A 114,963-nucleotide genomic window follows, 5' to 3' on the forward strand; every position below is an offset into this window, starting at 1 on the left:
AACATCCCATCCATGGTGCTCTATCACGGTTTAATAATAAAATCTCATCACCGCGTCGAACGAAACAAATATTGTATTTCATCATCGATTGTTTTCTCCCATTCTGGTTACACCGCAATCCATCATATCATCGTAAATTTCTGATTTTCTCTTCGATCGGCTTCTGTCCATCTTCATCCCAGACAATGGAGATTTCAAAAGTCCCCTCTTCAAAGTAAAGGGGGAATCTTCGTTTGAACCAGGGCTGCATAGGTAAATCCATCGCTTCTTGAATCGGTACCCAAACGAGCTCCCCTTCTGGCGGATTCGCTAAAAGTTCACCTTCGTAAGAATCTGTCAAATAGTTAAATACCATGTAACGATAATTCGTCTGGGGAACCACATACTCATCTATGCCTTTATACTCCAGGTTTTTAACAATCAGCCCGGTTTCTTCATAAACCTCACGAATTGCACCTTCCGATAGGCTCTCCGGGAACTCCACTTTTCCTCCAGGCCCAAGGTAACCGGGAAAACCGAGCTGGTCCGGACGATTAATAAGCAAAACCTTGTCGTCATTCCGAATCATGCACATTGTATACATGCCATAGGTTATTTGCGGCTTTGTCATTTCATTTCTCCTTGAGCGGATCAGCAATCCGTCACTATGTAAATTGGATACAAGAACGTCAGGTGATGGATCTCAATTACTCCCTCGAATACAAAAGCGCACCGCCAGACCCCAAAATAACGAAATGTTTGCCCGACGGTGAAAAGCCACATTTTATGTTTCCGTCCAGCCGGTTCAAATCAATCATCGTGGCTTGCTTCAGATACTCATAATTAGGGACGAACACCTGGTCCAATATAACGGAAGCCCTTGGCCACCAAGGGTGTATGACTTCCAGCATCCAGCCATCGTTTGTTACGTGAATCCCATCCCCCGATTCAAATCCAAAAATCGAAACGTCCTGTCCTCTGAGCGGAATACGAAAACTTAAGTAATCTCCGCTCATATGGTTTTCCGTCAGGTCAGAGTCCCGGTCTCTGTGAATGACGGTTCCAGTTATGGCCTGCGTCAAACTGTAACCGGAGCTGCTGATCAGAACCAGATTCTCATCGGCATCCCAACCGCAAGCAAAGCATCCGGAAGCCGGAATGATGACCTCAGCCGTCCAGGGGTGGGGCGGTTTTGTAGGTTCTTTCGCTTGGGCAAAGTGCAGCAAGTCGATCTCAAACGTTGTTCTGATTTCTTTTTTTGATTGATTAAAAGGGTTCATATCATACACCTGCCGTTTGATAGGTTATCGCTTGGATTCATCATTCTTCATTTCATGTATTCTCATATTAAGCTCATCCAGAGAACGCTGCATGCGCTCCATTCTTCTCAGGGCAGAATATTGATTGCTGATAATCCCGGCCAAGCCGATAATCAAGATAATCACAATGAAACCGATCATAGATAGCGTGCATCCTTTCCATTTTATGATTGAACTAATAATCCCTGTTATCGGGTAACATCGATGTATTCACCCAGTCTTCGAAGCTGCTGAACAACAAGGTCTTCGGCCAATCATCCGACTCTTCATGCTTCCAGGTTAAATGCACCTGCGCATACGTACCCGGTTGTTCTATTAGAGAAAACAAAAAATCATCCCGATCGCATCTTCTTGCTAGTGTCTTCACTTGTGCTCCGAACAATATATGCTCGCTCGAAACTTCCTTATATAACTCATCCGCGAATCGATCCGAAGTCTCGTCTTCCCAGGGCTCTAAGTAGGTGAAGTCTTCCGGTATCGTCGTCACTATAACACCTCCGCTGCTTATCTTTTCTTATATTCAACGGTCGGCCGACCCGATTAAGGCAGAATGTTACTTCCCAGATCCTTGCGATGAAGCATGGGATTCATATCACTTTGATCAATTGTAAATGTACCGTCCTTTTGTTCAAGTTCATGATTGAATACCAGATACCCACCTATGATTTTGTGGTCTGACTCCAGTATATATCCTACAATCTGATTATACGTCGTTGTTTTCTCTTGCAAAATATAGCCCGTCTCTATAACCTCTCTATCCAGAAATGACGCTAAGTCCACATGCCCCAAATCTTTCATATCCTTCACATGCTTTTGATAGGATGGTAATGTCGATGGAGCATACTTTGTTTCGGATGCGAATCTGTCAATGCTCCATCCGTAATCCTCGAGGAATTTAACATGTTGTTCTTTAGGCGTTTCCATGATGATCTCATCGTCCTGTCGATTACAACCAACCAGAATCACTAACACACAGATGATTAGTAACTTTAATTTCAATTTTCCGGTCCTTTCCCGTGTTTTTATCCAAACTGAAAAATAATGATCAATGGAAAGATAGCGATTCATGATCCCATCCTCCTTGGGCGATGCTCCAGTTTCCCTATCCCTCAATCTCCCTGTATATGCTGAGCGCTTTCTCCATCTTCTGTGTATACTCCGCGGATTGGCTTGAATTTAGCAGCTTAACATCCTGACTCCCGCTGGAGCTGAGCAGATCCTGGTCGCTCAATACTTGGATGAGTCTGTTCACGGTACCTTCGCTGCCATCGATAATTCGGATATGATCCGGCAGCAGATCCGACAAAATCCTTTTGTAAAAAGGATAGTGCGTACAGCCCAAAACGATCGTTCCATACTCATTCAGATCAAAGGCTTCAAACTTCTTCGTGAAGTAAGCGTTCATGATCTCGGGGTCGAAATTCAAAGCCTCACAGTGCTCGACCAGCTCCGGTAAAGGCAGGGAATCCACGATATGCATGCTATCGACTCGCCGAACCAGGTCCTTATACTTCGACTCCTTTAGGGTCAGCGGCGTGGCAAGCACCAGGATGCGCTTCCCGCTGGCGCGGTTAATTTCAACAGCCGGTTTTACGGCAGGCTCCATCCCGATAACCGGGATCGGATACGCCTTCCTTAAATCGGAGATCGCCATGCTTGTAGCCGTGTTGCACGCAACGACGATGGCTTTAACCTCTTCCTGCATGATGATTCCCATCGCTTGATGTATGTAAGCTTTCACGTCTTCCTTAGCTTTGGTACCATAGGGCACATGGAGAGTGTCCGCCAAAAATAAAAAATCTTCATGGGGCAGCTTTTTCATAGCCGCCGTTAACACGGTTAAACCGCCTAAACCTGAATCAAAAAAAGCTATTCTCATTGTTTTTCACCTGTCGTTATATGTTGGTCTGTCCGTATCATTGCAATCGATGTCCTTATACATTATACTCCACTAGCCGAAAACGCGCAGAGCCATCTGAACGAATGGGTAATCAAGCGTTTCAAAATAAACAGACCCGGCCAAGTAAGAATCTCGGGAGGCCGGGTCTGATGTGTTGTTCTTTTGCATATGGAAGAAGGATTAACTTCCTTCATGATCATGAAAAAAACGCAATCCATTTACTCAAAGCATTTCAGCAAAGCCAAAGCCTCTTCATGATCGGGCTCCAGAACGAGCGCCTCGCGCGTATATTCCATAGCCTCCTCGTCCAGGCCAAGCTCGTAACAACAGATCGCCAAACAGTATAAAACCGTTGGCACCGGCTCGTCTTCATCCGTGTCCACGGATTCCTTCAGGAAGAACTTGGCCTCCTCGTACATATCCATCTCAAACAGCACGAGTCCCGCATCCAGAGCCAGATCATAACGCTGCTCCATCACATAATACGATGACCACATCTTGAATATGCCTGCACGGATATCCAGCATTTCTTCGTCATTGGCCTCCGGCAGCAGATTCGAGATGCGCTTCGCGCTCTGAATGAAGAACTCGGCGTCATACCCGCCCAATCGCCAGAAGGACAAAATTTGCTGCAAGCCCATGCTTTCAATATTCCGGTCGACCCATTCCTTCATACTGAAGAATTCATCCGGTCCGAAGCGTTCGATGAATTGACGGTAAGCGAGCCGGGTATTGGCATAACTTGCCGGTGCTTCCAGCATGAGAATGCAGCCGACGTTAATATTCTTATAATGCTGCGCAGGGAACATGGCCACTGCGCCTCTCTGTTCGAACACATGCTGCAGCGCGTGATAATTAGCCGTCAGCGAAAAGCTGCCATGGTAAATTAATTGCGGCGGTTCGGCGAATTTCCAATTATCGATGCGATGATCTCCTTTATCCGCCGTGAGGAGCATGAAACCTGAGATAGATAACCGATTTAGGCGTTCCAAACAGGTTAAGCCCACCTCCGGAAACAGGATATGCGAATCCTCCAGCTCTTGCTGGTAATGAGCAATCACATCGCGATAAGGGTAAGTATCTTCTTCGTATCTTGGTGCCCGGCGGTGCTCGTAAGCCAGCTTCATTCGTTCCAGCGCTTCAGCGGGCTTGAGCTTATGGTGCTGCTCCGGAAATTCGATGACCACATCACTCTCATAAATCTTGCCTTCCCCGACGTAGATCAATTCTTGCGGAATGCCGTCAAAAAAATAATTGGCGACGATCAGCAGCGGCTGCTTCAAGTCTCCGGGACGAATCGTGGTCTTCGACACTACCAAGTTCAATTCCGTATCATGCACGGCATCGAACCTCCCGAAATCCAGCAGTCCCTGCTCAATATACAATTGCATGGCAGGATGCTGCTGCCATGCCGTCACATTTTTTATCGGCAAATCCGTCATGACATAGCGGAAAGGAGGCAGCGTAATCCCCGTATCATCTCTCAGCTCGCACAGCTTGTGCAGCACATGGTAGCCGAGGCGCCCGGCTCCGGCGCCCAATTCCAGAATCGTCACGGGTTCGATGATATCGCCCCGATCCGCGCGATCTCGAAGGAATCCGAATATCATTTCGGCGTAAGCCGTAGCAATCATGGGGTTGCTCGTAATATACTGCGGGACCTGGTCATTATTCCACGCCTTCATCCCCAGTTCTTCATAATATGTCCGCTGTAGTTCCCAGATGGGTGCTTCACTGAAACGGAAGCGTTGTTGATTATTATCCGTCATTTCTATTTAACCCTGCTCTCTATGTATCGTATAAGTACAATCTGAAACCTCGAATGCTTTTACACGGTTAGACCAAAGACCAATCCATGTCTATAGAATGGTACCATATAACTTGGTTCTTCCCAAACCTTCGAAGTCAGGAAATCCCGCGGACTCTCTTCGCTTGATAACCGTTTGACAAACCAACGGGCAATAGGCACCTTTCCTTCCTCTCCCTAATATAGTGTAGGAGAACAGAAGGGCGGGATGTACATGGTTGCGAGCACGGAGCAAGAACAATGGGCCATTTTCCTGGCGGCGATCTGCGGACAAACCTATTCACAATTCACCAACACGGACGGCTCATTTGTCCTTCCGCTAAACTTTTCGCTGTTCGACACCATTGAAGCGAATTCCTTAATCCGCGTGTCAGAACGCTTCGGGTTTATCCTTGAATCGCCGAAGGAGATTATCATCGCCTTTCGGGGTACCATGTCTTCCACGGATTGGATCACGGATGCCATAGCCTCCCAAAAGAACTTCAAATACATCAAAGATCCCGCCCTCACGCACCGCGGCTTCACCAGCATCTACGCTTCCGCCCGCGGGCAGATCATGTCGGCGCTTAAAAGATTGCCTGTCGATAAGACCTTGTTCATTACAGGCCACAGTCTCGGAGGGGCACTTGCCACCTTGTGCGCCGTGGATGTTGCCGCGAACACGGATCACCAATCCCCCCATGTTTTCACTTATGGATCACCGCGCGTAGGGGATCCCGATTTTGCCAAGGCCTTTGCCAAATATGTTCGAAGCAGCTTTCGTATAGCCAACCTGTTCGATGTCGTCACTCATGCACCGCCCAGTATCTACAAACTGCCGAAACGGGAAAAGAAATACTATTACAGTCACGTACATACTCACTGGCCATTGACCTTCCAGAATGGGTCGGTTAGCGGCAATCATGTAATCAGCAGTTATTATGCGGAGCTTGCCAAGCTCCAGCCGCCATTTGCCGAGCTTTTAAATTCGACGAATCCCGGGTTCTGTCCCGTCACAGAATTACCAATAGAGAAGGTGTAAGCCTATTTGGAGGGGTCATAAAAGAAAGCGGATTTCCCTGAAGAGGAAATCCGCTCTTTTATTGCTTAACCGAGAATCGATTACACGCGAGTACCTGTTAGCATCGGGAACAATACCTTCATTTCAGCGTCATTCGGTCTTCGGCCATAATCCGCAATTTCGAAAGGCTCGGCATATTGTACGCCGGCTGCATACTCTTGACCATACAGCTTGGCAAGCGTAGGCAGCATTTCGTCCGACACGCGCAGAAACCGATTCCAAAACTTCAGAATAAAATCCCGCTTCTCTTCCCACGTATCCGGTACGTCATGCAAGAAACCACCCTGCCATGGGGCAAACTCGTAAAACTGGGAAGCATGGGCATCGCAGGCAAGCAATTTCTTCTCGATGACGTCTCCGGCATCGATGACAATATCCGGTTGATATGACGCCCGTGCCGCATAATCCGGCATCAGCAGGTATATCGGGGATTTTTTTAATGACGGTACTTCGGGCACGGCATTAGGTACATTCGCCACAAAATCTGCGGCATCCCGCACGACCTTCCCGGCATTTCGGTTATCCACATGGCCGGGACCCTCCGGATGGAACGTGATGACGATATCCGCCTCCCAGCCGCGGATTTGACGGATCACTTCCTTGCGTACTTCCGGTGTCGGCATCAATTCGCCATCGGGTATGGGCAGAACGACATATTCCAGAACCCCAAGATGCCGGGCAGCCTCATGGGCTTCCCGTATACGACGGTCGACCAGGTCCTGCCCGCTCATTTCATGATGACCGCAGCATCCATCGGTTAACGTAACGAACTTCACCCGATGGCCCATCTCTGCGTAGGCTGCGGAGATCGCTCCTGCATAGATTTCGGGTTCATCTGGATGCGCTGCAATGACAATCACATTGAGAATAGTGGACATCTGTTGCCTCCTCCTTATAGTTTCTTCAATAAACGATCGATGTATCGATTACTTCAAACGTTTCATTAATGGATGATCTTCTTTCAGCTCCAGCAAATCCCACAGGTTCCCGTACAAATCCTTGAATACCGCTACCATGCCGTAATCCTGCTCTTTCGGCTCTCTTACAAACTCGATTCCCCGCGACACCATTTCGCGATAATCTCTCCAGAAGTCATCGGTATTCAGGAATAGAAACACTCGGCCGCCCGATTGGTTGCCTATAAACGGCTCTTGTTCCGGCTTGGAGGCTTTGGCAAGCAATATCGTCGTGCCAACCGACCCGGGAGGAGCAACAACCACCCAGCGTTTGTCTTGTTCGGGCTGATATGTATCTTCGATCAAAGTAAAATTCAGCTTCTCGGTATAAAATGCAATGGCCTCGTCATAGTCCTTCACGACTAACGCGATATGAACAATGGATTGTATCATGTCCTTCCAGCTCCTTAAGGTTGAGTATGCAGTTAGTCTTCAATCTTTGTTTCTACTTATCGTCTTGTAACGACATCGTTATACAATAACAACGCTTCCGCTAAAAAAGTATGATAAGATTTAATAGGGATATGAGATGAGATGAGAGAACTTTCCCGTGACGCATACATCTCATTATCTACGTTTCATCAGATTTTTCTAGAGCTTTGATACATAATTTATTTTATGGTATTATAAATGTAATTAAGACCAAGTGCAGCAACACTTGGTCAGTACAATTGGCTTGGATGGTCTATTCCCTTCTAAGTCATTAGGAATGAAAAACCCACCTTCGGCGCGTAACCTTTGGGTGGGTTTTTATTTTTTCTTGTGTTATTGTTAATGTATGTTAAAAGAGCAAGAATGAACGATCCAAATAGAAACATAATCGTTAATGCATCCTTTACCTCCACGGCTTCACCTCCTTTCGAAGGGAAACCATGCCCACCCAAGATTCAATTGTAGTTATATTTTACCTCTTATCACATCTACGTACAAGCGTTCCTATTTTAACATTTCTAAATAAACCACCACAGTTTGTTATTATTTCGTACAGAATGTTTGAACATATTTCTTTGAATCTTCTCTTACTACTTCAGTATAATTGTCTTTTGTATATTGTTTTACTACCTTTCTCCAAAACGATATTGCAGGCGTGTTAACTTGCATCTGGGCAATCTTCCAATTTGCTTTATACATATTAAGCGCTTTGATTGCTGCTTGATGCCCAATTCCTCTTCTTCTAAATTTCTTAATAATCATAAAATCATAAATAACATGTGTCGGATCGGGGTCCGTATCCATATTTTCATGTAGGATGACTGTAAAACCAACTAATATTCCCGAGGCTTCTATAAAAAAGGGATGCCACCTTCGATCTCCCTCCCAAAACAGATTAATATCCAAATCATACTTTCCATCTTTATTTAAATCTTGATTCGTATACTCACTAAAATCGTAATAATACAATTGATACAAATTAAACAGGATATCTTTTTTTCCTAGATCAACGGGTACCAAGTTTATATGCATAATGTTCTCCCTATAGCATTAATCATTCTCCACCTTTGAAATATCTACATAATCCCTTCTAATTCCGTTAGCTTCTTTATGATGTGATCAGGTTGTATATGATCCGGCTTCATTTTGTTCATCCGATTGATCCAAACGGCTCGGATTCCCATGTTTTGGGCTCCAACAACATCACTTGTTAATGAATCCCCAACATGCAGTACGTCCGTATTCTTTAACTCATAACGCCTTAATGCTTCTCCAAATATTTCCGATCTTGGTTTATAGGATCTGACGTCTTCACTGGTAATCACTCCACCTACCTTTAGACCGTGGAACTTTATTGCTGCCATCACATCTGATGTATCGATATTGGAAATGATGTATACAGGCAATTCGCATGACTTCAGAAATGAGAGGGAATCCTCATATATACTTGGCTTTTGCCAATGTTCAAATTGCTCAAGTATGATTTCGTCTGCCGTGCAGTTCGATTTATAATATTCTATCGTCTTGCACAAAGACATCCTACCTAGATTTCTTTGAGTATCAAAGTTTTCCCCATAACTTTCTTGAAACATCTTTGAAAATGATGCCCACCAGTATTGTCCTATCTCCTGAATCGAACAATTCTCAGAAGAACTTTCTTTAATTTTCTGGCATATTAACGGAATGATCTCATCATCTTCTTGAACCACAGTCCCATAAAAATCGAGAAAAATCGCATTGGTAGTCATTGCCGTCCCCCCCAAACTCTAACTTGCCTAAAGACGACAAGTTTATGAGCGATTACGTTCACCATTTAAATTGAAATTTCAATGTCAATAGTTCATCATAGCGAGCCCTTCAACTCTCTCAGCCGCAATAAAATTTCCGCAACATGTCCTTTCATGCATACGTTGAGGAATAACCCTTCATTGAATCGGTCACCGCGAACATAACTGGTCATCAATTTTCTAAGAGTTACCAGATCGGCGCTGCGAATGCTGCTCCCCGCAGGGTTATCTAAATCTCGATAAACCTCGTTCTCCGCTAACCATTCGCTCCAGTTAAATACCATGAGGAAGCCGACATCATCCAACGCTTTACGAAAATTTCCGATTTCCTTGCTTTCACATCGATATCCATTAACGTCATGGTAAAAAACGGACCCGGGGTTTTGGAAATATTCGAGGTATGGGAGCAACCGCTCCACATCCGAAGCAGTTAAGTCTGAGTCATACGGCATACCATCACCTCATTGATTTGGATTCGTCACCGCGCAAGGTACCCAAGGAACCTCATATAAATAAACGCCCTGAAGCCTGTTACCGCCCCCTTGAAGCCTTCCTAGCCTCGTATGTAATCATCTGACCCGCCTGAACAGGTTGATTCATCCAGCGATAGTCAGCCGACTTCGTAATCTCTTCGTATCCTTGCTTCTCCAGCATGAGTTCAAACTCATGCATCCCATACCAGCTTAGAGGAAACCGTTGCAGCTCGGTCTGAACCAGATGGCCTTCCTTCCATTTTTCATATTTCAGGATCGACACGATGCGCTGGTCAAGCAGATTGCATTCCGTACGTCTTTCCTCCAGAACGATGACTTCATTATCGGAAGTTTCCCAGCTTCTAGTCGAGGTGTGATTCGCGTCTAAATCCGTAGGAATATACAAATCCACGATCAACCTGCCCCCAGGCGTCAAATGGGAAGCAAAGTGTTTCAGAGCCGATTCAGCCTGCTCGCGTCCCTCCACTAACTGAAAGGATCCTGCTGGAATGATAATGGCGTCATAGGCATCCGCCAACGAAAAGTTATGCATCTCGTCTTCAAACAGCTTAGCCTCAAGGCTCAACTCCGCTAATCTTCTTTTGCAGGAATCCAGCATCGCAGCCGAATTATCCACGCCTTCGATGTTGATGCCTGCTTGGAGCAGCGGGATTAATACCCGGCCCGATCCACATCCAACTTCCAGCACCTTGCCCTTAACGTCTTTCAGGCGCTCCGCATAATATTCCACGTCGCCAAACGAGAAACCTAACGGTTTGCTCAGATCATACACTTCCGTACACAGCGCTCCATACGAACTATACATTGGAATGACCTCACTTTATCAAAAGTATTTTATTTCCCATTAACCCAGCAAATTTGATATATCTCTTACACTTCCCGCTTCTCATCCGGCCGATAGAGGATTCTTTGGTAGTCCCAATCTTTAGAATCCATATCACCCAAGTATATCCGCTCATGCTCGGGCACCCGTTCATACTTCTCTCTTAAATGTTCCCTGTAAAACTCGGTGGGATTTTCTAGATATAAATAATAAGCGTCCCTGCATTCTTCATGCGCGGATTTCTCCCCGTTCAATTTCCTGTGAATGTCGATAAGCTCCTTGAACTTCTCCTCCGTGTCCGCCGCATACAACGGTTCGGACAGCGTAACCTCGCCAAGTCCCGCTATGCTAAGAGGCAGCGCGCCATCGAATGTCGTGAATAGCGTCCCGTCCTGAAACCATTCGTCTAGCTCATTAAGATGGCAACGGACGTCCAGGGGGAGGTCGTGGACCAAGACTTGACCGTCCTGATACACATTCAAATAAACCAAATAATTCGCACCCTCATATTTCATAAACATGTGGAAACCGTCGCCCTCCACCGTTTGATAGAACATTTCATCCTTCACATAAAAATCAGTGGGACGAGGAGAGTGGGCCACTCTTCTGATCTCCCATTGCTTCTGCTCACGCTCTGAAACTTCATAGATATTCACGAATTCCGGATTCATCACACGAATGGTCTGCTTGATATGTTCATAATAGCTCTCTGGATGGAATCTCCAGTTCGCTTCCTGGACCTGGAACGCACCCAGTCCATGGATCGACAGATTTTCGCCAAGCGGAACGACAGGCGTCAGCCAGTTCGAATCGATCTTGTTTTTTAGCCCTGCGAGGTCAACCAGCTCCCAGCAATTGATCATGCCGTCTTCATAGATATCTACGCCAATATAAAAGTACTGACCTCCGTTACGGATTATTCCCGGTATGGAAGTACCTTCAACGATTTTGGTTCTCCGAATCTTTTTCATATGAATCACCTTCTGATTATAGGTAGTATATGGCTTCGTGTTTTGGTATTCCTCGAATGTGTCAGCGCTTCACCCGCGTCGCTCTATTGATCCTATGAATTTCTATTTCTATAACTATGAGGGCATTCCTTACATCATATAAGAGAGCCGCAGGAAGCTCTATACCAACGATATTTATAAATATTCTCTACCAAAAACGAATCCCGATCATCCTTCTTGTTAACCTGGCATTCTTATTCTATTTTACATCCTCATTTCCGTTTGGTAAAAATAGCAAAAGAACTCCCCGGCTCATGAGATCATGACAGCAGGAAGTCCCCTATGTGTGGTTTCGTTTAAGCTACACTCTTAAAAAAGCAATATAATCCGTTATGATTCCTTTGTGTCCCAAATGCCGAAGCATGGTCGTGATATTGCCTCTATGGTAGGTTCCATGATTTACGACCTGCTGGAGAATCTCCGAAATCGAATTCTGAAATGCCTCACCCGCAGTGTTGTGATAAGTCACAACCTTCCCCATATCGCCAATCGACGCTAAATATTCATGGTGCTCGGTTTGGAGCTGGCTCATGTATTGATAAGCTGCTTCCATATTCGCGAACGGTCTCGCGGCAAGCGACGGAGGACTTTCCTCCTTGATCCGGGCAAACCAAACTTCCTCCGCAGCTGCAAGGTGACCGAAGACTTCCGCGATGGAGTTGAAGCCCAGATTCACTTCCTGGAGAAACACGCCTTCCGGCAAGGATTGCAAATGGTTCCATACTCTTTCGTTCGCCCACATGTGATAATCGTACAATTGAAGATACGCTTCGTTCATTCTGCTCTCTCCTCTCTTGTTCGCTTTATCGGTAAGTCTAGTCTACGACGCTAGCACCTAACACCTGACTAGAAAATTATACCATATATAACGAAAAAGCAGGCACGGGGATCAAACAAAATATAAAGCATATTCGGGATTACTCTTTCACGCTGCCCAGCACGATGCCTTTTACGAAGAAACGCTGGAGGAAGGGATACAGCAGCAGAATCGGCAGGGAGCCGATGAATATTTGCGCAGCTTTAAACGTTCGGTTGGACACTTCGGAGAGTGCCGCCGCATCGTCTGCATTGATCGACGTCAGGTTGGTCTGTACGATAACAGTCTGTAAATAACTCGACAGCGGGTATTTTTCCGGCGAATTCATGAGTAACAGTCCGTCAAACCATTCGTTCCATTGGCCGACGATCGTAAACAGCGTGACGGTGGCCATGGCCGGCAGCGACAGCGGCGCGTATATTTTCCACAGGCTGGTGATGTAGCTCCCGCCGTCAATGAAGCAGGATTCCTCCAGCTCTTTGGGCAGGCCGCGAAAAAAATTGAGCAGCAAAATCACGTTGAACACTGCTACCGCACCCGGGATGACCAATGCCCATATCGTATCGATCAGCCCTGTATCCCTTATCGTCATATACCTTGGTATCAACCCTCCGGAGAACAAGGTCGTGAACACGAAGAACCAGGCATACTGCGTGCGAAATTTAAAATCCCGCGGTTCCTTCGACAGCGGATAAGCAATGAGCAGGGTCAGCAGCATGCTGATCCCGGTCCCGAGAACGACGCGCTGCACGGTGACCCACATCGCTACCATAAATTGCGGCTTGTTCAATACGTACTGATAGGAGCTGAGCGTAAAATCGACGGGCCACAGCTTCACGATCCCTGCCGTCGCCGCGCCTTTGGAGCTGAGAGAAACCGCCAGAATATGAACGATGGGAAGAAAGCAGAGCAGCCCCAGACCGATCAGAAAAGCGTAGTTGAAGCCAAGAAAAAATTTGCGGCTGAGTGACGGTTTATGCATACGGGACACCTTCCTTCCTAAAATATTCTGTAATTGGCGAACTTGGATGCCAGGGCGTAGGACGTCACGATAAAGACGAACGAGATCAAGGATTTGAACAGGCCGATCGCCGTGGCCACTCCATACTGGGCACCCTGCATGCCGATCCGGTAAATAAACGTATCCAGAATGTCCCCGCTCTCATACACCTGCGGGCTGTACAAGTTGAACACCTGGTCAAAACCGGCATTCAGCACATTCCCGAGCGAGAGGGTCGCCAGCAAAATGATGATCGGCATCATGCCGGGAAGCGTGATGTGCCAGGTCTGTTTCCAGCGGTTTGCGCCATCGACCGTAGCCGCCTCATACAGGGAAGGATTGATGGAGGTTAATGCAGCCAAATAGACGATGGTGCTAAAGCCGAATTCCTTCCAGATGTCCGTTATGACGAGGGTATAAGGAAACCATTGGTTGCTGCCCAGGAAAAAAATCGGCTCGATGCCGAACCAGCCCAAAATTTGGTTCGCGATCCCGTTCGTCGGCGATAAAATATCGATAAAGATTCCGCCGAGGATGACCCACGATAAAAAATGCGGCAAATAGACGAGCGTCTGCACGCCGCGTTTGATCAGCTCGTTCCTCAGCTCATTCAGCAGCAGCGAAACCAGGATCGGCACGACCAATCCCCCGATGATTTTCATGAAGGCGATAAACACCGTATTCCAAATGATTTGGCCGGTTTCCGGCAGATCGAACACATAACGGAAATTGTCCAGCCCGATCCAGTCCGAGCCGAATAGGCCTTTGAACGGAACGAATTTCTGAAAGGCCATGGCAATGCCGATCATCGGCCAATAGCTGTAGATCAGCACGATGACGATGCCGGGCAAGATCATCAGATGAAGCGGCCACTGCCGCCGAAACTTTTTGCTTAACATGGCGATCCTCCTGTCTGTCAATGTATATCCCATTCGCCTTCAGCAGGTGGTGAAAAGAGAACAGGGGGGTGTCAGAAACCTCCCTCCCCTGTTCCCGTTAGCCGAACTCCTTATCTGGCGGCCTTCCATGCATTAACTTCTTCGGTAATCTTGTCGCCGCCGAGCTTCTTCCAATTGGCCACGAACTCATCAAAGGCGTCGATGCTTGCCTCGCCCAAAATGATTTTGATGAACGTTTCCTGCTCCAGCCGGTCGAGCGTCGCTTTTTTGTCGGCCATGGTCTCGGTCGGCGCGCCTACATAACCGTTCGAGATGACTTTGCCCGCATCGTTCAAATCGCGAAGCTGTTTCATGGAGCCTTCCGGACCGTTGGCGGCATAGCCGGACCAGCCCATCGGATTGTTGCCTGCGAGATAGTCCTGAAACTCCTTGAACATGATCTTCGTTTCGGCGCTGGTGATGTCCGCGTCGCTTTCGGATTCCAGCGCCTTGGCCAGCTCCTCCTGCCGGATCAGGTCTTTGTTCGGATTGACGACCTCAACCAGCGAATATTTGTTGACCCCTATGGATACGCCGTCTTCAATGATTTGGCCGTACTTGTCGAATTCCGCATTGTCGCTGTACAGCTTCTCATAGTACTGGTTAGCCAGCTTGACGATGACCTCGGGATGCTCGTACCCCTTTTTGACCACGTAATATTGAGAGACGGCAAAAGGCATCTGCACCGTCGCCGGACCGCCCTCCAAAGACGGGATCGGGTAGGACTTCCATTTCACCGATTCATCCTCTTTCACCATGTCCCAGAAAGGCCATGCCGGATACCAGCTTGGTCCGATCAGCATGCCGATTTTGTGGGTGGTCACGGATTCAAAGACCTTGACGGTATCCTTCACGCCGAATTCCGGGTCAATCAGCTTGTTCTTGAACATGTCCTGCAGCTTTGCCAGCGCTTCCTTCATCTCCGGCTGAATGCTGCCGAACTGCAATTGCCCCTCAGCGTCTTCGATCCAAATTTGCGGGAAACCGCCGAAGCCGTTAAAGAAACCTACCGAAGAGCTGTTTAATCCGATATCCTTGGTCAGCGCAAGTCCGTAGGTATCCGCCTTGCCGTTACCGTCCGGATCCTGCTTGGCAAACGCCTCCGCAATGGCTACAAGGTCATCCATCGTGTTCGGTTCAGGCAGATTCAGCTTCTCCATCCAATCCTCCCGGACCCACAGCAGCGGAGCCGAGCCGCCGATGACCGGCTGAGTGGACGGGATCGCCAACAGCTTGCCGTCAAACGTCGCGGAAGGGAGCGCGTTTTTCTCGATCTCCATGACCTTCTTCAGGTCATCGCTGGCGTAATTCTCGAAAGCGGGCGCCAAGTCCGCCAATTGCCCGGCGTCCGCAAGCTGGCGCAGCTGCTCCGGCGTCACCTGCATGATATCCGGGAGGTCATTGGAAGCAATCGCGATATTCATTTTGGATTCATACTGCTCCTGACCCGTCACCACCCATTTATAGTTGAGGTTGATGCCCATTTCCTTATAAAGGTCGGTCCACACGTTGTTCTTAATATCCTGTCCGGACGGGAACTTCACTTCTTCTCCCACAAACCGGACGGCATCCAGCTGAATGGGGGGATCATACTTGCCGAACGGATCGCCCGGCTCCAAGGCCGAGGCTTCGCTATCGGTGGATGAACCCGCCGCGCTGCCTCCGCCTTCTTCCCCTTTGCTGCAAGCGCTTAAAATAAACACGAAAGCCAGCATACTGATCCACAATACGGACAAGATCTTATTTCTCTTCATGTTTGCGACCTCCTTGAATTCGATGTTTGTTTAGAGTATAAGGGAACAAAAAAAGAGCTATCTACTCCAAGCTCTTTACTTTGATATCTTCTCTTTACATGTTGTGCAGTTCTCTGTATTCCTGCGGCGTCAAATGGGTCGTTTTTTTGAAAAAGCGGTAAAAATACGGCGGAGAACTGAAACCCACCGCAGCGGCGATGACATGGATTTTGTCCGTCGTCTCCTTCAGCAGCTGCTTCGCTTTGGCCAGCCGTGCCGCATTAATCGACTCGGACAGGCCCTCGCCGGTCACTTGTTTGTACAATCTGGACAAATACGAAGGGTTGTGTCCCACGGCCTCCCCGATTTGCGTCAAGGACAGGTCGCCGCTTAAGTGATCCTCGATATACCGTTGAACTTTGGCAATCACCTCATGCTGCTGATCCTGCTTCCCCTGCTCTTTCCGGTTGAAGATGATGTCCGCCAGCCTTTCGAAATATTCGGCCGCCTCCGTCCACGAATCATGCTCCTCCAAATGAGTCAATGTGATATAATCCACCGCCCCTTTCCCTTCCACGTTCCGGCAGAGAGCTTCCATATCCACCAGGGACGGCATCATCACGGACACTAGGCCGTAATATACCTCCATTTTCAGCAAATAATCAACCTCCGGCGGGAAGGAAGAGGTATCGGTCACCTCATGGAGCAGCTGCATGAATTCCTCCCGGTCCCCATTGTCTAGACAGCCGCGCAGCAGCTCCATCCGCTTCAGATGCGAGCGAGAGCGCCCCAGAAAATGCCCCATACGATCCGGGCGGTTGCGCTCACCGGCTTCGGTCAACAAAGATTCGTGGCCGATCCCGAGGCCGCTGTCCAGCAGCTGCTTCAGTCCTTCGAATTTGTCCGGCAGCCGTTCCCAATCGACCCACTCGCCAGCCATGGCAAACGAAGTCTTCAATTTCAGAAGCGTTTTGCAAACGTCCTGAATTTGTTCCAGCATCCCGTGGACAAAACGCTGGACCCGTTCCGCCGCCGGACCTCGAACCTCCTCCGGATGCTCCTCCCCCTCCTCTTTGTGCTGCAAAATCCAGATCATCTTGGCCCTGCCGAACTCCACGGCCATGCCGTCGGTCATCGGTCCGAGCAGCTCGCCGATGATATTCTGGACCGCGTACAGCATCAGCGATTGGGCCGATGGACTTTCTTGCCTTTGCCAGCCGTCCAGCCTGCATAACAGCAGCAGGCAAGGCTTGCCGGGATCCAGCTTCATCTCCAGCTCCGCAAAGCGCTGCTCCAGTTCCTCCCGCCGAATAGGACCAGGTGCTTTTTGCATCAGCTCCAGAACGTACTGCTGCTGTAAAAACGGCAGCGCCATGCGCATATTGTCCCTCGCTTTGGCAAGCAGAATGTCCGCTTCTATCTCCTGGTCAAGCAGCTCTACGGTCTTCTCGATCGCGCTCAGCACGGCATCGTTTCCCTCGGCCTTGAGAACATAATCCACGCTTCCTTGCCGGGTGGCCTCCTGGATATAAGAAAAGTCGTCGTATCCGGTCAAAAAAATCACTTTGCAATGGGGCCACTGCCTGGATATTTCCTTTTGCAGGGCAAGGCCGTTTAACCCCGGCATTTTGATATCCGACAAAACGATGTCCATTTTCGCCCGTTTAAGCCAGCCCAAGGCTTCCGAAGAGGAATAAGCCTTATACACCTCCAGCTCGAGAAATTCCGCGCCAAGGCATAATTCCGCAAGCCCGTTCACGATAAAAGGTTCGTCATCCACGATCAGTATTCTGTACCTGCTCTTCATCCATCTCGCTCCTTTCTTGCTTTGGCAGTGTCATATCGATTCTCAAACCGCCCAACCGGCTTCTCGAAAAGGTCAATCCGCCAGCAGGCCCGAATTTTAATCGAAGGCGTCGGTGCACGTTGGATAAACCGGTGATCTCTCCTTTCACGTCCGAATTCGCGGTCATGGATTGCAGGTTCCGCAGCTTTTCGTCCGTCAACGTCTCCCCGTTATCCTCCACGATGATATGCAGGACATGCCGCTCAGCGGCCATGGCAACCCGGATTTGCCCGTCCGCCTCCTTCTCCTCAAGTCCGTGCTCGTATGCATTTTCGATTAAAGGCTGCAGGATGAGCAGCGGAACGTCCTGTCGCTCCCAATCACCGGGGATGTCATCCCAATAAGCCGATATCCGGTTATGGAAACGGATGGACTGAATGTCCACGTAAGCCTTGGCATGCCCCACTTCCGCCTTCAACGAAACTTCGTCGGCAGCGTTGCGGGTGATGAACCTGAAATATTCCCCCAAATGCCTCGTAAAACGAACGATATTTTCGTAATCCTGCATCTCTCCCATCTGATGAAGCGTAAAGAAGCTGTTATATAAAAAATGGGGGTTGATCTGGGATTGGAGCTGCTTCAGCTCGGAGCGCTGCGAGCGGATTTTCTGCTCAAACACTTCGTGGATCAGTACCTGCAGGCGCTTCACCATATGGTTAAACTGCTCGTACAGATAGTGGAACTCGTCATGATGCTTATGGCGCAGTTCCACCCGGGGACTGTCGAAATCGATGTTGCGGAATGCCCTCACCATCCGCTGAAGCGGCTGATGAATTCGGCTGTAGATCCAGCCCGAGAACAGAATAACCACCAGCAGGGAGAAGCCCGACAGCCCGAAAAAGATCATGCGGTATTTCCCGAGCGGACCCAGAAATTCGGCTTCGGGGACGTACACCACCAGGTCGGCATTCAAAAAGGCGGAGCGCTCCACGCTAACCCAATAGTTGGCCCCATCCGCCTTTACCTTCGTGTTGTAGGGAAGCTTTGAAAACTCGGTGCTTGTTAGCGCTTCCAAGTCGATGCGTTCGGCCAACCGGGGACCGATGCCGCCTCCGTCCTCCTGAGTCAGGACCCAGCTGTTGTCGACGCCGATGAGAACGGCGCCCCCGTCGCCCGTTGCCAGCTGCAGGAGCGCCGTTTGCATTTTCGGAACGGACAGCTCCGCCGCAATCGCAAAATTAGGCGGATTGCCGTTTCGCAATCGTTCCGGGTATACCATACCCAGCAGAAGCTTGTTCTTCCATTCGAAAATGACCCGATCGGGATGCTCCTCAAGCGCCTTCATCTGCTCTGGCGGCATGGCTCCTTCGTACGACACCTGCTCAATCGTTTTCTCAATCAACGGAATATATGTTTTGGCCTCCTGAACGTATTGATTGGAGCTTTGCAGCAGCCGCATTTTGCCCTGGAGGCGGTTGATCGCCTGAAAATATTCGGAACGGCTCATGGCGGGCGCGATGGTGCTTAGCTTTTGCAGGTCGGAGTCCTGCGACAAATCGTTCATCAGCAGCACCGTCGATCGCAGCTCCTGTTCCAGCGTACGCATGAAAAAATTAGTCCTCGCATTCAAAGATTGGGTAATTTCCTGCTCAACGCTCGCAAGCCCGGACTCGTTCATATACAGGGCAGCGGCGTAAACCGGCATAATGGCCAACAAAAAGCCGGCCACGATTTTGGGATAAATCGATTTGAACCACAGCAGCTTCATCGCTTGCCTCCACTTCGTTACCATGATCGCTTCGCCTAACCGATGAACAGAATAAAAACGGACCTTAACGTTTACATGATTGTTCACGACCGGTTAGCCCGGCTAAAGCAAGGACGTCCGACAACTTCGGGATATCCGCTTTCGCCGGGTTGAACCAGTATCGTTAAAGATTCTTTATGTTTGGGAGGGACGGACCGGTTAGCTTTCCACCATCAAGCTTGCGATCTCTCCTCTCGTCGAGTCGGGACCGACCTGAATGCGGAACTCGCCGGGCTCCACCACCGGCTTCAGGTCTAGGCCGATCAATTCCAGCTGCTCGCTGCCGATGGTAAACGTTACTTCCTGCGTTTCCCCGGCCTTCAGGAACACCTTTCGGAACCCTTTCAAGGCCTTCTCGGGACGGGTAACGGAGGCGGCCAGATCCGAGACGTACAGCTGAACGACTTCCGCGCCGTCCCGTGCTCCCGCGTTGGTCACGTCGATCCGGACCGTGGCTTCGCCGCCTATGGGGACGACAGCCGGCTCGACCGTCAGACGGCCGTAACGGAATTCCGTATAGCTTAAGCCGAAGCCGAACGGATACCGCGGCGCAAGGTCCGTCTCCAGGTAACGCTTGCCCCGGGTCCTTCTGGCATTGTAAGAAATCGGCAGCTGGCCAACCTCCTTCGGAATGGACAGCGGCAGACGACCGGACGGGTTGATATCGCCAAACAGCATGTCCGCAATGGCACCGCCTCCCTCCTGACCGGGATACCAAGCTTCGATGATCGCCGGAATAAACTCGTCGATCCACGGCTCCGTAATCGGCCGTCCATTGATATAAACGACGATCACCGGCTTGCCGAGCTTCTGGAGCTCCTGCAGCAGCTCCAGCTGCACGCCCATCAGCGTCAGGGTCGAGCGGTCAATCCCTTCCCCGCATTCCATATCGCTCTTTGCATCCCCGGTTACGACCGAGGCACCGGTTCTCAGATCGATGGTGCCCTCCCCGAAATCCCGTGCGCTGGAACCGCCAAGCACCATCACGATGACGTCGGCTTGCTCGGCGCATGCCAGCGCCCGAGGAAACCCCTCCCTTGAGTCGCCTTGTATGCGGCAGCCCGGCGCATACAGCACGCGGCTGTCTCCCAGCCGTCGGCGGATGCCGTCCAGCACCGTTACGATCTGCCCCGGCGGCTGGGGGGACGTATAATCGCCAAGCTGATGGTACGGCGTATGGGCGTTGGGGCCAATGACCGCAATGGTTCCGCTGCTCGAATCCAGTGGCAGCAGGTTTCCCTCGTTCTTCAGGAGCACGATGCCTTCAGCCGCAGCCTGGTAGGCCAGAGCGATATGCTCCTTGCACCCTATGACCTGCTCTGCCCAGGCTGGATCCACATAAGGCCGATCAAAGAGTCCCAGACGAAACTTTAGCTCCAACACGCGTCCGGCTGCCCTATTCAGATCGTCTTCAGTGATCAGCCCTTGCTCCAGCGCTTGCTGAAGATGTGCCCGGAACATGGTCCCGGACATCTCCATGTCGACACCGGCCTTCAGCGACTGGGTCGCCGCCTCCACGCCCGATCCGGCCGTATTGTGACCGCATGCCAACATATGGATCGCGCCGCAATCGGTAATGACGAAGCCGTCAAAGCCCCACGCCTCCCGAAGAACGTTTTGCAGCAGGTACCGGCTGGACGTGCAAGGGACTCCGTCGATTTCATTATAGGCCGTCATGATCGACAAGGCACCCGATTCAACGGCCTTGCGGAACGGGAGCAGATCGACCTCGTGAAGCTCCCGAAGGCCCATATGAACGGGTGCCCCATTGCGTCCTCCTTCGGAAGCGCCGTAGCCTGCGAAATGCTTCAGCGTGGCCAGCAGGCTGGTATGCGAATCCAGGCGCTCGCCTTGCAGTCCCTGCACGGCGGCAACCGCGAATTCGGCCACCAAATGGGGGTCCTCGCCGAAGGTTTCTTCGGTACGCCCCCAGCGGGGATCCCGTACCACGTCCAGCACCGGCGAATAGGTGGCCGCTCCCCCCTGAGCTCTTGTCTCGGCGGCAACGGCCCGGCTTATGCTGCGGAACAGTTCCGTGTTCCAGGTGCTGCCGATCGTGAGCGGTACGGGAAACACCGTCGCCCCGATCGCCATATGTCCATGGGAGCATTCTTCCCCGAACAGAATCGGAATACCCAGCCTCGAGTGCTCCATCGCATAACGCTGAATCGCATTGACCGCTTCCGCCCCTTCCCGCGGGGACAATCCGTTAGCGAGCGTCACCCCGGTCCAGGGATCGGCCCGCAGCGTGCCATACAAGGAACCGATTCCTCCCTCCGCAAGCTGCGACTTGAACTCCTCGGTTAGCTTGATCGTGCCGTCGTCGTTCCTTATGTAAGTGTTCCAGCCGAACGGCTGGATCAGCTGCCCGATTTTCTCCTCGACCGTCATCCGCTTCAGCAAGTCCTCGACCCGCCGCGAAACCGGCCATGCAGCGTCCTTGTAGTCCATGGCGCACACCCTTTCTTTTTCCTGTTAAATTCGATCTTATTGATCACAGCAGCCCTGCCGAAATTCCCGATGGAAGAAAAAGGCTCTCCGGCACGATCCGATCGGCCGAAGAACCTCCAACTATGCGTATCCTGCAGAATGGCTGCACCGCATCTGGACAAACCAGATCAACGGCTAGAACCCTCTCCCAACCTTTTCATGGGCGAGCACGCCTCAAGATGTTTGGCTCTGCCGGACGCGAACCTCCTCCGGCCGGTAAACCGTCTGCACTTGTCCCCCGGCATCGGTCGTAAACATCACGGTCCGTTCCCGTTCCAATTCGAAGGCGTAGACCTTTCCGGTTGCCGGGTCCTTTACCTCGACCTCTGCGCTTGCCCCATGCTCGGAGACGAAGACGTACAAGCTTCCTTGCCCGAACGTCAGCTTGCGGCCGTAAATACCCGGGAGCTCGCCTCCCTTCGGCCATTCCAGCTCAGGCGAAACGGCTGCGGAGCGGATAGCTTCCGCGTACAGCGCCTGGATCGGCTCCCAGCGCTCGTTCATCTCGACCGGGAGCGGGCACCAGATGAACCGTCCCGAGCCCAAGGTCACCGTGACGGGTGCCAGCGTCCCATCCAACCGGCCCGCCGGACGATCTACCGCCAGCGCGTTAATCTTCCGCTCGCCGAACGAAACGGCGAAATGCTCTCCCGCCAGCTCCAGCGTTTCTTCCCGAAGAACGTTGGCATGGACGGTTTCGCCGATCTCCTGCCGCAGACGATGCGGTGCCGGTCCCCAATACGCATCGGTGCGAAGCGGGCCGGTCCACAAGACCGTGCTCCCTTCCCTTGCCAAGTCGAGGAGCTGAGCAAACGCGCCATCGTCGAAATTATGCGCGCTCGGTACGATGATCAGCTTAGCCGGATAGCGCTTCAGGTCCCCCAGCTGATATTCGCCGATGCCCCGCGGATGGATGTTCATGCCGAACGTCAACGCGCGCATGGCCCTCGTCGTCGCTTCGTAAGCCAGCTTGCGGCTGGAAAAATCATTCGAATACGGGTAAACGACGGCGATATCCTCCAGCTGCCGTTCATCGTCGAAGAGGCCGGCTGCTTCCTTCATGAAGCGGCCGAAGTCATAGGACACATCGGCCTCAGGCTTCTGCGTTCCGTCCGCCCGAAGCGCCCCGATGTTGGATTCGTTGGCATTATCCATGAAGTAGTTAATATTCCAAATCCACTGCACGGCACCCGCGCCCCCGGTCGAAAACGAATACGCGTACTTCCGCTCCAGGATGCTGCGAAGCTCTTCCTCCGTCCGCTTGGCGATGCCGTCCGGACGCTGCACGTGCATGATGCCGGTCTCCTGGATCAGATTCGGCTTGTCCGGCGTTTTCGTAAATATGCCGTCCCAGGCCAGGTGATCGTTCTGCCACCAGGAGTGGACCGTCGTGTAATCGACCGCGGGGCCATAGAACGAAGGCGACGGACGCTGGGAGCAGATGCCCTCATCCTGCCCGACCGTTACCAGCTGGCGGGGATCGGAGCGGCGAATGGTGCCGATGAGCTCGGACGCCCACCGATTATGCATGTCCATGGTGAACAGCGTGAAATCGATCCACGGTCCCCACTTCTTCGGCTGCAGCACGCTGTTGAACAGCTTGTCGTTCGGACTCGGCGCAGGCGCCGACTCGAATGAAGGCAGCTCGCCCGGCGTCATGTTCCAGCGCTCCTGAAGCAGCGCCAGATCATCCCCGTGGCGCTGCCGCAGCCACTCCGACCAGGCCTGCCGCTCGAACCGGTCCCCGATCGATACCGGCCCCTCGAAGATTCGCTTCGGATCGAACAGCGAAGGCTCGTTGATCAGGTCCCAATGCACGTTGGTTGTGCCCCTGTGACGTCCGACGATGGAGGCGACGAAGCGCTTTTGCGCCTCCACCGATCGCGGATCCAGGTAGGGGTTCACGCCTTCCCAGGCTTCGGGCGCAAACGAGAAGAACGTGAACGTCACTTCCAGCCCATGCCGTTTGGCCGTCAGGACAAAGGCATCGATCGCCCGCATGACGTCCTCGGCCGCATGGCCGTCGGCAAACATGATCATCCGGTACCCCGTCCATATGCCCGTCCGGATCAGGTTGATCCCTGCCCGCTTCATCTCTGCCATATCCGCATCCCAACGCTGCACGTTCGGCAGATGGAGGAATTTGCGCGCGACGTCGGAGGTCATGTACGTCATGCCAACGATCGGAACCGTCCGCCCGCCGCGGCGGAAGTAATCGCGCCCGCATTCCAGCCGCTCTCCCGCCTGCAGCAGCGGACGATCGACGCCCCATACCGCCTGGGTCAGGGTGCGGCGCTCCCCGGACTCGGACTCGGCTTCGCAAACGATCCGGTACAAGCCCGCTTCCAGCCGTACGGGTACGGACAAGCGAAGCTGCTGCAGATCCCGCTGTTCCATGCCGGCTTCCGACTTCTCGTGTCCGGTCCAGACGGTCTCGCCGTCGTCTTCCTTGATAAGACTCACATCAAAATGCCAGGTCTGCGCCGGGGCGGACGTCCGGGACAGTGTCTGCAGCTGGATCGTCAACCGCATCTGCTCGTCCGGCTCGTAGGAGGCATAGTTCGGCTTCAGCCACAGCTCCGTCACGCCTGTTCCCGCGTATTGGGCCAGATCCTTCAGGATGTCCATCCCTTTCGTCTCCCAGAACGATGCCCTCAGCTGCTGGTTGATCAGAATCCAGCGGCCCCCGGCGTAATCGCCCTTATGCTGCTCCAGCATGACGACCGGAGCGGACCGCTCGCGTCGATCACGGTCCACGCCGATCAGCAGCGGCGAGATGACGGCGTCCATCGGACCGCATGCCCCCATCTCGGCCGGAATGTCGCTCGCTTTGGTCGGGTGCAGCGTCAAGCCCCAGGTCGGCTCCATGCCGAACAGCTCCTCTCGCCCCTGCAGGATCGGGTATTCGGCGGAGGCCTTCAGCTCCCGGACGCGCGATACGTCCACCGCCAGCGCATCATGGATATCCATTCGCTGATGATAAGCCAGCTGCTCGCGTTCGGCATGCCAGCTTCCGTTCAGCTCTCGAACCGGCCTGCGGAAAGGCACGCCCCCGGCATGAACCAGACCGCCGCCGGCCGTCAGGTGGGCTTCTATGGCCGCCCAAGCCGCTTTCGGAAAGTACGGTCCGTGCAGATGAACCAGCGCGTCCCAGCCGCCTTTCGTCAGCCGCTCAGCCACGTCCGCGGAACCAGCGACCACCGCCCATTCCCGCAATCCCTCCAATGCCTCTGCAGACGGACGTTCGCCTTCGTAAGGAAAATGCTCGTCGTAAAATACCAGCGTTCTCATCGACTTACTCCTTTCTCATCCGCGGCTGGCCGTCGACGTATACGGATGTTCCGCGCGTTCGGGCCCAGTCGGCGATCCGGGAAGGGTCGCCGGTCCAGAGGCGGTTCACTCCCCATTCATTGGTCTGCGGCCGCTCCTCGCATTCGATGCGGATGACCGGGAACAGCTCCGTCGGACGTTCCCGCGGAAGCCCTTCGATCCACAGTACGTCGCCCTCCTGTCGGAACGACAGCTCCTGTCCCGTTGTCAGCAGCGTTACCCGCGATACCGGCGTCACCAGATCTGCCAGCCTCAGCACCGGCCTCCCATCCCAGAAACGGATGATGAGATACAGCTTGTTGTCTTTCATCGTCTGCCTCCCGTAGGTGATGAACTCCGTGAGGTTCCCGCCGTCGGAGCCGTAGATGGCCTCGCCGTGAACGTCCAGCCACTCCCCGATCTTCAGCGCCCGCTCCACGAAGGCCGGCGGAAGCTGTCCGTCGGGCTGCGGTCCGACGTTAAGCAGCAGATTGCCGCCCACGGTCCCCCCTTTTTCCGCGCACTCGCACAGCATGTCGAGCAAAACGTCGGCCGGACGCCATCGTTCGCCGTTCGTGTACCCCCACAGCCTCCACGTGGTGACCTGGCTGGATTCCCACAGCCGCTTCTGATCCGGGACGATGACATGCTCCGGCGAGCCGAAGTCGCCCAGCACCTCGGAATCGCCCGAGCCGCCGCCGCCGTCCGCATGCAGCTTCTCCTCCTCGGACAGCCCTAGGCGATTGTTGACCAGGATGTCCGGCTGAATCGACTTCATCCGTTCCACCAGCTTGATGCTGTCCAGGTCCTCCGCGGTTCGCGGCCATACCCCGTCAAAAAAGAAATGATCGATGCGCCCGTATTTCGTGACCAGCTCTTCCACTTGGGCATGCAAATACTGCTTCATCGTCTCCCAGCCCTCGGGATCCTTCTCCGGTCCGTCGAAGTAAGCCGGGATCCGCCAATCGATCCAGGAATAATATAAGCCGACCCGAAGCCCCTGGGCTCGGAACGCATCGGTAAATTCGCGCACCAGATCCCGGCCGGGCGCCTGCTTCGCGCTGGAATAATCCGTCGTGGCCGTATCCCACAAGCAATACCCGTCATGATGCCGCGTTGTTAAGCAGGCATATCTCATCCCCGCCTTGCGCGCGGTGTACGCCCAAAGCTCGGCGTCAAAGAACTCCGGATTCCACTCGCAGGCCTTCCGCGCATATTCCGCCTGGTCCAAATGCTCCCGGAACAGAACCTGCTCGCCGCGCCCGTATTGGGCATAAGGCCCGAAATGAATAAACATGCCGTACCGGCTTTCCGTAAACCATTGCCAGCCTTCCCGGATGGCTTGTGTTTGCTTGGTCATGAACTACGTCCTCCTTATTCTGCACGGCTCTTGCCGTGCGGCCAGCCTTAATAAAGACTTTCGCTTCTAACTCTTTGAGCAGTCTCAAGGCTTCTTATGACCTTTACTCTAGCCCGGGAATCCCTGTCTTGAACACTTTACTTTTGAGAGAAAACTTTGATTTTGGCCAATATCGGAGAATTGAAGTCCTAAACGGTAACGTGGATCACTTTCGAATCCCCTTGGAATCTCCTTGAAGTTCGCTCTGTACTCCTCACGGAGCGCTCCATGGCGACGCACGAAAAAAAGCAACCCCTCCCCGGTTATCAAACCGGGTAAAGGATTGCCCTGTTCCAATGTTTCTTAGCCGTTAGCGTGCCTGAACTTACGACTGACCGGCTCTCCACTCATCGAATTGCCGTTTGTATTCATCAACGACCTCATCGAGACCGGCGGACTTCATTGCGGCCAGCATTTTATCGTAGGCGTCCTCGTATTTCACGACCCCGTGCATGACCGGATAAACGCTGGTCTTCAGCTCGGCGATGCAGTTGGCGTACTGCGAAGCAACGTTGGTCGGATCGAAGGTGAAGCCGATCGTGATGCTGTTCACGGCGTCCTCCGATACCGTTGTGCGGCGCTCCAGACGCGCTGGGTCCGTATTCGTCGGATAACGGTTCATTTCAACGTGGCCGAGCAGCCAGTATGGAAGCTCATAAGCCGGGGAACCGTTCTCGTTCTTGGCCAGATAGTCCTTGGTATTCTTGCCTGTATCCTTCCAATGCACATCCTTCACGCCGCTTTGAACGAGATCCATGTTCTCCTGGCTGCTGTATACCCAGTTCAAGAATTGAACGCCGGCCTCCGGGTGCGGAGACGTGGCCGAGATCCCGTTGGAATTGCGGATCGCGTAGGATCTGAATTTCGGCTGGTCGGCCAAATAATAAATATCCAGCTTCGCATCCGGGAACGTCTGAAGAATGGCGTCGCTCAAGCCGACGTCGCCCGGACGGTAGAGATAACGTCCTGCCAGCTCCTCCTGGTTAATAACCTCCGTCGGCGTCGTAAGCAGATCGCTCATGATCAGACCGCGTTTGTAAGCCTCGTTCATGAACTTCACGTCTTTTTTGAACTCCTCGGTTTCGAACCAGGACTTCACGTTCCCCTGCTGGTCGATGTAAATCATGTTGTCGGCCACGGTGAACGGATAGGTGTCGTAGGTCGTATGCAGGAAGTAGGCTGGCTCCTCCAGCATTTTGATATATACGTTCTTGTTGTCCTGCGGCCAGTTCTTCTGCAGCGTCTCGGCTGCATTGAGCAGCTCTTCCGGCGATGTCGGCGGCTTCAGGCCATTTTTCTCGAGCAGATCGGTACGGATCGTGAACATGCCATCGTTATAAGCGGTATCCGCCCAGAAGTTCGGCACGTACGTGATCTTGCCGTTGATTTTCGACGACTCCCAGATCCAGTCCGGCATGGAAGCTTTCAGCTCGGTGCCATACTGATCCAGCAGATCGTCGATCGGAATGATACCGCCGCTGCCCGCAAGCACCGTCGGTCCTTTGGTATCGTGCATGATGGCAATCAGCTCGAATTCCTCGCCCGTCGACATCATGAGGTTGGTCTTCTGATCCCATACGTCCCACGCGATGTACGTCGGTTCGTAGGTAAGGTTCAGACCGTCGGCCTCCAGCTTCTCGTTGATCGCTTGGACCGCCGCATCCAAATCCTGCGGCGCGGAGCCCGGAAGCAAATACCGTACCGGCAGCTTGTCCCCTCCGCCGTTCTCCCCGCTCGCCGATCCATTCTCACTGCCGGCGTCGCCGCCGCCGGAGCAGCCCGCGATCACGGAAACCATGAATATCGCGGCTAACCATAGTGCTAGCGCTTTCCTTTTTTTCATGCATGTGTCCCCCTGTCTTCATTTGGTTTAGTCATGCGGTACGATTCCTATCTTAAGGAGACATTAGGGAAAACGTATACTTCAAAATGATGGTTTTCGCCATTTTAAAACACTGAATCTGCCCGTCACTGCGCCTTTTTCGTCTCGATCGCATGCTGGCTGCGGAACTGGGCCGGCGAGATCTGGTAGTGCTTTTTAAACAGCGTGTAGAAATAGGTCGTATTCAGGATGCCCACCTGCTCGCTGATCGATTGAACCGACTCCTCGGTGCTTGCGAGAAGCTCCCGCGCCTTCTCCAGACGAACGGCATTCAGGTAATCGTTGAACGACAGCTCGCAATGCGCCTTGAACAGCTTGCCGACATAGCTGCGGGACAGCTTCACCTCGCCCGCGACCTGCTCGAGCGACATATCCGGCCTTGCATAATGCTTGCGTACGTACATCTGGATAAAATCCACCACCTCCGCATGCCGAACCGCTCCCGATTCCTCGGACAGGCTGCAGAGCCTAAGGATAAGATCCTTCAGGGCATCCGCGGTTTCCTGCAGCGTCTGAAAGCGGGTAATCCGCCGCGTAAAGTCGAGGAAGAGATCCGCGCTTTCCCGGTTTTTCACCGTATGGACATTGAGCTGCTTGTACAGGCCGCCGATGAACTGGTTGATGAAAAACATGACTTCATGGTAGTTGTAATCGCGAATTTCCTTGATCCACTGATCGATTTCCTTCTCCAATTTATCCCGCTGCTGCAGCTTGATGGCCTCGATGATGCGCTTCTCCCGCTTGTCCGGATACTGCGCCTCGGAATGCTCCGACTCCGCGGTTATGACCGGATCGCCATGGAACATCCTGCCCTTTCCCGCGAAAAAGCGCTGCTGGAAGCAGGACTGCGCGCAATCGAACGATTCGCGCAGCTCCTCGTACGTCTGCGCAGCCGTTCCGATGCCGACGGTGACGGACACGCGGAGCGTGCGGAGCATCTCGCCCTGCAGCTCCTCCAGCATGCCCAATACATGGAGCGGAAGCCGACTCTGCTTCATGGGGAGAATGATTGCAACGGTTCCGTCCCCCACCGTTGCCACGCTGGCTCCCTCCGGCTCCAGCATCTGCTGGGCCGCCTGGGCGACCGCCGCGCAGGTATAGGACTGCAGCTCCTCGTCCTCGCCCCCGGGCGAGCCGTCTAAGCTGTCGAGCAGAAGGACGGCCGCCAAGAAATAGGGGCCCTTGCCTTCGCGGGCCAAACGGCGGAATGCCGTCTCGTCGCCGCCTTTCAGCAGCTGCAGCACATGCGCCTGCCGGGCGACGGAAGCCTCGGACTCCATCGACTTCATTTTCTCCGTCATTTCGGCGTAAGTGTTATCCAATATGGCAAATTCGTTGATTTGCCGACGGTTTTCCTTCATTTTCGGTATGGCGCTCATTTTCTCCAGCAGGTGGCGGATCGGGTTGTACGCATGATGCGTCAGCCAGATCGACAAGAACATGCTGACGACGAAGCAGGCCAATGCGAGAACCAGCGCCGACGTTCGGAGGGCCTGCATGTTGAACAACAGATTTTGATACTGGCTAACGCTGATAAACGTCCAGTTCATATCCTTGGATTTGACGTAGGTAACCAGGCTCTTGCGGCCGTCGATGGAGCGGGTGAAGTAACCGCTTTCCGCGTCCGATTCCAGAATGGACTGGACATAGGACTCCTGCGATATATCCTCCATAAACCGGGACCGATCCGAATGGGTGATGATGGTTCCCTTCTCGTCAATGACGTGCAGCGAATCCACCGCTTCGTTGCGGTAGCCTCCGATCAGATCCTGGATAGTGTCGGTGCTCATGTTGATTACGATCGCGCCCTTGGAGCTTAGCGGCGAATAATAGCTCGGAAGGAGAACGAAAGTCAGGACGTCTTCGCTCCGCTTCGCCGAAGTGGCGGAAGAGATCTTGCGCGGGAACAGATGAAAATAAGATGTATTCTTGCTGTTGATCTCCTCCAGCAGCGCCTTCTCCTGCTCCTTGGTAATCCCCTTCGTATTCAGGTACGTGTTATTCGAACCGTTATAGATCCCGATCGAATGGATGAACGGATAGGTGGACTGGACCCGGTTAAGGGTGCCGAACACGCCATACTGTTTCACCGGATCGGCTTCTTTGTCCAATAGGGCGTTCACGATCTCCTTGTCGCTGAGCAGAAGGTTGCCCACGTTATACACCTGGTCACGGATGACGCTGGATACGGCGCTGTTCTGCTTCAGCATCGACTCGGATATTTTCCCTACCTCCTTCGCGGTGCTCCAGGAGAACATCATGTACAGGACGACGGTTACGAGGGCAATCATGGCTGCCGTGAGCAAAACAAAGCTGAGAAACATATTTCGATACACTGCATAACGGAATAATCGCTGCCGGATCATATTCTCCCTCCTTTATCATTCGGTCTGTATAGTAAACTGAGATCTTATCATTCATGAATATTACTAACATTATATGTAATATACATGTTAATTTAATGGGGTCGCTTTGCCATCCGATCACTTGGAACGGATTGATATTTTATTCTCATCTTACATTTGCTCAGGGCATACATCAATATGAAAACGCATTCTTTAATTTCCTCCCCAAACTTCCCTTCATAGACTTCATCGGCTAAACCCCTTATAAAACCAAGCTTTTCCGGTGATTATTCAATTCTGGCGACACTATGCGAAATACTCAAATTCGAAGTTTTTGCCGTTTTTTAAAGCAGGCGTTCCCCCTTTCAATCCGCTCAAACTCCATTTTCATAGTTTACTGCACGCGGCAACTCTCTTTACACTCGAAACAGAACTGCTACGCTTGCAGCCCCCATCACTTACGAAAGGACGTGCCTACTCATGAAAAAAAGCCGCTTCGGCTTCCTGCGCGAAATCCGCTCGAACGGATCCGCCTACCTGCTCGTCGTACCGGCTGCCATCTATACGCTGGTCTTCGGTTATTTCACGCTTCCGTACATGCTCATTGCGTTTCAGAAATTCAACTTCAAGACGGGACTCTTCAATTCCGCCTGGGTCGGGTTTGACAATTTCAAGTTCTTCTTCTCGTCACCCCGGGCTTGGGAGGTCACCTTCAACACCTTGAAACTCAATTTTCTATTTATTATCGTTGGCACGCTCGCAGCCATGGCGTTGGCCATACTGTTCAACGAGCTCCGCAGCCGCTGGTTCTCGAGGGTGACCCAATCCACGATTCTGTTCCCGCATTTCTTGTCCTGGGTAATCGTGAGCTACATCATCTACAGCTTGCTGTCGACCGACTACGGTATCCTGAACCGGATCCTGGCGTTCTTCCATATCGACCCCGTCAACTGGTACGCCTCTCCGCAATACTGGACGTGGATTCTTACGACCGCGGCGGTCTGGAAGGACCTCGGGATGAACCTCGTCATCTATCTGGCGGCTATCACGGGAATTGACGACAGTTATTACGAAGCCGGCCGGATCGACGGCGCTACCCGTTGGCAGCTCATCCGCCACATCACCATTCCGCTCATGCTGCCGACCATATCCATCTTAACCCTGCTGGCTCTGGGCAAAATCATGTACGGCAGCTTCGACATGATCTATGCCATCGTCAAGGACAACGGGCTGCTGTATCCGACGGTTGACGTCATCGATACGTATGTATTCCGTTCCCTCCGCACCATCGGGAATCCGGCACAGGCCATGGCCGTCGGACTGTATCAATCCGTGGTCGGCTTTATTCTCGTATGGGGCAGCAACAAAATCGTGAAGAAGGTGAATCCGGACCATGCCTTGTTCTAAAGCAAGCCGGAATCATTCGGAAGGGAGCGAAATCTAGATGACGTCCAGACCTAAATTTTTCGACGCCGTGAATGCCGCGCTGATCGGCATCATCTCCATTCTCTGCATCCTGCCGATGCTGCTTGTGCTCATGGTGTCCTTTACCGACGAAGCCAGCATTAAGCAATTCGGCTACCAGCTGTTCCCGAGCGAGCTGTCGCTGGATGCCTACAAGCTGCTCCTGTTCGGCAGCACGCCGCTGTACCGGAGTTACATGATCTCGATCATCGTGACGGTCGTCGGCACGATCCTTGCGGTCACCATCACGTCCATGGCCGGATATACGCTGGCCGCCAAGCATATCCGTTACCGCAACGGGCTCGGATTGTTCTTTTTCATTACGATGGTTTTTAACACGGGCCTGGTGCCTTGGTATCTGATCAACCTGAATCTCGGCATGAACAACACCATCTGGGCCCTGATCATACCGTCCTTGGTGTTCAACCCGTTCAACCTGTTTCTTGTACGCAACTACATGTCCCAAATTCCGCCTTCCCTGACGGAGGCGGCCAAGATCGACGGCGCGAGCGACTTCTATATCGCGTTCCGGATCTACTTCCCGCTCTGCATGCCCGTCCTGGCCACGATTACGCTGTTCTACGGCATTGCCTACTGGAACAACTGGTTCAATGCCATCATGCTGGTGGACAACGAGAAGTTGTATCCCCTTCAATACCTGCTGTTTAAGCTGAACTCCGAGATCAGCATGATCCAACAGATGCAGAGCAGCGGAGCCATCCTCGGCAGCCAGACGCTGCCGCAAGAATCGGTGAAGATGGCCACCGCCATTCTGACGATCGGGCCGGTGGTGCTGTTCTATCCGTTCCTGCAGCGGTATTTCATAAAAGGGCTGCTGATTGGCTCTTTGAAGGAGTAAAGGTTTTATCTACATGCCATGATCTCAGGGCATAAGCAGGTAACCAGGTTTTACTGAAATCAAAGAGGCTAACCGCTCTCACGGTTAGCCTCTTTTTTATATGCTGGATGTCTTTATGGATGCAACCTCTGCCGCTTCGAATGGAACATCGTCAATGGAGTTCGTAAGCGTAACCCTGATGTTATGCATCGGGTCAGTAACGGTAATCCGGTTTTTTAAAAGAACAGGATGAATGCTAAAACGCCCGGCTTTTGACTTCTCCTTGATAAGCCAATGCATCCTGGGCCCTTAACCGCTGAACCTCGCTCAGCTCCGACAACTCGGCCCATTTATATTCCGAATGCTCGGAGCTGAGCACAATTTCCTCGTGAAGCGGGATCGAACAGCGGAATATGCCGACCTGCGCGTTGATATGACTGTGATAATAAAATCCGGTCAAGACCGCATCTTGCAGGGTAAGGCCCAGTTCTTCGCGGCATTCGCGAAAAATCGCTTCATGGATCGTTTCGCCGGAATCCACCCCGCCCCCGGGCAAACTCCATCCCTTATTCCCATAGGTCCGTTTTAATAAGAGCAGCTTGCCGTCAGCGTTCAATATGATGGCATGCACACCAAATCTGTACGTGTCATGAAACCCCACGTTCATCCTCCCATCCCGTCAATAAAATGCTACCTCAAACGATCCTTCATTTCCTCCAGCACAATTCCCCACCATGAAGAGGAACGAACGGCATTAGGATCCATGTCTTTCAGCTCCCGCTTCATTTGTTCGAAGGCTGACTTCCACTCGCGCTCAGCCTGTAAAGCGTCCAGACGGGTTCCCGGCTTGATCTCCCCTCTTCTGAACTTCTCAAGTTTCTCGCGAAATTGTTCTGCCGTCAAAATCGTGGGAGGTGGATCGGGCTGCAAGCGCTCCGTTTGCTGCTTGAATCGAAGCACACGGTCCATAAAGGCGAGCAGGCTGTCGATGGAGGCGTTTATGTAGGTCGGTTTCTTTGTACCGCCCTCCGTTACTGCCCACACTCCCCCTGTATCCTTGTGGATCGCGACATGCAGCCCTTCGCTCCAGATCTCCCTTCCGATCGCGATATAGGCTCCGTGAATATCCTGTAGCGGTAACGCTTCATGAAACAGAAGACCCAGCGGTGGCTCCAGCGGATCAAAGACCGGCATTCCCCGATGCACAAGCGTTTCCACCGTCTTATCGGGCATTCCCAGACCGTCCAAGCTTCCCCTCATATAAGACAGCACTCCGTGATCATACAGCGTATGATATTGCGGCTCCATTCGAACCCTCCCTTAAACCCCTAAACCGGTACGTATTCTGTAACCTATGATGATGCAGCGCGGTCTACAGATACTCGCCGAAATAAAACTGCAGCGCTTCAGTGGAATATCCGTCGCTTCCCTGCCACTCCGACATCGAGAAGAAATCGTCGTCCCTTCTCGGACGCGTGCGGGGCGTATCCTTCGGAACCAGCACGCCGGCATATCCCCAAACTTCCATCAGCACGTCTCGTTCATGCTTGCTTGAAGGCAGAACATCCTTCAAGCGCTTCTCAAGATGACGCGGGCTATCTGTTTCGCCGCATCCGTCGACGGCTGTCATCAGCTTCCTCAGAATGGCGATATCCTCCTCGTTCACCGTCAGGTCCTCCTCATGGCTCAACAGCTCCAGATCGAGCCAACAGTAGAGCAGCTGATTCAAACGGATGCCTCCCCATTTGACCCGTTCGAAATTCAGCACGTTCAGGTCGGCATTCACGTAATCCCGGTCGGACTGGAGCCCGGCATGGTTACAGTCTCCGCAGCTGCTGTAATTCGGCATGGCCGAGCGTCGTTCTTCGTACTGATGAAGAGGCAGGCGCGAAGTAAGCGCCCAACTGGAAAGCGCGCTTCGCAGATGCACTTGTCTCGTGGACAGACTGTGCAGAAATGCGGCAGCAACCCTTTCTTTAGTAACCGTCTTATGTAAGCTATGAAGCCGCTGGATCAGCTCATCATGCCCGATGGTGATGGGGTCGAACATCAGCCTCATGCTCTTCGCGTAATCAAAGTCCTCCCCAACGAACGGCAAAGGACTGCTTTTCCAGCCGCTGGATGACCAGAACATTTGAAGTAAAACCTTTTTCGCCTTTTTGTCCACAGCTTCCCACTTCCCATTTTTTTCTTGTCCCTATCATAACAAAATCTCCCTATAAAGCGAAGACGATCGAAATCTGACTGAGTTGGATTGAAGCCGCGAAACTATGAAAACTACGAGTTATGTCATGTAATGAATAATGATGATGAATTTATTCTTAATATTTCTCCGAATAATCATTATAATGATATAATGTTTCAAATAACCCTATCCTTGTTGATGAAATCGGATTTTTGCATGACATGAAAAGAATGCAATGGAGGATGCACCCAAAATGACCATTCACAACCTCAAATCATTCATCGTATCCACTTTCACATTCCGAGTAAATTGGAATCACTTTAAGTCGAAGCTGCTCTTAAGATACGTTCTGTCTTATATTCTGATCTTCCTGATTCCCCTGACGGGAGTAACGATGTTTGTTTATGATAGCGCTGTCAGCGGGCTTCGTACCGAGATTGAACAATCCAACATCAATCAATTGAACCAGGTGAAAATGACCATCGACTCCCGTATCGCGGAGCTTCGGGAGCTTTCCGGCCGAATCGCTTACGACAGACGCTTAACCCCTTATATGGTCCGTGATGATTATTACAGAGTGGAAGCCATACAAGCTTTGGCCAACTATAAGGCAAACAGCAGCATCATTGAAGACATCTTCTTATACTATCATAACGACCCGATTATCTACTCTTACCGTGGCCTGACGAATGTTAACGTTGCGTTCGATTCCTTCTATCGTTATGAGAACTGGAGTCTGGAAGATGTCACCCTTGCGCTGAACGAAACGAATCAGATGGTAATACGACCGGCCGAGAATGTTACGATCAACAGCTCCAGGCAGGAGACGATGCTGACCATCATCGTACCGATCAAGCCCAATGCCCCCTATCCGTACGGGAGCGTTGTATATATGGTAAAAGAGTCCAATCTTACCGGGGTCATGGATTCCATTCTTAGCGATTTCACCGGGAGCAGCTACATTCTCAATCAAGATGATGAAGTGCTTACTGCGAGCAATCACGGTGTAACCCTGTCTCAAGAGCATCTCGGGACATTGGCTGCGCTCGATGCCGGCATACACAATCTCTCCCTGAATAATGACAAGTATTCCGTCGTATCCGTCAAATCCGGGGAGAATGGATGGAACTACATGACCATCATGCCAAGCTACCAGTTCTTCAGCCGGGTCGCTCATGTACAGACGCTCATACTGCTGGTGTTTGGCATCGCCGTCATAACCGGAGTGCTTGCCGCTTTTGTGCTGGCTAGACGCCAATATCACCCGATTAAGGATTTGATGGAATTCGCCAAGCTCAGAGTTAGCGATACCCCAGAGCCCAAAACGCGCAATGAATGGGAATGGATTCGTCAGACCCTTCACGATTACAGCACCCGGATCGATATGCAGGAGCCCTTCGTGCGCAACCAATGCATGCTGCTTCTGCTGAAGCACGGCAAGCCGGATGATCCCGAAATCGAGCGAATGATCGCCGGAGCCGGATTGGAATCTCCCCAAGAACAAGTCATTTATTTCTGTGTGATTCTGTCCTGGGAAGAAAACGATGCGGCCGAGGAAGTCGTCCAGAAGGATCGTCAGCAGGTGCATGAAATTCTCAGCCATGTTGAACCTTCAGGACTTCAAGCGAATATCTATGGCGTTGAATTCTCAGCCGATAATCAATTTGCGCTGATCGTATCGCTTCCTGACCCTGGCCAAGATTCGCTGAAGCTCCGGATGGAGCAGATCATTCGCGCGGTCCAGGGATTGATCTCCGAGAACACTCGGCTCGATCCGAGCATGGGCGTAGGTACGCCCTACCGGGATTTGGGGCAGCTGAACCAATCCTTCATCGAAGCCGCAACCGCACTCGAGCACCGAATGGTCGGCAGCAGCCGAATCACCTATTTCGACCAGTTGGCTGAGCAGAATCATCCTGTCGCCAAAGGTGTATGGCTTCCAAGAAAGTCGCTGCTCAAGCTGGAGCAAAGCCTAAAGCAAGGCAACGAGTCGGTGGCTGTGCAGATGATCGCCGAGATGATGGAGACCATCCGGAGCGAACCGCTGCAAATTCATCTGCTGCGCTGCATTTGCTTCGATCTGCTGAACGCGCTGCTTCGGTCCGCCTCTGAGGTTGGAATGAACGAAGCATTCAGCAGCATCTCGGACTATACGTCGTTTGAGACGCTGGAGGAATTTGAGGACAAGCTGTTGTCGCTCACGACAGAGATTTGCGAGAAGGTTGAGCGTAACCATGAGCGGGCAGCACCTAAACTGATCGATGATATCGTACATTATGTAAATCAGCAGTTTGCCGACTATACGCTCAGCCTGGAGCATGTTGCCCTTAAATTTTCCGTCTCTACCTCTTACTTAAGCCGCAGCTTCAAAGAGAAGACCGGGATCAGTTTCTCGCAGTATATCTGGAAGAGGCGTACGGAGGAAGTCATTCGGCTGCTTGTGACGACAAGCGCTCCCCTGAAGGAAATCATCGAGCAGGTGGGCTACCTGGATGCACCCAATTTCATCCGCAAATTCAAGAAAGAAACCGGGCTTACGCCCGGTCAGTACCGCAAACAACATCGCTCGAATAGGCTGGATATATAATAGAAGGGCCCTTAGGAGAACTTGTCTCGAAAGGGCCCCGATGCTTTTACCTCACTCACTGCGGTTCGTTCAAGATATGCTCTACCAGCTCATCGACCGGCACGGTAGCCAGTGCAATTGCAGTGTCGGTCACACCATAATAGATATAGAGCAGACCGTCTTTGACCACGTTTCCTGTCGGGAACACCACATTCGGAATTTGATAACCGAATTTCTCATAATAGGTTTCCGGTTCCATAATGTAATTTTTCGTTCTTGCTATGACCTTCTCAGGGTTGTTCAGGTCAAGAAGCATCGCCCCAACACGGTAAACGACCTGATCATCAACGCCGTGGTAAAGGACCAGCCAGCCTTTATCGGTTCGCACAGGCGGCGTGGCTCCGCCGATTTTCCTGGATTCCCATGCCGGATTCTCGGCTTTGGCCAGAAGCTTCGGCTCTTCCCAATGAACCAGATCCTCGGAGTACGTAATCCATATCGCCGCGCTGTCGGTTCCGTAAGCTGCACCCACGTATTCCTCCGGACGGCGCAGCAATGCATACTTTCCGTTAATCTTCTCAGGAAACAAAATGTTGTCGCGGTCATTGATATCGAGCGGTGTCGTATCGGCAACGAATTCCCAGTCGATCAGATTGTCCGACTTTAGAATCGAAGAGCGAGTGAGCCAGTGGCCCTCCTCCTCCCCCCAGCCGTCCGGATATTTGGGAATCGACCGCTCCGGTATCCCCGCTCCTGTCGGATAGTAACTCATGGCGCATGGCCTAAGGGCATAGTTTAGATAGTACGTGCCGTCAATTTTGACAATCCGCGGGTCCTGGACGCTTCCATATGGAAAGCCCAGCATGTCAGGCGTCACGATCGGCTCGTCCTTCACGTGCGTAAAATTCACCCCGTCTTCACTCTCCAGCAGTCCCAAAACATTCTTGCAGGGCGTTAGCGAGCCTGCGGTACGCTCAATCATGTAAAACTTGCCGTTGTCTATAATAACCGCAGGATTGAATACGGTGACTTTACGCCATTCGTACGTTCCCGGAACGACGATCGGATTGTTCGGATGTCTCGTAATTTTCATAGGCTATGCCTCCACATTTGTATGATATTCAGGAGATTTATCAGGCCCTCTATCATTTTATGTTTAGCTCGACTTCCAGCGGTCATATGCGCCTTGATAGATTTCGACGACCCGGTCGGCACCCATTTTCTTCATCGTGTTCAGGTAGTTATCCCAATTGGACAATGGTTCTGCTCCGGTCACGAACTTCGCCTCCATCTGTTGTACATATGTGCTCAAATCCGAGTTCAGGCTGTTAATCTCGGTTTGCTCTTCAACGGTAAGGAACAAGGCAGGGAACGGAGGTCTGGCTCCGCGATCCAGCAGCTTTTCCTTCGTCTCCTTTTCAACCCACTGGTCAAAGTCGGTCTTCAATCCTTTATTGATATCGTCCGTGTTGATGGTAGGAGCCGGAATGCCGTAGTTTGGCGTCAAAGTCGCACGGTAGTCCTCCATTTCCATGCCGTCCGGCACAGACAAATAGCGTTTCACGCGATTAGCTTCATCCGTATACTCCCACAGCATGCCTTCCGGTCCTTTGTTGAAAAAAAGCGACCCTTCATAAGAGTAAAGGTAGTCCACCCAACGCATCGATGCTTCAGGGGCAGGATTGGTCACTGAGATGGCAAAAGCCCCTGTCGTAATCCCTCTGTTCTTGGCGATGGCCGGCTTGTCTACCAAATCGCTTTTCACCGGAGCGAACATCGGATCCTTGGTGGACGGCTCTCCCCCTTTGGTCATGTAGGCATGCCAGTCGGAGAACAGGGCCACCTGATTGTTCTGTGCCTTGGCCTTTTTCTGTTCTGCGGTTTGCGAATAGCTTTCGTGGTCGAGCAGATCCTCTTTCCATAGACGGTTCATATAGACCAGATACTCTCTGAAGCCCTCTTCTATCGGGGTATAATGAACAACATCCTCATCGTCTACATAAATTTCGTCTTCATAGACGCCGAAAGCGCCAAGAAGCCAAGTACGAATATCCCGAGCATTGGTCGTCGCCGTCGATACGGAAGAGATCGGGATTTCATCGGCGACTCCATTGCCGTTCGGATCCTCTTCTTTTACCCGCTTCAGGAAGGTATAGAGCTCCTCGGTCGTCTCCGGAAGCTTGTCGATATTCAGGGCCTCCAGGAAATCACCGTTGTACCACATCGGGTTCCGATACCAGTGCTGGCTTAAATCGACCGCAGGCAAGGAGTAGATATGTCCATCCGGAGCCGTAATGGATTTACGGATCTCCGGAATTTCATCCATCAGCGCCTTGAAGTTCGGAGCATATTCCTCGATGAGCTCCTCCAGCGGAATCAGAATACCCTGCTCGCCATAGTTCATCTGTTCGGCCGCCGTCAAACCTGCAGCATAGAAAACATCCGGGTAATCGCCGCTGGCAAATACGAGGTTCTTCTTCGTATCAAAGCTATCCTTCGGTGCATTCAAGTATCGGAATGAAATGCCCGTCTTTTCCTCCATCTGCTGCAGCACGACCATATCCTTCCAATTCTGAACGCCGACATCAGGTGCCATCATGGTCAGCGTAATCGGTTCATTCATAATCGGGAAGCCTTCCTTATTCACGGCGGCTGCTTCCGTTGACTTTGTTCCGGCAGATTTCGTATCGCCGGCCGAACCGCATCCGGCGAGCAGGGACAGGGCTGTCAGCCCCGTCAACACCAGCTTCCAAGGTTTGCTTGTCATCTTCATCCATGTTTCCTCCCTTTGCATATTCAAGCTCATATCTTATAAAACGCTTTCATTATCCTTTTACAGAGCCGATCATGACCCCTTGGACAAAGTATCGCTGTAAAAAAGGATAGAGAGCCACAATCGGCAGCGTAGATACAACGATAACCCCGTATTTAATCAATGATGCCGTTTCGGCTTTGGAATTCATGGCCCTGGCAGCATCCCCGCTGATCCCGGCGCCGGTCGTCTCCGCCGTCATTTCCTGAAGAACCAGAATCTGCCGCAGCACCATCTGCAGAGGATACTTGCTCTCATCGTTGAGATAGATCAGAGCCGGAAAATAGCTGTTCCAGTGACTGACCCCGTAAAATAATGCCATGACTGCAATAATCGGCGCGGACAGCGGCAGAATAATGCGGACGAACAGCTTCAGGTTGGTACAGCCGTCCATATATGCCGCTTCCTGCAGTTCCTTGGGAATCGTCGTCTGGAAGAACGTCCGGGCAACGATGATATTCCATACCGATGCGGCTACGGGAAGAATGAGCGCCCCCATCGTGTTGATCAGTCCCAAATTCCGGACGACGAGATATGTTGGCACAAGACCTCCGGTAAAAAACATCGTGAACAGAATAAATCCCAAGAACAGTTGACGACCAACCAAATCCGACCTGCTGAGCGCATAGGCTGCAGGCAGTGTCACGGCCAGGTTCAACAGCGTTCCTATCCCAGTATAAACGATCGTGTTCAGGTATCCGTTCCAAATCTTCGGGTTTTCGAAGACCAGCTGGTATCCGGCCCAGGTAATCTCCTTGGGAAACAGCCACATCGCACCGGAATTCACCTGCTGCGGGCTGCTGATCGATGCGCTGAGAATATATACGAGCGGATACAGAACAACAATTAGAGCGATGCATAAATAGATATAAACGCTGCCGAGAAAAATCTTGTCCCACTTCGATTCCTTCATCGCGGTAACCAATGCACTTCCCTCCTTTCTACCATAGGCTGTTCTCGCTGGTGCGTCTGGCAATCCGGTTGACCGTTACCAATAGAATGACGTTGATCACGGAGTTGAACAGGCCAACGGCTGTCGAGAAGCTGTACTGCGCGTCGACCAGACCGGTCCGGTAAACATAAGTTGAAATGACATCGGAAGATTCCATATTCAGCGAGTTCTGCAGCAGCAGTATTTTTTCAAAGCCAATCGTAAGAATGTTGCCCATGTTCAAAATCAACAAAATGGTGATCGTTGGGAGTATGGCCGGGAGGTTGATGTGCAGCAATCGTTTGAAACGACTGGCGCCATCCACAATCGCGGCTTCATGCTGCTGGGGATCGACCCCGGACAGCGCGGCCAGATAGATAATGGTCCCCCATCCGGTGCTTTGCCAGACCCCGGACAGAACGTACACGGTCTTGAACCACGCCGGATCCGACAGAAAGTTCGGCGCATCGATGCCCATCCATTTGATCAATTGGATCAGGATGCCTGTGGACGGCGATAAGAAGGTAATAATCATACCCGCCATGACAACAACGGATATAAAATGAGGCGCATACGTAACGGTCTGGACGATTTTTTTGAAGGGACCCGTCCTGATTTCGTTGAAAGCGAGCGCCAGGATGATCGGCAGCGGAAACCCGATGATCAGCTCGTAGAAGCTGAGGCTGAACGTATTCCAGAGCAGATCCCAGAAATAGTAGGAATTGAAGAAACGCTCGAAATGATCGAAGCCCACCCATGGGCTGTCCATGATTCCTTTGCTGGGGATAAAGTTCTTAAAGGCAATCTGGATGCCGTACATCGGCGCATAGTGAAATACAAGGAAATACAGTAAGGCCGGCACCAAGAACAGATAGAGCTCCCAGTTCACCCTGATTCGTTTACCAAGAGACGTTTGGTTTACACCTGGATTAGGCGGCTTCGTTTCGCGTTGGATGGAACGTCTTCCGGATATCACAGCAAACAGTCTTCTTCCCTTCATGTTTCCCCTCCTTTCTTACATCTCGATTCATGTCAGGTTATCTGGTTCACTCACGTACATCACGTTTCAGTGATAAACAGGTAACGCTTACATTCCAAAGTGTAGAGAAGACAGCATGACATCGTAAATGTGTAAGATGTGCATTGTCATCCGTCAGTCCGGCGAAATCCCGCTGCTGTCCTTTATTTTTCATCCGAATCTCCGCGATTTTTGCTCTTATATGATGCGGAGTATGTGTAACATATGAACCTGTTATTAGGATTCATATGTTACATATTGTGCTCCATCAAGCGTTGTGTGAACATGGCCTACGAACACCGAATATGCGTTAACTCGTACGAGACAAGAACGGACAGAATTAAGATAGCAAGCAGGAGGAGAATGGAGTTGCCAGCAAAACTCTAGTTCTGCTATGCAGTAGTTTGCTTTGAGCTCGTCAACCAGGGTGAGCTTTGGGGCAAGAACTTGAGCTTTGAGCAATCCAAATAAAAAAACCACCAACTTTAATTGATGGTTTTTATACTGGATACTGTTTCGCTGTGTGGCGTCATAATTTTTGAGAGAAAGCACTGTAAAAACACTAATATATCAAGAGGCGTTTTCATAATTATTGAGAAGGACTATTAAGAAAACAAGAATAATCGTATTAAAATTCATAATTGATGAGAATATCAGCAATCGAGGAACTGAATAAATATACAAATTAATGTATTTAGTGTATACAATTAGTCTCCAATACGATTAATGCACAAAAAAAGACCTCGATAACTGATCGAGGTCTGACACTTAGCTTGTTTTACACTACTTTTTGAATCCTACTATATCTAGCGACTTCTGATGAAAACTCAGGAATTTCGTTACCTGCACAAACAAATTTCACACTAAATTTCTCTGAAAGGAATCTTAAAAATTCAAAAACCTCAAAACTGTGTCTGCTAAATTTAATTTGCTGAATGTCATCAATTATCAGAAGAGAAATGTCCTTATTACTTAGGACAATCTCTAAATATTCATATAATTGTGAAGTCGTTCTATTAACATTAGGAACTCCTAATGTCTGAAGTATACATTTTAATATGGATTAGGAGATTTTAACTCTAAGGACGGTAGATCCATATATAAAGCTCTTGTATTATCTTCACAGTATTTTTTCAAAAAGGTATTCCCCGTTTCCGTTCCAGAAGCAGCTATAACAAAGGTGATTGAAGTCTTGATTTGTATGCTCATTTAAACTCCCCCATAAAATATCAAATTTTGAAATAAATTTATGTATTTTAGTAAGAATTTGTAATTATAATCGTTATATTATTGTACACCGCATTAAAGTAGCTGTAAGGGACACTTAAAAAACTTAAAAAGGAGGGGGAAGTTAGTATTAAAGTAATTTTATGTATACTAATATAACGCTTACAAGGAGTGAGTAGTTTGACTTTAACTAGTAAAAAATTCGTAACATGTTTAGCAGTAGTGGCACTTTCGTTCTCTGCTTTTTCTACAAGTGCATTTGCCGCAACAAAAACTTGGACCAATAATACATTGACAAATTGGGACAAACCTATTTCCGGAACTTTTACAGCTGAAAAAATTTCATCCACTCTAGCATATAACGAGTTGGATTTTTGGTGGTCTGCTAGCCAAGTTGACTATATGTCATGGGTGGCAAATTACCCTACCTTTGATTTTAGGGATAATGGAAAGAGCGCTCTTGATTCTGGTGGCGGTGCCTCAAGTAACTTACCTGATCCTAAGTTCGATTTCGAGGATGATAATTCAGATGGAAAAGTTGATGAAATTGAGGTTGTAGCAGTCGGGAAAGCTGAAATTCAAGATTTGGTCGATTATAATTTTTATGCTTCATGGTCAAAGTCTGGTTCCAGTAACCCTTACATGATTGCTTATTCGTCTATGAGTGGCTCTCCATTATTTCCAGGTGGAGATTTCAATACTATTCCAAACTCTACAGATTCATTGGCAGGTCATTACTGGAATGATTTATCGACAATGTCAACTTTGATGTTAGATCAGTCTTACATACCAACCTGGGACGAAAAAATGGAAATATTGAATCAAATTGAGCTTCAGAGTAATGACTCCGAGGGACAGGTTGTGAGCCCTTCCTATAAAGGTCTGAAGACTGCAGATGACATTGCTTCATATATAAGTCTGGCCGATAGTGTCTTATCATCCGCTGTAGATCAAGAATACAAGTATAAAATTACTTTTAACAAACCTTTAACTCTTGAAGAAGTCACTACTATGAATGAGCAGAACCAACTTAGTTCTTCTGTATTTTATGCTCGTGCATTTAATGAAAAAGGGGATAGAGTTACAATTGCACTTAATGGTCTTAATGAAGATGTTCTAAAACAAATAGTAGAAAATCAAAATCTTGATTTCAAAGGCTTTATCGAAATCGAAGGTCAAGCAAGTAGTGATGATTTAAAAAAAGCTAGAGATTCAGAAGCTAATATTTTCTCCGTTGAAATCGGGACAGAAGGAATTCAGCCGAATGGCCTTTACTGGAAACTGGAGAATACAAGAAATTAAGAGCAATACCAATCTTATAAAAGTTACGAAATTAACAAGGCGATCGCTCTGTGAGAGTGATCGCCTTGTTAATTATTTTTCTAGATCAGTTACTTTGTTAATTACGGAAGGGAGAATGATTATAGAGCATCTCGATAAATATAAAGGTTTTTGTTACTTAGGAAGTGACGTTTGTTTTACCAAAAGCAAGCATTGTAGCTATGCCTCCCCAGAAAGCAAGAACTAACAATATTAAATGTAAAAAAAGCCCCAGTAAACTTGTCGACGAGAAATCTGCACTTCCCACATAAAACCACAAAAATAGTGGAGGTAATTGCGCTAAAATTAGTAATAACATGGAAAAAAGCGTGATTCCTAAAATAAAGCGTTTATAACGTTGGCTTTGTGATAAATTATATAAGAAAGAACCGGCAAATAATCCGAAACCACCAAAAACAGCAAATAATGCCCACTTTTCTGTAGCCATCGTGGCTTGAGTTATTTCTGGACCGAGAGATATCGGTAATCCTAAATTTAGAAAATAAGGTAGGTACAAAAAACCAGTAAAAACTGATAATAAAGAAACTAATCTGATGATGAATGGGAAGTTTCTAAATCTTGTAACAGTCATAATCTTAATGCCCCTTTCATGTTATAGATTACATTGTCTTTATAAATTATATATTATTATATACATTTTAATCCTTTATATCCAATTTTATTTATTTCCTGCATTGAGTTTAGATGGATCTGTCATGGGAAGGGACTTATGGCTATTCATTTTGGGAATTAACATCTACAACTATCAAAAGCGTTTCAACCTCCACATCTTGCTACAGCAATAACTTAAGACTAAGCAATGTAATAATTTCTGTGAAGTGAGTTCAGGTACATCAATGAGACTAATCCAAACTATGAATTAGGAGGAACAGAAATGAAAAAAGCCAAAACATTAATAACGATATTACTATGTTGCACAATCATTGGTTGCAATCAATCCAAGGTAGAGAAAGGTGACTTTATTTTTGATAAGGTAATTAACGATGATAACACACCTATGATTGCGGTCGTACGAAATATATCTAAAAATGACGCAGCCAATAATGAGTTGTCCGACTATTTAAATAATGATAATCCAGACGATGTTATTTATTACCACATAACAGATATTAAATTATACGAGGATCTAGAAATTGGTGAGAGAGTTACGGTAACAGCTCCAACTACTTTGCTTACGAGCCCGCCTCAAGCTATAGCGATAGAAGTTAAAAGATATGAAGATAAAAATTAAAAACCGAAATGTTAAAAAAACGGATCCTCTGATAGTAAGTGAATTTACAGTAAATGCTAACAACAAAAAAAATTTCAATAAATGGTTAACCTATCACGAGGTTTATGCGTTCTATAAATAGAGCCAAAAATTTATTGAAGGGATTGAGGTTGTGAAGAGAAAATTGTCATCATTTATAATAATTGTCTCATCGTTCTTTTTGATAACAGGAACGGCTTTTTCTGAAACCAAACAAGTATCTGTCTCAAGTAATCTGGAAAGCAATGAAAGAGGGGAAATTAAAGTAGACCTTGGCCCCGCGCCTCCAAACGCCATTAAGTCAGTTATTCCTTTTGAAGAAAGTAATCCTGAGAAAACTAAACGGGATGAGGATCATGGAGAAATCTCTATCTATTTGCAAACAAATTATAGTGATATTTATGGGGGAACCTATACCTCTATTGAAGGCCAAAAATATTTTCTATTAACCGAAGTAACCCCTGAAATAGAGTTGGAAATTCGGAAATTAAGTGATTTTCCGGATACTTTTGAGATTAAACAAGTACAATATTCAGAAAAGCAACTGGAAGCTGTGAAAAACAGTCTGTCCCAATCGGCTAAAGCCTTTGATTTGCAAGGCGTTGGACTAGATATTGAAAACAATCGTGTTTTAGCCATTACTACTACTCAACCTAATAAAGCAAATGAAGCAGCTATTTTAAAAGAGGGGAATTCTGATATTATCCACTGGAAAGTAAACGAAGAGAAAGCGGTTTACGAACCGTTAGCCTATAATATGTATCCCGGAGAACAAATTGATATGCAATCAACAGCAAGCACGAATTTTTGTTCATTATCCTTTAACGGCAGAGCAAATTTAAAGGACGTTGGGGTAACGGCGGGACATTGTGGAAACCGGACTTGGTATGACGTATCTGATGGATCATCCTCCATTGGTAAAATGAGTAACGCTGTTTTCTCAGATAATTCATTGTTTGATGCCGGGTTCATCGAGTATGTTAGCGGGGTTAATCCAAGCTATTATTTGAACGGTAATACGATGACAATTGGTACTACGGATTATTCTGGTATTCATCGGGAGGTAGGGGATTATGTTTACATTCATGCTGTTTCAGGAGTAGGGAATAGCTACGGATCCTTAAGGATTACGATTACTAACTATGACTTAATCGGTGGACCCACGGACATGGTTCTTACACAAAATAATAGCTCACTTCTTCCTGGTGATAGTGGGGCTTTGGTTTACTCACTGGCACATAACGGGACTAAGAACTATGCAAGAATCGAAGGAGTTTTCGGTGGAAGATACCAAGAAACACCGACAAGCACTAAGTACCTTACATTCTCCAAATATAGTCGAGTATTTGATGGTTTAGGTATGTCTGGGGTCTATACGGATCCGTCTTACTAAATTCATAATCCAGCAAGGAAAGAGATTTAACCGTGGGGGACTTTTTATCAGTCTTCCCCACGGCTGTAAATTAAAAATAAGAACTAGATACCAAACAAATTCCATCCTATCTTCTCCCTCTGTCTAAATAATATCTCATCTCAATATCGAACGCGTTCTCGATAAATATAATCGACCTAAAACCCTAGGTTTTCATGACACAATTTTGACTACATAAAAATCATGACCACCCGTCCAATGAACTGCACCCCAATTGTTAGACACCATCTAACATTGGAGGTGCAGTTTTTTCTATGGCTAATTTTAGTCCGGACGAAAAATTACAAGCGGTTATACGTTATCAAAATGGATCAGAAAGCATGAAATCGATTGCGAAATCAATAGGACTTCATCATACTGTCCTATTACATTGGATTAGACAATATGAGCACCATGGTGAAGAGGTCTTTAAAAAGCGCTATACACCGTATTCCGTACAGGATAAACTAGACGTACTTAATCATATGAAAGAACACGGGACGTCTATTAGAGAGACAGCTGCAGTATTTAATATTGCCAGTCATAGTACCATTCTAAGCTGGCAAAGAAGCTTAGAATTACACGGAATAGACGCCCTACAACCAAAGAAAAAGGGGCGTTCATCCATGAAAAAGGATCCAAAACAACTGAATGATCAAAAGCCTGTAGAGGGGTCTGTAGAGGCTTTACAAAAAGAGATAGAACTTTTGCGTATGGAGAATGCTTATTTAAAAAAGTTGAACACCTTAGTTCAAAACAAGGAAAAATCACCAAACAAGACAAAGCGCAAGTAGTCTATGAACTAAGGAACGAATTTTCGGTGAAAGCACTTCTGCAGCTCGCAGATATCCCTCGTAGCACGTATTACTACTGGGTGAATACATTCGGTATGCCGGACAAAGATTCTGAGTTAAAGGACGTTATTCAAGCGATTTACGAGGAACATCAGGGGCGTTACGGTTATCGCCGTATTCGAGATGAGTTAGTGAACCGCGGTCACCATGTAAATCATAAGAAGGTGCAGCGTTTGATGAACGTGTTGGAGTTGCTGATTCGGAGTTAAGAATGTAAAATCCCGACTCATTTTAATTTTATCCCCGTAAGCTTTCAGCACCCACATGCAGAAGTTATGAAAAGTGCCGATTCTAACTCGTTTTTGATTTACCCCAAAGGAAGCAACTCTCGAGCTCATTTCATTAGCTGCCTTATTAGTGAAGGTGATTGCAAGTACTCGTTTCGCCTCAGGCAACCTGCCTGATTCAAGCATGTAGGCGATTCGACTTGTAATCACACGCGTTTTGCCCGTACCAGGACCAGCGAACACCATAGAGTTTCGATCAAAAAAACGAACTGCCTCTAATTGTTGGGGGTTAAGACCTTCAAGACATTTCATCGTTGGTATCCACATCCGATTCATTAGTATTGTAGCCCGCCAATGAAATCACAAGATCAAGTGTGTTTTCGAGGAATTCTCTGGGGAAATACTCCGAGAATCGTTCCCCGATCAGTCTGCCTGTTGTCCGCCCTTTTATCTTGCGGAAACCACCAGCGAGTGCTTTACGAACTTCGAGATCAGCCTCTTGTACACTTTCTACGATCGAAACGCATTCTGAGAGCTCAGCTGACATCTTGCGAAGCGCCTTAATTTGGCCTGCCTTATCCCCGTCGAAACGGTTTAAGGCACCTTTCAGATCCGAGAACACCTCATCAATTCGTTCACGGGGGCAGCGATTCCTCAAGGAAACTGATCAGCTCTGCGATTGGGGCATGCAGGCAGACATAGCCTTCGATATCTCCCATATCCACATGCCTTGGCAATTCAAATATGTTATCCGTAATCTCTTTGATTTGATCAAGTTCTTTATCGTGTTTACTATCTTTTGAATCGTAATCAATCATTGCTACATGCTTAAGTTGCAACTGAATATTCTTTTTGATATCCACCGTCGATGAGGCGGCAACAGTCAGCCGCAGGAGGTCACTCACATCCGGAAGATCAATAATTTTGCGTGTAACCTTCGTGACGCCCCCTATAAATTCACCGATATCGATATTGTCTTTAAGTGAATCTCCCGCTTCATCCAGTTTATCAAGAATAACTTGTTCTTCAGCCGATATATCGATCTGCTTGAGAATTCGCCCGAACATGCTCCCTTTATTAGACTTTATTGCTCGATAATCTCTGAGCGCGTCTTGGTAGTAAAACGAGATAAGCCGCTTTTCGCTAAAGTTCACAGAGCGCTCAGGCTGTCTTCCATAAACTAAGGAAGGCTCGCTTTCTTTGGTTTGTTTATCAAACACGCAGGTGAAGACAAGAGGCAAGCACCACTGTTCCTTTCCATCCATTTCCTCACTGTCGACGATTCCAATAAAGTGCGCTCTTAATTCATCGCTTAGGTCTGAGAATGTGACTTCAACTCTTATGGGCTTGTCTAGGTCGTAAAAATCAGTTTCCTGAAACTCTAATGTCCTTATAGATCTCTCAGGATTAAAGAGATAATGGAGGATAGTCAAAATACTAGTTTTGCCTGCGTTGTTTTCACCAACAAGCACCACCATGTCCATACCGTTTACTACTTTTGGCACAATCAGAACTTCTTCATCAAAGTTCCTAAAGTTACTCACTCGAAGTTCCTTGATTCGCATTGTGTTCCCCTACTCTCATAAGTATTCTGCCAGTTAAAACAATTACAGGTGCTGTAACGCTAAAAATCATGTTTGATTAACCCCATTACATTTACACAAGAGATTAAAAACATGCCATCAGCGGACACCGGGGTTGGATTGTACTTTTTTCATCTGATTCAAGCGTAGTATCGCCGGACCTTCGGGATGCCTCATATATTCAGTCCGATCCCGCATGCCTGATCTCACCACGTGAAAAACCTTATATATTTATGTACATAAAAACACACGGCAACAAAAATTTCATGTTGCCGTGTACGTGGTGTAAAGTTCATGTCGCTTCAATTTGCTTCATAATTTCATTGATGTAATAGCGTGGTAATGAAAGTTTGAGCGGGATGATAATGCATTCAACTTAATATGAGAACACCCCGCTCCTATATCATTGTTTTTTTGAAGTTTTTTGCCCATTTTAGTTTGAACATTGAGAACATTGAATACATATGCATTTATTAGAATCCGTACAAATTTCTCAAGTCAAATGAAATAATTTTTCAAGAAAAATGGCACTGTTCTTACTCAGATTGAAAAATCACAACAGTCAAAAAAAGCTTCAGGTATCGCTAGCACAATTTCCACATAACTAGCCAATGTATAACGGTGCATAAAAATACATTTATCATTAATTATGAATTTTTTTCTCACTAATTTGAAAAATCTTCTCAATAATTATGACGCCACACATTTCGCTTATTGTTGCTGCTTCTTGTTTCGGAATTACTTCATCACTTTAGCCAGCTCGGTGAAAATAACCCCGAGCGCATACGCGCCCGCATCCGGGTATCCGATGCTGCGTTCGCCTACCGTGCCCGCTCTACCCATCCGGGCAACGATATCCGCCGTCTTCTGCGCGCCGAGCACCGCTGCTTCGGCCGCTTTGACCGCTGCCGGCTTCATGTCTTCGCCTTGCTCTCCACTCTGCGTCCATGCATCCGCGAACGGCACGAGCGCATCAATCAGCGTCTTGTCGCCGACGACGGCTCCTCTTCCGAAGGACCTTTCACCCGTATCCTGAATTCCTTTGACGACGGCCTGCATCATCTCCGCGACCTCATGAACGGACAGCTCCTGCTTCTGCCCTGCATATTTGCTTGCGGCTCGGAACGCCGATCCCCAGATCGGTCCTGAAGCCCCGCCGCAGTGCTCCATAATGATCATTGAGCAGGCGTCGAGGAAATCGCCGATATCACGATGGTGATGGGTAAGCAGATCGTTCCACTCCGATTTGAGCTGCTTGAAGCCCTTGGCGACGCTCATCCCGAAATCGCCGTCTCCGGCATGAGCGTCGAGCTCGCAGAACGGCACCTCGTTCTCGATGATGACCTCGCTCATCTGATCGATCAGATACACGATATTTTGCAAGGATAACCGGTTGTTCTTAATCACCGCTGCTGCAGCATCCGTATTGTTTTTGTACGATACCGCATTCCCTGACTTCTGTTTATGAACAACCTCGGTAAAGTTTACTGGCTGGAACGATCCCTTAACTGATAGTGCAGGCGTATCGCATGGCGCAGACAGCCACTTCTTGAGCGTCTCGTCCAGCTTCATGATCGTTACCGATGCGCCGGCCATATCGATGCTGGTCATATAGTTGCCGACAAATCCTTTGAATACCCGCTTGTTTCGGGCCGTCAATTCACGTATTACGGAATTGTTCAGTAAATACAGCTCCTGCAGCGGCGTCCCGCCAAATCCGTTGATTAGTACGGCAACTTCGGCTTCCAAAGCATCATCCAGCTCCAGGTTGTCCAGCAAAGACGTAACCATCCGCTGCGCCAGCTCATCCGCAGAAACGGCTTTCTCCCTGCGGATTCCCGGTTCGCCGTGAATGCCGACGCCATATTCCATCTCGCCATCCTCGATCTGAAACGTCGGGGTTCCCTTTGCGGGAACGGTGCAGGAGGTAAACGCGAAGCCGATGCTGCGGACATGGTTGATCGCATGCTGCGCCGCTTCTTTCACTTCCGGCAGGGACAGCCCCGCTTCGGCGGCCGCTCCGGCCACCTTATGAACGAGCACCGTTCCGGCAACGCCTCTTCTCCCTACCGTGTAGAGGCTGTCTTCCACGGCGATGTCATCGTCTACCTTGACGTAATCCACTTCAATGCCGTCTTCGCCTGCGAGATGGGCTGCATTCTTGAAGTTCATGATGTCGCCGCTGTAGTTCTTGATAATAAGCAGCGTCCCCTTATCGCTGGCGGAGCTGCGGATCGCTTGGTACACCTGGATTTGGGATGGGGAAGCAAATACGTCCCCGCACACCGCCGCATCCAGCATCCCGGTTCCCACAAATCCGGCATGGGCCGGTTCGTGCCCGCTTCCGCCGCCGCTGATCAGGGTGACTTTTCCTTGATTGATCTCTTTTTTGGAAATTACTTTGTATTTTGGGTCGAACGCCAGCTCGGGATGCGCCAGTACCAACCCATTGCACATTTCCCGAACCAGGGTTTCCGGTTTGTTCATGATTTTCTTCATCTTAGACCTCCTTGCTTGATTTATATTGACGGCCCAACTGGTCAGCCGCCATAATGGCCGATGCGACCGCTTCCTCCGAAATCGGGAACGGCATCGAATGAATGGATTCCTCGGCAATGCATGCCTTCTTGGCAACCTCAAGCAATTCCTCGTAAGTGACATGCTCTATGCCGATGTCCGCCAGGCATACGGGAAGACCGATCGACAGACAGAAATCCAGCACTTCCTTCATTTCGTCCTGTTCCGCATTCTCAAGCACCAATTGGGCAATCGTGCTGAAGGCTACCTTCTCGCCGTGATAATAATGGTGCGTTCCTTCCAAAGCCGTCAAGCCGTTATGAATCGCATGAATCGCTGCCAAACCGCCGCTCTCGAAGCCCAATCCCGATAACAGAATATTCGTCTCGACGATATTCTCCAGCGCAGGCGTCACGATGTTCTGATCGCAGGCCAGTTTCGCTCGATATCCGTTCTCGAGCAGGGTGTCATAGCATAGCTTGGCAAGTCCAAACGCGGTGATCGTTCCCTTGGCCTCGCCGCCGCACGGCAAACCGGCATTGACATTGGAATACGATTGAGCCGTCGCTCTTGCTTCGAAATAGGTCGAGAGCGCGTCCCCCATTCCAGCAACAAGGAATCTGGTCGGCGCTTTGGCAATAACCGTCGTATCGATCATGACGACGCTTGGGCTTTGCTTAAAATAAGCATAATCGTCGAATTCGCCTTCGGGGGTATAAAGAACCGCCGAATGGCTTGTCGGTGCATCCGTTGCCGCAATCGTCGGAACGATAATCAGTGCCTCGCCTTCGGCTACGCATTTTGCCGTATCAATCGCTTTGCCTCCGCCGAGGCCGATCGTGCAGGCACATTGATGCTCCTTGGCCAATGCCTGCAATCTGCTCACCTCCTCCCGGGAGCATTCCCCGCGGAAGCCGCTTTCAACGAGCGTTATATTAAATTTCTGTTTCGTTGCGTCCAGCTTGTCCTTCACTCGGGCAACGTCATCGGGATGGGCGATCAGCAGCGCGGAATCTCCGAATGTCTTGACGAAATACCCCAGATTCAACAGCTCGTTCTCACCTTGCACATATTTTGTCGGACTGATAAACGCCCTTCTCATTTTTCATTCCTCCTAAATTGACTATATGTTTTATTATAGATTGTGCTCATTTGGGAAGCATGAAACAATGAGATCGGAATAAAGCGTTTTCTTATCGTTTTTTTTGTCATCTTGATGGCAAATTGTATTATCTTGTCCTTTAGTAGAATCATTCGCTATAATTATATAGAGTTTCTATTACGTTCATAGGAGAATGTCGTCATGTCCAAATCCCGGTTCGATTTAGAAGAAATCATAGATTTGGAGAAATGGGAGATGCTGCAGGATTCCTTATCGCTTGTGACCAAAATGGCGATCCTAACGGTCGATTACAAGGGCGTTCCCGTGACCAAGCACAGCTACTGCCAGCCTTTCTGCCAAGGCGTGCGCCAGGATGGCCATCTCTCGCAGTATTGCCAAAAATGCGATGCGCGAGCCGGCATTGAAGCGGTTCGCCAGAACAAACCATACATCTATCTGTGCCATTTTAACATTATCGATATCGCCATTCCGATCATCATCGACAACCAATATCTTGGCGCGATCATGGCCGGACAGCTCAAGCTCCGGGAGCCTGACGCGCCGATGCTGGAGCAGATCGTGTCCCGGCCGCCCAATGTGGAGTCCAACCGGAAGTTCAAGGAACTCGAAGGGGATTACAACGCCCTGCCAGTCCTGTCATACGAGGAAGTAACGAGGTGCGTGGATCTGCTGCTGCAATTGAGCACGTATATCGTGGAGGAAGCCATTCAAAAGCATACCACGGTGGATATGTACAAAAAAGTGCTCACGTCTAACATGGACGCGCCAGCGTCCGTTGAAACGCTGAACGAGTCCGATCTCGCGGTCCGCAGCATTCAATCCATCCAGCAGGAGCTGTCAGGAGCGCTGATCGACACCAAATTGAAGAATGGCGCTGGGCGGTTTGCCTCTTCCAATCCGGCGCTTCAGCCCGCGTTTGACTATATTTTTGCGCACAAGCATGAAAATTTCAACCTGAAGGAGATGGCCAAGCTGTGCCATATCAGCCCCAGCTATTTCAGCCGTATCTTTACGAAAGAAACTGGGGAGAATTTCTCCGTCTTCATCGCCCGGCTTAAGATTGAATGGGCCAAGCAGCTGCTGGAATCCACCGATTCGCCGATCCATCAAGTGAGCGATGATCTAGGCTTTTGCGACACGGGCTATTTCATCAAAACATTCAAAAGATTCGAGAACCTCACCCCGGCCGTGTACCGGAACATGTATGCCGGGATATCCGCGAAGTAATCGTTCCAGGCTGTCGACCATTCATGTAAAAATCCCTTCGTGCATGCACCAAGGGATTATTGCGATGACCGTTATCCGGCCAAGCCCCGTTAACGGATCTGGTTCTGATTCCGGTAGTCATCCACGACAATGGAATATAATTTCAGATCTTCATGTTTGCCTTTCACGAATATCGACTGTCTTATGATTCCCTCAAAGGTCATGCCGGCCTTTTCCATCACTCTGGCTGATCCTAGGTTTGACGGTAGACAGCTGGCTTCGATTCTAACCAGCTTCATTCGTTCAAATCCATAAGAGATGATGGTCCTGATCACTTCGGTCATGTAACCACGATTCCAATAATCCTTGGACAAGGCATATCCCAGTTCTGCTTTGTCATGATGAACGTTCCAAGCCATAAATCCTGAAGTTCCGATGACCCTTCCGGTTTCTTTGTCCACGATCCCCCACGGGGCCACGGCATGATGGTCGTATTTTTGCATCACCTTGTTTAGATAATGGCGGGTATCTTCCATCGTTTGATGCGTCGGCCAGGAGGTATATCTCGATACCTCATCATCTGATCCGTAACGAAAGATATCCGGCTCGTCCTCGCTTCTTAATTTTCTTAAAATCGTTCGGCCTGTTTCTAACGTTGGCAGATCCGAGAAGATATCCTCTATCCGCATGTCCCTCATCCCTCCAATGCCTTCAAAATATCCTTTATCAATAATTCCGGCATCACATCACGATTGAATTCGTTCAAGCTGATGATGCCGACTTCCTTCCGATATTTAATTGTATCTATTTCAGGGTGACTATCGACGGGTATCGTTCCTAGAACAATCCGGCGATTACTAATTATCTCTTGTACCATGCTTAGAAAAGAGGCAGACAGCATTTGCATAAATCCCAGTTCGTCAATGACGATGATTTTCTTGGAGGACAAGGCTTCCCTTAATTTATGAATAGCAAAATCCTCGAATTTCTCAACATCTACGCCGTACCTGCCAACTCGAATATGGCTGGGACTTTCCACATTCGCAATCTCTACGCTTTCTCCATCAACAGCCACGCATCTGAAACCGATTCGATCGCCTGCCTTCGTTATTTCCTCCGTATAAAAACCGCTGCAAAGATCAGGACCGACGAGATGTATGAGTTTCTTGATCATGGTCGTTTTGCCCGTCCTCGGCTTCCCCGTGAGTAAAAATGCCGTTTTGGCATTCAGCGGTTTCCCGTCCAATCTGGACAGCAGCTTATACTGAGGCGGGTTCAAATCCCAAGTCTCATAAGGGACCGAACGCTCTGCACGGATGGCGTCCAGCGTGCGCGATTGAATGTGGGGCCTTTGTATGTATTCATCCAGGTTGGTATCTACCAAGTCTACGAATTTCGCTTCCACAATTTCTTCCGGTTGAATGGTTATTTCTCCGCTGACGTATTCCGCATGAAAAACGACGGACAACACGTGCAGCCTCTCATTGTAGTAGACTCCTGAAATGCCTAAAGGGCGTATAACCACGCCCGTCTCCTCCAGAAACTCCCGGCACACCGCTTGATCCAGCGGCTCCCCGGCATCAACGAAGCCTCCAGGCAGTTCCCACGTATCCGAACGCAAATGCGTCCGAACCATCAGCACATGTCCGTCTCTATTCTTCACTAAAGCTGAAACAGCAACCAAATGCTTTGACTGTTCAAACATCGATTAACACCGCCATTTCCATGTTTTATCTATCATTTCAATGACTGATCAAGTGAAGAATTCGTTTGAACCGTTTTTTTACTTTTCCATCATTATACATTATATTCCGATCTCCAGCATTTTCGCCCTCACATTCTCAACCCTGCGATCCATATCCGTTCCGTCGTACTTGGGAAGCTTGAGTTCACTGACCATATTCCCGTCGCGCATAAACATAATGCGCTCCGTCCGGGCCGCCACGTTAGCGTCATGTGTTACAAGCATGACCGCCGTGCCTTCCGCGTTGATTTCGAAGAAAATGTCCATGATTTCCTGCGCGGATTTGGAGTTGAGCGCGCCCGTAGGCTCATCGCCAAAAATGATTCTCGGGCTGTTCATCAGCGCCCGGCAGATTCCCGCACGCTGAAGCTGTCCTCCCGAAACCTGAGCGATGTCTCGCTTTTCCAGCTCTGCGATTCCCACCCTGTTCATAAGAGCTCTTGCTTTTTTCGTTATGGATGCAACGTTTTTTCGTTGGTCCCGCATGGATGGAAGAATGATATTATCGAGGATATTGAGGTTTTTCAGCATCGTTGGCTGCTGGAAGACAAACCCCATATGGGTCCTCCGTATATCTGATAGCTCATTCTCCGAGGCTGCCGATAAATCCTTGCCGTCAAACAAGACCGTTCCGCCATTCACGCCATCCGTCCCGCTCAATGCAAACATGAACGTTGATTTTCCCGAACCCGAAGGCCCCATAACCGAAACGAACTCGCCCTCGTGAATGTAGGCGGACACGCCGTCCAGAACACGGCGCCGGTCATCACCTTCGCCGAAAGATTTTACGATATCATCACAGATAATCAACTTCTTCATAGGTTACTCCTTCATATGTTCGGATATTTTGATTCGTCCCGCTCCAGAAACGCCGATCACGGTTGCGATAAGCACCGAGCCGATCATCAACATGGGGCTGAACAGATACGCCGAAAGCGGATCGATCGCAAAATGAAATGTCGACGCTCCAAACGAGGAAATTGCGGCACCTGCAAGCATCTCACCGACCGTGTTGGCCAGAAGCGTTCCAACCATGATGCCGACAATCAGAACAAATACCGAACGCGAGACATACTGTACCTTCATATCCGAGTTCGTAAAGCCAAAGGCTTTCATGACGGCAATCGCATGCCGGTCCTTGGCAACCAGCATTTTCATAAACAGCAAGGTAACGAGAACCGCTATAATCAGCGCAACCGTAACGGCAGCGTTGGAGGCCGTTTTGGCGGAGCTTATGGTTGAGCCGAACGTCTGCGATACAAAGTCGTCAATGCCCGAGATCTTTGCATAATCGAACCTCTCCGCATAGGCGGAGACCTTCTCACGGACAAGCGTTTGATCGGTTAGCTCAGCGCAGACGATGCTCCACATCGTGTCCGCCGTATCATCGGTGAATACTGCCTTTGCGGTTTTGCCGCCGTTGGTAATGTCGGAGTAGATGCCGCTTACCATGAGGGCTTTCGCCTTCCCCTCGATCACCACCGTGATGACATCGCCGACCTTTTTGCCCAACTCATCGGCGTTTATCGCCGAAAGCGCAATTTCTCCTTCTGCGGGTGCTTTGCCCTTGGCATATGCTATAGGGAATACCTTATGGTCCCCAAGCTCGATTTTGATATTTTCCTCCGTCCCGTCTCCCGCTTTGATTTTGAATGTTTTGGTTGTAAGGACGGCTGTCTTTGTAATGGCAGGGTCGTTGTTCATCGTTTGTAAAATCTCGGCCGTTTTTTCCGACATTTGCCCGGTCTGCTGAATGTCAACCCGCATGTCGTAGCTCCCGATGCCCATATATTGAATAAAGCTTTTGGACGAGATCGTGTTGTGCAGGTTCTGCGGTACGATCATGATAAATGCCGAGATCACTATGACCGTCAGGCTTGTAGCGTAAAGTCTTTTCCTGGCGAGAACGTCTTTGATCCCGAGAAAAACATTGGTGCTAAACAGCCTGTTTGCGCTCAGATTAAAGCGTCCGGCGCCCGTGTTTTTCTCGGGTGAAGTGCCAAAGCGTATCGCTTCTGAAGCCGATATGGTCCGAAAGCGATTCAGAACTCTGCTTACATAGGCGATGATCGCTAGGAAGACAAGCAGTATGCCGAAGAGTCCGAACGGCAAGGCATAAGAAGCATGGCTGCTTTCTCCCATGTAGAGACGTATGTTCTCAAGAAGCAATCCTTTGAAAGGCACCGAAAGCGCAAAGCCGAGAATACTGCCTGCCGCGGTAATCGCAGCATATTTCGCGAGATAGATCTTTTTTATATCGGAAACACGCAGCCCTATCGCTTTCATGACGCCGATTTCACGATAATCGTCTTCGATTTTGGCTAAGAGGGTAAAGCGTATGCACATCAGAGATATCGCTACGACAAGAATGCTAACGAGAAGGATAACGCCGATCATCATCCCGTCGGAAAGGGCGTTCATCATTTGGAACAGCTTATAGGTAACCGTAGGTCCGTTCGCTTCAAGACCCGCGGAAGCGTAGTCTGCTTCAAATGCGCCTAGCTCCGATAAATCCTTCAGTCTGAATTCAATCAGATACTCCATACTGCCAAGATTTCTGATTTCCGCGTAATCCTTTGCGCTGACCAGAAATCGCTTGGAGGCGGAGAGCGTGGAATTCATCTGCGAATCGCGTAGGAATCCCGCAACGGTAAATGCCTTCCCGTTGATCACCGCCATGTCGCCAACCTTGGCCGTGCCGTCCCTCATATAGCTTAAGGGCACATATAATTCGCCGTCTTCTGCGTGAATGATGTTTCCATTAAGATCAAGCAGATAGTCGAATTTCTTGCTCTGTAGGCTGAATCCGTTATCCTGGACGCTATTCGCAAGCGTGTGCTCTCCTAACGTAATCCGTGCGCCGTCTATGTTGAGAAATTCAACTACCTGATAATCTTCCACATTGCCTTGCTGCTTGGCAAAGGCTGCTAGCCGCGCCGTATCAATGTCACCCGAATGCATTTGCATAAAATGCGGGGTTTTTGCCTGCATCATGAGTGTATGTACCGCTCCGGATAAATTTAAAATGAGCACGGCTGCGAGCGAAACCAGCATCGCTGCAGCCGCAACGAAGATTACGGTCATCAACGTGATCCATTTGCTTTTGGATATATCCCTTCGGATGATTCTGAAATACATAAGGCCCCCCTGTGTTCAAGCATTTTAAACGATGTCAACCATAACAGCTTACCTAAGATGATGAGGAGAAAGGACTGCTTCTCTGCCGTCGCCCCTGCTGATGAACTTTCCCGCTGATTCATGCTTGGCCGCTTTCATCTCCTCCACCAAACATCCCCATAACGTCCATCAGGCTTCCGCTTTCTGCGCCGAGCAGCCTCTCGACGTTGCAAACAAAGGCCAGAACTCGCTGCCCTCGCTCCTCGTCCGTCATCGTAACCAAATCTTCATCAAAAACGGTATTCGCATAGATCACCACCATTTCCATGCATTCATACGGGTACGGCGTGCTGAACAGCCCCTGCTCGATGCCTTCGCGGATGATGTCCGTCAGGATCGGCGGAACACCGTTAATAATGACCTTATGTATCTTTTGATGCATGAGCGCATTCTGAGGCTTGTGAATATGCTCCATGATTTCCTTGCTGCTCTCGCCATCGTCGCTTATGTTCAGCGCCATCACAACACGAATGATGCGTTCGATTACGGGTATGCGCTTGTCCAAGGCAATGGCCTGTGCCCGATCCAACAATCGGACGGCATACCGGTCAATCAGCGCATCCATGATATCCTCCTTCGACTTGAAGTGATGATACAATGTCCCGCGCGCAATGCCGACCTTTTCGAGAATATCGTTGGTGCTTGTGCCGTCAAAGCCCTTCTGACCGAAAAGGACATCCGCCGCGTCAAGGATTTCATTCTTGCGTTCCTCCGCTTTTTTTACGATTCGCATGCTCCCCCTCCTTCCCTAGACCGACTGTCTGTCGGTAATATAATATCATGCCGCGTTCCGTTGTCAATACCGTTGTTATCTGAAAAATAAAAAGCGGCTCATCCCCTAATGAGGGATGAGCCGCTTTTTTGATTTGTGCTCCTGATTTTTCTAATATTGCTACTCTTATCTTATTGTCTTATGACGAGGATGTCTTGAGGCGGTCTGGCCGTGCTTTGAATTCGGGTTATTTCCGCGTCCGTAAGGTTGCGTCCAACCACAATGAACGAAGATGTCACGTTGTTGAAATTAAAGTTTTCCAAGTTCGCTACGTTTTGGCTTCCTCTAAACACACGGAACGATCCCTGAAAGTTAATTCCCGAGAACAATACAAGCGTTACTTCAGAGCGCTCCACTACATTGCGGAGCCGAAAACTCGAAAGAACGTTGTTAAACCGAAATGCTCCGAGGTCACGAACCGCAACGCCTCCTCGTCTGAAGAGAATCCGACGAACGGAAAAATTAGTACCTGACCAAAGCGCAAGACGCACATCACGATTTGCCATCTATATCACTCCTTAGCTGGGAATGATATAGTATATTGCCAGAGTTATAGAATGGTAAAAGACAATAATCCCCGTTAAATCGTTTGTTTTTCGGATGTGCCGCTGATCCAGTTTTTGATTTCAACCAGAGTCCTTAGCTATTCTCTGATAGAAACTCTTCCCTCAACAGACCATAATGCACAAGGTCTTCATATTCGTCCCACTTTTTAACATGTTGTCTTAACAGTCCTTCATACTTCATTCCTAGCTTTTGCATGACCTTACCCGAAGCAGGATTATTCCCCAAATGACGTGCAAAAATGCGGTTTAAACGCATTTCTTCAAACGCATATGTTACGATCCCTTTTGCCGCTTCCGTACAATAGCCATGATTGTTGTATTTTCTCCCAACCCAATATCCAAGCTCACCATGATCAAAATTTCGGTTGCAGCCTATACTGATTGCGCCAATGACGTAATTCTCTTCTTTATGTACAATAGCTAGCTCAAGGGATCGATCTTCATTGAAATTAGCAAGATGGGACTCTATCCATTGTTCTGCCATCCCATCCTTGTATGGGTGCGGTATATATAACGTCGTTTCTGCTATATACTTATCGCCAGCCAGTTCCTGTACAACTTTTGCATCCTCTAAACTGAACGGCCGCAAAATCAGCCTTTCTAATCGAATCGTCGGTAGTTTCTTCATCCATGTCTCCCTCCTTCTTTCGGCAATCGAATCGTAAACGTTGCTCCTTGCGAAGGCAGGCTCTCGACTGTGATGGTGCCGTTATGGGCTTGAATCAGCTTGTAGACGATGGCCATTCCCAGTCCGGTGCCCTCAGAAGCAGCATCCGTCGTGGTTCCGCGGTAATATTGCTGGAACAGATGCGCTACCGTGTCGGCCGTCATGCCTATGCCATTGTCCGTAATGCGGATGGCGGCAAACTCTTCTGCGTCCGTGATCCGGACGAAAATCTCCGTAAACTCCGGATTATGAAGTATAGAGTTCATCATGATATTTTGCAGGATGCGCTGCATGTATTTCGCATCAAAATCCACGTGCATGGCAGACAAATCCGTTTGAAAATGCAAAGGGTAGTTGCTTGCATGCGGATTGTTGCTGATATCGGCTACCACCCTTTTGGTGAACTCGACGATATCCTGATTCGCCTTCTGTAACGGCAGCGCGCCATCAGCCCGGTTGAGCTGCGTAACGAGGCTTAAATCCTGAATCAATTCCTCCATATGCTTCCCTTTATCGTCCATTTCCCGGATGAAAGAGATCGTCTCTTCCTTAGACCATTCGTACTGCTCATTCAATAAGAGAGCCGAATAGCCCTTAATATAGGTTAGAGGCGTTTTCAAATCATGGGATATCCCCGCGATCCATTCCTGTTTCGCCTGTTCGATTCGGGTTCTTTCCGCTTCGTTCGCTTGCAGGGTGCTGCCCAAGGACTGGAGATGCTGGAGCACCTCCTGATAAAGGCGATACCGCATGCGCAGTTTTCCTGTTCGTGTAACCATGTTGGATATATAGACAGGCTGCTTGTAATCATCCTTCGAGAGCTTTTGAATCCAGGTCATAATGAATCCGATCGGGCCGCCAAAATACCATCCGAACACAGCTATGCATAACAGCGTGCTGGCTCCGAAGATCACTCCTACAATAAGTCCTTCATTATCCACAGTGATATGAATACCCAGCATGGGAAGAATGCCTTCAAGCAGAATAACAAGTAGCATACCCGTTCCAAGAAGCCACAGGATGAGCCCTAACGCCAAATGTATCGTGAATCGAGTTTTTATTCGCATGCCAGTGCCTCATTTGGGGGGATGAATTTATAACCGATTCCCCTTAAATTCACAATAATTGCGGGTTTGCGGGTATCATCGCCTATCTTTTTGCGCAGCTTGGAGATATGGATCGTGACCGTTTTTTCTTCCCCGAACACGTCATTCCCCCATACCAGCTCATAAAGCTGAACCGTTGTGAAGATATGATTCGGATGCTTGAAGAAGAAATGCAGCAGCTCCAGCTCCTTGGCCGTGCAATCTACAGGTTGGCCCTTCACGATTAACGTTGCCGATTCCGGATGATATGAGAGGTGCCCGTAATCGTATGCCGTGTTTTGTTGAAGTGCGTTCTCCATGATCCTTTGCCTGCGAAGAATCGCCTTGATTCGGGCAATGACCTCCAATGGATTAAATGGCTTTGTAATATAATCGTCCCCGCCGATGCCTAGCCCCGTTAACTTGTCGAAGTCGGTAGAGCGCGCGCTGATGAAAATGATTGGCGCATTCGTATGTTTCCGGATCTCCGTGCACAGTTCAAAACCGCTTAGATCCGGGAGCATAATATCAAGCAGGATCATGTCATATGATTTTTCTTTGACGCGCTGCAGTGCGCCTTTTCCGGATGAGACCGTGTCAATATGCGTAAAGTTTTCTTTTCGGAGCGTAATCTCCAATAACTTCAAAATACCAATCTCGTCATCGACGACCAATATGGTTGCAGATTCCATTGCTATCCTTCCCTCGTTTCAAACTAATCCTGAACATGTATTTCTATCTTACCTTATTTAATCGTTTACGAGCTTAGGCTATGTCAAATGTTACGAGTTTTTTCCGCTCCGTTTACTTTATTTTTACTTTCGTTCCTTAAGCTAAGTGAAGCACATCAATCAGAGAGCGGGAGGAAATCAGAGTGGAAACCATGATTCAAATCCATCAAGTAAGCAAGGTATACAAGGGTACAGAAACCATTACGAACGTCAATATGAACGTCCGAAGAGGGGAAATTTACGGATTTTTGGGTCCGAACGGTGCCGGGAAAACCACCATTATGAAAATGATCTTAAACCTGGTCAAACCGTCTTCCGGTGAAATCCGAGTATTCGATCAACCGGTTCTCCCCACATCCGTTCAATATCTAAAGAGAATAGGCAGCATTATTGAATATCCCGTGTTTTACGACCGGCTTACGGCCGAAGCCAACTTGGATCTTCATTGCAGATACATCGGATATCACAATAAGCCTGCGATTAAGGAAGCGCTGGAGATCGTAGGCCTTCACGGAGTCGGGAAGAAGAAAATCCATGAATTCTCGCTAGGAATGAAGCAGCGCTTAGGGATTGCACGGGCCATTGTGACGAAACCGGACATCCTCATTCTCGATGAACCGATCAACGGACTGGATCCGATCGGAATTAAGGATATTCGGGAGCTCTTACTGCTATTCAAGAAGAACTACGGAACCACCATTCTCATATCGAGCCATATCGTGTCGGAAATCGAATCGGTTGCCGATACGATCGGCATTATTCATCAGGGGCAATTGTTAACGGAAGTAAAGATGGCGGACATCCGGGGACAGCATGCCGGGTCGTTGGAGGCGTATTTCATCAATCTCGTTCATGGAGGCAAACGCTATGCTTAAATTGATACAGCTGGAATGGCAGAAGAATAACCTGCCCGGATATTTCAAGGGAATAGCCATTTGCATTGCGGCTATTTTCGCCGCCGTTACGCTGATGGCGCTGGGTTCCAAAGGGGAAAACGAACCCATGAGTTATGCAGATTTCATATCGTTATCAGGTGTTTTGATTCGAATCACCTATATCATTTTCTCGAGCGTTATTCTGTCCCGTTTAGTGATTGACGAATACAAGAGCAGCATGATCCAAGTGTTGTTCACCTACCCGCTGCAGCGAAAGAAAATCATTCAAGCCAAGTTGACGATTGTGTTTGGGTTCTGTTTTTTCAGCATCATCATAACCACGTTCATCATCCATCTGTTAACGTACCTCTTGAATCCGATGATCGGTTTATTTGACGCGCCTATTCCTGTCGCAGCCATGATGGCCGCTGTTCCGGCCACGGTGCTAAACGCCTTTATGATGGCCGGCATCAGCCTCATTCCGTTATCGTTTGGCATGAGAAAAAAATCGGCGCCTTCCACGATTACTTCAGCTGTCATTATTGGATTCTTGATTAACGCATCGGTGTCCGACGGGGGAAGCTCGTCCAGCTTGTTCCAATTCGTCGCCATCCCGATTGTTCTCTGCCTGCTTGGCCTAATCCTTGGCTATCTTGCTTTTAACAAAGTGGATCGAACCGATGTAGCTTAAGATTGATGCAATCTTCCTTTGAAGCCAGCCTTATCGAAGAAATCGAAATCCATAAGGAAAACGAAACGGACTATTGCCGGCAAGCCCTAGCCAGGGAAAATCCCTTGGAGCCGCACGGCAATAGCTGTTTATTCCTTTTGGATGTAACGTTCTCACCAGACCTAAGGTGTTAAAAGTCCAGCGTTAAGGATGCGAAGACTTCTTCGAGTAGACTTCCAATGCCCGTATGACGACATCTTCATGGATCCCGCTCATCGTATGTATTCGTTCTGCCCATTCCCCGATATCCTTCAGCTGAGGCTCCGTTATTCTGCCTTCCTTGGAACTTAGGAAGCTTTCGTAATGATCGAATTCCCAATGGAGAACCTCTTGATCCGTAAAAATCCGCTTTTCTACAAGCGGATCGCTGAACAGGCGCTGCGTTTTTTGCCCGGCGATGATCAATGCCTCATCGGATACGGGCGTCAAGTCGAATGTTTGGCTGCTTTCCTTCCCGTTTGGTCTTCCGTAGGTTACCAAGAGACGGTTCGCTCGGGTGTTCAGTTTAATCCGTGAACCTGGAAAGAAACCATCGACAAATTCTTCCGTATACGCTTCATGACCCGGTTCCAACAAAATGGGCTCAATCCATTGATCTCCAAGATCGCAGAAATATTTATTGCCCTCTTCGTTGACGGCGACCACGGCGACATGCAAATGCTCCGTTAGCACTCCATAACAGGGGCGTTTGTTCTGTCTGAATTCATCGATTAACCAAATCGCCAAATCAAAACAATTGCCCGACGTTCCATATAATGCCCGATGCTCTTTCATGACATCCGTTGTTCGTTGTTTGCATTCAGGGTCTATTAAGCTGTGCCAGGCTTTCGTTAAGGTTTCCATCGGAAAATCGTTGAACTTCCTCCATACCTGCATGATATCTTCAGTGGCTCGCATATTCCTTCCTCCCTTCACGGCTTCTGTCATCAATGATACATGTTCGGGCATCCTTCCTATTCTTTCGGATAATAAATTTCCGTTACGCCATTCGGCTGCAAGGTGTCGTTAAAGGTTTCAAATCTTGCCTTGGCGGCATTAACGCCATATTTGCTCCGATGATCGGTTTCGCAGAAATACTGCCAGAATGAACAAATATGTTTCTCCTCAAACCGGAAAACCTCGTATTCCTCTTCCGGAAGATTCAACGATACCATGCCCTCCGGGATCTCCCCGATACGACTTACCATCAAGGCTACCGTCATCCTCGATCCGTCATCATGGATCACCATATACGTATTCGGATCCACAGTTTGATGCTGTATTTCGTCTCTTCTGGATCTAAGGGTTGCAAACAAGCGCTGTTCGTCCTCATAGGATTGCGGAAGCTCATTCTGAACGCCGATTAACCATCGGTTGCCTAAGCGTTCTCTTCGAACCGACCACAGGTCTTCCATATGGACTTGGCTGATCTCCGTCATTTCATATCCCCTTTCTAATTCCAATTAGCTGCGCATTTCAGTTTCGGGATCCTTCCATTCTGCAAAAAAGTCACACCTTCGCTTTGTTGTAGTGGGATCATTTCACATAACGTTCCCTCGTCTACGAAGTGACCCGGTCTTAGATAACTCATATCTTAGGCCGGGTCTATTGTTGTCTGATTATTCTGTTATGCCTTACTCTCTGATATTATTTATTCGTTTTTATTATTCTTCGTTATGGCTATAATTTTCCTAGTACAATATACGGCTAAAAGGGCGGTCGGCTAGTCTCCCGGAAGGGAGGTGAAGCCCATGGAGGTCAAAGACGCACTTTCCTTAATGTTCATGCTCGGTATGTTCATTTTGGCGCTTCTTACCTACATGAAAAAGAAATAGACCGCCCTGCCTAAGGTAACGGTCTATTTCGACCACCACTTAGCGGCCGACTGCTCTTTATGCAGTTATTGTGCTTAGGAGTCGTGTTCCAGCACGGCTCCTTACTTATTCTTACCTCAGTATAACTCAATTTATAACGTTTTTATAGGCTCGTTTGTTTATTTTTATTAATATCTTGGCTGTCTGGTGCTGTAAACTTATTGGTTGATTTGGCCGCCATCCACGGTATAAATGGATTGCGTTACATAGGACGCATCATCAGATAGCAAGAAAACGGCTACGTTCGCTACCTCTTCCGCTTCCCCGTATCGTCCGAGCGGAACGGCGGCGCCGAATGCTTTTCTTGCACCTTCGGCATCCTCAGGAACGGTATTTTTCTCAATTTGGCGCATCATGCGGGTGTTGATCACGCCAGGCGCTACGGCATTCACTCTCACGCCGAACGGAGCCGCTTCTAGCGCAACCACTTTCGTCATGCCAATCACGGCATGCTTGGAACTATTGTATCCGACAAATCCGGGCGAACCGATAAGACCAGCGCCGGAGGAGGTATTCACGATGCTGCCGTATCCTTGCTTTTTCATGACGGGAACCACGTATTTCAGTCCAAGGAAAGCCCCCTTGACGTTGACATTGAAGACCATTTCAAAAGTTTCGGTCGGATAGTCCTCTACATTGGCAGTGATCCCTTCGATCCCCGCATTATTGAAAAAGCCGTCGATTTTACCGAATTTCTCGACTGTTGCATCCACATACGCTTTGACTTCCTCTTCTTTGGCGACATTAGCCTGCAGCGCAATTGCGCTGGAATCGTCCAGGCCCAAATCGGAAATCACTTGTTGGACGGCTTCCAGGTTCAGATCGACCAGCGCAAGCTTGGCCCCCTGTTCCGCCAGTTTTTGGGCGGCTGCCGTTCCGATCCCGCCTGCTGCGCCAGTAATCACAATCACTTTTCCATCAAATTTGCTCATGGTGTATGCCTCCTATAAAGATGTCATGTATGTCTAAGTTCACCCATTATTGGGCTGTATATCCGCCGTCAACCGTCAAGGTATTCCCCGTCATGAACGAGGAGTCATCCGAAGCCATGAACAGAACAGCCTTTGCCATTTCATCGGCTTGTCCCAAACGCTTCATCGGCGTGGCCGCTGCCAACGCTTGCTTGCTCTCCTCCGGAATGATTGGTGTGTCGATAAAGCCCGGGCACAGCGCATTGATCCGAATATGGTGCTCGGCATACTCCAATGCCAGGGAACGCGTCAAGTTAATGACTCCTCCTTTAGCGGCGTTATAAGCCGCTGAACCGGGCGAGCCGACCCAACCGTACATGGATGCGGTATTAACGATCGTGCCTCCGCCTGCTTTTAACATTTCACGGATAGCTTCCCGGGCGACCAGGAATACGCCGTCCAAGTCCACGTTTACGGTGTTTCGCCACTCGGAGTACTCTAGATCATGCGAAGAATGAACCCGCCCGATGCCGGCGTTGTTAAAAACAACATCCACTTTGCCAAAAGCTTCAGTCGCTTGCTTGAAGATATTGGCTACTTCTTCCTCACTGGTAATATTCGCTTTAACGAACAACGCCTCGTGATGAAGCGCCTTCAGTTCGGCTTCAAACGCCTTGCCTTTGTCCTCATTGAGATCAACAAGCACCACTTTGGCTCCTTCTTCAACGAAAAGACGTGCGGTCGCCGCACCGATGCCGGATGCACCACCGGTAATTACAGCAACCTTGTTTTGTAATTTTCCCATCTTGGATACCCCCGTATAATGGATTAAAATAGTACTATACTGATTACAATTAAATTAAGATATTAAATTTAGTACTATTTTGTTTACAATTCAATTGTACTATTCTGTTCACATTTAACAATCATTAACCTGTGATGAAATGTCGATTTAGTCAACACTTGGAACCAAACTGTCTTTTTTGGGAGGCGCTCTTTCCGTGAATCATGAACAAATCGTGACATCGGCACGAAGAAATCGGACGAAAGAACATCTGAAATCCGCCTTTATTCAACTTGTAAAAGAGAAGGGATATCATGCTGTAACGGTGAAAGACATCGTGGATAAGGCTGCTTATAACCGCAGCACCTTCTATGTCCATTACCAGGACAAAATCGAATTAGCCGACGATGTGCTCGCTTCCAAACTCCAGGGCTTGGAAGAATCGGTGGGCAAGCCCTACATACCGGGACACAAAGTGTATACGGCGAACCTCAACGCCCCGTCCTTTAATATCGTGGCCTACATTTACGAGCACCGCGATTTTTTTGAGCTGATCAAATACGAGGACACCTTGCCGGGATTGCATACGGAATTCCCTCAAACGATCGTAAAGATCTATCAGGAACGATTTATATTCGAAACGATTAACCAGATTCCGGTGAACATGGATTACTTTAAGCGGTACACCGCCTACGGCTTTCATGGGTTGATTCTGAACTGGATCCGAAACGATTTCAGGGAATCGCAGGAGGAATTCATTAAAGAGGTCATTGATCTAACGAGGACGCATATTTACTCGGTGGAGTATGTGAAGGAGTAATGCTGACGAAAACCTAAATAGGCTGCCTCGAAGGGCAGCCTATTTCTAATTTGTTATTTGCTGGCCGAGAGAATGAACTTCTCCAGGGCCGCCGTGTCGGTAATGCTGTGATTGCAGCCTTGGCTCTCCAGACAAACATAATGGCTTATGGCAGAAAGATTATCCGCCGAAGCACCGGACGGCTTGGTCTTGACCGAGAACAAGGCGAGCTCTTGATGCCGATTGCAGAAGAGGCAGTACCCTTTCTTGTTGGTCGGCGTGATCCTCCCCTCGATCCCGATGAAGCGTCCTTCGAACGGATATACGATAAATAACCTGTTGCTGGCAATATCCACCCAGCCCAAATAGGTTACGTATCGAAAATCGATCGAGGTCAGATCCGGTAATTTCAATTTCTTATTTTTAGGAAATAACTTCTGAATCTGTTTTGGCGTAATCGTCGGAAAAGACTCCAGGTAAGGTTCCAAGTTGTTCAGATACCGCTCGAAATCCTCAGCCTTCTCGAATGTAGAGACTTCGCCCAGCATCCGCTTCTGATCCTCGGTCAGCGAAGGAAAGGCATCCATGATGTTGGCAACCGAACTGAACCTGACGGTTTCCAGAACGCGTCGATCCGCAACGGTTCGCAACGTCTTCAGAAGGAATTCCGATTGTTTTTTAATCACGTTAAACTGGTGGTTTCTAATAAATGTCGTACTCATAGCTTTCAGCCCCTTATTCTTATTCAAAGTTCAATAAGGTGCAAAGCCTGTTATTAGAAACGATAAAGTTAAGTTTGGGCGATCGAATTCATCCTATCGCACCCCACGCAAAGTATCGCCCCAGATCAGGCTTTGCATGAGGACTTCCTAGCTAATGAGCAATTCAGCATTGCCATCGGTGTAACCCCCAATCCCATTTCATACGCAAAATTATATCAGCATGTTATGGAAGGCGCAATTAGCTGTTAAATCTATTTAATCGTGTCATACAAGTCTACTTCAATATGATTGACATCCCCATGTCCCCATTCATCTGAAATCTCCAGATGCCAGGATCTTAGCAATCTTTCATGTTTATTTTCTTTTATCCTGTTGTGGAGTTCTTCATATGTATTTCTAACTTCATAATTAGGTCCCTTATGTCGTTGGACCGCATATTTTTGTTTCGGAACTACTACAGATACCATCCCTTCTGGAACTTCCGTTATGTCATTCACTTCAACACATACCCAGTAACCATCCTCCTCTTCCGTTATATCCTCAACGAAGAATGCCCCAATCAATCTTGCTGGTTGTACAACGCCAGGAATCTCATTCAGCCTTTCCTTAAGTACGACAGAAACCTTTGGAATCTCATAGACATACTGGTCGCCAGGGCATACTACTCTTATTCCTACTAAATTCATTCTATTGAGTTCGACAATCTTCATTTGGCGTACGCCCCCTTCGATAAATTTATTTTTTGAATATTCGTTTAGTTAGACTCGAAATCCCTAAAATCAACTCGCCAATCCGTCACGAACGCCGGGTAATACCCCACTCGGTAACCTACTCTTTGGGAGGCGATATTGCTAGAGATTACATCATAAGTCGGCACGCGTCCGCAATGTAATACCTCGAACGTTAATCGGTTTACAAGATAAGACGCCAATCCCATTTGGCGAAATTCAGGTAGTACCTCGATTCCGATTTGCCGCATCGCGGCACACACGTTACAAGCCCCTGCCAAGCCAATAATCCTGCCATTGTGCTTGGCGATTACGGCCAATACCGTCTGATACGGACGCCCCGGGTCGGTTACAATGGCATCCTCCAATCCCTCAAGCTCCATGAGCCTTGAAATCTCATTTTCCTCCACCACTTCATACGAAAAACCGGCCGGTGGCGGCATCGGCTGGATTCTCTCTAGATCCGGGAGAAAATGCAAATAAAGTCCTCTAATAAACGGCAGCGAAAAAATCGTATCCCTGTCTTTCCCTTGCATAAACGTTTTGGCAATCGCCAGCCGTTCCGGCGTAGCCGACACCACAATGGATTTGCCCATCGACAAAATTTCGAAATAACGTTCATTTCTCGGATACGGTCTCCGCCCTGGATTCTCTCTGGCGTCTACAAAAATCACGCGGTCATTTTCCCCGTTTAAGTCATCCACCGTACAATTCAGATCAATCGCCAGCTGGGTCTGCACGATATGTATCATTTCTTTATGCGTCATCATGGTTTTATGTCCTTTCTTAGGGGGGAGCTAACCCAGTTTATTCATTATAGCTTTTAAAAACGCTCACGCCGGATATAACGCATACTAAGAATAATAATCCTAATCTTAACCAATCCATCAGAAGCCAGAAGTCTCCGCCATTCACAATGTCTGGGCTCAAACCGTATTCATCCACAAAAATACCCATATTCCAAAATAACTTCATCGAAATAAGCAGCGATAGCAAACTCAAGGAAAATACAAGCATGGAAATTATCCTTCTACTCATGTTCCATTCCCCTCCTTTGCTCGGAGTACCACTTTCTAATCTGATTAATATGGGCCTGATGATAACGGTTATGGTCGGCCATATGCCACAAGCCCCAGCGAAGGGTGGCTTGCTTTTCATCCTCGTGTCCAAATGTAACGATACGATCCAGTTCGACATCCGTTAACTGTGAACAATCATCTTTCAGCAAATTGAATACAACTTCATATTTAGATAGGAGCGTGTCCAAAGAGATCCCTCTGACCATCGGCAGCTTGTTATGTTCATCGATCATCGGGCCGTACTCGTGCTTTAACGACGGAGGCAGCGCCACTCCTTTGATCCGATAAACCCAATTCAGATCGACGTACGTGATATGTTTTATTAATTGAGCGGCGCTATTATAATGACCACCAGGTCCCTTATAATCAACCTCCTCTTGCGACATGCCCTCGGTTATGGACTTTAGCCGCTCACTGTTCTCTCTGACAGCGCCATATAACATGCCCACGATCGTTGACATATTCCCTTCACCTTGCAAATCATATAGCATCCTAACACAACCTTTCTTGTACATTTCTAGAACTCGACATAGATCGGATGTGCTGCCGGGTTTAAACACATTTCAATTCGCTCCCGGAAGTTCATAAAGTTAACCATCTGCAGTGCTTCATCGATTGGAAAAAAACCAGTCTCCAAACTCTCTTCGGTTATGATCGGGACTCCTCCAACGGGCTTGGCCAGAAACAATGTATTGCATATACTGTCTTTCACATTATGGAAGATGCCGCAAAATTGCATGATTTCTATATCGACCCCTGATTCTTCCTTCGTTTCCCTAATCGCAGCTTGTTCGGGAGATTCTCCGATCTCCACGACACCCCCAGGCATCTCCCATCCTCGCTGCGGTCCTTTAATGAGCAAAATCTCGTCCTTTTCATTGATTACGATGGCAGCGGCAGACACAAAATGCTTGGCTGGATTCATTTATTTACTCCCCCTTCCAATATCCATGTCACGGCTTCATTCAAGTCTGTCGCGATAAAATCAGGATACGCATCTTTCCATTTGCCGAAGTACTCGTGGTTATTATATTTTTCCAGTTCCTTGGCTCCGGCCCCCGTCATCACTAACGCTTTCTTGCAGCCGGCTTCTTTGGCAGCCACCATATCCGTCCACCTGTCCCCTATGACATAACACTTGGCTAAGTCCAGATGATTTTCTTCTGCGGCTTTTAACAGCAACCCTGCGGATGGCTTTCTACATTGACAACCCGCTCCATGCTCATGCGCACAAAGATAGATCTTGTCAAAACCAAAGGCTGACAATTCCGACTCGAATTCTCCCATCGTTGCTTCGCCACGAGCAATTCCAGGTTGATTCGTAAACGAACAAACAAGCATGCCAGCGGCTCTGAGAGATTGAATCGAATCCTTTACCTTCGGATAAAGCTCAAATTCACCGGGCAGAACAATCCGATCGGTTCCTCCAAGAGTTCCGTCCCTATCTATAAAAACCGCTTGCCTGACCAGTTCGGACAATGGCTTAGCCCCCTTAAACCAGGATTGTAATTTCATCTTTATGAATTAGAATCGGCTTTGTATATAACGTAGGATGATAACCAACACTTGTGACGTTCTCGGTTTTACACACCTTCCCCATCTTCCACCTCTATCACCAAATTAATAAGAGTTCTCAAAATAACAGTTGAACAAGTAATAAATTCCAGTTAACATATATTCATTATTTCTAAGGTGGGAAACTTAAATGATGAAGAAAACTATTATTGTTTGTTCTGTTTTATTGTTGGCTCTAAATGTTACTTCTGTTAATGCAGCTGCAAAAGCGAAGTCCTATAAAAACTGTACAGAGCTAAGAAAGGATTATAAAGGCGGAGTTGCCCAATCATCCTCTGCAAAAAACAAAGGTGGTAAAACCAAACATAAGCCTCATGTTTCAAAAGAATTGTATAATGCGAATAAGAAACTTGATCGAGATAAAGATTTAATCGCTTGTGAAAAATAAGTCGTTTATTGGGGATTCCAGGTAAATTCATAAATCCTTATTGCAGAGCCAGCCTTAGCTGTCTATCTCAAACTAAGGTCGGCTCTTTGTTTCGTCTGCTTGCTTTCTATCAGCGCATACACCTTGTTATAGGATGTCAAAATCCTAAACGATTTAAAAATCTCTGGCGCCGATGCACCGCTCTTTCTTATTCACTTTCGTCGGTTTCGCTCCAAATGGCGTCTGCGCCATAACCTAAATACTCACGCACCTCTAGAACCTCACTGCCCCGTATCACAATTTCCATGCCATTTTCAGAGTCCCACTCTGCTCCTCCACCCAGGATGGCTCCGAAAGTATGATCATTTCGATCATAAGGATTTCGATAAAGATCAACTTGCCCTACAGACATAAACTCCAAAATATCCGCGCCATACACCTCACCTAAACCGGGAGGATAATCAGCCGTATCGCTGGACATTTTGAGGTCTTTCCACTCGCATGCTTTCTTGCATATTTCATGTATGGTTTCAGCCGGCAGCTGATTCAGTACGTCTTGTATGTAAATCTCGGCTTCCTTCACACTCATGTCTTCCGTGCTGAAACGATATTCGACATTACATTGGAACAACGCAAGATACCTAAAACCCGACATGCCGCTTTCGTCTGAAGGATCCTCAACTCCAACGTTTTTCAACTGAAACCTTTCGGTCACTCTATCTCCTCCTGAATCATCCGTCTATTTTCGATTTTTATATAATGTAAAATACATCAAACGATCCTTTAAATCAGGCTCTTTAGTGAATCCCAGCTTCTCTAATAACCTTTGTGATTGAACGTTTTCAATTTCCGTTGTCGCTTCGATACAATCAAGTTTCATCAAAGTAAACCCTATTGGAATCAGTTCATGCAAAGCCTCTCGCATGAATCCTTTCCCCCAGTAATCCGGGGATAGATCAAAACCGATCTCAGCTCTTGTTTCTTCTTCGTCCTTTATCCAACAATGAAACCCACATGTTCCAATGAGTTCGTTCTTGTCTTTTCCGAACAGCCCGTACCTGCAGCCCGAATCATGGATATGAAACGTAATAATGTCTACTGCTTCATGTATGTCTTTACATGCTTCGATATCCATAAATTTTGTGACTTCGGGGTAAGAAAAGTGCCTGTATATGGATTCAGCATCATCAAGTGTTAATTCTCGCATGAACAGTCTACTGGTTTCAATCATCGGAAATTCTACCATTCGTAATCGCCCTTTACTTTAAATTAAACCTCATTGAACTTCTCCTAGTTCTTCTATTCTCGACTGCACGGCAAAAAACCTTTTGTCACACGGACGTTTTCAGTCACCAATGCAGCGCTGATACACTACAGAACGAACAGAGGGAAAAGCTATGATCGCTCAGGTATGCGGTGAACGAAGGGAAGTTGACTTTTATCCATAACCATACTACAATGTGTAGTATGGGGTGAGATAGGAATGAAGATTAAGAAAATGAATATCGAGGGCGAGGGCCTGAATCGATTTTTTGGACCACTGGAGTCAAGAATTATGGATATTCTCTGGTCTTCGGAGGCACTGAGTATCAAGGAAGTGCAGTCGATCCTGAATCATGAGAGCCCGATCTCGATCAATACGGTGATGACCGTCATGAATCGTCTTCTGGATAAAGGCCTGCTGACAAAGGCAATGACGGGAACCGGCCGGACACGGGCAGCCAAGTTCAGCCCGCTGCAGTCGAGGGAGCAGTTTCTCACCGAACAGACGAAAGAAGTGTCGCAGGGACTCATTCAAGAGTATGGGAGCTTGGTCGTGAACCACATGATCGATGCGTTGGATGATGTCGATCCCGAGGTGATCGCAAAGCTGGAGCGTAAATTAAACGATATCAAACGCGGGAAAAAGCAATGAATCCTGCCATTCGGCTAAAATGTGCCTACGCGCTGATGATCGCATTCGTAGCTGTTGTCATGGTACATATGGGAATGCTCATTACATACCAGATTCGAAACGGAGTGGTTCAAGGCCCCATACTGAATTACGCCTTAATCGACATTGTCATTGCGTATACCCTTGGTCAGATCATTTGGAGAAGTACCCGGCAGTTGGTTTTATCGCAAAAATGGTTAAGGCACTTCCGTGCCAACAGGCACGACAAATTAACCAAGCGGCTCAATTACAAATACCGCGACTGGGGCACGGAAATCATCGTGGTACAGGACGATGCCTTTGTGGCTCTGACGCTGGGTCTTCTGCGACCGAAAATTGTCGTATCCACTACCGTTTTAGAGATGTTTACTGACAAGGAAATAAAGGCGATTTTACTGCATGAACGATATCACTGCCGCAATTACGATGGATTAAAAATGTTTTTTTCGGCCTTGCTGGCAGATGCCTTTGGATATTTGCCGATCGTTAAACCGATTCTTCGCTACTATCAGACGTGGCAAGAGCTGTTTGCTGACCGCTACGCCATCCGGCAGATGGGTACGGAGCAGTATTTAGGCAGCGTCTTATTACAATTAGCGAAACTCGGTAAGCTTCAGCGGTATGAGACAGCCGTGCATTTTACGAATACGACATTGGAGTACCGGGTCATGCAGGTTCTTGAGCCTGATCGAGGGGTCCATGTTCCGTTAGCCCTGCTGAAGCCTTTTCTGAGATCCTGTTCCATTTTGCTGCTCCTCATGTTGGGCGGGGATTCATAATCCCTTTTTTTTGAATGATTACACTACAATGTGTAGTTCAATCACAATCGCGTTTAGACGGAAGAATTTATCAAATAGGAGATGAACATATGCACAATGAACTCATTCATATCGGACCTCTGACCATTTACGGCTATGGATTGATGATCGCAATCGGAATCCTTATCGCTTATAAGGTTGTTGCTTATAGAGCAGCTTCTAGACAAGTAGAACTATCCCATGTTTCCTCTCTGACTTTCTGGAGCTTATTAGGCGGATTGGTCGGCGCTAAGCTTTTATTTTGGATCACTCAAATGAACCATATCATCCAGGATCCCTCGATGGTTCTGAATTTTTCGGAAGGATTCGTGGTGTACGGTGGAATTATCGGGGGGATTGGGGTCGGTTATGCCTATTGTAAGAAGAAAAAGATAAACTTTCTAAAATACCTTGACCTTTTTGTGCCCTCCCTTGCATTAGCGCAGGGCTTTGGAAGAATCGGCTGCCTTCTCGCCGGTTGCTGCTACGGTGAAGAAACGGAGGGTTGGTTTGGAATTACGTTTCACGATTCCGAGCTTGCCCCGAATGATGTCAAACTCATTCCTACGCAAATATTAGAGAGCGTATTCAGCTTTTCTATTTTTTTCTTGCTGATCTATATTGCTAGAAGAAAAAGACCTAACGGCCTAGTAGCAGGTCTTTATCTCATACTTTATAGTTTAGGGAGATTTATTATCGAATTTTTCAGAGGCGATATCATCCGAGGCCAGTTCGGTGCTCTCGCTACTTCGCAGTGGATCGCATTAGCCGTTGTTTTGCTCACGTGCATCGTATTCTTGACCCGGACTCAAAAAAAGATGACGGCATAGGATACAGATCATTATATTGGTATCCACTAAGTACCCGGGCAAAAGACAGAAGTCCTTAATTGCATTGAGCTTTCTGACTAAAGCAAAGAGAACTCAAAACAGGACGGGGCCCTGCCTTCATCAATGAAAGCCGAGCCCCGAGGGTGCCTTCTGTTCGCTAGCCGAACTGAATCCCGTGTTCACTGCATCTGTGCATTTCCGTACATGCTCGACATTGCATCAAGCATACTGCAGAGGAACGGCTGATCGGATCGTTTACTCCTCCTCTGGCTGACCTAATGACTGCGCCGTAAACCGGTAAAATGCCATGGCATCCTCCACGGTGCTAAAGCCAGCTTGGGCAATCTTATCGCTGCCTCCGCCTTTTCCTCGATAATCCGCCAGATGCTGTTTGAAAAAAGCACCGCAGGCAGGTCCGCTCTCTCCTCCTTGAGCGAGAACCACCTTATGGTCCGCGTTGGACGCGAAAAGCACGATAACCTCGGCTTGTTCGGTAAGCTTGGCCGCCAAGTTCTGCATATCCTTCATCGGCTTGTCCGCAAAAACATGTTTGACCAGTCTGCCTTGGCGCTCAGCCAACAGCTTCCCGGCCAGGTAAGCGTCATTCTCGGCCTTCACTGCGTTTAGTTCAGCCTGGAGCTGCTTCTGCTCCTGATCCCATTTGGCAATCCGGTCCAGAATCTCTTCCTTTGCCGTATTGAACCTGGCTGACAGGCTTCCGAGAATCTCCATTCCGGCATTAAATTCTTTCAACGCCCGATACCCGCACTTAAAATAAAGACGCATTTGTCCCTTCTGCTTCTCTGCTCTCAGCAGCTTGATCATCCCGATCTCACCCGTTGCCGAGACATGGGTGCCGCCGCATGCGTTATATTCGATACCTTCGATTTCAACGATCCGAATATCGTCGGTTACCTTCGGCTGCTTCACCAGCGGCAGGGCGGCCGCCTGCTCCCGGCTCACAACATAGTTCGTTACCTGTCGATTAAGGTAAATCTGGTCGTTGACTTCCAGCTCCAGCATCATCAGCTGATGCTGAGGCAGATCCGATCGGGCGATATCGATGGTGGCATAATCCTGACCCAGGTGGAAGCTGAGCGTCTCCGCCTCGCATACCTGCAGACACATGGCGGACAGCAGGTGCTGACCGCTATGATGCTGCATATGGTCGAACCTTCTGTCCCAATCCAACCGGCAGGTTACCTCTTCCCTCTCCGGTAAACGTTCGATTTTGTGCAGTATCTCTCCGTCCTCCTGAACGACATCAAGAACCGGGATTTTATCGATCCACCCGAGATCACAGGGTTGTCCTCCGCCATGCGGATAAAAGGCCGTCTCTTCCAGTACCAGGTAGGTCCCGTCCTCCCGTTCCAGCTTCCGCGTGATTCGTGTCTCCCACTCCCGGGTATAAGCGGATTCGTAATACAGCTTCTTTGTCATCTTCATGTCCTCACAGTTCCCAAGTTATACATTCATACTGATATCAGCTTACTATAAAACGGTCCCGCAGCGCCAAATTCCATTCAATAAAAAAAGACCGCCTGCCGGCGATGCCAACAGCACGGTCCTTGGACAAGAGGTTCGGGCATTACCTCATAGGTTCCATCCTCTTTCCGCAATGCAACTACCGATCATGAAATCCTTCCCCATGATGAATCCGGGGGCTTGCTATATGGATTTTATTCTGCGATCACAAAGCTTTCTTCTTCCTCTTTAATAGGCAGATCAGCTACCGTCACCTTCTGTACGGACGCCCGTTTCAATGAACGCATGCAATGGACCAGAAAATCAATTTGTGACGCTTCCCCTTGAAATTCCGCTTCCACACTTCCATCCTGTAAATTTCTCACCCATCCCGTTAAATTCATTCTTCGAGCGATGCAATATATTTCCAAGCGAAACCCTACCTTCTGCACCTTCCCGGAAAAAACAGCTTTTGTTCTGACGATGTTGCCCGGTGTGCGTTCAGGTAACTTAACACGGTTGGCATGCCAAATGACATAGTCATTTCTTAATTTCTTAAGTACGCTCATTTCCCCGCAGCCTCCTTATATAAATTGGGATTCCTTCACTTCCACATCGTGTAAACAACATAAATCGCTGCTGCATCAAACCACTACTTAACGCGCTTGATAATCTCTTTTAAGCAATGCGTAGATGACCGTATCCACGAATTGATTCCTCCAATAAAAATGCTGCTTCAATGTCCCTTCTTCATTTAATCCCAGCTTCTCCAGCAACTTTCTTGATGCCGTATTCTCTGGCTCTACGAATGCTTCAATCCGGTTTAACCCAAGATGATTAAAGCCGAACTCCATGATTTTCTGAATCGCCTCCGTCATGTAACCTTGCCGCCAATATTCTGGTGCCAGCTCATATCCAATCTCAGCTTTATAGTGATGTTTCATCCAACCATGATATCCGCATGTTCCAATGACTCTGCTTTCCGACCGTAAAGCGATTCCCCAGCGAATGGCCTGATTGTTTTCAAACCTTTGATTCCATCTATGAATCAGTTCTTCTGCTTGTTCAATATGCGTAAAACTCTCCACATCATAAAATTTCGTAACGGTGTCCATAGAGAAATAATGAAAGATGTCTCTAGCATCCTCTGGTATAATTTGTCTTAATACCAATCTTTCTGTTTCTAATAGGGGGAATTGAGGCATGTTGTTCTCCTTACATGGTTTGGGTCATTACATGGAATCTACTTCCTTATACAGATAATTTCGATAGCTCTTAAAACCATTTTTTATATAGAATTGACTAGCACTTTCATTGTCCGACCAATAATCTAATTGTATTTTGTTTATTCCATTCTTTTTGGCAAAGTTATTAATAAAGTTCATTAAGAGTCGTCCAATTCCTTTATTTCGGTGCACTTTCATTATTCCTAATTGATGAATGTACACGGATCGATATGATTTCATAAATACGTTCTCCGGATATTCCCGAATTTCTAGCCAAGCATAACCAAGAGATTGACCTTCATCTGTAACGATATAAAAATAATAATTAGGTGTTGATACTATCTTCTTAAAAAATTCATTCACTTCTTCAAAATCATATTCCTTAAAATACTCCGGATAGAGCGAAACATGAATTTCATGAACTTCCTTATTCAGCATTGCGATTTCTTCAGAATTTAAAGACTGCGAGATCTTCATGAGGATCCCCCTCTACCATTCATTTAGAAAATTCGTATATATCCCTACCAGTTTACTTAGAATCTCAACACTTTCCGGAGCATGATCGGTCTCTAAAGAATGGTTGGCATTAGGAATTTCGATGACCTCAGTGGCCTTGTCTAGGTGAATTTGGTTTGCAAGTTCATGATGAAACACTTCATCCTTTGAACCATAAACCACAAGTCCCTTAAACCTGTTGATATAGGGGATGGTGTCTTTAATCGGCGTCAAAAATAGATGTTTTATAGAAGTGTCAAGTTTTTCATGAACTTCTCCAGCAACGATTGTGCCTATGCTCTTACTAATAAAAACAATCTCTTTATACTTGCTTATGATTCGTTGAACCGATTCGTGGCACTCTTCTATTACTCTTTGCAGATCATGAATATCCAAATCCGTTCTCGCGGCTTGATATCCATATTCAAGCACCATTAAGTCATAACCACTTTGAATCGCTGAAGCTCCAGCAAAATGTAGAATGGGCTTGTCACAGGGATAGTTTTTTCCGGGGAACAGAATAACCAACTTACGATTGTCCTCTTGAAGTTGATAATATTTTTGTCTCATTTCCGTTTTCCAAAACGAGGGCATCGTTAAAATTTCTACTTTCATTGTTTCCATCCTCTCCGGCTTCAGGTGATTTTTCAGCTAACATCTTTTCTCCGCACTTCTTCAGTACCTCCATATTACGTATATTCGCGCTCTTCGTAAATACTCCCAGTCATGGGTAGGATATCTCTTTCCTTCCGTATCGCTTCTGGCCCCGAGGCACCAAATCTTCAAAATCGTTCTATGTACATGTTTCATCCCTTGACAAAGTGGGTAAATGTATAAAACATATTATTGCACCGTAGCAGTTATACGGTCCTACTCAACAAGGACTCGTTGCCTGCCAACGCATTTTGCATATATCCATTTGGGCTGAGAGAAGCAGTGGCGTAGCTGCTTGATTCTCACAGGTATATCAGGATTCATGGATGAAGACACAAATGATCCTTATATACGAATAGGGGCTAAAAGGCTTGGAATACTTCCTTCGGATGGATGTAATAAGGGATTGCACACCGCTTAGAACGCTAATATGCATATAAAGGTGGAATTTGGGGCATGAAAGTCTATGCCTTATCAAAGATTGCCGACTTAAATTGTTAATACCCTCAGGGTTTCCTCTTGGTTTTTCTCCACCCCTTGATGATGCGCTTAATCCTATTCCATTTTGATTTCTTTTAGAGCTAACTTGCTTAGCTTCATTTCTGTTTCTACATAACGAGGCTGCCGCCTTCCCTACTCAGCAATATACTTTTCCTCAACTCTTTTTTGGGTCCCCGATGGATGATATGCCAAATGCTCCGCATAATATGGATACTGCTTGCAAAGGGGCGATTGAATGATAGTACTGGAGCATGTGAACAAGGTTTATGATAATGGCTTTCACGCGCTGAAGGACATTAATCTCGAATTCAAAAAAGGGGAAATTACCGTCCTCATCGGTCCGAGCGGCTGCGGCAAATCAACAACCATGAAGCTGATCAACGCGCTCAATACGCCATCCTCGGGCAAAGTTCTGATTGACGGTCAGGATATCTCCAGATTGAATCCGGTTGAACTGCGGCGCAATATCGGCTATGTCATTCAAAGCGTTGGTTTATTTCCGCATATGAATATCTCCAAGAACGCGGGCGTGGTTCCGCGTCTGAAGAAGTGGGATAAAGACAAAACAGATCAAAAAGTAAATGAATTGTTGGACATGGTCGGACTGGATCACACCATTTATGGCACTCGCTATCCATCCGAGCTAAGCGGCGGGCAACAGCAGCGCGTAGGCGTCGTGCGGGCGCTTGCGGCTGAACCCGATATCATCCTGATGGACGAGCCGTTCTCCGCACTGGATCCCATCAGCCGGGAGCAGCTTCAGGATGAGCTGATCCGGCTTCAGCAGGAGCTCAATAAGACCATTATTTTTGTGACGCATGATATGGATGAAGCTATTAAAATCGCGGATACCATCGTTCTGATGAAAGATGGCGAAGTGGTTCAAACGGGTAGACCGGACAGCATATTACGGCATCCCGCAAATGATTTTGTGCGTGACTTTATCGGTTCGAAACGTCTGCAAAATGAGAATGAAAGCGCCTATGAAATTCCGCTTGTGGATGAAGTGATGATTACGAATCCGGTCACGGCATTCCCGAGCCGGGGATTGGCTGAAGCCATCAAGATGATGGAAATGAAGCGGGTCGATTCGCTGCTGATCGTGGACCGTAACCGTCAGCTTCAAGGCGCGGTTTCGATCTACCGGGTACTCGACCAATACGGCGAAGAAGGCAAAACCGTCGCGGATGTGATGCATCCGGTCCGTTTTTCCGTAGCTTCGGGAAGCACGCTTCCGCAGGCCATCGAGATTATGGACAGCCACCAGCTCAGCAATCTCCCTGTCGTAGACAGCAATAACCGGTTCCTCGGATTAATCACAAGAGGCAGTGTGGTTAAACATCTGGCCGAAGTCTATCCAACGATGGTTCCTCCGGTGCTGAACGGAGAGGGTGAGTGATATGAATGCATTTTGGAGCTTCATCACGGATCGTTATCCGGATATTCTGAAGGCTTTGCAGGAGCATCTGGTCCTCTCGTTCTCTGCCGTGCTGCTCGGGACCGTGATTGCCGTACCGATCGGAATCCTGCTGGTCTACAACCGGGTCGGCTGGTTGAACAGCATCGTCTTTTTCGTTGCGAATCTGTTTCAGACGGTACCGAGCCTGGCGCTCCTGGCGATTCTGATTCCGCTGCTTGGGATCGGCATGAAGCCGGCCATACTCGCATTGTTTCTGTATTCCCTGATGCCTATTCTGCGGAATACCTATGACGGTTTTCACTCCGTGGATAAAGGCGTGCTCAATTCGGCCAGGGGAATGGGATACAGCACCGCCCAAACGATTTTGAAAATTCAGCTTCCCCTATCGCTTCCTTACATCATGTCCGGTGTCCGCATTACGACCGTGTATATCATCAGCTGGGCAACCCTGGCTTCCCTGATCGGTGCTGGCGGTTTAGGCCAGCTGATCGTATCTGGACTTGGGGTTAACAAACCCGAGATGATATTCATCGGTGGCATCGGTGCAATTCTGTTGGCGCTTGTAGCTGACGGACTGCTTGGTCTGCTGGAGGGCTGGCTGAGCAAGCACTACCATCAGAATCAAACCCGGGACGCTGCGATATGAGTAACTTCAACCGTATACAGCAAGCCGGACGGAATAAGGAAGGCGTGATGAAACTGAACAAGCTGAAAAGGATGCCGATGTTAATCTGCCTGATGGCTCTTGCCGCTATTACCTCCGCATGCGGAATTCAAAGCGACCTTACCATCGGGACGCAAACCTATACCGAAACCAAGATTATTGCCGAAATGTATAAAGCGCTGATTGAAGACCAAACCGATCTGAAAGTCGATGTTATTCCGGATCTGGCATCTAGTTCATTGGTCATCAATGCGATGAAACGAAACGACGTTCAGATGGCGACGCTATATACCGGTGAGATTTTCAACAACCATTTCCCGATCAGCGGCACCAAAGACCGCGATAAAGTCTTGAAGGAGGCACAGGAGGGATTCCAGGAACACTTCGGGTTCACCTGGATGAATCCGCTGGGTTTCGAGAACACCTACGCATTCACGGTAAGAAAGGATCTTGCGGAAGCCAACGGGTACGCCAAAATTTCCGATGTCAAAAAAGACATGGCCTCCATGAAGCTTGGGGTAGATACGACTTGGCTGGAGAGAAGCACGGATGGATATCCGGCATTCTCCAAAGCATATGACATCAAATTCGGTCAGGTCTTCCCCATGGAGATCAGCCTGGTCTATAGCGCGGTAGCCAATGAGCAGGTGGATATCGTGTTGGCCTATTCCACGGATTCCCGGCTGAAAGCCTACCAGTTGCAGACGCTTCAGGATGACCAGCAATTCTTCCCTCCCTATGATGCAAGTCCGGTATTGCGTTCGGACCTTTTGAAGAAGCATCCTGAAATTGAGGATACGATAGCGCCTTTAATCGGTCATCTGGATGCAGATACGATGATATCGCTTAATTATCAGGTGGACATTGAGAAGAAAAGCGAGCGGGAAGTCGCGATCGCGTATTTGAAAGAGCAGGGCTTCTTGAAAAGCTAAAGGAGGGTAAGCATGGAAAGCGAACATTTAACATTTTCCGACTTTTTGTCGTATATATCACGAAATCAAGAATTGCTCTGGGAGTATTTCATCCAGCATATTACGATGGTGGTTATCGGGCTGGGGCTGGCATTCATCGTCGGCGTGCCGCTTGGCATTCTCTGCTCTAAGAGTAAATGGGCGGCCAAGATCATTTTGTTTATCACCAATATCCTACAGGTGGTACCAAGCTTAGCCATGCTCGTGGTTCTCATGTTATGGATGGGACTCGGAACGACAACGGTCATGGTGGGACTCTTCCTGTATTCCCTGAATCCAATCGCGCGGAATACGTACGTGGGGTTAAAACAGGTGGATCCCAGCTATCTGGAATCGGGAAAAGGTATCGGGATGAGCCCTCTCCAAATGCTCGTGAAAGTACGTTTTCCGCTGGCGCTGACGTACATCATGTCGGGCCTGCGTATCGCGGCCGTTATTGCCATCGGCGTGGTAACGATCGCTCCCCTCGTGGGAGGAGGCGGGCTGGGACGAGAAATTTACGCTGGACTAAACAGCAACAACTCCCTGCGGATTTTTGCAGGCGCCATTCCTGCCGCGGTGCTGGCAATCGTTGCGGATATCGTGCTCGGCATGCTGCAGCGTAAGATGGATCTAGCCAAGCGGAAGTCAGCCGGTGCGGCTCCATCGCCTGCGAAAATGCAAAATATAAACTGAAGTTTGCAGAGAGTACATTCCAAAAGGGCATCCCCGAGATCTTAGATCTTTCGGGGGCTCTTTTCTTCTTATTCCTTTAGATAATCCAAGACATTGTTTAAGTAACTTTCAATGGATTGCGAAGAATCAATAGTCAGACACTTTATATCTAATGGTCGTTTACTTTCATTTAATCCAGATATAAATGATTCTTCAGTCGTCTCCGATATTTGGCTTATCATTCGTTTTCGATTTTGAAGTCTGTTACAAATTTCCTTGTAATCGTTGAGGTAACATTCTATATATTTGTATTGAGCTTCATATTTACTTGCTAATCGCAATCCATGATCCAGCATCTCCGAATATAAACAAGGAGCATCAAATATAACATCATGACCTTGCGATAAATAAAACTCGACCAAATCCCAATCAACCGTGTATGCAATTTTGCCAAGATGTTTCATTTCAATATCAAGTCCTTCTGCTGACTTTAATATTGCCGTTTTAGATATATCATGGTCAACAATGACAGCCCCAGTTATATTTGCAATTCGTCTAGCAAGCGTTGATTTTCCAGAGCCCGGAAAACCCGACATTTGGAGAAAATACACTTCAGCACCTCGATTTACTCTTATTTTAACTAATCTAATATTGTTTTTTCTCTAGGTACTGTGCTTTTCACAAATTCCTGTCTAATATCTTCCTTAAGCACCTGTTTCAATCGGTCTCTACCCATTTGATCAAAACGATGCTGTACTTTCATTACATGTTCTTGACAGATTTGATCTGGCTTTCTATTCTTTCATAATCTTCATAACTGTCATACTCCCATATAGCGAATACCTCAGTATTGTTTTCATCTCTATCGAACATCCACCGTCCAATTAATCTAGCGCCATACTTTAACTGAGACGGCAGTAATATCTCGTTAAATAATTGATTAAACTCTTCTAAAAATGACGGTTCAACTATATAAGTTTTTCTTCTATAGATCATTTTTTGTCCTTTCTGTTTTTCGGGAATTTCCTAACAGTTGAATTGCAAGATGTATCATAGCTTAAAGTAAATAATTATTTTCTTCGTTGGCCAGCTTTAGCGTCCTGATTTCATATGATTTGCACCCCGATGCAATGAATGGGTCAGAATTTGCAATATTTGTTGCTTCATTTAAATCCTCTGCTTGAATCAAGACCATTCCTCCAGGATAATCCGAAAAAGGGCCACAGAGCATAAGTTTGCCTTGTGATTCTAGGCCTCTTAAATACTCCACATGACTCTTAATGATTTCTTGATTTAACGGTTTTTGATTGGTCATTAAATAAACAAATGTCATCTACTTCTCCTCCTCCGCAAGCCGTCCGAGCATCCAACACAAGATCACGGGGAGCACCATCTAGCGTGCACCTCCTTTCACCCGTGTTTTTTGTTTATGGCACATCTCCGGCTTTAACTTGATGGAACTATGCGAAGATTGGCTGGGAGCTTGCGGCTCGCTGCTTAGCCCCAAAGATTTGCAATCTCTCCCCACTGTAGAAGGGACAATCTTTAATATGGTCGATTCAGTTTTATATTCGCCAGTGCCTGATCTTAATAATGGCAACCCTTTCCTGATTTTATATGATTCCGGAAAAAACAACCATCCTTTATGCTGAATATGTCAAAAGCACATCAAAATGGAGGAGGAACTACGGTTTATGCAGATGAGCAGGAACATCATCAAAAAGCTTATACCTGTTATAACATGTCTGGGACTGGCTGCCACAGCGATTGTCGGCTGCAGCAGTGAGGAAATGCCAAAGGGGAGTACGGAATCCACAGAGTTCACCCAACCTTTGAGCAACTTATCGTATTGGAAACAGATGCATTCCGACGCAGCCGCTATTATGAAAAGCTATGGTGAGATTACCGCTATTCAAGAAATCGAAAATAAAACCGGTGTCAAAATCGATTACCAACACCCGGCCCAAGGCCAAGCTGGCGAACAATTCAACTTGATGATGGCCTCGAAATCGCTGCCCGATGTCGTTGAGTATACGTGGAATAATTATCCGGGAGGCGCTCAAAAAGCGATTAAGGATGGTAAAATCATTCCATTAAACGACTATTTGGACGATTCGCCTAACTTCAAAAAGCTGCTGGACGAAAACCCGGAATGGAGAAGACAGGCTTCGACGGACGATGGCGATATTATCGGTTTCCCATTCATCCGCCCCGTGAGAAAACTGCAAACCCACTCCGGCCCGGTTATACGTAAAGATTGGTTGGACAAGTTGGATTTGCCTACTCCTAGAACCATCGACGAATGGTATACCGTTTTGAAAGCGTTTAAGGAACAAGATCCCAACGGAAACGGAAAGGCGGATGAAATTCCGATCATGATGGGAGCAGGCGAGCTTGCTTTTACTGGCGCTTTTGGCATCCCGAACGGCTTCTATCACGAAGGAAATACGGTCAAATATGGCCCCGTTCAACCCGAATATAAGCAATACCTTACAACCATGAACCGTTGGTACAATGAGGGCTTGCTGGACAAAGACTTTGCAGCCAATGACAGCAAAATGTACGATGCCAAAATAACCGGCAATCAGGTCGGTGCGGCTGTTATGGCTGTAGGCGGAGGGATGGGCAGGTTTATGGATTTAATGGAGTCCAAGGAACCGCAATTCAAGCTTATTGCCACACCCTATCCGACATTGCAATCTGGCGATAAACCGATATTCGGTCAAATGGACAATCAAATTGTAGGCATATTCACTGCTATAACCGGAAGCAACAAGCACGTTGCTGAAACTGTAAAATTCTTCGATTACTTCTATAGTGAAGAAGGACGAATGATCATGAACTTCGGTAAAGAAGGCGTATCCTATACGATGGATAACGGTTATCCGAAGTATACGGACTCCGTCATGAACAATCCGGAAGGATTGCCGCTTGCCCAATCCGTTAAAAAGCATGTCTTGTCCGCTGATGCCGGTCCTTTCTTGCAGGATGTACGCTATATGGAGCAATATGCGGCCAGACCGGAGCAGCAAGAAGCTTTAACCGTCTGGGCAGAACCTTCGAATGAAAAAAGAATGCCTCCGATCACCATCGCCCGGGAAAACAATAGCCGATATGCCTCGATCATGAACGATATCGATACGTATAAAAATGAAATGATCGTTAAATTCATTATGGGCGCAGAATCGCTGGATAAGTTCGATGAGTATGTCGCTACCCTGAAAAGCATGGGTATCGACGAGGCAATTCAAATGCAGCAATCCGGATTGGAACGCTACAACGACCGATAACAGGCCTACTACACTGGAGACGGAAAGCTTGCAGCTTGCCGTTCTCCAGTATTCAAAGAAGGAGTAAACCATGCCTAATGTACAGAGAAACATTGTGAAGACGACAACGGGGAACCGGGCAGAGAAGAAATGGAGCATGATAAAAAAGGACATCATTCGGAACCGCTACATTTATCTTATCCTGCTGCCCGTCGTTGCCTACTACATCGTTTTTCATTACGGACCCATGTATGGTCTGCAAATCGCTTTTAAAGATTACGGACTTGCCGACGGAATTTGGGGAAGTCCATGGATGGGTTTCGATCATTTTGAAAGTTTTTTTGGAAACTACTATTTTTGGAGACTGATTCGGAACACCTTGCTGATCAATATCTATGAATTGCTGTTTGCGTTCCCCGCTTCGATCATACTTGCCTTATTGCTTAATGAGATTCGCAGGAGCTTTTTTAAACGGATCGTCCAGACGATAAGCTATCTCCCGCACTTTATCTCCATCGTCGTTGTAGTCGGGATGATGATCGATTTCTTTGCCCGCGACGGTCTGGTGAATCAACTTCTTGGCATGATCGGACTTGAACCGATTGCCTTCATGCAGGAGCCGGGGTGGTTTCGCTTCATGTACGTCTCTTCCGGCGTCTGGCAGGGAATCGGATGGGGCTCTATTATCTATCTCGCCGCCATAGCCAACATTGATCCGACGCTCTATGATGCGGCCCGGATTGACGGAGCGGGACGATGGAAACAGACCTTGCATATTACCCTGCCCGGGATCATGCCGACCATTGTGATATTGCTCATTCTCAACATGGGATCCATGCTTTCCGTTGGGAGCGAGAAAATTATTTTGATGTACAATCCGATGACCTATGAGACGGCCGATGTCATCTCTACCTATGTATTCAGGAAAGGTATACTGGGAGCCGATTTCGGTTATACCGCTGCCGTTGGGCTATTCAATTCGGTCATCAGCTTCATTCTGATTGTACTCGCCAATTCCATTAGCAAACGAGTGAGTGAACATAAATTGTGGTAAGGGAGGAACGGTATGTTTCACAAACGCAGCCTGGGTGAATCGATATTTTCCGTCGTCAATACATGCTTCATGCTCCTGCTTTGCTTCGTCACGCTTTATCCGTTCCTGTACGTATTATTCGCATCTTTAAGCGATCCTGCAGAAATCGCCCGATTTCGCGGCATGCTGTTTTTCCCTACCGGGTTTAATCTGGATGCGTATAAAGCCGTCATGGATAATCCCATGATTCTGACCGGTTACCGGAACACCCTCTTCTATGTCGCTGGCGGCACAATCATCAACCTAATCATGACAACGCTCGGTGCCTATGCCCTTTCTCGCCGCAACGTCTATTTCAACAATTCCATCATGCTCATCATCGTGATCACGATGGTGTTCAATGGGGGCCTCATTCCAACCTTTCTGCTGGTGAACAGTCTCGGCATGCTGGATACGCCTTGGGCTCTTCTCTTGCCCGGGGCTATCAGTTCATTTAACTTGATCATTATGCGGACCGCCTTTCAAGCGGTACCCGTTAGTTTGGAGGAATCCGCGCGGATCGACGGGGCCAATGATTGGATCATTATGAGCCGAATCATTGTTCCTCTTTCGATGCCTGTTATTGCCGTCATGGTTTTGTGGTATGCAGTGGGACATTGGAATTCATACTTTAGCGCATTGATTTATTTGCGTGATCGGGAGTTATTTCCCTTGCAGTTAGTGCTCCGTGAAATTCTGATCTCGAACAGTACGGACAGCATGACGACCGGCGCAGCAGCCACAGACCGGCTGGACATCGGGATCACGATCAAATATGCGACGATTATCATCTCTACACTTCCGATATTATGCCTATACCCGTTTCTGCAAAAGTATTTTGTGCACGGTGTCCTGATCGGTGCGTTAAAAGAATGATCATCACACGAATCGGTCATCCAATGAAGGGAGCAAGCTTGCTCTTCCCGAAATATATGGGACTGAGCAAGCTTTTCTATATTAGGAGTGATCGCCATGTTATCAATCATTCGAAGAAAGAATGCCGAGAGCCGAAGAAGAAGCCTGTTCATCAGGATGCTCGTATCCAATTGTCTTCTGCTCCTGCTTCCCATCCTGATTTGGTTTGTGTTCTATACCAATATTGAACATATCATGAAATCCAATGCGGAACGGTCCAATCTCGGCATGTTGGAGCAGATGCGTCTCAATATAGACAGCCATTTCAAAGAAATTGAACAGTTATCCCATCAGATTATACTCAATCCGAAGCTGCGTTATTTATTAGATACGGAAATCAAAGACTTGTCAGAACGGTATCATTTGGTCCAGTTTACAAGAGATTATTTAACAATGCATTCGAGAATGACCAAGGATTTTGTGTACGATTTCTATATTTTTTTGGACCGAAGCGATTCTGTGATCAAACCGAATCTCGTAACCGATTCTCACAATTTTTATGATAAATATTATCGCTTTGAACATCTGACCTATGAAGAATGGCTTAAGCAGATGAAGAGCTATCATAGTCAAACCTACCTGCCGTCCTCCACCTTACAACGAAACGGCTACCTGAAGGATGACCCCATGCAAGTGATTACCTTTATGCAATCGTTGCCGGTCGAAGAAACATCCAATATGAAAGGGAATCTTACGGTTCTGATTGATGAAACCAAGATTCACGAAATGACACGACAAATTGAGTCCGCAAACGGGAGTTCCGTTTATATCGTGAACCAAAATCATGAACTCATCAGCAGTACCCCTGGTGCAAGTCCGTTATCAAACTCGATATTGAATGAACTGAAGTCGAACTCCGGTTTACGCAATTACAATCTGAACGGTCAAGATGTAACGGTATCATTCACAACCTCGGGACAAGTCGGATGGTACTATATTGCTGTGATGCCTTTGAATGTATATTTGCAGAAAGTGAAACAAATGGAGCAACTTGCGCTGTGGCTTCTCTTGCTATGTATCCTTGCGGGGAGCGCGGCTGCATATGGAATCGCGTATCGAAACTATTTTCCAATCAAAAGAATGATAGAGGCGATTCAGGCCGGAAAGTCTCATCCACGTAAACCGGCTGTGAATGAATTTGACTACATCCTGGAAATGATGAAAATTTCCTGGGACGAGGAAAGACATATTAAAAACAAACTGACTCAACAACTCCCCATTCTGCGTTCTAACTATTTACATCGTGTGCTTCAAGGCTACTTTGAGCCTCCAGAGCAAATGAAACAATCGCTGGAATTTATGGGCATCCATTTTCCGTTTCCTCATTTTATTGTCATTCTCGTTCAAGTGGACGACATGACCCGGTTCGCACCGAACCAAAGTGAAAAACAATGGGCATTGGTGCGATTTATCATCTCCAATCTGGCTGAAGATACAGTCTATGAAGGCCATACGATACATACGATCGACTTGGAGAAAGACCGGCTGGCCCTGCTCGTTAATCTAATGCCGGATCAGATGGATCATCCGACTTGCCGGGTGAAGGACATCGCATCCGGATTGCATCGCATGCTGGAGACTAGGTTCAAGCTGGAAATCAGCATAGCCATAAGCGGCGTTCATAAGGGCCAGCATCAGATTGGAGAAGCCTATTTGGAAGCGGCTGCCGCCTTGGAGTACAGGATGGTCAATGGGCAGCTATCGACCTTTTACTACCATGACATTCGCCAGAAAAAGCTGCAGTATTATTACCCCGTCGAAACCGAGCTGCAGTTAATCAACTGTATTCGAAGCGGCGATACAGAGCAAGTGGTCCAACTGCTTACACAGCTGTTCGATCGAAATTTCCGCGACGAATCCATCACTCCGGAGCTTGGGAGATGCCTATTATTCAGTCTTGCCGGTACCCTGCTGCGTATACTGGCATCTGATTCGGATACGCTGGCCTACCGGAAGCTTACAGAAGGTGACATCCACCCTGTGCGTTTCCTGCTTTCCTGTAAAACAACCGACGAAATGTTTGAAAAAGCGAAGGACCTGTATGTATCGGCCGCCGAATCGTTCAAACTGGAACGAAGCGATCACAATGAACAGCTCCTGCTGCAAATTCAAACCTGCATTCAAGCGAATTACGCCGATCCAAATATGAGCTTGAATTTAGTGTCTGAGCATTTGCAGATCACGCCGCAATATATTTCACAATTTTTTAAAAGAGTGAGTGGACAGAACTTCAACGACTATCTGACTGTCGTACGCATGGATCACGCTAAGAAACTGATGTCGGATTCTGGACTGACCAACGCACAGATTGCCAAGATGGTCGGTTATACAAGCGATACTGTTTTCATTCGGGTTTTTAAGAAGGTCGAAGGCATTACTCCCGGTAAATATAGAGAGAGTATGACGAAATGTGCTGGATTAAGTGAATAGGAATATATACTACATTTTTCTACATTGGCAGCACATCTCTCCTTAAAAGAAAGGATGTGCTGCTGTAGTTTTGCGCTCATATTTCTCCGAGGATTTTTATCATTGCTCGTCTTTTTTTCATGGACCATAGAGCACAATTATATGGACTCTACTAACCGCTCCTCCGGAATAAAAACCGGTTCTAATCATAAGCTTATACAAGAAAGCCATAAAAGGAGGGTTAAGTGAATTGACGAAAGTTAAAGTTAGTTTACGGCCCATTGTTAGCAAGCTAAATTTACCCACTGTGTTGAAAACAACGATTCTTCCGGGCGACTCCATCGAAAGATTATTTATTGCGACTCAGGTAGGAGAGATCTTTTACATAGGAAGCGGAGTTATAGAGACTTTCTTAGATATTCGTCCGCGAGTTCTGAAACTAGGGGGTTCTAGCGGCGGATATGATGAACGGGGACTGCTAGGGCTGGCATTTCATCCCCAATTTTATTATAATCGTCTGTTTTATCTCCATTATTCAGTAGCTGGAACCCAAGGTCCAGGGGCCCTTCCAGGTGCTCCTCCTGAATCTTTTAAGCCTAACCCGTGCGATGCTAGCACCTTAAACCTGAAGTGGGCAAATAGAGAACATCAATACGATCATATCGATACAGTCGAAGAATGGATTCTGCAATCGAATGGCCAACCTCACAAAAGGCGGACGTTACTTAATATCAGAAGGCCATTTTTAAATCATAACGGTGTCAATAGCCTAAACTTTTCCCCTGAAACAGGAAAGCTTGTTTTGACAACCGGTGATGGCGGATCAGGCTATGATCCGTTCAATTTAAGCCAAGACGATATGGAATTCGCAGGTAAAATCATCGAAATTGATGTCGTTAAGAATTCGTATATCGATAATCCGCCCGTAGTTACGCGTTTTAATGAACTGCCCGTACCCATTCAGGAAACGCTTACGGTAATCGCCAAAGGCATTCGCAATATACCCGGCATTTCATTTCAAAGGTTTTACAATCAGTATATCAAATACGTAGGAAATGTCGGACAGGATCTCGTAGAGTCGATTTTTTCGTTCGTTCATTATAAACCGATACCGGTTACTCAGCTTATACAAGCTTCTTTAATGAAAACGGAACCTGACCATGAAGGATTTATTAACTTGGGCTGGCGCGGGTGGGAAGGTGCTTTTCCGACCTCGATCATAACCGGCTGCTCTGCAAATCCGGCTTTGAACGAGAAAACCATTGCTTATTACGAGGAAGCCGTAAGAACTTCCGTACGGCGTCTTCAGCCTCTGACAAGTTATTTTCATGAAGATTCCCGAACCGATAAGTTTAGAGCAACTGCACTTACAGGAGTGCAGCCCTATATGGGATGTGGAATCCCCTCTCTATCGGGAAACGTTGTGTTTACCGATCTGGCTCGAGGGGCTGAATCTCAACTTCCCGTTAGAGGGGTCTTAGCTTACACCAAGGTAAGAACGGATGGTAAGCTAAATGATTTTCATGTTATTGAAACCGATGATCCGTTTGGGTCTCAATCCGCGTATTATGTTAGTCTGGGAACGAATCTGAATCAAACCAGACTCTATTTAGGGGTTTATGGCTCGATGAAAGTGGCTGATGCTAACCAAGGTACCGTTTATGAAATTGTTCCATGATTCATAACGAACCAAATCCGGCCAGAATAATGGCAAACGTTGTTTCGTTCAATAACGTATGGTTCCAGTACGATTCGCGCCAGGATTGGACACTTCGGGAAATCAATCTAACCCTTGATGAAGGAGAATGGCTAACGATCGTGGGTGGTAACGGTTCCGGAAAATCAACGTTAGTTCGATTGATTAACGGCCTGCTCCAACCTACATTGGGAGAAGTCGCCGTTTACGGAAAGAAAACATGCGACCATCGGAACTTATGGGATATTCGTCAAACTGTGGGTATGGTGTTCCCCAACGCGGAGAATCAAATTGTTGGCATGACCGTGCAGGAGGATACGGCTTTTGGCTTGTATAATATCGGCGTTTCCCCGGAAGAAGCAGAATCCCGGTGCCGATCCGTCTTGCAATTGCTTGGACTCTATGAACTGAAAGATCGTCCTCCATATTTTCTATCCGGCGGGGAAAAACAAAAGCTCGCGATTGCCGGAGTTCTGGCCATGGAGCCCAAAGTGATCATTGTTGACGAGTCCACTTCCATGCTCGATACCCAAAGCGCCCGGCAAATTCATGAGATCATGTCCGAACTGCATCGTAACGGATACACGCTTATCCAGGTGACCCATGAGGTCGAAGAGATTTTCACTGCCGATCGTCTTGTTGTGATGCAAAAAGGCAAGATCCGGTTCGATGGAACGCCCCAAGAAGCGGCGGCAAATTCTTGCGTTTTTACGGACTCCGGCCTTCTCCCTCCGTTTTCTGTTCGAATGCGTGATCTTGCCAAGCAAAAAGGGCTGAATGTACCTGCTACGAATGAATTTGGATTCGGGGATGAGTGATGGATATTGTTTTAGAGAACGTCAATTGCATGCTTGCCACCAGAACCCCTTTTAATACAAAAGCCATTGATCGAATCTCGCTGCATGTTCCTGCAGGGCAGTTCATGGCGATTATGGGACCGACCGGGAGCGGAAAAACCACATTGGGACAGTTGATGGGAGGCCTGATCCTCCCTCAATCAGGGGTAATACGGATCGGACCTTACCGAGTCCATAAAAAGTCCGACCGCCTCCGCCTTTGGAAAACAATCGGATTCTTGTTCCAATTCCCCGAGCACCAAGTCATAGAGGATACGGTTTTCAACCATATCGGAGCCAGACTACATCGACTAAGCACGAGGCGGGATTGGGTTGCCGAGCAAGTGAAACAGACGATGGAAGCCTTAGGGTTGTGCTTTAGGCAGTTCAAAGACCGGTCGCCTTTTCAAATCAGCGGCGGTGAATTAAGGCGGATCGCACTGGCAGGGGTGCTCGTTACAGAACCGAAAATTCTCATTCTGGACGAACCGACAGCAGGCCTGGATAACTGGGAACGGAGCAGAGTGTTATCGTATATAAAGCAAGTTCATAATGAGAGAAAAATGACGGTTCTCTACATGACTCATCGGCTTGAAGAGGCCCTCGAATACGCTGATCGGATTCTCGTGTTGGACCATGGTCAATTATACGCGGATTTCCACCCTTGTAACATTCGGGATCACTGGCAGCGGTTGGAGCGAATCGGTTTTGTGAAAACGCCCCTGCTCCGTTTTATAGATTCACTCGAAGAACGGTCCGCCAACAAACTGCTCGAAGGTGTATATAAAGAGGAGCAATTGATATCATTCATCACAACTCTCTCTAGGGAGGAACTGTGACATGCAATGGTTGAAGCTGCTGTCTTTCGGGCCGTCTATGAACACGCGCTCTTTTTTGCAAGACTTGGATCCTCGTTCAAAACTTATCTTTACAGCGACATATTTATCTTTGGTTACCATCTCAAATGATCTTCTCAGCGTGGTTTTCTATGCAATCGTTGGATTGTTGTTGGTTCTCGCCGCCCGATTGCCTCTAGCTTATTTATGGAACGGTTTGCTTGGTTTGCTCCCCCTACTGCTCACGCTGTTTTGTTTCCACATGCTGTTAGGCGATCTTAAACATGCAATTCTCCTGCCTTGCAAGCTCATTTTTTTTATAACAACGGCTATAGCGCTCAATGCAACAACCCCTCCGACCAAGCTGGCAGACGGTCTAGAGGCCATCCTACGCCCGCTTACTCTCGTTCGATTTCCGGTTCAGAATTTCGTATTTATGATCTCGGTGGCCTTCCGGTTTATTCCGCTCTTTATCGATGAAACCGACTCCATGTTGAAATCGCAAAAAGTGAAACACGCGTGTTATAAAGGCGAAGGTCTTCGAACCACAACACAATCTCTTCTCCAGCTTCTCGTTGCTCTGTTCGTTGCCGTGCTTCGCCGTGCGAACCAACTGGCTCTCGCGATGGACGCTCGCTGTTACTTACCGGGAAATATAATCCGGGCACGTCGTTTACAGTATAGTTGGCGCGATTGGATGACGATCCTTTCTGCGCTGGCTCTGCTACTGATCCATTTGCTGTTGAAAGGAGAAGGTTTTGAACGATGAATTCCATGAAAAATTACTGGCTAAAGCCTGTAAGTGCAGAAGCTTCAGAGATTCACACCCGTTATGGAGCGGCACGATTTGCCACAAGAAAAATGATTACGGTCGCTTTTCTTGCCTCGTTATCCGCTATTTTTCAATCCATGGGAGGCTTATTGCCAGGGATAGGCTACTTGATTAGTCCCCTCGCCACAGCCCCCATTGTGTTATGTACGATCCTTTCCGTCGGTTCCGGTCTGACCGCCTATTTGCTCGCGATGCTGCTTCTCTTTTTTATCCAACCAAGCGAACTGATCGTTTTTCCTTTCACTACAGGTTTATTGGGGCTTGGGATTGGCGGTTCGCTGTTATATTTGAAATTACGCTTGCCGGCCGTGATTGCCGGATCGTTTTCTTTGTGGGCGGGAATCCTTTTGTTGCTTTACGTTTTTCGATTTCCTGTTCTGGGCCCTGCAGTTTCATCTACAGTTAGCCTAAGTACGATCTCTATCGTTTATGTGTTCTCGCTTTTCTACAGCTGGCTATGGGTAGAAATAAGCAGGTATCTCATTACGAAAATAAGTAAGGGATTACTTGAATAAGACTGGGCAATCTGTTATCAGGGTTCTCGAAAACCCTCTGCCGGACCGAGGGCCGGATGGCCCCCAGCGTGAAAGAATTGCCTACACTCGATTTTTCTGTTTCCCTAAGGTTCTTCTTATCTCTGCAACTAGCTTCTTCTTCTCAACATCAGATATGGCATCAGCAGACAATTTCCTTGCTAAAATCGGTATTATCCAAGGCACTACATCATCATAAGAAATCCCAGAGAGTCTATAGTATTCGTCTATAAATAGGTCAATTAGATCCTCACGAATCGAATCAAACATATCTCTAGTTTCCTCGGGAAAGGAGGACGGCAATACGGCATATCGAATCATTACAATATACTCAGCAATATCTGCTTCAGGATTTCCTATGGTTGCATTCATCCAGTCTAACAAGATTGCTTCTCCGTCATCCTTAACGATTACGTTGCGTGGATTTGGATCCCCATGACATAGGCATTGTTTCGTTTCTAGCGATTCTAATAAGGAAATTGCGCTCTCTTTTTCACTGGCACTCAGGTAATGAACACTCAAGATGTTTGATTTTATTATGCTTTTCTGGCAAGGCAATTCCTTACCTTCAGCTAATGCTTGGTGAACGCGAAATAGTAGTTGAGCTGTAAGCTGAACGTCGGCTTGTTTAACTTCGTTGTTCTGGCTAACGATAACCTGATTAAAAAAACGCTCCATCATAGTTTCACCTGTAATATGTTCGAATACAATCCCCGGTCTTCCACTCATTTTCGTTAACTCAAAAGGCTGAGGAATAGGGAGTCCACATTCCCAAGCGATGCAATTATTCAAATACTCTCTTCTTAAAGCTTCGAAACTTGTATTCTCTTTGGCTAGTTTTATGATTCTATTATTCCCTACTTCGAAAACCTCAGAGCATCCACCTTCTCCGATTTTTTGTCCTAATGTATATAACATTAAAGGTAACCCCTTTCTTTTAAGTTTTTGTTATTTCAGCTAACGTTAATGTATTCACGACGTCCAACTATAGGTTGTATCTTTTCGAATATGCAGCTTATTTACTTAAGTCTATCTATAATTTCATGTATTTGATTAATATGCCTTTGTTCATGTAAGTACAGTGACTTAACCCATTCAATTAATAACATCTCTTTAAAGACTGGGTGTATATAATGTCGTTTACTCAACACTGAGGGGTCTTCTACAGTGTTTAATAGTTCAAGTAACTTCTGTCTTGAAATGTTTAGTTTCTCAATAATCTCTTGGTATTCTAAAAATTCATCCGTTGGTTTAGCAATCTCAGGAGCTTCTAGCTTTTGACTTCTATCAAGTAGAAATTCGACTGATTTATTTTCTATAAATGAATCTTCTTTGCTCTTTAACCCTTTCTTTATAGCTACGACATATAATTCCTCTGTTTTAAAAAGGTGCTGACAAACCTGACTAATACTCCAACTGTTTAAGTCTTTCTGTTGGTTTAATTGATCTCTACTCAAACCGTCAAGAATTCCAAATAATTCGTCTCTGGTTTCTTCTAATTTTTGTTTGATTTCTTGAAGCTCCATAAAAAACTCACTTTCTTTAATATTTTGCGGATATTTCCTCTAACGTTCTCGTATTTACGAATCCTAACCCCCTTAGGTACAAAGTGCTTAGAAAAAGGGAATGTAATCTGCTTAAAAATGCTTATTATATACATTGATAAGTCGAATATATGTTATCGTTTATAGTCAGGCTCTTCCAAAGTAATAGGATTCGGATTGCTGAGGACCCAATGCACTGCCAGCTCGCACAGTCTCGCAGGTTCATCGCTGCCATTTCCGTTTTGAAGTTCTTTCGCTAATATTCCTGCCTCCTGAAGTGAAGCGGGATCTAATGGTGTACCCAAGCTAAAGTAATGTATCAAACGATTGAGCATTTTACGATATTGCTGATCCCAGTTCATACCGCCGTTATCTAAAATTTCGTATGACACTTTACCCGTAATCCGGATAACCTCACCCTGTACGGTTTTCGCATGTCCTTTTGAAGGAATGAGTAAATTCCAGAGTTCGTGATGTTGCGCCTGCCATCCCTTTGTTGATACTGTTATCGAAGAGGCGCCGTCATGCGTCTTTCGCTTCTCTACTGGTGGAACATCAAATAACTCATATAGACGTAAAAGTGCCTCATCGGTTTGATTCAAATACTCTTTATTAAAACCTTCTCTGTGAAATTCAAAGTCGTTTCCGATTCGCTTAATAGAGTCCTGCATCTCCGGCGTTACAGTTGTTCCAGCGTTAAGCAAAATATCGGCAGCTTCCGCCATATTGACAATATCCGCGTTCCTGCACATGGCCAAAGCTTTTTCTAATGGAGTCTGTCTCATTTTATTTATTGCGTTGATATTAGCGCCTTTAGCAACCAACGTCTGAACCGCCTTTGGTTTAAATGAACTTGCGGCGGCAAACAAAGGTGTCTCGTTCTGATAATCAACGGCTTCCAGATCTGCACCCAAATCAAGCAGCAGCTCCGTATGACCACACCAACTCATGGCATGTTTGTGCAGAGGCGTTGCTCCGTAATTGTCTCTAGCATTTATATCAGCACCCTGTTCTACGAGCCAGCGAACCAATTCATTCGGTACTTGGTAAAAGCTCAAGGCTGTTGATTTACTGTAACCGCCACGGGCATCCACTTCGCATCGGGTAAATACCTCTTTTAATGCGGATATATCGCCTGCATTAATTAGCTCATCAAAATTTTTCGGTAAGGTGTTTTTCTTCTTGCCCATATGTGCTTTCTCTCCTGACGTCAGAGTTTATAAATTTTCTTCAGCAATGCGTGAATGCTTTGTTAACTGAGGTTGTTATCGTCTTCGATTCAAACGCTCAATTCTTCTGGTAAACCTTTCTGATACATCTGTATACAGTTATTGTTTTCTTCCAGTGTTTTAATAATATCTGGATGGGGTTCATAATAATTTGTTGAATAGTCTATTTCTCCGTACTCTACTCGGATCGGAAATGCTAGTTGTTCTTCTTCAATGGAGAATTGAGCATTTATCCCTTCCTTGTTACCTCTTGCATCTATTCTGACCCATTTGCCTAGGTCTTTTAAATATACGGAATTTAGAGCATGAATGCAGTATCCGTCTTCTGGTTTGTCAAATAGCGTTAATCTCTGGTAACAAATACCCGCGGGAATATCCATTCCTCTTAATAAAGCCGCGAGCAAATGCGACTTGGCATAACAAATTCCATGCCTTTTCTCTAGAACTTCGGAAGCTCGTCTTGTTACTTCCTGTTTTTTTACATCATATGAATGATCGATCTCATCACGAACATATTCGAACACTGCCTTTATCCGTTCCATTTCAGTATCTTGTTTAAACGACCTTATGAGATCTTGAATTTGAATATTAGAATAATTGATATATTCTGATTCCTGAAGATACGCATGTAAAGATTTTTCGTGCTTCATTTGTTAAACCCCCGGTCAAGAAATGTATCAATTTCAGTTAAGTCATATGTTTTTCAGGCTAAGACTATCCAAGAAAAGCTGTAATCCAAAAACATATTGCGGTAATCACGGATAACGGTGTAGCTATGTACTTCTCTTTTTTACTTTTAGAGAACGCATTCAATACGGAATTTATGGATAAATAGACGGCAAAGAAGAAACAAATCCCTCTTGTAATTCCACTTGAAAACAACAAAGGGACAAGTCGTGCTGTTTGTAAAAGGATTAATATGGCAAACCATTGAATCAATACGGAAAAGGCACACATTAATCTCATGTTGGTAGGCATAATTCGATACTTACCTCCCATGGCAAACTCTCCATAGGGTAATCCTAATGCAAGAAAAATATATAATACGGATGCAGCGAAAAAAGCTGCACTTCCTATAACAGCTACCACCATCATACTCCCTCCGTTCGTTATCATCTGTATAATCATGAAATTGTTAATCCCTCAATTATACCTTCTCCTTTATCCTTATTTTTCCTCCCAGGTAAAAATTACTGAGAACCATATCATTTCTTTATTTCATCGATCACTTGTCTTTCTTACTTCGAGATCAATCACGCCATAAAAAGCGAAATGCGATACGGGATACTCTTTCACCTTTACTCTGGGTAGGCTACGCCAACCAAGTATTTGCCTCATAAGCTGATATACCATCTTTCGCTGCTCTGCCAGTGATTGTCCTGCGCAGCGGAAAAGGCGTCTCGGTTGCCACCATAGCCTGACTGCAGTTAAGCAGCTGGGTTATTTTTGGGGTTTTGTTGAATGAGCCATCTTATCTTCTCGCTTTTTCAAATAAATATAGAGAAGTATGCTTCCAAAGAATGATATTTCAACTGCCCCGGTAAGAATCCTCATCCATCGCGTTTCTTTAAAATCAAATAAGATATGTCCTATACAGTATACTGCCGATAGCGTAATGACCCATTGAAGTAGTAATTTTTTCATTCGCCAGTGTCCCCCTCTTAGTGTAAATCTCACTTTTATTCGATAAACCGAGTCTTTATATGCTTGTCGTTCGTCGCTTAGCAAATACTATATTATATTTAAGTTAGACTAAATAGTCTAATAATCCTTGATAACTCGATTAAGGGAGCATAAATTTACTGTAAAGTATGATTGTGAAATCATGGAGTTAACAACAGGCTGTCGAAACTATACATAAACGAATAGAACGTTCATCTAAAATAACCATGCAAGACTGTGGCCACCTCCCCTTTGTCGAGACACCTCATGAATTCAATCAAATAGTACTTGATTTCCTGTCGAAAAGGAATGAAGCCTTTTGATTCTACTGGAACTTGGATACATACAAGCAGAAATGAAACGGACTAGCGTGACTAGTCCGTTTCTGTTTGTTCATATTATGTCTTTTTGAGTTATTGCAGGGGTTGCTATTTGAGGTTGACTCCGACAAATACGGCAAGACGTTTGTCGCCCAATTAGAACATCCACTAACCCGTGAATAACGTTCCACCCCATGAAAAAACAGCCGAATCTCTATTAGAAACGGCTGGTTTTCTTCACTCAAGAATTATTTTTGGTTTAGGATATAGTTGACTGTCGTTTCTATCTATTTCCTTGCCGTTCTTATGCTCAAGATGTACAAGTTCGAATATTCCCATATCAGATTTAATGTACATCGAGTAATTAGGATTTGTATTAAAGAACTACTTTCTGCTTTGCCCCCTTACCGTTAACAATGGCAGAGCAGTTTTCCAGTCCAAGTCCTCAATGTTAAATTTCATCCATCTTAGGCTCACGCAATTTTATAAAATTCGAACACCTGAAATCATAAAGAAACAAAATTCCGGGCAGGGCAAGCAAATAAAGCTGCCACTTATGGCGTGCCGGCTCCACGCAATTCGACAGTATCAAAACCAAAGACCACATGATTCCTGGTAAGGGAATCTTGTGGTCTTATCGCTCCGCTTCTTTAGCTTCGGCGGAAACCTGAGAGCAAATGCTTCACTTAGAACGAAAGGCTTCCTTATAACCGGGGTCTTGATGTACTCCGCGTAAACTTTAAGTTCAGGTCAATCTTCGTACCAAGCGTCCGGGATCATCTCACGCTCCAGTACCAGCAGTTCTTTGATGATCTGGTCCGCGTCGCTAATGGAATTCACGAGCGGATCCGTCATCATCGCTCTCCTCAGCTTCTCGTAGCTCTGTTCCACGACCGCCTCAGCCGTAAGCTCATGCGTATCCAGCACAAGCTCCTGCATGCCTCGAATTCCCCGCGGCATTTCGCCTACGTGGACCGGCTTTGCCCCTTCCATGCTTACGTCGCACAGGAGCTCCAGGAACGAGTCGTCGCTCATGTTCGTTACCGCTCCGCGGTTGAGCGTATTGATGAAGAAGCGCTTCCCCAGATTTCCCACCATATTTTCGATAATGTCCGTCGCATGATCCGGGCCGAAGGTGCTCATGTAATCGGCAATCGGAATGTTCCCCGAGAGGAAGTCGTCCACCTGGCGCCACATCTCGTCGTGTCGCTGATATCGGTCCTCCGTCTCCCAAATCGATAACGGCGGAATGGAGTCCCGCGTCTTGCCGAGAGCTTGCCAGTACCGGACATACTCCTTTGTATGGGCCGTGCAGGTAGGAATGTACCCGAAAATGTCGTACAGTTCATACGTGATGGCGTCGTTATGAAGCGCTTTTGCGCCGTGGTCGCCGCCGTTGTTCTCTTCGCCAGCTGCCTTGCGCATGGCCTCCGCAATCGCAGGCATGACATTCTTTCCTTCGAACTCCGCTTTCAGCAGCCAAGTGAAATGATTGACGCCGGCGACGCGGAAGTCGAACTTCCGGTCAATCTCATCGGTAAACTCGCTTCTGTCTCCGATAATGCCGGCCCGCACGGCATAATAGGCCTTCTTATGCGGCATATGATGGCTGTCGCACAGCGCGAACGATTTTAGCTTCGGCGCATATCGGTGTAATGCGATACCATGGACGGTAGATGGGTTAATATAGTTGATCACCCAAGCGTCAGGGCACAACTCCTCGATGTCTTTGACGCATTCCATAATGACCGGCAGCTCCCGCATCGCTCGGAATATCCCGCCCGGTCCAATCGTATCTCCGGAGCACATGCGGATGCCGTATTTCAAAGACACTTGGCAATCGATGCCCCGATATTTCACCGATTGTTCGGCGAAGCTAAGTACAACGAAGTCGGCCCCGGGAAGCACCTGTCTTCGGTCGGTCGAGCCCTCCACCTTCAAGGAGACGTTGTTCTCCCTGGCCACCATCTCGGCAAGTCGCACCATTTTCGACAGCCTTTCCTCATCCGTATCCACCAAAGCAAGCGTTCCCCGATTCAGGTAAGGGGAGTGGACCATCTGCCATATGGACTGACGACCGAAAAAAAGGCTGCCTGCCCCGATGACGACCACCTTCGGCTGCTGCATGTTGGAACCATTCATGAATAACCCTCCTCATAGGATATAAGTCCATTATAGGAGAGTGGCCGGAAAGCGGAATGTACGATAGTTTTCAAAACATGTCATATAGTATGATTATTCACATTGCATAAATTCTTTAGTATACTTGCTTAAAATAAAGAATGTCATACGGTAGAGGAGACAGTGGGAATTGGATGTGCGCCAAGAAAATGAACATGAGTATAATCAACGAACTCTCGGAGTATATTAGCCTCCGGATGAGCTCTTATTCAGAACAAGCTCATGATCCGGGCTGGATCGAACACAAGTCGCATCCCGATTACGATCTCTGGTTCATTCAATCGGGCTCGGTGAAGATCACCATCGACGGGTTCGAACATACGGCTGTCCCGGGAGACGTGGTGTTTTTTTACCCCGATATGCCCTATATCGCTTCGACGACCGGGGATGTTTGCCGATTCTTATACATACATTTCGATTTCGGCATCGGAGAACAGCAGCGAATTTTGGGAGAGTTTCAACTCCCGGGTATTGTGGCGGGCGACCTGATCCGGGAAGAGGCAGCGCTGTTCACCAAGGCCTATCGTCGGTTGAAGCAAGGCAGCGGTACGTCGGGAAACCAACTCTACTTAAAAGCCTCTCTTCTCGTCGTGATGGCTAAGATTCTCGAGCTTCACGGGCAAGGTGCCTACGCCGGCAAATTTCTGAACGGCAGGAAGCCGAGAAAAACAGAGGGAAGCCTGGATGTCCTGCAGGACGTATTCCAATACGTGGATGCGAACTTGCAGCGTACCATTCGGATGAACGAGCTCGCGACAATTGCCGGCGTCTCCGAGAAGTATTTTATCTCCTATTTCAAGAAAACCGTGGGCATCACGCCGGGGCAATACATTTCCCAAATCAAAATGAATCGAGCAAGAGATTATCTCTACGAAAAAAAATATACGATCCAACAGATCGCAGGCTTCCTTGGATATCCCGATCCGTTCACATTTTCGAAAGCGTTCAAGAAATATTACAACGTGCCTCCTTCGAAATTCGAGTAGCTCTCACCACTACCGTACATGCGAGTCTGCATTCGGCGGTTCCAAAAGGTTAAACACCATCCAGATATCCTGGACGTACGTAAAAAAGGAGATCCCCGCCTTCGCGGAAATCTCCTGGTCCTTATTCTTCATCAAAATAAACGGTTTTTCCTGTTTCTGCGGATATATACACGGCCTCTAATATTTCTGAAACAATCATCGCTTCCCTCGGTTTAACCAAGGGTTCGGTATCGTTCACGATACTGTGAATCCATTGTTTGGCTTCATACTCGAAATCGGTCAACTCTTCTCCCCTGAATTGCTCTCGTGCATTCGGATTTACCTCGATTTTATTCAGGAACAAGCTCCCGTCCCTCTCGCCATTGATCCGCAGTTCATTTTTAGCAAAATCCGCTCCTCCCTTCGTTCCGCACAGCAGGTTGCCGCCGCCTTCCGCAATGTTAAGGGCCCAGCTGGTTTCAATGATGACCGTCGCTCCATTTTTAAATTTCACATACCCGAAGGCCGAATCTTCTACCTCGAATTCGTTTGGATCCCAGGCCCCCCATTCGTTCGCGGCATTTTCGGTATACTTCAGTTTATGGAAGACACTGCCGACGACGCTCTCCGGCTCATAGTTATCCATCAACCATAGGATCAGATCCAGGGAGTGGGTTCCAATATCGATCATGGGACCGCCACCCTGTTTCTCTTTATCCAGAAACACGCCCCATGTCGGAACGCCTCTTCTTCGGGTAGCGACCGCTTTTGCAAAATAGATATCTCCAAGTTCCCCATCGGCAATCATCTTTTTTAACAGCTGGCTTTTGGCGTTGGAACGATTCTGGTACCCGACGGTAAGCTTCTTGCCTGTTCGCAAGTGGGCTTCGTACATCGCTTTGGCCTCCGCACCTGTGACCGCCATTGGTTTTTCGCACATGACATGTTTGCCGCTTTCGAGCGCATCAATGGAAATCGTCGCGTGCGAGCTGTTCGGTGTTAGCACATGCACGACCTCAATCTCTTCCATGGCAAGCAGATCGATGTAATTAGTAAACACCTTTGCTTCAGGCGTGCCGTATTTTTTCGCGGCTTCCTCGGCTCTTTCCGGCTTCAAGTCGCAGAAGGCCACCATCTGTACGTTGTCTACCTTGGACAAACACGGCATATGTTTGCCGTTCGCAATCATTCCGCAACCAATGATCCCTACTTTTACGGTTCTCATGGAATTCCCTCCCTCGCGTTATTTGAACTCTACCGTTCGGTTTTCCTTATGAGCGATGTATGCCGCTTCCAATAGCTCCGTCAATTTCGTTCCCTCTTCTAATCCGAAGGGCATCGGCTTGTCATGAATCAAGGCATCCGCCCATTGGATGATCGGAAGCGGCTGCTCTTTAGGGAGTTGAGTGGGTGAGATCCATCCGGAAAAAGGGGAATCGAGCTTCTTCGAGATGACTCTAACGGTATCATCTGAGATCATCAAGGTGCCCTCCGTACCGTAAATCTCAAGTGCAGAAGGGGTTCTGTACGTCACAAGGCTTGTTTCGACCAGTGCGACTGCATTGTTGACGAACTCAATGGAGCACTGCGCATTATCTTCCACTGCACGATGGGTGAAATAATGAAACATGGAGGTGATTCGTTTGGGCTGACCCAACATCCAACTGGCTAAGTACATCGGATGACATCCCAAATCCATCATCGCTCCGCCGCCGGTTTGCTTCTCATCGTACCAGTATTCCGGGAGCCAATTGTTCAATGCGCCGTCGTGGCCGTTCCGAATGCGCAAAAGCGTCACGTCCCCTAATACATGGTCATCGATCAGCTGCTTCGCAAACAATTGGTGAGGCCTTGTGCGAGCCGGAAATGAAATGCAGAACTTGACGCCTGCTTTGCGTACCGCTGCAGAAATCCGATTACACTCTTCTACGGTAAGAGCCATGGCTTTCTCGGTAAAGATGTGTTTGCCGGCCTCAGCGGCAGCTACCATGACGTCAGCGTGCATGCTTGTAGGGGCATCCACCACGACGCCATCGATGTCTTCCCGCTCAAGCAGCGTATCCAAATCCGCTTCAAAATCCGTTCCCAATCGGGCAGCCCATTCGCTTCCCCGTTCAGGCTGTTCGTCCCAGACTGCGGTGAGTTTAACGTTACCGTGAGATTGCAACCTTCTTGCATAATCATCTGCATGCACATGCCACTTACTTAACATCGCAACGTTCAACATGCGTTTCCCCTCCGTCATCGTTTGTATTTTTTCAAGATTTTAGTTTTCTTCAAAGGGAGGTGGCGTATAACTTGCTCCAAATGGCGCATCCGGCCTTGAAAAATCCCCCATTAAAGCTCTTCGCACAGGCGTAGTTCTTTGCATAAAGTTGACATCGTTATGAAAACGGTCCGAGGGCTTTACCCACGGAGGGCTATAGATGTAATGCATGGTATAGCGGTCGTAATCCCAATTATGTTCGTACGCCCGATGCCATACTGCGTTGTGAAACACCAGGACTGACCCTGCAGACGCACATATCACATGGCTGATCGGCGTACCCGAATTTGCAGTCCGGATCGAATCCGGTAGTGGAACGAGACTGCGGTGGCTGCCTGGAATCAACTCCATATTCCCCATGCCGGGTTCTTCCTGATCGGTCAATAAAAATGAAGCACGGAGCTGAATAAGGGGGACTGGGTACCCCAGATTCTTAAAATCGAAGGCGCTGGATCCGTCTTGATGCCAGCCTCCCATCCTCCCCATTGCTGGCTGCATCGTATTCCATCCGGACTGCATAATGAATCGATCGCCAAGCAACCCCCTTATCTTCGGTAAAACCGATGGATGATCCATTAAGTTTTCAAGAGCGTGTTCAGACTCATACCCTCTGCCGACTTGACCCCAACCGACTGTACCTGCGGCTTCATGAATTCGAATTGATGCCTGCAGGCATTCTTGGACCTCCTCTTTCGACAGCACATTCGGAATGACAAAATAACCCCACGATTCGAACATAAACTTATCGAGTTCAGTGAATGCGCCTGCTGAAACGACCGGGTTTAACATGAGTTGTCCCCTCTCTTGCATATTTAAAAGAAGACTGACCTAGCATTCATGAAATATTCGGGATGGCGGTGATACCATCCCGCAAACCTCTTCACTAGAATCCGACATCATCTCGTTCTGCAGCTTTTTGAGCCACGAACTCCGCCATTTCTTCCACGCCGGCCGCTCTGAATTTTTCTTGAACACTATGAAGCATATTGAGAGCTTCTTCATCTGACCCTGCAAAAAACGCCTTCTTAAATTCCTCATCGAAATTCAAACTGCTGGTTTTATCGATATATTCCTGATATTTAGGCCACTCTCTTGCAAGGTAGCTGGCGCTTACTTTGTCTATGATTTTGATAGGCATTTTTGCGGAGAAACTTTCCTCCAGCTTTTGCCATTCCGTTTTTGATCTTCGGGCGTAGGCCAAGTGACTTCAGAGGAGAATGCTCCGATGAACCTTCCTGGAAGATAATTAAGCCCTGCGTCTCTTTTCAGATCCGGGTTTTCATCGAACTGTTTTTTCACATCAGGGATCCATTGGGGTACCCCGTTTTCCATCGTGTAGTGCGTTCCTTCGATTCCGAAATACGCAAGCAATCGGCCTTCTTCGCTGTTGACATAATCAATGTACCGCAATGCCGCATCGGGATCTTTGATGTTAGCGCTTAAGAAAAGGGCAGGGAATCCGGAACGGCCGGGTTTTTCCACTTGCGTTCGAATCTCTCCGCTCTTATTCTTCATCGGTCCGAGTAGTTCATATTGCATTTCCGGATTCGTTTTATACAGCGTTTTTTGTAAATCAACTAACATAGGCTGGGCTCCGAATACGGCAAGCTTGCCCGTCGTCAGCTTTTCATTCGCTGTTGTACTCGTATTGTTGAAGGCTTCAAGATCAAACAAACCTTCCGTTAATAACTTCCTCATGTATAACAATCTAGCTTCATGATCCTTGGACTGCGTCCAGTGAATCAGTTTTCCATCCACTTCACGGTAGTCCGAAATCGTGTAATCCGTCCACCCGGCAAGGAATTGGCCGTAATCCCATCCATTCCACATCGTTCCGGCAGGGATGACCGGCTTCCCGCCAATATCCTTGAAACCGCCGTCTCTGATCTTGATCAATAGATCGACTAGTTCTTCTTGCGTATCAATATCCTCCGCTTTTACGTTTAAAGCTTTCAGGATATCTCCTCTGGCAAAAAGGCCGTAATTCCAATTATGAATGCTCTCAGGGGTACCGTCCGGGGTCTCCGTAGGAATGAGATACGTCTTGCCTTCAAATTCGGGACTATTGAGATCGAACTCGGCAAAATCCTTCGCGATTCCGGTAGTCACAAGTCTTTTAATATTCGGGTATTTATCGAGATAAGGGGTTAAATCCAGAAGCTGTCCTTCCATGGCCGCCTTCTTGATGACTTGTCCTTCTCCTCCTGTCGTAGACCAGAAAGGTGCGTTAACGATATCCGGAACCGTACCGGAAGCAAAAATGGTGTTTAGCTTTTCTACTTCGCTTGTCGTGATGGATTCCAGTTTCAACGTGACCCCGGTTTTTTCCCTGATCTGCCCGGCTACGGGATTATTCTCCTGGTCCTGCGGGAAACCGGCTCCGCCACCGTTCCAAGCACTGAGGAAAGACAAGGTCACCGGTTTTATTTCTTCAGTACCTTGCTCCTTCGGACCCGTGTCAACCGTACCTGCATCCTCCCCTCCGCCTTTTCCCGTACATGCCGTCATGGTTGCTAAAAGCAGTAAAGCGATTAGTGTCATGACAAGAACACTCCTGCGCTTGTTCTTCCTCATCCTACAATCCCCTTCCATTGGAAGTTTTTTTATATAAAAGGCATAGCCTTTTATACCGACTACTCCTTAAGAGAACCTACCAATACGCCTTTCACAAAATATTTCTGGAGAAATGGATACACACAGATGATCGGGGTCGTTATAATGATGACGAACGTCATCCGCAACGCTTCCGGCGTTACTCCTCGCAATTCCATCTGCGTCTCGGTCATGTTTTGAATGGCGGATCCGCTATTTCCCGACGACGACGTCATCGACTGGAAAGACGCTTCGCTGATCATCTTGTTAAGAAACGTAGCGGCAGGCTGCAGCTTTTCATTCTGTATGAAAAACTGACCGGTAAACCAGTCATTCCACACGCCCACCCCGACAAACAAGGCAATGGTAGCAAGCACCGGCATCGATAGAGGCAGAATGATTCTTGCAAATACCGACAACTCGCTTGCCCCGTCGATTCGGGCCGATTCCGACAGACCTTCAGGGATCCCGTCGAAGAAGGTTTTCATGATAATCGCATTGAAAAAGTTATATAGGGACGGCAGCACCAGCACCCAAAACGTATCCAGGATGTGGATTTGCCGGAACAGAATGAACGTCGGAATCAGTCCGCCGCTGAACAACGTGGTGAAGAAAAAGAAGAATACGATGTATTTTCTTCCCGGCAAACCTTTCCGCGAAAGGGCGTAGGCTAATAAGGCCGTCAAAAATACGGAGGCAACCGTAACCACAAGGGTTCGGGTAATGGAAATATAGAAGGAATTTAGGATCAAAGTGTTGCTAAAAGCTTTTGCATAGTTTTCTAATGTAAACACTCTAGGGAAAAAATAGATTCCCCCCTTCATCGCATCGTAGCCGTCATTGAAAGACAGGGCTAGAAAATAGATAAATGGATATAGCGCCGTAGCGCAGAATAAAAGCAGCACCGCATAGTTAAGCGTCATATACATTTTGTCTGCCGGCGACAGCCTACTTGCACCCATAACACACACCTCCTTATCTTCAGTGCTAGCTGATTACCATAACGATACGTTACTCACGCGTCTGGATATATTATTGACAGCAACAATGAGCAGCAGCGAGATCGCAGATTTGAATAAACCGATGGCCGTGGAATATGCTAATTGCCCCTGTTGGAGGCCTGTTTTTAAGACATAAGTGTCTAAAATCTCCGAGACGCTTAAGGTTGCCGGGGACTGCATCAGCCAGATTTGGTCAAAACCCGCGTTCAGTATTCCGCTGAGTGAGAAAATAAGCAATATGGCGATCGTTGGCGTAAGACATGGAAGCGTGATCTTGAATAGTTTGCTCCACCTTCCAGCCCCGTCGATTTCCGCAGCTTCATACAAGTGTGGATCGATATTCGTTAACGCGGCTAAATAAATGATCGAACCCCAGCCTACACCTTTCCAGATGTCGGATATGAGGACCAATGGATAGAATAATTCCGGCTTTCCCATAAAAAAGATGGGATCCAAACCCATTTGGTACCGAATGTCATTGATAAGCCCTACGTTCGGAGACAGGATTTTTTGAAGTAAGGTAACGACAACGACCCACGAAACGAAGTGCGGCAGATAGGAAATCGTTTGAAACACTCGTTTGATTTTTTTGTGCATGACGGCATTGAGCATTAAGGCTAGGATCAAGGGAGCTGGAAATCCGAAAATAAGTTTAAGGGCACTAATGGATAACGTATTTCGGAGCACATCATAAAAACTGGAATCGTTTAAAAACTGCTCGAAATATTTAAATCCTGCCCACGGACTCCCCAATATCCCCAAATTGAATTTGTAGTCTTTGAATGCGATGATAATGCCGTACATCGGATAGTAAGCAAACACCAGGAACCAGATAATAGCAGGAAGCAAAAATAAGTATATGTGCCTGAAATACCATATTCTAGTTAGTTTCTTATTCTTTTTTAATTGTTCAAATCCAGGGATAAGAGCACCCTTTGGTACCATTCTCCGAACACCTCCTACATCTTCGTCGTACGGTATATAGCGACTGTCTCCCCCTCCTCCATTGCAAGCGGTTTCAATTTTATAGTTTAAATATATTCAATATGGTGTAGGAATCATTCCACAATTTCCTCATTTGGTTAAAAAGTAACCTTAAGTTATAGATAAACGGGGCAAAAGCCCCTATCCCCAACCTTCTTTTAGGTGTTTTTATTCCTTGGCAAGGATACATTATATTCAATATATCCTTATGAAATGGTCTGATAAAAAGTAATATTCTGAGATGTAGCGACCTGTGGTAGGGTTTGAAGAGCTTCTGCTGGATTTCTTTATCGAATTGATTTTGGGAATATTATGGGGGGAGGATTTCATGAGTGGTTGACCTAGTAAAAGAGTCCGTGCAGCCATCGCTCTCCATTGTCAGGCTCCAATAGAAAGCGCATCGGACTCGTTATTAGGTTGCATATATAGGAAGAAGCGGGTGTGGGTATCAGAAAGTGGATGCAACGTTTTTTCCCGTCGTCTCGCCAATGACCAATTCCGGCTCCACTAGGGTTTTAAAGTATTTTCCGTCTTGCCCGTCATCACTGTTAATGACCTCTAGCAGCGTATAAGCCGCACGGTAGCCCATGTCTCGTTCAAATTGTTTAACATGCGTGAACGCGCCGTATCCTTCGATGATGGAAGTCGGATCGTCAAAACTGATGATGGATATGTCCTCAGGCACCTTCAATCCGGCTTGACGCGCAATCTGATAGATTTTTACTCCAAGAATTCCGTTAAGCGTAATATAAGCCGTTGCCATTCGATTTTTGATATAGCGGTACAATGGATGGGTTTCAGCTTGCTCAAGGCTTCCGATTTCAAAACCGGTTACGATGTGGGCAGGGTTAATGAGTGCTCCCTTTTCCTTGAAGGCATTCATATATCCATCGATCCGTTCTTGAACGGTTACGGTTTGTATGGGCGAATCGGAGCAGATGGCGATTTCACGATGCCCCAGTTCCCACAGGTAATTTACCGCCATGTTAGCGCCAAGCCTGCCGTCCGATGCGATATAGTGAGTTTCCACCCCCGGAAGGTAACGGTCAATGAGAACAAACGGAAACCCCGCAAATTTCATGCTTAGTATTTCCTCGTTGAATAATTCCTCGTCCACCGGAAAAATCAGCAATCCCTCCACTCCGATGTTACTGCATGTCTGGATCGCCTCTTTTTCCTTATCAATATCGCCTTCTGATAAATAGATAACGCAGCGGTAATCGTTCTCATTCAGCGCTTGCTGTATACCTTGTATAAGTCGAATCGTAAAATAATCATAAATGCTGGGCATAATGAGCCCTATCAACCGTGTCCCCATTGCTCCGCTAGTTTTATGGACAGGTTTTACGGCACTTATCGGAGGAGTGGCCGGCATTTGAGATTCGGGCTCGCTTACAAAAGTCCCCTTTCCGGGCACCCTGG

Annotated in this window: 115 protein-coding genes and 2 pseudogenes (2 of these 117 running past the window's edge); 31 read left to right on the forward strand and 86 right to left on the reverse strand. The window is 47.7% G+C overall.

Annotated elements, in window-relative coordinates; translation table 11 throughout:
- The 8 genes from HMPREF9412_RS03595 to HMPREF9412_RS03625 all read right to left on the reverse strand — a co-directional run.
- A protein-coding gene (locus tag HMPREF9412_RS03595) for an NUDIX hydrolase (RefSeq protein ID WP_036671111.1) crosses the window boundary here: on the reverse strand, positions 1-85 show its start. The gene continues 467 nt to the left of window position 1, outside the view; only the first 85 of its 552 coding nucleotides appear in the window; its start codon is at positions 83-85; its stop codon lies beyond the left edge, outside the window.
- A gap of 42 nt (positions 86-127) precedes the next feature.
- The gene (locus tag HMPREF9412_RS03600) at positions 128-610 is read right to left on the reverse strand and encodes an 8-oxo-dGTP diphosphatase (protein ID WP_009589972.1); all 483 of its coding nucleotides are present in this window, start codon (positions 608-610) and stop codon (positions 128-130) included.
- 76 nt (positions 611-686) lie between these two features.
- Positions 687-1,259, reverse strand: a complete 573-nt coding sequence (locus HMPREF9412_RS03605) for a hypothetical protein (RefSeq protein ID WP_009589914.1) — start codon at positions 1,257-1,259, stop codon at positions 687-689.
- Positions 1,260-1,283: 24 nt separating this feature from the next.
- Entirely contained in the window at positions 1,284-1,439 is a 156-nt protein-coding gene (locus tag HMPREF9412_RS32765) for a hypothetical protein (RefSeq protein WP_009589939.1), read from the reverse strand.
- Between the two features lie 34 nt (positions 1,440-1,473).
- Positions 1,474-1,785 carry a hypothetical protein gene (locus HMPREF9412_RS31660; protein ID WP_009589932.1) on the reverse strand — a complete coding sequence of 104 codons (312 nt, stop codon included), beginning with the start codon at positions 1,783-1,785 and terminating at the stop codon, positions 1,474-1,476.
- Between the two features lie 53 nt (positions 1,786-1,838).
- Complete coding sequence (locus HMPREF9412_RS03615) at positions 1,839-2,366, reverse strand: DUF4830 domain-containing protein (RefSeq protein ID WP_254663991.1); 528 nt, start codon at positions 2,364-2,366, stop codon at positions 1,839-1,841.
- Between the two features lie 34 nt (positions 2,367-2,400).
- Positions 2,401-3,177, reverse strand: a complete 777-nt coding sequence (murI, locus tag HMPREF9412_RS03620; RefSeq protein WP_009589808.1) for a glutamate racemase — start codon at positions 3,175-3,177, stop codon at positions 2,401-2,403.
- A 239-nt stretch (positions 3,178-3,416) separates the two neighbouring features.
- Positions 3,417-4,967, reverse strand: a complete 1,551-nt coding sequence (locus HMPREF9412_RS03625; protein ID WP_009590059.1) for a tetratricopeptide repeat protein — start codon at positions 4,965-4,967, stop codon at positions 3,417-3,419.
- A gap of 252 nt (positions 4,968-5,219) precedes the next feature.
- Between HMPREF9412_RS03625 and HMPREF9412_RS03630 the strand changes: the two genes are divergently transcribed.
- On the forward strand, positions 5,220-6,026 hold the full coding sequence (locus HMPREF9412_RS03630; RefSeq protein ID WP_009590058.1) for a lipase family protein: 807 nt from the start codon (positions 5,220-5,222) through the stop codon (positions 6,024-6,026).
- A gap of 80 nt (positions 6,027-6,106) precedes the next feature.
- Here HMPREF9412_RS03630 and HMPREF9412_RS03635 read toward each other — a convergent pair whose 3' ends face one another.
- The 19 genes and pseudogenes from HMPREF9412_RS03635 to HMPREF9412_RS03720 form a co-directional block, all read right to left on the reverse strand.
- Positions 6,107-6,943, reverse strand: coding sequence for a PIG-L deacetylase family protein (locus HMPREF9412_RS03635; RefSeq protein ID WP_009589862.1), 837 nt, complete (start codon positions 6,941-6,943; stop codon positions 6,107-6,109).
- 48 nt (positions 6,944-6,991) lie between these two features.
- Complete coding sequence (locus HMPREF9412_RS03640) at positions 6,992-7,414, reverse strand: VOC family protein (RefSeq protein ID WP_009589923.1); 423 nt, start codon at positions 7,412-7,414, stop codon at positions 6,992-6,994.
- Positions 7,415-7,776: 362 nt separating this feature from the next.
- Positions 7,777-7,866 (reverse strand): annotated as a pseudogene (gene comI / locus HMPREF9412_RS33185) (competence inhibitor ComI); the annotation flags it as partial.
- Positions 7,867-7,996: 130 nt separating this feature from the next.
- Entirely contained in the window at positions 7,997-8,485 is a 489-nt protein-coding gene (locus HMPREF9412_RS03645; protein ID WP_009589833.1) for a GNAT family N-acetyltransferase, read from the reverse strand.
- Between the two features lie 44 nt (positions 8,486-8,529).
- The gene (locus HMPREF9412_RS03650) at positions 8,530-9,201 is read right to left on the reverse strand and encodes an HAD family hydrolase (protein WP_009590027.1); all 672 of its coding nucleotides are present in this window, start codon (positions 9,199-9,201) and stop codon (positions 8,530-8,532) included.
- A gap of 95 nt (positions 9,202-9,296) precedes the next feature.
- Complete coding sequence (locus tag HMPREF9412_RS33190; RefSeq protein ID WP_009589799.1) at positions 9,297-9,692, reverse strand: DUF6508 domain-containing protein; 396 nt, start codon at positions 9,690-9,692, stop codon at positions 9,297-9,299.
- Between the two features lie 79 nt (positions 9,693-9,771).
- Positions 9,772-10,539 (reverse strand): class I SAM-dependent methyltransferase, encoded by a 768-nt coding sequence (locus HMPREF9412_RS03660; RefSeq protein WP_009589977.1) that lies wholly within the window; start codon positions 10,537-10,539, stop codon positions 9,772-9,774.
- A gap of 65 nt (positions 10,540-10,604) precedes the next feature.
- On the reverse strand, positions 10,605-11,528 hold the full coding sequence (locus tag HMPREF9412_RS03665) for a DUF7638 domain-containing protein (RefSeq protein WP_009590003.1): 924 nt from the start codon (positions 11,526-11,528) through the stop codon (positions 10,605-10,607).
- A 340-nt stretch (positions 11,529-11,868) separates the two neighbouring features.
- Positions 11,869-12,345 (reverse strand): DinB family protein, encoded by a 477-nt coding sequence (locus tag HMPREF9412_RS03670; RefSeq protein ID WP_009589771.1) that lies wholly within the window; start codon positions 12,343-12,345, stop codon positions 11,869-11,871.
- 139 nt (positions 12,346-12,484) lie between these two features.
- Positions 12,485-13,366, reverse strand: coding sequence for a carbohydrate ABC transporter permease (locus HMPREF9412_RS03675; protein WP_009589917.1), 882 nt, complete (start codon positions 13,364-13,366; stop codon positions 12,485-12,487).
- Between the two features lie 17 nt (positions 13,367-13,383).
- Entirely contained in the window at positions 13,384-14,283 is a 900-nt protein-coding gene (locus HMPREF9412_RS03680; protein ID WP_009589934.1) for an ABC transporter permease, read from the reverse strand.
- Between the two features lie 110 nt (positions 14,284-14,393).
- Positions 14,394-16,076, reverse strand: a complete 1,683-nt coding sequence (locus HMPREF9412_RS03685) for an extracellular solute-binding protein (RefSeq protein WP_009590061.1) — start codon at positions 16,074-16,076, stop codon at positions 14,394-14,396.
- A gap of 94 nt (positions 16,077-16,170) precedes the next feature.
- Positions 16,171-17,862, reverse strand: coding sequence for a response regulator (locus HMPREF9412_RS03690; protein ID WP_009589983.1), 1,692 nt, complete (start codon positions 17,860-17,862; stop codon positions 16,171-16,173).
- Entirely contained in the window at positions 17,828-19,633 is a 1,806-nt protein-coding gene (locus tag HMPREF9412_RS03695) for a sensor histidine kinase (protein WP_254663992.1), read from the reverse strand. Before HMPREF9412_RS03695 ends, HMPREF9412_RS03690 begins: the two co-directional genes overlap by 35 nt.
- Before the next feature lie 174 nt (positions 19,634-19,807).
- Positions 19,808-22,099 carry a glycoside hydrolase family 3 N-terminal domain-containing protein gene (locus tag HMPREF9412_RS03700; protein ID WP_009589961.1) on the reverse strand — a complete coding sequence of 764 codons (2,292 nt, stop codon included), beginning with the start codon at positions 22,097-22,099 and terminating at the stop codon, positions 19,808-19,810.
- 213 nt (positions 22,100-22,312) lie between these two features.
- Positions 22,313-25,429: a glycoside hydrolase gene (locus HMPREF9412_RS03705; protein ID WP_009590028.1), complete on the reverse strand. Its 3,117-nt coding sequence runs from the start codon at positions 25,427-25,429 to the stop codon at positions 22,313-22,315.
- Between the two features lie 4 nt (positions 25,430-25,433).
- A complete protein-coding gene (locus HMPREF9412_RS03710) occupies positions 25,434-26,807 on the reverse strand; it encodes an alpha-L-fucosidase (protein ID WP_009589805.1) in 1,374 nt (457 codons plus the stop codon).
- Between the two features lie 364 nt (positions 26,808-27,171).
- A complete protein-coding gene (locus tag HMPREF9412_RS03715; protein ID WP_009589842.1) occupies positions 27,172-28,689 on the reverse strand; it encodes an extracellular solute-binding protein in 1,518 nt (505 codons plus the stop codon).
- A 125-nt stretch (positions 28,690-28,814) separates the two neighbouring features.
- On the reverse strand, positions 28,815-31,094 hold the full coding sequence (locus tag HMPREF9412_RS03720) for a helix-turn-helix domain-containing protein (RefSeq protein WP_009589883.1): 2,280 nt from the start codon (positions 31,092-31,094) through the stop codon (positions 28,815-28,817).
- Between the two features lie 459 nt (positions 31,095-31,553).
- Here HMPREF9412_RS03720 and HMPREF9412_RS03725 point away from each other — a divergent pair, with 459 nt between their 5' ends.
- Positions 31,554-32,480: an ABC transporter permease gene (locus tag HMPREF9412_RS03725; RefSeq protein ID WP_009589944.1), complete on the forward strand. Its 927-nt coding sequence runs from the start codon at positions 31,554-31,556 to the stop codon at positions 32,478-32,480.
- A gap of 37 nt (positions 32,481-32,517) precedes the next feature.
- Positions 32,518-33,396, forward strand: a complete 879-nt coding sequence (locus HMPREF9412_RS03730) for a carbohydrate ABC transporter permease (protein ID WP_009590031.1) — start codon at positions 32,518-32,520, stop codon at positions 33,394-33,396.
- 235 nt (positions 33,397-33,631) lie between these two features.
- Here HMPREF9412_RS03730 and HMPREF9412_RS03735 read toward each other — a convergent pair whose 3' ends face one another.
- From HMPREF9412_RS03735 to HMPREF9412_RS03745, 3 genes are all read right to left on the reverse strand, one after another.
- Positions 33,632-34,036 (reverse strand): NUDIX hydrolase, encoded by a 405-nt coding sequence (locus tag HMPREF9412_RS03735; RefSeq protein WP_009589775.1) that lies wholly within the window; start codon positions 34,034-34,036, stop codon positions 33,632-33,634.
- Between the two features lie 29 nt (positions 34,037-34,065).
- On the reverse strand, positions 34,066-34,683 hold the full coding sequence (locus HMPREF9412_RS03740) for an SUKH-4 family immunity protein (RefSeq protein ID WP_009590018.1): 618 nt from the start codon (positions 34,681-34,683) through the stop codon (positions 34,066-34,068).
- Positions 34,684-34,747: 64 nt separating this feature from the next.
- The gene (locus HMPREF9412_RS03745; protein WP_009589816.1) at positions 34,748-35,542 is read right to left on the reverse strand and encodes a hypothetical protein; all 795 of its coding nucleotides are present in this window, start codon (positions 35,540-35,542) and stop codon (positions 34,748-34,750) included.
- A 271-nt stretch (positions 35,543-35,813) separates the two neighbouring features.
- On the opposite strand from HMPREF9412_RS03745, the gene HMPREF9412_RS03750 reads away from it, so the two are divergent.
- Positions 35,814-38,147: a helix-turn-helix domain-containing protein gene (locus HMPREF9412_RS03750; RefSeq protein WP_009590042.1), complete on the forward strand. Its 2,334-nt coding sequence runs from the start codon at positions 35,814-35,816 to the stop codon at positions 38,145-38,147.
- Between the two features lie 55 nt (positions 38,148-38,202).
- On the opposite strand, the gene HMPREF9412_RS03755 is transcribed toward HMPREF9412_RS03750, so the two are convergent.
- The 5 genes from HMPREF9412_RS03755 to HMPREF9412_RS33635 form a co-directional block, all read right to left on the reverse strand.
- Entirely contained in the window at positions 38,203-39,219 is a 1,017-nt protein-coding gene (locus tag HMPREF9412_RS03755) for a glycosidase (RefSeq protein ID WP_009589851.1), read from the reverse strand.
- 63 nt (positions 39,220-39,282) lie between these two features.
- Positions 39,283-40,899 carry an extracellular solute-binding protein gene (locus tag HMPREF9412_RS03760; RefSeq protein WP_009589875.1) on the reverse strand — a complete coding sequence of 539 codons (1,617 nt, stop codon included), beginning with the start codon at positions 40,897-40,899 and terminating at the stop codon, positions 39,283-39,285.
- A 52-nt stretch (positions 40,900-40,951) separates the two neighbouring features.
- Complete coding sequence (locus HMPREF9412_RS03765; RefSeq protein ID WP_009589981.1) at positions 40,952-41,863, reverse strand: carbohydrate ABC transporter permease; 912 nt, start codon at positions 41,861-41,863, stop codon at positions 40,952-40,954.
- 16 nt (positions 41,864-41,879) lie between these two features.
- Entirely contained in the window at positions 41,880-42,869 is a 990-nt protein-coding gene (locus tag HMPREF9412_RS03770; RefSeq protein ID WP_009590051.1) for an ABC transporter permease, read from the reverse strand.
- A 796-nt stretch (positions 42,870-43,665) separates the two neighbouring features.
- Positions 43,666-43,947 carry an AAA family ATPase gene (locus HMPREF9412_RS33635; RefSeq protein ID WP_083829904.1) on the reverse strand — a complete coding sequence of 94 codons (282 nt, stop codon included), beginning with the start codon at positions 43,945-43,947 and terminating at the stop codon, positions 43,666-43,668.
- A gap of 347 nt (positions 43,948-44,294) precedes the next feature.
- Here HMPREF9412_RS33635 and HMPREF9412_RS03775 point away from each other — a divergent pair, with 347 nt between their 5' ends.
- Positions 44,295-45,416 carry a hypothetical protein gene (locus HMPREF9412_RS03775; RefSeq protein ID WP_009589800.1) on the forward strand — a complete coding sequence of 374 codons (1,122 nt, stop codon included), beginning with the start codon at positions 44,295-44,297 and terminating at the stop codon, positions 45,414-45,416.
- Between the two features lie 157 nt (positions 45,417-45,573).
- Here the strand turns inward: HMPREF9412_RS03775 and HMPREF9412_RS32465 are convergent, their stop codons facing one another.
- The gene (locus HMPREF9412_RS32465; protein ID WP_133120331.1) at positions 45,574-46,026 is read right to left on the reverse strand and encodes a hypothetical protein; all 453 of its coding nucleotides are present in this window, start codon (positions 46,024-46,026) and stop codon (positions 45,574-45,576) included.
- 303 nt (positions 46,027-46,329) lie between these two features.
- Here HMPREF9412_RS32465 and HMPREF9412_RS03780 point away from each other — a divergent pair, with 303 nt between their 5' ends.
- From HMPREF9412_RS03780 to HMPREF9412_RS03790, 3 genes and pseudogenes are all read left to right on the forward strand, one after another.
- Positions 46,330-46,686 carry a DUF3221 domain-containing protein gene (locus HMPREF9412_RS03780; protein ID WP_009590036.1) on the forward strand — a complete coding sequence of 119 codons (357 nt, stop codon included), beginning with the start codon at positions 46,330-46,332 and terminating at the stop codon, positions 46,684-46,686.
- Between the two features lie 151 nt (positions 46,687-46,837).
- The gene (locus tag HMPREF9412_RS03785) at positions 46,838-48,097 is read left to right on the forward strand and encodes a hypothetical protein (protein ID WP_009589838.1); all 1,260 of its coding nucleotides are present in this window, start codon (positions 46,838-46,840) and stop codon (positions 48,095-48,097) included.
- A gap of 293 nt (positions 48,098-48,390) precedes the next feature.
- Positions 48,391-49,163, forward strand: a pseudogene (locus HMPREF9412_RS03790) (helix-turn-helix domain-containing protein); the annotation flags it as partial.
- Here HMPREF9412_RS03790 and HMPREF9412_RS03795 read toward each other — a convergent pair.
- The 5 genes from HMPREF9412_RS03795 to HMPREF9412_RS03815 all read right to left on the reverse strand — a co-directional run bounded on the left by HMPREF9412_RS03795 (position 49,098) and on the right by HMPREF9412_RS03815 (position 54,398).
- Positions 49,098-49,532 (reverse strand): UvrD-helicase domain-containing protein, encoded by a 435-nt coding sequence (locus HMPREF9412_RS03795; RefSeq protein ID WP_083829905.1) that lies wholly within the window; start codon positions 49,530-49,532, stop codon positions 49,098-49,100. The pseudogene HMPREF9412_RS03790 and the gene HMPREF9412_RS03795 overlap by 66 nt on opposite strands.
- On the reverse strand, positions 49,495-49,743 hold the full coding sequence (locus HMPREF9412_RS32770) for a hypothetical protein (protein ID WP_175320734.1): 249 nt from the start codon (positions 49,741-49,743) through the stop codon (positions 49,495-49,497). Before HMPREF9412_RS32770 ends, HMPREF9412_RS03795 begins: the two co-directional genes overlap by 38 nt.
- 88 nt (positions 49,744-49,831) lie before the next feature.
- Positions 49,832-50,761: an AAA family ATPase gene (locus HMPREF9412_RS03805; RefSeq protein ID WP_036671113.1), complete on the reverse strand. Its 930-nt coding sequence runs from the start codon at positions 50,759-50,761 to the stop codon at positions 49,832-49,834.
- Between the two features lie 756 nt (positions 50,762-51,517).
- On the reverse strand, positions 51,518-53,278 hold the full coding sequence (gene dhaK / locus HMPREF9412_RS31940) for a dihydroxyacetone kinase subunit DhaK (protein WP_009589825.1): 1,761 nt from the start codon (positions 53,276-53,278) through the stop codon (positions 51,518-51,520).
- A gap of 1 nt (position 53,279) precedes the next feature.
- Positions 53,280-54,398 carry a glycerol dehydrogenase gene (locus HMPREF9412_RS03815; protein ID WP_009589903.1) on the reverse strand — a complete coding sequence of 373 codons (1,119 nt, stop codon included), beginning with the start codon at positions 54,396-54,398 and terminating at the stop codon, positions 53,280-53,282.
- Positions 54,399-54,599: 201 nt separating this feature from the next.
- Here HMPREF9412_RS03815 and HMPREF9412_RS03820 point away from each other — a divergent pair, with 201 nt between their 5' ends.
- Positions 54,600-55,646: a PocR ligand-binding domain-containing protein gene (locus HMPREF9412_RS03820; RefSeq protein WP_009589856.1), complete on the forward strand. Its 1,047-nt coding sequence runs from the start codon at positions 54,600-54,602 to the stop codon at positions 55,644-55,646.
- A gap of 89 nt (positions 55,647-55,735) precedes the next feature.
- Here the strand turns inward: HMPREF9412_RS03820 and HMPREF9412_RS03825 are convergent, their stop codons facing one another.
- The 9 genes from HMPREF9412_RS03825 to HMPREF9412_RS03865 all read right to left on the reverse strand — a co-directional run bounded on the left by HMPREF9412_RS03825 (position 55,736) and on the right by HMPREF9412_RS03865 (position 64,328).
- The gene (locus HMPREF9412_RS03825; protein ID WP_009589780.1) at positions 55,736-56,314 is read right to left on the reverse strand and encodes a GNAT family N-acetyltransferase; all 579 of its coding nucleotides are present in this window, start codon (positions 56,312-56,314) and stop codon (positions 55,736-55,738) included.
- Between the two features lie 5 nt (positions 56,315-56,319).
- Positions 56,320-57,330, reverse strand: coding sequence for a nucleoside-triphosphatase (locus HMPREF9412_RS33760; protein ID WP_009589854.1), 1,011 nt, complete (start codon positions 57,328-57,330; stop codon positions 56,320-56,322).
- Positions 57,331-57,429: 99 nt separating this feature from the next.
- Positions 57,430-58,188: an ABC transporter ATP-binding protein gene (locus HMPREF9412_RS03835; RefSeq protein WP_009589999.1), complete on the reverse strand. Its 759-nt coding sequence runs from the start codon at positions 58,186-58,188 to the stop codon at positions 57,430-57,432.
- Between the two features lie 3 nt (positions 58,189-58,191).
- Positions 58,192-60,507, reverse strand: coding sequence for an ABC transporter permease (locus HMPREF9412_RS03840; protein WP_009590029.1), 2,316 nt, complete (start codon positions 60,505-60,507; stop codon positions 58,192-58,194).
- Between the two features lie 118 nt (positions 60,508-60,625).
- Complete coding sequence (locus HMPREF9412_RS03845) at positions 60,626-61,279, reverse strand: TetR/AcrR family transcriptional regulator (RefSeq protein WP_009589926.1); 654 nt, start codon at positions 61,277-61,279, stop codon at positions 60,626-60,628.
- Positions 61,280-61,449: 170 nt separating this feature from the next.
- On the reverse strand, positions 61,450-61,824 hold the full coding sequence (locus HMPREF9412_RS03850) for a hypothetical protein (protein WP_036671114.1): 375 nt from the start codon (positions 61,822-61,824) through the stop codon (positions 61,450-61,452).
- A 133-nt stretch (positions 61,825-61,957) separates the two neighbouring features.
- Positions 61,958-62,512: a GNAT family N-acetyltransferase gene (locus tag HMPREF9412_RS03855; RefSeq protein ID WP_009589989.1), complete on the reverse strand. Its 555-nt coding sequence runs from the start codon at positions 62,510-62,512 to the stop codon at positions 61,958-61,960.
- Positions 62,509-63,618 carry a sensor histidine kinase gene (locus HMPREF9412_RS03860; protein WP_009589779.1) on the reverse strand — a complete coding sequence of 370 codons (1,110 nt, stop codon included), beginning with the start codon at positions 63,616-63,618 and terminating at the stop codon, positions 62,509-62,511. The genes HMPREF9412_RS03855 and HMPREF9412_RS03860 overlap by 4 nt, the downstream gene beginning before the upstream one ends.
- Positions 63,609-64,328 (reverse strand): response regulator transcription factor, encoded by a 720-nt coding sequence (locus HMPREF9412_RS03865; RefSeq protein WP_009589785.1) that lies wholly within the window; start codon positions 64,326-64,328, stop codon positions 63,609-63,611. Before HMPREF9412_RS03865 ends, HMPREF9412_RS03860 begins: the two co-directional genes overlap by 10 nt.
- Positions 64,329-64,519: 191 nt before the next feature.
- On the opposite strand from HMPREF9412_RS03865, the gene HMPREF9412_RS03870 reads away from it, so the two are divergent.
- Together HMPREF9412_RS03870 and HMPREF9412_RS03875 are read left to right on the forward strand one after the other, a co-directional pair.
- Positions 64,520-65,242, forward strand: coding sequence for an ABC transporter ATP-binding protein (locus HMPREF9412_RS03870; protein ID WP_254663999.1), 723 nt, complete (start codon positions 64,520-64,522; stop codon positions 65,240-65,242).
- Positions 65,235-65,933, forward strand: coding sequence for an ABC transporter permease (locus tag HMPREF9412_RS03875; RefSeq protein WP_009589836.1), 699 nt, complete (start codon positions 65,235-65,237; stop codon positions 65,931-65,933). The genes HMPREF9412_RS03870 and HMPREF9412_RS03875 overlap by 8 nt, the downstream gene beginning before the upstream one ends.
- Before the next feature lie 183 nt (positions 65,934-66,116).
- On the opposite strand, the gene HMPREF9412_RS03880 is transcribed toward HMPREF9412_RS03875, so the two are convergent.
- A complete protein-coding gene (locus HMPREF9412_RS03880; protein ID WP_009590039.1) occupies positions 66,117-66,869 on the reverse strand; it encodes a hypothetical protein in 753 nt (250 codons plus the stop codon).
- 56 nt (positions 66,870-66,925) lie between these two features.
- A complete protein-coding gene (locus HMPREF9412_RS03885) occupies positions 66,926-67,390 on the reverse strand; it encodes a GyrI-like domain-containing protein (protein WP_009589945.1) in 465 nt (154 codons plus the stop codon).
- A gap of 345 nt (positions 67,391-67,735) precedes the next feature.
- Between HMPREF9412_RS03885 and HMPREF9412_RS33205 the strand changes: the two genes are divergently transcribed.
- A complete protein-coding gene (locus HMPREF9412_RS33205) occupies positions 67,736-67,786 on the forward strand; it encodes a hypothetical protein (RefSeq protein ID WP_254664000.1) in 51 nt (16 codons plus the stop codon).
- Between the two features lie 197 nt (positions 67,787-67,983).
- On the opposite strand, the gene HMPREF9412_RS03890 is transcribed toward HMPREF9412_RS33205, so the two are convergent.
- Both HMPREF9412_RS03890 and HMPREF9412_RS03895 read right to left on the reverse strand, forming a co-directional pair.
- Complete coding sequence (locus HMPREF9412_RS03890) at positions 67,984-68,757, reverse strand: SDR family NAD(P)-dependent oxidoreductase (RefSeq protein WP_009589940.1); 774 nt, start codon at positions 68,755-68,757, stop codon at positions 67,984-67,986.
- Positions 68,758-68,803: 46 nt separating this feature from the next.
- Positions 68,804-69,541 carry an SDR family NAD(P)-dependent oxidoreductase gene (locus HMPREF9412_RS03895; RefSeq protein ID WP_009590004.1) on the reverse strand — a complete coding sequence of 246 codons (738 nt, stop codon included), beginning with the start codon at positions 69,539-69,541 and terminating at the stop codon, positions 68,804-68,806.
- Between the two features lie 196 nt (positions 69,542-69,737).
- On the opposite strand from HMPREF9412_RS03895, the gene HMPREF9412_RS03900 reads away from it, so the two are divergent.
- Complete coding sequence (locus HMPREF9412_RS03900) at positions 69,738-70,340, forward strand: TetR/AcrR family transcriptional regulator (protein WP_009589778.1); 603 nt, start codon at positions 69,738-69,740, stop codon at positions 70,338-70,340.
- 53 nt (positions 70,341-70,393) lie between these two features.
- On the opposite strand, the gene HMPREF9412_RS03905 is transcribed toward HMPREF9412_RS03900, so the two are convergent.
- The 7 genes from HMPREF9412_RS03905 to HMPREF9412_RS03935 form a co-directional block, all read right to left on the reverse strand.
- Positions 70,394-71,041, reverse strand: coding sequence for a FusB/FusC family EF-G-binding protein (locus tag HMPREF9412_RS03905; RefSeq protein WP_009590020.1), 648 nt, complete (start codon positions 71,039-71,041; stop codon positions 70,394-70,396).
- Between the two features lie 251 nt (positions 71,042-71,292).
- Positions 71,293-71,751: a GyrI-like domain-containing protein gene (locus HMPREF9412_RS03910; protein WP_009589821.1), complete on the reverse strand. Its 459-nt coding sequence runs from the start codon at positions 71,749-71,751 to the stop codon at positions 71,293-71,295.
- Between the two features lie 44 nt (positions 71,752-71,795).
- Positions 71,796-72,539 carry a GNAT family N-acetyltransferase gene (locus tag HMPREF9412_RS03915; protein WP_009589812.1) on the reverse strand — a complete coding sequence of 248 codons (744 nt, stop codon included), beginning with the start codon at positions 72,537-72,539 and terminating at the stop codon, positions 71,796-71,798.
- Positions 72,540-72,576: 37 nt separating this feature from the next.
- Entirely contained in the window at positions 72,577-72,807 is a 231-nt protein-coding gene (locus HMPREF9412_RS03920; protein WP_036671115.1) for a hypothetical protein, read from the reverse strand.
- Positions 72,800-73,339 carry a DinB family protein gene (locus HMPREF9412_RS03925; protein WP_009590019.1) on the reverse strand — a complete coding sequence of 180 codons (540 nt, stop codon included), beginning with the start codon at positions 73,337-73,339 and terminating at the stop codon, positions 72,800-72,802. The genes HMPREF9412_RS03920 and HMPREF9412_RS03925 overlap by 8 nt, the downstream gene beginning before the upstream one ends.
- Before the next feature lie 26 nt (positions 73,340-73,365).
- On the reverse strand, positions 73,366-73,773 hold the full coding sequence (locus HMPREF9412_RS03930) for an NUDIX hydrolase (RefSeq protein ID WP_009589810.1): 408 nt from the start codon (positions 73,771-73,773) through the stop codon (positions 73,366-73,368).
- A complete protein-coding gene (locus HMPREF9412_RS03935; protein WP_009589860.1) occupies positions 73,770-74,327 on the reverse strand; it encodes an HAD-IIIA family hydrolase in 558 nt (185 codons plus the stop codon). The genes HMPREF9412_RS03930 and HMPREF9412_RS03935 overlap by 4 nt, the downstream gene beginning before the upstream one ends.
- Before the next feature lie 229 nt (positions 74,328-74,556).
- On the opposite strand from HMPREF9412_RS03935, the gene HMPREF9412_RS03940 reads away from it, so the two are divergent.
- Positions 74,557-74,811, forward strand: a complete 255-nt coding sequence (locus HMPREF9412_RS03940) for an excalibur calcium-binding domain-containing protein (RefSeq protein WP_036671161.1) — start codon at positions 74,557-74,559, stop codon at positions 74,809-74,811.
- Between the two features lie 187 nt (positions 74,812-74,998).
- Here HMPREF9412_RS03940 and HMPREF9412_RS03945 read toward each other — a convergent pair whose 3' ends face one another.
- Together HMPREF9412_RS03945 and HMPREF9412_RS03950 are read right to left on the reverse strand one after the other, a co-directional pair.
- A complete protein-coding gene (locus tag HMPREF9412_RS03945; protein WP_009589832.1) occupies positions 74,999-75,505 on the reverse strand; it encodes a DUF6985 domain-containing protein in 507 nt (168 codons plus the stop codon).
- A gap of 24 nt (positions 75,506-75,529) precedes the next feature.
- Positions 75,530-76,036 (reverse strand): GNAT family N-acetyltransferase, encoded by a 507-nt coding sequence (locus tag HMPREF9412_RS03950; RefSeq protein WP_009589906.1) that lies wholly within the window; start codon positions 76,034-76,036, stop codon positions 75,530-75,532.
- A 237-nt stretch (positions 76,037-76,273) separates the two neighbouring features.
- Between HMPREF9412_RS03950 and HMPREF9412_RS03955 the strand changes: the two genes are divergently transcribed.
- The 3 genes from HMPREF9412_RS03955 to HMPREF9412_RS03965 all read left to right on the forward strand — a co-directional run bounded on the left by HMPREF9412_RS03955 (position 76,274) and on the right by HMPREF9412_RS03965 (position 78,350).
- Positions 76,274-76,705, forward strand: a complete 432-nt coding sequence (locus HMPREF9412_RS03955) for a BlaI/MecI/CopY family transcriptional regulator (protein WP_009589982.1) — start codon at positions 76,274-76,276, stop codon at positions 76,703-76,705.
- A complete protein-coding gene (locus HMPREF9412_RS03960) occupies positions 76,702-77,502 on the forward strand; it encodes a M56 family metallopeptidase (RefSeq protein WP_009589770.1) in 801 nt (266 codons plus the stop codon). The genes HMPREF9412_RS03955 and HMPREF9412_RS03960 overlap by 4 nt, the downstream gene beginning before the upstream one ends.
- Before the next feature lie 89 nt (positions 77,503-77,591).
- Positions 77,592-78,350: a prolipoprotein diacylglyceryl transferase gene (locus HMPREF9412_RS03965; RefSeq protein ID WP_009589827.1), complete on the forward strand. Its 759-nt coding sequence runs from the start codon at positions 77,592-77,594 to the stop codon at positions 78,348-78,350.
- A gap of 255 nt (positions 78,351-78,605) precedes the next feature.
- On the opposite strand, the gene HMPREF9412_RS03970 is transcribed toward HMPREF9412_RS03965, so the two are convergent.
- The 5 genes from HMPREF9412_RS03970 to HMPREF9412_RS03990 form a co-directional block, all read right to left on the reverse strand.
- Positions 78,606-79,790, reverse strand: coding sequence for an alanyl-tRNA editing protein (locus tag HMPREF9412_RS03970; protein WP_009589774.1), 1,185 nt, complete (start codon positions 79,788-79,790; stop codon positions 78,606-78,608).
- Positions 79,791-80,029: 239 nt separating this feature from the next.
- Positions 80,030-80,383, reverse strand: coding sequence for an acylphosphatase (locus HMPREF9412_RS03975; RefSeq protein ID WP_009589964.1), 354 nt, complete (start codon positions 80,381-80,383; stop codon positions 80,030-80,032).
- Between the two features lie 87 nt (positions 80,384-80,470).
- A complete protein-coding gene (locus tag HMPREF9412_RS03980) occupies positions 80,471-81,019 on the reverse strand; it encodes a GNAT family N-acetyltransferase (RefSeq protein WP_009589918.1) in 549 nt (182 codons plus the stop codon).
- A 27-nt stretch (positions 81,020-81,046) separates the two neighbouring features.
- Entirely contained in the window at positions 81,047-81,517 is a 471-nt protein-coding gene (locus tag HMPREF9412_RS03985; protein ID WP_009589847.1) for a GNAT family N-acetyltransferase, read from the reverse strand.
- 12 nt (positions 81,518-81,529) lie between these two features.
- Positions 81,530-82,150 carry an alpha/beta hydrolase gene (locus tag HMPREF9412_RS03990; RefSeq protein ID WP_009589830.1) on the reverse strand — a complete coding sequence of 207 codons (621 nt, stop codon included), beginning with the start codon at positions 82,148-82,150 and terminating at the stop codon, positions 81,530-81,532.
- Between the two features lie 775 nt (positions 82,151-82,925).
- Between HMPREF9412_RS03990 and HMPREF9412_RS03995 the strand changes: the two genes are divergently transcribed.
- From HMPREF9412_RS03995 to HMPREF9412_RS04010, 4 genes are read left to right on the forward strand one after another with little or no spacing between them, the layout of a single operon-like run.
- Complete coding sequence (locus HMPREF9412_RS03995) at positions 82,926-84,089, forward strand: ABC transporter ATP-binding protein (RefSeq protein ID WP_009589871.1); 1,164 nt, start codon at positions 82,926-82,928, stop codon at positions 84,087-84,089.
- 1 nt (position 84,090) lies between these two features.
- Entirely contained in the window at positions 84,091-84,756 is a 666-nt protein-coding gene (locus HMPREF9412_RS04000) for an ABC transporter permease (RefSeq protein WP_009589947.1), read from the forward strand.
- The gene (locus HMPREF9412_RS04005) at positions 84,753-85,706 is read left to right on the forward strand and encodes a glycine betaine ABC transporter substrate-binding protein (protein ID WP_083829906.1); all 954 of its coding nucleotides are present in this window, start codon (positions 84,753-84,755) and stop codon (positions 85,704-85,706) included. The genes HMPREF9412_RS04000 and HMPREF9412_RS04005 overlap by 4 nt, the downstream gene beginning before the upstream one ends.
- A 12-nt stretch (positions 85,707-85,718) precedes the next feature.
- Positions 85,719-86,420: an ABC transporter permease gene (locus tag HMPREF9412_RS04010; protein ID WP_009589951.1), complete on the forward strand. Its 702-nt coding sequence runs from the start codon at positions 85,719-85,721 to the stop codon at positions 86,418-86,420.
- Positions 86,421-86,488: 68 nt separating this feature from the next.
- On the opposite strand, the gene HMPREF9412_RS04015 is transcribed toward HMPREF9412_RS04010, so the two are convergent.
- From HMPREF9412_RS04015 to HMPREF9412_RS04025, 3 genes are all read right to left on the reverse strand, one after another.
- Entirely contained in the window at positions 86,489-87,010 is a 522-nt protein-coding gene (locus tag HMPREF9412_RS04015) for an AAA family ATPase (RefSeq protein WP_009589865.1), read from the reverse strand.
- Positions 87,011-87,161: 151 nt separating this feature from the next.
- Positions 87,162-87,395, reverse strand: coding sequence for an NIPSNAP family protein (locus HMPREF9412_RS04020; RefSeq protein WP_254663993.1), 234 nt, complete (start codon positions 87,393-87,395; stop codon positions 87,162-87,164).
- Positions 87,396-87,456: 61 nt separating this feature from the next.
- A complete protein-coding gene (locus HMPREF9412_RS04025) occupies positions 87,457-87,732 on the reverse strand; it encodes a YciI family protein (protein WP_009589886.1) in 276 nt (91 codons plus the stop codon).
- 361 nt (positions 87,733-88,093) lie between these two features.
- Here HMPREF9412_RS04025 and HMPREF9412_RS04030 point away from each other — a divergent pair, with 361 nt between their 5' ends.
- The 9 genes from HMPREF9412_RS04030 to HMPREF9412_RS04070 all read left to right on the forward strand — a co-directional run bounded on the left by HMPREF9412_RS04030 (position 88,094) and on the right by HMPREF9412_RS04070 (position 98,779).
- Positions 88,094-89,689: an extracellular solute-binding protein gene (locus HMPREF9412_RS04030; RefSeq protein WP_009589910.1), complete on the forward strand. Its 1,596-nt coding sequence runs from the start codon at positions 88,094-88,096 to the stop codon at positions 89,687-89,689.
- Positions 89,690-89,759: 70 nt separating this feature from the next.
- Positions 89,760-90,722, forward strand: a complete 963-nt coding sequence (locus HMPREF9412_RS04035) for an ABC transporter permease (RefSeq protein WP_009589850.1) — start codon at positions 89,760-89,762, stop codon at positions 90,720-90,722.
- A gap of 12 nt (positions 90,723-90,734) precedes the next feature.
- A complete protein-coding gene (locus HMPREF9412_RS04040) occupies positions 90,735-91,616 on the forward strand; it encodes a carbohydrate ABC transporter permease (protein ID WP_009589956.1) in 882 nt (293 codons plus the stop codon).
- 96 nt (positions 91,617-91,712) lie between these two features.
- Entirely contained in the window at positions 91,713-94,085 is a 2,373-nt protein-coding gene (locus tag HMPREF9412_RS04045) for an AraC family transcriptional regulator (RefSeq protein WP_009589909.1), read from the forward strand.
- Positions 94,086-94,314: 229 nt separating this feature from the next.
- The gene (locus HMPREF9412_RS04050; RefSeq protein ID WP_009589796.1) at positions 94,315-95,742 is read left to right on the forward strand and encodes a PQQ-dependent sugar dehydrogenase; all 1,428 of its coding nucleotides are present in this window, start codon (positions 94,315-94,317) and stop codon (positions 95,740-95,742) included.
- 29 nt (positions 95,743-95,771) lie between these two features.
- Entirely contained in the window at positions 95,772-96,578 is an 807-nt protein-coding gene (locus tag HMPREF9412_RS04055; RefSeq protein ID WP_036671167.1) for an ATP-binding cassette domain-containing protein, read from the forward strand.
- Positions 96,578-97,435, forward strand: a complete 858-nt coding sequence (locus tag HMPREF9412_RS04060; RefSeq protein WP_009589844.1) for an ATP-binding cassette domain-containing protein — start codon at positions 96,578-96,580, stop codon at positions 97,433-97,435. The genes HMPREF9412_RS04055 and HMPREF9412_RS04060 overlap by 1 nt, the downstream gene beginning before the upstream one ends.
- A gap of 1 nt (position 97,436) precedes the next feature.
- Positions 97,437-98,201 carry an energy-coupling factor transporter transmembrane component T family protein gene (locus HMPREF9412_RS04065; protein WP_009589924.1) on the forward strand — a complete coding sequence of 255 codons (765 nt, stop codon included), beginning with the start codon at positions 97,437-97,439 and terminating at the stop codon, positions 98,199-98,201.
- Positions 98,198-98,779 carry a hypothetical protein gene (locus HMPREF9412_RS04070; RefSeq protein ID WP_009589814.1) on the forward strand — a complete coding sequence of 194 codons (582 nt, stop codon included), beginning with the start codon at positions 98,198-98,200 and terminating at the stop codon, positions 98,777-98,779. Before HMPREF9412_RS04065 ends, HMPREF9412_RS04070 begins: the two co-directional genes overlap by 4 nt.
- An 81-nt stretch (positions 98,780-98,860) precedes the next feature.
- On the opposite strand, the gene HMPREF9412_RS04075 is transcribed toward HMPREF9412_RS04070, so the two are convergent.
- From HMPREF9412_RS04075 to HMPREF9412_RS04105, 7 genes are all read right to left on the reverse strand, one after another.
- Positions 98,861-99,715: a phosphotransferase family protein gene (locus HMPREF9412_RS04075; RefSeq protein WP_009589921.1), complete on the reverse strand. Its 855-nt coding sequence runs from the start codon at positions 99,713-99,715 to the stop codon at positions 98,861-98,863.
- A gap of 101 nt (positions 99,716-99,816) precedes the next feature.
- Positions 99,817-100,323 carry a DinB family protein gene (locus tag HMPREF9412_RS04080; protein WP_036671116.1) on the reverse strand — a complete coding sequence of 169 codons (507 nt, stop codon included), beginning with the start codon at positions 100,321-100,323 and terminating at the stop codon, positions 99,817-99,819.
- A gap of 152 nt (positions 100,324-100,475) precedes the next feature.
- On the reverse strand, positions 100,476-101,531 hold the full coding sequence (locus tag HMPREF9412_RS04085; protein ID WP_009589960.1) for an ankyrin repeat domain-containing protein: 1,056 nt from the start codon (positions 101,529-101,531) through the stop codon (positions 100,476-100,478).
- Between the two features lie 89 nt (positions 101,532-101,620).
- Positions 101,621-102,220, reverse strand: coding sequence for a transglutaminase-like domain-containing protein (locus HMPREF9412_RS04090; RefSeq protein WP_009589896.1), 600 nt, complete (start codon positions 102,218-102,220; stop codon positions 101,621-101,623).
- A gap of 64 nt (positions 102,221-102,284) precedes the next feature.
- Positions 102,285-102,665 carry a hypothetical protein gene (locus tag HMPREF9412_RS04095; protein ID WP_009589900.1) on the reverse strand — a complete coding sequence of 127 codons (381 nt, stop codon included), beginning with the start codon at positions 102,663-102,665 and terminating at the stop codon, positions 102,285-102,287.
- A gap of 345 nt (positions 102,666-103,010) precedes the next feature.
- Positions 103,011-103,214, reverse strand: a complete 204-nt coding sequence (locus HMPREF9412_RS04100; protein ID WP_009589967.1) for a hypothetical protein — start codon at positions 103,212-103,214, stop codon at positions 103,011-103,013.
- Between the two features lie 1,088 nt (positions 103,215-104,302).
- Positions 104,303-105,694: a family 4 glycosyl hydrolase gene (locus HMPREF9412_RS04105; RefSeq protein WP_009589828.1), complete on the reverse strand. Its 1,392-nt coding sequence runs from the start codon at positions 105,692-105,694 to the stop codon at positions 104,303-104,305.
- Positions 105,695-105,867: 173 nt separating this feature from the next.
- Here HMPREF9412_RS04105 and HMPREF9412_RS04110 point away from each other — a divergent pair, with 173 nt between their 5' ends.
- Positions 105,868-106,719 (forward strand): helix-turn-helix domain-containing protein, encoded by an 852-nt coding sequence (locus HMPREF9412_RS04110; RefSeq protein ID WP_009589822.1) that lies wholly within the window; start codon positions 105,868-105,870, stop codon positions 106,717-106,719.
- A 121-nt stretch (positions 106,720-106,840) separates the two neighbouring features.
- Here HMPREF9412_RS04110 and HMPREF9412_RS04115 read toward each other — a convergent pair whose 3' ends face one another.
- From HMPREF9412_RS04115 to HMPREF9412_RS04145, 8 genes are all read right to left on the reverse strand, one after another.
- Complete coding sequence (locus tag HMPREF9412_RS04115) at positions 106,841-107,923, reverse strand: Gfo/Idh/MocA family protein (protein ID WP_009589873.1); 1,083 nt, start codon at positions 107,921-107,923, stop codon at positions 106,841-106,843.
- An 18-nt stretch (positions 107,924-107,941) separates the two neighbouring features.
- On the reverse strand, positions 107,942-108,925 hold the full coding sequence (locus tag HMPREF9412_RS04120) for a Gfo/Idh/MocA family protein (protein WP_009590060.1): 984 nt from the start codon (positions 108,923-108,925) through the stop codon (positions 107,942-107,944).
- Between the two features lie 39 nt (positions 108,926-108,964).
- Positions 108,965-109,753: a phytanoyl-CoA dioxygenase family protein gene (locus HMPREF9412_RS04125; protein WP_009590040.1), complete on the reverse strand. Its 789-nt coding sequence runs from the start codon at positions 109,751-109,753 to the stop codon at positions 108,965-108,967.
- Between the two features lie 94 nt (positions 109,754-109,847).
- Positions 109,848-110,102, reverse strand: coding sequence for a conserved domain protein (locus HMPREF9412_RS33210; protein WP_009589969.1), 255 nt, complete (start codon positions 110,100-110,102; stop codon positions 109,848-109,850).
- Positions 110,084-111,538: an extracellular solute-binding protein gene (locus HMPREF9412_RS04130; protein WP_254663995.1), complete on the reverse strand. Its 1,455-nt coding sequence runs from the start codon at positions 111,536-111,538 to the stop codon at positions 110,084-110,086. The genes HMPREF9412_RS33210 and HMPREF9412_RS04130 overlap by 19 nt, the downstream gene beginning before the upstream one ends.
- 59 nt (positions 111,539-111,597) lie before the next feature.
- Entirely contained in the window at positions 111,598-112,518 is a 921-nt protein-coding gene (locus HMPREF9412_RS04135; protein ID WP_009589795.1) for a carbohydrate ABC transporter permease, read from the reverse strand.
- A gap of 33 nt (positions 112,519-112,551) precedes the next feature.
- A complete protein-coding gene (locus tag HMPREF9412_RS04140) occupies positions 112,552-113,502 on the reverse strand; it encodes an ABC transporter permease (protein ID WP_009590053.1) in 951 nt (316 codons plus the stop codon).
- A gap of 487 nt (positions 113,503-113,989) precedes the next feature.
- A protein-coding gene (locus HMPREF9412_RS04145; RefSeq protein WP_083829907.1) for a GntR family transcriptional regulator crosses the window boundary here: on the reverse strand, positions 113,990-114,963 show its 3' portion. Its footprint extends 169 nt past the window's final position; only the last 974 of its 1,143 coding nucleotides appear in the window; the start codon falls outside the window, past its right edge; the stop codon is at positions 113,990-113,992.

Origin of the sequence: Paenibacillus sp. HGF5 (assembly GCF_000204455.1) — a bacterium.
In the GTDB taxonomy this organism is placed as follows: Bacteria; Bacillota; Bacilli; order Paenibacillales; family Paenibacillaceae; genus Paenibacillus_AQ; species Paenibacillus_AQ lautus_A.

Bases quoted from the DNA above. Each gene is read 5' to 3' on its own strand.
- HMPREF9412_RS03600 (WP_009589972.1), bottom strand. From the start codon at position 610: ATGACAAAGCCGCAAATAACCTATGGCATGTATACAATGTGCATGATT.
- HMPREF9412_RS03605 (WP_009589914.1), bottom strand. From the start codon at position 1,259: ATGAACCCTTTTAATCAATCAAAAAAAGAAATCAGAACAACGTTTGAG.
- HMPREF9412_RS32765 (WP_009589939.1), bottom strand. From the start codon at position 1,439: ATGATCGGTTTCATTGTGATTATCTTGATTATCGGCTTGGCCGGGATT.
- HMPREF9412_RS03615 (WP_254663991.1), bottom strand. From the start codon at position 2,366: ATGAATCGCTATCTTTCCATTGATCATTATTTTTCAGTTTGGATAAAA.
- murI (WP_009589808.1), bottom strand. From the start codon at position 3,177: ATGAGAATAGCTTTTTTTGATTCAGGTTTAGGCGGTTTAACCGTGTTA.
- HMPREF9412_RS03625 (WP_009590059.1), bottom strand. From the start codon at position 4,967: ATGACGGATAATAATCAACAACGCTTCCGTTTCAGTGAAGCACCCATC.
- HMPREF9412_RS03630 (WP_009590058.1), top strand. From the start codon at position 5,220: ATGGTTGCGAGCACGGAGCAAGAACAATGGGCCATTTTCCTGGCGGCG.
- HMPREF9412_RS03635 (WP_009589862.1), bottom strand. From the start codon at position 6,943: ATGTCCACTATTCTCAATGTGATTGTCATTGCAGCGCATCCAGATGAA.
- HMPREF9412_RS03640 (WP_009589923.1), bottom strand. From the start codon at position 7,414: ATGATACAATCCATTGTTCATATCGCGTTAGTCGTGAAGGACTATGAC.
- HMPREF9412_RS03645 (WP_009589833.1), bottom strand. From the start codon at position 8,485: ATGCATATAAACTTGGTACCCGTTGATCTAGGAAAAAAAGATATCCTG.
- HMPREF9412_RS03650 (WP_009590027.1), bottom strand. From the start codon at position 9,201: ATGACTACCAATGCGATTTTTCTCGATTTTTATGGGACTGTGGTTCAA.
- HMPREF9412_RS33190 (WP_009589799.1), bottom strand. From the start codon at position 9,692: ATGCCGTATGACTCAGACTTAACTGCTTCGGATGTGGAGCGGTTGCTC.
- HMPREF9412_RS03660 (WP_009589977.1), bottom strand. From the start codon at position 10,539: ATGTATAGTTCGTATGGAGCGCTGTGTACGGAAGTGTATGATCTGAGC.
- HMPREF9412_RS03665 (WP_009590003.1), bottom strand. From the start codon at position 11,528: ATGAAAAAGATTCGGAGAACCAAAATCGTTGAAGGTACTTCCATACCG.
- HMPREF9412_RS03670 (WP_009589771.1), bottom strand. From the start codon at position 12,345: ATGAACGAAGCGTATCTTCAATTGTACGATTATCACATGTGGGCGAAC.
- HMPREF9412_RS03675 (WP_009589917.1), bottom strand. From the start codon at position 13,366: ATGCATAAACCGTCACTCAGCCGCAAATTTTTTCTTGGCTTCAACTAC.
- HMPREF9412_RS03680 (WP_009589934.1), bottom strand. From the start codon at position 14,283: ATGTTAAGCAAAAAGTTTCGGCGGCAGTGGCCGCTTCATCTGATGATC.
- HMPREF9412_RS03685 (WP_009590061.1), bottom strand. From the start codon at position 16,076: ATGAAGAGAAATAAGATCTTGTCCGTATTGTGGATCAGTATGCTGGCT.
- HMPREF9412_RS03690 (WP_009589983.1), bottom strand. From the start codon at position 17,862: ATGAAGAGCAGGTACAGAATACTGATCGTGGATGACGAACCTTTTATC.
- HMPREF9412_RS03695 (WP_254663992.1), bottom strand. From the start codon at position 19,633: ATGGTAACGAAGTGGAGGCAAGCGATGAAGCTGCTGTGGTTCAAATCG.
- HMPREF9412_RS03700 (WP_009589961.1), bottom strand. From the start codon at position 22,099: ATGGACTACAAGGACGCTGCATGGCCGGTTTCGCGGCGGGTCGAGGAC.
- HMPREF9412_RS03705 (WP_009590028.1), bottom strand. From the start codon at position 25,429: ATGAGAACGCTGGTATTTTACGACGAGCATTTTCCTTACGAAGGCGAA.
- HMPREF9412_RS03710 (WP_009589805.1), bottom strand. From the start codon at position 26,807: ATGACCAAGCAAACACAAGCCATCCGGGAAGGCTGGCAATGGTTTACG.
- HMPREF9412_RS03715 (WP_009589842.1), bottom strand. From the start codon at position 28,689: ATGAAAAAAAGGAAAGCGCTAGCACTATGGTTAGCCGCGATATTCATG.
- HMPREF9412_RS03720 (WP_009589883.1), bottom strand. From the start codon at position 31,094: ATGATCCGGCAGCGATTATTCCGTTATGCAGTGTATCGAAATATGTTT.
- HMPREF9412_RS03725 (WP_009589944.1), top strand. From the start codon at position 31,554: ATGAAAAAAAGCCGCTTCGGCTTCCTGCGCGAAATCCGCTCGAACGGA.
- HMPREF9412_RS03730 (WP_009590031.1), top strand. From the start codon at position 32,518: ATGACGTCCAGACCTAAATTTTTCGACGCCGTGAATGCCGCGCTGATC.
- HMPREF9412_RS03740 (WP_009590018.1), bottom strand. From the start codon at position 34,683: ATGGAGCCGCAATATCATACGCTGTATGATCACGGAGTGCTGTCTTAT.
- HMPREF9412_RS03750 (WP_009590042.1), top strand. From the start codon at position 35,814: ATGACCATTCACAACCTCAAATCATTCATCGTATCCACTTTCACATTC.
- HMPREF9412_RS03755 (WP_009589851.1), bottom strand. From the start codon at position 39,219: ATGAAAATTACGAGACATCCGAACAATCCGATCGTCGTTCCGGGAACG.
- HMPREF9412_RS03760 (WP_009589875.1), bottom strand. From the start codon at position 40,899: ATGAAGATGACAAGCAAACCTTGGAAGCTGGTGTTGACGGGGCTGACA.
- HMPREF9412_RS03770 (WP_009590051.1), bottom strand. From the start codon at position 42,869: ATGAAGGGAAGAAGACTGTTTGCTGTGATATCCGGAAGACGTTCCATC.
- HMPREF9412_RS32465 (WP_133120331.1), bottom strand. From the start codon at position 46,026: ATGACTGTTACAAGATTTAGAAACTTCCCATTCATCATCAGATTAGTT.
- HMPREF9412_RS03780 (WP_009590036.1), top strand. From the start codon at position 46,330: ATGAAAAAAGCCAAAACATTAATAACGATATTACTATGTTGCACAATC.
- HMPREF9412_RS03795 (WP_083829905.1), bottom strand. From the start codon at position 49,532: ATGAATCGGATGTGGATACCAACGATGAAATGTCTTGAAGGTCTTAAC.
- HMPREF9412_RS32770 (WP_175320734.1), bottom strand. From the start codon at position 49,743: ATGTCAGCTGAGCTCTCAGAATGCGTTTCGATCGTAGAAAGTGTACAA.
- HMPREF9412_RS03805 (WP_036671113.1), bottom strand. From the start codon at position 50,761: ATGCGAATCAAGGAACTTCGAGTGAGTAACTTTAGGAACTTTGATGAA.
- dhaK (WP_009589825.1), bottom strand. From the start codon at position 53,278: ATGAAGAAAATCATGAACAAACCGGAAACCCTGGTTCGGGAAATGTGC.
- HMPREF9412_RS03815 (WP_009589903.1), bottom strand. From the start codon at position 54,398: ATGAGAAGGGCGTTTATCAGTCCGACAAAATATGTGCAAGGTGAGAAC.
- HMPREF9412_RS03820 (WP_009589856.1), top strand. From the start codon at position 54,600: ATGTCCAAATCCCGGTTCGATTTAGAAGAAATCATAGATTTGGAGAAA.
- HMPREF9412_RS03825 (WP_009589780.1), bottom strand. From the start codon at position 56,314: ATGCGGATAGAGGATATCTTCTCGGATCTGCCAACGTTAGAAACAGGC.
- HMPREF9412_RS33760 (WP_009589854.1), bottom strand. From the start codon at position 57,330: ATGTTTGAACAGTCAAAGCATTTGGTTGCTGTTTCAGCTTTAGTGAAG.
- HMPREF9412_RS03835 (WP_009589999.1), bottom strand. From the start codon at position 58,188: ATGAAGAAGTTGATTATCTGTGATGATATCGTAAAATCTTTCGGCGAA.
- HMPREF9412_RS03840 (WP_009590029.1), bottom strand. From the start codon at position 60,507: ATGTATTTCAGAATCATCCGAAGGGATATATCCAAAAGCAAATGGATC.
- HMPREF9412_RS03845 (WP_009589926.1), bottom strand. From the start codon at position 61,279: ATGCGAATCGTAAAAAAAGCGGAGGAACGCAAGAATGAAATCCTTGAC.
- HMPREF9412_RS03850 (WP_036671114.1), bottom strand. From the start codon at position 61,824: ATGGCAAATCGTGATGTGCGTCTTGCGCTTTGGTCAGGTACTAATTTT.
- HMPREF9412_RS03855 (WP_009589989.1), bottom strand. From the start codon at position 62,512: ATGAAGAAACTACCGACGATTCGATTAGAAAGGCTGATTTTGCGGCCG.
- HMPREF9412_RS03860 (WP_009589779.1), bottom strand. From the start codon at position 63,618: ATGCGAATAAAAACTCGATTCACGATACATTTGGCGTTAGGGCTCATC.
- HMPREF9412_RS03865 (WP_009589785.1), bottom strand. From the start codon at position 64,328: ATGGAATCTGCAACCATATTGGTCGTCGATGACGAGATTGGTATTTTG.
- HMPREF9412_RS03870 (WP_254663999.1), top strand. From the start codon at position 64,520: ATGATTCAAATCCATCAAGTAAGCAAGGTATACAAGGGTACAGAAACC.
- HMPREF9412_RS03875 (WP_009589836.1), top strand. From the start codon at position 65,235: ATGCTTAAATTGATACAGCTGGAATGGCAGAAGAATAACCTGCCCGGA.
- HMPREF9412_RS03880 (WP_009590039.1), bottom strand. From the start codon at position 66,869: ATGCGAGCCACTGAAGATATCATGCAGGTATGGAGGAAGTTCAACGAT.
- HMPREF9412_RS03885 (WP_009589945.1), bottom strand. From the start codon at position 67,390: ATGACGGAGATCAGCCAAGTCCATATGGAAGACCTGTGGTCGGTTCGA.
- HMPREF9412_RS03890 (WP_009589940.1), bottom strand. From the start codon at position 68,757: ATGAGCAAATTTGATGGAAAAGTGATTGTGATTACTGGCGCAGCAGGC.
- HMPREF9412_RS03895 (WP_009590004.1), bottom strand. From the start codon at position 69,541: ATGGGAAAATTACAAAACAAGGTTGCTGTAATTACCGGTGGTGCATCC.
- HMPREF9412_RS03905 (WP_009590020.1), bottom strand. From the start codon at position 71,041: ATGAGTACGACATTTATTAGAAACCACCAGTTTAACGTGATTAAAAAA.
- HMPREF9412_RS03910 (WP_009589821.1), bottom strand. From the start codon at position 71,751: ATGAAGATTGTCGAACTCAATAGAATGAATTTAGTAGGAATAAGAGTA.
- HMPREF9412_RS03915 (WP_009589812.1), bottom strand. From the start codon at position 72,539: ATGATGACGCATAAAGAAATGATACATATCGTGCAGACCCAGCTGGCG.
- HMPREF9412_RS03920 (WP_036671115.1), bottom strand. From the start codon at position 72,807: ATGAGTAGAAGGATAATTTCCATGCTTGTATTTTCCTTGAGTTTGCTA.
- HMPREF9412_RS03925 (WP_009590019.1), bottom strand. From the start codon at position 73,339: ATGCTATATGATTTGCAAGGTGAAGGGAATATGTCAACGATCGTGGGC.
- HMPREF9412_RS03930 (WP_009589810.1), bottom strand. From the start codon at position 73,773: ATGAATCCAGCCAAGCATTTTGTGTCTGCCGCTGCCATCGTAATCAAT.
- HMPREF9412_RS03940 (WP_036671161.1), top strand. From the start codon at position 74,557: ATGAAGAAAACTATTATTGTTTGTTCTGTTTTATTGTTGGCTCTAAAT.
- HMPREF9412_RS03950 (WP_009589906.1), bottom strand. From the start codon at position 76,036: ATGGTAGAATTTCCGATGATTGAAACCAGTAGACTGTTCATGCGAGAA.
- HMPREF9412_RS03955 (WP_009589982.1), top strand. From the start codon at position 76,274: ATGAAGATTAAGAAAATGAATATCGAGGGCGAGGGCCTGAATCGATTT.
- HMPREF9412_RS03960 (WP_009589770.1), top strand. From the start codon at position 76,702: ATGAATCCTGCCATTCGGCTAAAATGTGCCTACGCGCTGATGATCGCA.
- HMPREF9412_RS03965 (WP_009589827.1), top strand. From the start codon at position 77,592: ATGCACAATGAACTCATTCATATCGGACCTCTGACCATTTACGGCTAT.
- HMPREF9412_RS03970 (WP_009589774.1), bottom strand. From the start codon at position 79,790: ATGACAAAGAAGCTGTATTACGAATCCGCTTATACCCGGGAGTGGGAG.
- HMPREF9412_RS03975 (WP_009589964.1), bottom strand. From the start codon at position 80,383: ATGAGCGTACTTAAGAAATTAAGAAATGACTATGTCATTTGGCATGCC.
- HMPREF9412_RS03980 (WP_009589918.1), bottom strand. From the start codon at position 81,019: ATGCCTCAATTCCCCCTATTAGAAACAGAAAGATTGGTATTAAGACAA.
- HMPREF9412_RS03985 (WP_009589847.1), bottom strand. From the start codon at position 81,517: ATGAAGATCTCGCAGTCTTTAAATTCTGAAGAAATCGCAATGCTGAAT.
- HMPREF9412_RS03990 (WP_009589830.1), bottom strand. From the start codon at position 82,150: ATGAAAGTAGAAATTTTAACGATGCCCTCGTTTTGGAAAACGGAAATG.
- HMPREF9412_RS03995 (WP_009589871.1), top strand. From the start codon at position 82,926: ATGATAGTACTGGAGCATGTGAACAAGGTTTATGATAATGGCTTTCAC.
- HMPREF9412_RS04000 (WP_009589947.1), top strand. From the start codon at position 84,091: ATGAATGCATTTTGGAGCTTCATCACGGATCGTTATCCGGATATTCTG.
- HMPREF9412_RS04005 (WP_083829906.1), top strand. From the start codon at position 84,753: ATGAGTAACTTCAACCGTATACAGCAAGCCGGACGGAATAAGGAAGGC.
- HMPREF9412_RS04010 (WP_009589951.1), top strand. From the start codon at position 85,719: ATGGAAAGCGAACATTTAACATTTTCCGACTTTTTGTCGTATATATCA.
- HMPREF9412_RS04020 (WP_254663993.1), bottom strand. From the start codon at position 87,395: ATGATCTATAGAAGAAAAACTTATATAGTTGAACCGTCATTTTTAGAA.
- HMPREF9412_RS04025 (WP_009589886.1), bottom strand. From the start codon at position 87,732: ATGACATTTGTTTATTTAATGACCAATCAAAAACCGTTAAATCAAGAA.
- HMPREF9412_RS04030 (WP_009589910.1), top strand. From the start codon at position 88,094: ATGCAGATGAGCAGGAACATCATCAAAAAGCTTATACCTGTTATAACA.
- HMPREF9412_RS04035 (WP_009589850.1), top strand. From the start codon at position 89,760: ATGCCTAATGTACAGAGAAACATTGTGAAGACGACAACGGGGAACCGG.
- HMPREF9412_RS04040 (WP_009589956.1), top strand. From the start codon at position 90,735: ATGTTTCACAAACGCAGCCTGGGTGAATCGATATTTTCCGTCGTCAAT.
- HMPREF9412_RS04045 (WP_009589909.1), top strand. From the start codon at position 91,713: ATGTTATCAATCATTCGAAGAAAGAATGCCGAGAGCCGAAGAAGAAGC.
- HMPREF9412_RS04055 (WP_036671167.1), top strand. From the start codon at position 95,772: ATGGCAAACGTTGTTTCGTTCAATAACGTATGGTTCCAGTACGATTCG.
- HMPREF9412_RS04060 (WP_009589844.1), top strand. From the start codon at position 96,578: ATGGATATTGTTTTAGAGAACGTCAATTGCATGCTTGCCACCAGAACC.
- HMPREF9412_RS04065 (WP_009589924.1), top strand. From the start codon at position 97,437: ATGCAATGGTTGAAGCTGCTGTCTTTCGGGCCGTCTATGAACACGCGC.
- HMPREF9412_RS04070 (WP_009589814.1), top strand. From the start codon at position 98,198: ATGAATTCCATGAAAAATTACTGGCTAAAGCCTGTAAGTGCAGAAGCT.
- HMPREF9412_RS04075 (WP_009589921.1), bottom strand. From the start codon at position 99,715: ATGTTATATACATTAGGACAAAAAATCGGAGAAGGTGGATGCTCTGAG.
- HMPREF9412_RS04080 (WP_036671116.1), bottom strand. From the start codon at position 100,323: ATGGAGCTTCAAGAAATCAAACAAAAATTAGAAGAAACCAGAGACGAA.
- HMPREF9412_RS04085 (WP_009589960.1), bottom strand. From the start codon at position 101,531: ATGGGCAAGAAGAAAAACACCTTACCGAAAAATTTTGATGAGCTAATT.
- HMPREF9412_RS04090 (WP_009589896.1), bottom strand. From the start codon at position 102,220: ATGAAGCACGAAAAATCTTTACATGCGTATCTTCAGGAATCAGAATAT.
- HMPREF9412_RS04095 (WP_009589900.1), bottom strand. From the start codon at position 102,665: ATGATGGTGGTAGCTGTTATAGGAAGTGCAGCTTTTTTCGCTGCATCC.
- HMPREF9412_RS04100 (WP_009589967.1), bottom strand. From the start codon at position 103,214: ATGAAAAAATTACTACTTCAATGGGTCATTACGCTATCGGCAGTATAC.
- HMPREF9412_RS04105 (WP_009589828.1), bottom strand. From the start codon at position 105,694: ATGAATGGTTCCAACATGCAGCAGCCGAAGGTGGTCGTCATCGGGGCA.
- HMPREF9412_RS04110 (WP_009589822.1), top strand. From the start codon at position 105,868: ATGTGCGCCAAGAAAATGAACATGAGTATAATCAACGAACTCTCGGAG.
- HMPREF9412_RS04115 (WP_009589873.1), bottom strand. From the start codon at position 107,923: ATGAGAACCGTAAAAGTAGGGATCATTGGTTGCGGAATGATTGCGAAC.
- HMPREF9412_RS04120 (WP_009590060.1), bottom strand. From the start codon at position 108,925: ATGTTGAACGTTGCGATGTTAAGTAAGTGGCATGTGCATGCAGATGAT.
- HMPREF9412_RS04125 (WP_009590040.1), bottom strand. From the start codon at position 109,753: ATGTTAAACCCGGTCGTTTCAGCAGGCGCATTCACTGAACTCGATAAG.
- HMPREF9412_RS33210 (WP_009589969.1), bottom strand. From the start codon at position 110,102: ATGCCTATCAAAATCATAGACAAAGTAAGCGCCAGCTACCTTGCAAGA.
- HMPREF9412_RS04130 (WP_254663995.1), bottom strand. From the start codon at position 111,538: ATGAGGAAGAACAAGCGCAGGAGTGTTCTTGTCATGACACTAATCGCT.
- HMPREF9412_RS04135 (WP_009589795.1), bottom strand. From the start codon at position 112,518: ATGGGTGCAAGTAGGCTGTCGCCGGCAGACAAAATGTATATGACGCTT.
- HMPREF9412_RS04140 (WP_009590053.1), bottom strand. From the start codon at position 113,502: ATGGTACCAAAGGGTGCTCTTATCCCTGGATTTGAACAATTAAAAAAG.